This is a genomic window from bacterium (assembly GCA_036504735.1).
Taxonomy (GTDB): Bacteria; Electryoneota; RPQS01; order RPQS01; family RPQS01; genus DASXUQ01.
Map to the genome: position 1 here is coordinate 1 of DASXUQ010000008.1, position 115,343 is coordinate 115,343.

Annotated in this window: 92 protein-coding genes (1 of these 92 running past the window's edge); 59 read left to right on the plus strand and 33 right to left on the minus strand. The window is 58.7% G+C overall.

All coding sequences use genetic code 11. The annotated features are described in order from the left end of the window. Window positions 1-425 precede the first annotated feature (425 nt). The 9 genes from VGL38_06100 to rpsU all read right to left on the minus strand — a co-directional run bounded on the left by VGL38_06100 (window position 426) and on the right by rpsU (window position 11,033). Window positions 426-2,162 carry a T9SS type A sorting domain-containing protein gene (locus VGL38_06100; GenBank protein ID HEY3294988.1) on the minus strand — a complete coding sequence of 579 codons (1,737 nt, stop codon included), beginning with the start codon at window positions 2,160-2,162 and terminating at the stop codon, window positions 426-428. A 241-nt stretch (window positions 2,163-2,403) separates the two neighbouring features. Beyond that, complete coding sequence (locus tag VGL38_06105; protein ID HEY3294989.1) at window positions 2,404-2,661, minus strand: UBP-type zinc finger domain-containing protein; 258 nt, start codon at window positions 2,659-2,661, stop codon at window positions 2,404-2,406. Next, on the minus strand, window positions 2,658-3,608 hold the full coding sequence (locus VGL38_06110) for a DUF5996 family protein (protein ID HEY3294990.1): 951 nt from the start codon (window positions 3,606-3,608) through the stop codon (window positions 2,658-2,660). Before VGL38_06110 ends, VGL38_06105 begins: the two co-directional genes overlap by 4 nt. A 27-nt stretch (window positions 3,609-3,635) precedes the next feature. After that, window positions 3,636-4,466, minus strand: coding sequence for a phosphosulfolactate synthase (locus tag VGL38_06115; protein HEY3294991.1), 831 nt, complete (start codon window positions 4,464-4,466; stop codon window positions 3,636-3,638). Window positions 4,467-4,492: 26 nt separating this feature from the next. Continuing rightward, window positions 4,493-5,869: an MmgE/PrpD family protein gene (locus tag VGL38_06120; protein ID HEY3294992.1), complete on the minus strand. Its 1,377-nt coding sequence runs from the start codon at window positions 5,867-5,869 to the stop codon at window positions 4,493-4,495. Window positions 5,870-6,079: 210 nt separating this feature from the next. Next, window positions 6,080-7,420: a hypothetical protein gene (locus VGL38_06125; GenBank protein ID HEY3294993.1), complete on the minus strand. Its 1,341-nt coding sequence runs from the start codon at window positions 7,418-7,420 to the stop codon at window positions 6,080-6,082. 202 nt (window positions 7,421-7,622) lie between these two features. Further along, window positions 7,623-9,995 carry an endonuclease MutS2 gene (locus VGL38_06130; protein HEY3294994.1) on the minus strand — a complete coding sequence of 791 codons (2,373 nt, stop codon included), beginning with the start codon at window positions 9,993-9,995 and terminating at the stop codon, window positions 7,623-7,625. Window positions 9,996-10,099: 104 nt separating this feature from the next. Beyond that, entirely contained in the window at window positions 10,100-10,597 is a 498-nt protein-coding gene (locus VGL38_06135) for a CvpA family protein (GenBank protein ID HEY3294995.1), read from the minus strand. Between the two features lie 238 nt (window positions 10,598-10,835). Next, on the minus strand, window positions 10,836-11,033 hold the full coding sequence (gene rpsU / locus VGL38_06140; GenBank protein ID HEY3294996.1) for a 30S ribosomal protein S21: 198 nt from the start codon (window positions 11,031-11,033) through the stop codon (window positions 10,836-10,838). Window positions 11,034-11,338: 305 nt separating this feature from the next. Here rpsU and VGL38_06145 point away from each other — a divergent pair, with 305 nt between their 5' ends. After that, window positions 11,339-11,956, plus strand: a complete 618-nt coding sequence (locus VGL38_06145) for a Fe-Mn family superoxide dismutase (protein ID HEY3294997.1) — start codon at window positions 11,339-11,341, stop codon at window positions 11,954-11,956. Between the two features lie 272 nt (window positions 11,957-12,228). Here VGL38_06145 and VGL38_06150 read toward each other — a convergent pair whose 3' ends face one another. Next, window positions 12,229-15,153: a VWA domain-containing protein gene (locus VGL38_06150; GenBank protein ID HEY3294998.1), complete on the minus strand. Its 2,925-nt coding sequence runs from the start codon at window positions 15,151-15,153 to the stop codon at window positions 12,229-12,231. A gap of 752 nt (window positions 15,154-15,905) precedes the next feature. On the opposite strand from VGL38_06150, the gene VGL38_06155 reads away from it, so the two are divergent. From VGL38_06155 to VGL38_06180, 6 genes are all read left to right on the plus strand, one after another. Next, window positions 15,906-17,687 (plus strand): hypothetical protein, encoded by a 1,782-nt coding sequence (locus VGL38_06155; GenBank protein ID HEY3294999.1) that lies wholly within the window; start codon window positions 15,906-15,908, stop codon window positions 17,685-17,687. A 362-nt stretch (window positions 17,688-18,049) separates the two neighbouring features. Then, window positions 18,050-18,976, plus strand: coding sequence for an ROK family protein (locus tag VGL38_06160; GenBank protein HEY3295000.1), 927 nt, complete (start codon window positions 18,050-18,052; stop codon window positions 18,974-18,976). Window positions 18,977-19,055: 79 nt separating this feature from the next. Continuing rightward, window positions 19,056-20,372, plus strand: coding sequence for a T9SS type A sorting domain-containing protein (locus tag VGL38_06165; protein ID HEY3295001.1), 1,317 nt, complete (start codon window positions 19,056-19,058; stop codon window positions 20,370-20,372). 189 nt (window positions 20,373-20,561) lie between these two features. Then, window positions 20,562-22,679 (plus strand): alpha-amylase/4-alpha-glucanotransferase domain-containing protein, encoded by a 2,118-nt coding sequence (locus tag VGL38_06170; GenBank protein ID HEY3295002.1) that lies wholly within the window; start codon window positions 20,562-20,564, stop codon window positions 22,677-22,679. A gap of 215 nt (window positions 22,680-22,894) precedes the next feature. Next, window positions 22,895-25,609 carry a putative LPS assembly protein LptD gene (locus tag VGL38_06175; GenBank protein ID HEY3295003.1) on the plus strand — a complete coding sequence of 905 codons (2,715 nt, stop codon included), beginning with the start codon at window positions 22,895-22,897 and terminating at the stop codon, window positions 25,607-25,609. A 29-nt stretch (window positions 25,610-25,638) separates the two neighbouring features. Further along, window positions 25,639-26,616 carry a hypothetical protein gene (locus VGL38_06180; protein HEY3295004.1) on the plus strand — a complete coding sequence of 326 codons (978 nt, stop codon included), beginning with the start codon at window positions 25,639-25,641 and terminating at the stop codon, window positions 26,614-26,616. An 84-nt stretch (window positions 26,617-26,700) separates the two neighbouring features. Here VGL38_06180 and VGL38_06185 read toward each other — a convergent pair whose 3' ends face one another. From VGL38_06185 to hslV, 4 genes are all read right to left on the minus strand, one after another. Beyond that, window positions 26,701-28,788 carry a hypothetical protein gene (locus VGL38_06185; GenBank protein HEY3295005.1) on the minus strand — a complete coding sequence of 696 codons (2,088 nt, stop codon included), beginning with the start codon at window positions 28,786-28,788 and terminating at the stop codon, window positions 26,701-26,703. A 248-nt stretch (window positions 28,789-29,036) separates the two neighbouring features. Then, complete coding sequence (locus VGL38_06190; GenBank protein ID HEY3295006.1) at window positions 29,037-32,702, minus strand: C25 family cysteine peptidase; 3,666 nt, start codon at window positions 32,700-32,702, stop codon at window positions 29,037-29,039. Window positions 32,703-32,992: 290 nt separating this feature from the next. After that, window positions 32,993-34,387, minus strand: a complete 1,395-nt coding sequence (gene hslU / locus VGL38_06195) for an ATP-dependent protease ATPase subunit HslU (GenBank protein ID HEY3295007.1) — start codon at window positions 34,385-34,387, stop codon at window positions 32,993-32,995. A gap of 37 nt (window positions 34,388-34,424) precedes the next feature. Continuing rightward, the gene (gene hslV / locus VGL38_06200) at window positions 34,425-34,964 is read right to left on the minus strand and encodes an ATP-dependent protease subunit HslV (GenBank protein HEY3295008.1); all 540 of its coding nucleotides are present in this window, start codon (window positions 34,962-34,964) and stop codon (window positions 34,425-34,427) included. A gap of 58 nt (window positions 34,965-35,022) precedes the next feature. On the opposite strand from hslV, the gene VGL38_06205 reads away from it, so the two are divergent. Beyond that, window positions 35,023-35,508 carry an RNA polymerase sigma factor gene (locus tag VGL38_06205; protein ID HEY3295009.1) on the plus strand — a complete coding sequence of 162 codons (486 nt, stop codon included), beginning with the start codon at window positions 35,023-35,025 and terminating at the stop codon, window positions 35,506-35,508. Continuing rightward, window positions 35,505-35,927, plus strand: a complete 423-nt coding sequence (locus tag VGL38_06210; GenBank protein ID HEY3295010.1) for a hypothetical protein — start codon at window positions 35,505-35,507, stop codon at window positions 35,925-35,927. The genes VGL38_06205 and VGL38_06210 overlap by 4 nt, the downstream gene beginning before the upstream one ends. Before the next feature lie 9 nt (window positions 35,928-35,936). Here the strand turns inward: VGL38_06210 and VGL38_06215 are convergent, their stop codons facing one another. Further along, entirely contained in the window at window positions 35,937-36,353 is a 417-nt protein-coding gene (locus VGL38_06215; protein ID HEY3295011.1) for a hypothetical protein, read from the minus strand. 54 nt (window positions 36,354-36,407) lie between these two features. Further along, the gene (gene dnaG, locus VGL38_06220; protein HEY3295012.1) at window positions 36,408-38,183 is read right to left on the minus strand and encodes a DNA primase; all 1,776 of its coding nucleotides are present in this window, start codon (window positions 38,181-38,183) and stop codon (window positions 36,408-36,410) included. A gap of 304 nt (window positions 38,184-38,487) precedes the next feature. Here dnaG and VGL38_06225 point away from each other — a divergent pair, with 304 nt between their 5' ends. Further along, entirely contained in the window at window positions 38,488-38,706 is a 219-nt protein-coding gene (locus tag VGL38_06225; GenBank protein ID HEY3295013.1) for a hypothetical protein, read from the plus strand. Window positions 38,707-38,735: 29 nt separating this feature from the next. Here the strand turns inward: VGL38_06225 and VGL38_06230 are convergent, their stop codons facing one another. The 4 genes from VGL38_06230 to VGL38_06245 all read right to left on the minus strand — a co-directional run bounded on the left by VGL38_06230 (window position 38,736) and on the right by VGL38_06245 (window position 41,401). Further along, window positions 38,736-39,101, minus strand: coding sequence for a four helix bundle protein (locus tag VGL38_06230; protein ID HEY3295014.1), 366 nt, complete (start codon window positions 39,099-39,101; stop codon window positions 38,736-38,738). A 28-nt stretch (window positions 39,102-39,129) separates the two neighbouring features. Beyond that, window positions 39,130-39,693, minus strand: a complete 564-nt coding sequence (locus VGL38_06235) for a LemA family protein (GenBank protein ID HEY3295015.1) — start codon at window positions 39,691-39,693, stop codon at window positions 39,130-39,132. A 97-nt stretch (window positions 39,694-39,790) separates the two neighbouring features. Continuing rightward, window positions 39,791-40,519, minus strand: a complete 729-nt coding sequence (locus tag VGL38_06240) for a nucleotidyltransferase domain-containing protein (protein HEY3295016.1) — start codon at window positions 40,517-40,519, stop codon at window positions 39,791-39,793. A 129-nt stretch (window positions 40,520-40,648) separates the two neighbouring features. Next, window positions 40,649-41,401 (minus strand): TPM domain-containing protein, encoded by a 753-nt coding sequence (locus VGL38_06245; protein HEY3295017.1) that lies wholly within the window; start codon window positions 41,399-41,401, stop codon window positions 40,649-40,651. A 299-nt stretch (window positions 41,402-41,700) separates the two neighbouring features. Here VGL38_06245 and VGL38_06250 point away from each other — a divergent pair, with 299 nt between their 5' ends. The 23 genes from VGL38_06250 (at window position 41,701) to VGL38_06360 (ending at window position 68,517) form a co-directional block, all read left to right on the plus strand. Further along, on the plus strand, window positions 41,701-42,417 hold the full coding sequence (locus VGL38_06250; GenBank protein HEY3295018.1) for an HAD-IA family hydrolase: 717 nt from the start codon (window positions 41,701-41,703) through the stop codon (window positions 42,415-42,417). A gap of 146 nt (window positions 42,418-42,563) precedes the next feature. Next, on the plus strand, window positions 42,564-44,195 hold the full coding sequence (locus tag VGL38_06255; GenBank protein ID HEY3295019.1) for a right-handed parallel beta-helix repeat-containing protein: 1,632 nt from the start codon (window positions 42,564-42,566) through the stop codon (window positions 44,193-44,195). 191 nt (window positions 44,196-44,386) lie between these two features. Beyond that, window positions 44,387-46,498 carry a T9SS type A sorting domain-containing protein gene (locus VGL38_06260; protein ID HEY3295020.1) on the plus strand — a complete coding sequence of 704 codons (2,112 nt, stop codon included), beginning with the start codon at window positions 44,387-44,389 and terminating at the stop codon, window positions 46,496-46,498. A gap of 119 nt (window positions 46,499-46,617) precedes the next feature. Further along, complete coding sequence (locus VGL38_06265; GenBank protein ID HEY3295021.1) at window positions 46,618-48,396, plus strand: FG-GAP-like repeat-containing protein; 1,779 nt, start codon at window positions 46,618-46,620, stop codon at window positions 48,394-48,396. Window positions 48,397-48,443: 47 nt separating this feature from the next. After that, window positions 48,444-48,827 (plus strand): holo-ACP synthase, encoded by a 384-nt coding sequence (gene acpS / locus VGL38_06270; GenBank protein ID HEY3295022.1) that lies wholly within the window; start codon window positions 48,444-48,446, stop codon window positions 48,825-48,827. A 75-nt stretch (window positions 48,828-48,902) separates the two neighbouring features. After that, window positions 48,903-51,035: a YCF48-related protein gene (locus VGL38_06275; protein HEY3295023.1), complete on the plus strand. Its 2,133-nt coding sequence runs from the start codon at window positions 48,903-48,905 to the stop codon at window positions 51,033-51,035. Window positions 51,036-51,243: 208 nt separating this feature from the next. Beyond that, entirely contained in the window at window positions 51,244-53,694 is a 2,451-nt protein-coding gene (locus VGL38_06280; protein HEY3295024.1) for a T9SS type A sorting domain-containing protein, read from the plus strand. Window positions 53,695-53,819: 125 nt separating this feature from the next. After that, window positions 53,820-55,970, plus strand: a complete 2,151-nt coding sequence (locus VGL38_06285; GenBank protein ID HEY3295025.1) for a T9SS type A sorting domain-containing protein — start codon at window positions 53,820-53,822, stop codon at window positions 55,968-55,970. A gap of 201 nt (window positions 55,971-56,171) precedes the next feature. Then, complete coding sequence (locus VGL38_06290; GenBank protein ID HEY3295026.1) at window positions 56,172-57,779, plus strand: NAD(P)H-hydrate dehydratase; 1,608 nt, start codon at window positions 56,172-56,174, stop codon at window positions 57,777-57,779. Beyond that, window positions 57,776-58,231: a VanZ family protein gene (locus tag VGL38_06295; GenBank protein HEY3295027.1), complete on the plus strand. Its 456-nt coding sequence runs from the start codon at window positions 57,776-57,778 to the stop codon at window positions 58,229-58,231. Before VGL38_06290 ends, VGL38_06295 begins: the two co-directional genes overlap by 4 nt. Before the next feature lie 51 nt (window positions 58,232-58,282). Next, window positions 58,283-58,723: a single-stranded DNA-binding protein gene (locus VGL38_06300; GenBank protein ID HEY3295028.1), complete on the plus strand. Its 441-nt coding sequence runs from the start codon at window positions 58,283-58,285 to the stop codon at window positions 58,721-58,723. Window positions 58,724-59,155: 432 nt separating this feature from the next. Then, complete coding sequence (locus VGL38_06305; protein ID HEY3295029.1) at window positions 59,156-60,010, plus strand: hypothetical protein; 855 nt, start codon at window positions 59,156-59,158, stop codon at window positions 60,008-60,010. 65 nt (window positions 60,011-60,075) lie between these two features. Further along, window positions 60,076-61,449 carry a T9SS type A sorting domain-containing protein gene (locus VGL38_06310; GenBank protein HEY3295030.1) on the plus strand — a complete coding sequence of 458 codons (1,374 nt, stop codon included), beginning with the start codon at window positions 60,076-60,078 and terminating at the stop codon, window positions 61,447-61,449. Window positions 61,450-61,698: 249 nt separating this feature from the next. Next, window positions 61,699-62,241 (plus strand): hypothetical protein, encoded by a 543-nt coding sequence (locus tag VGL38_06315; protein ID HEY3295031.1) that lies wholly within the window; start codon window positions 61,699-61,701, stop codon window positions 62,239-62,241. Between the two features lie 311 nt (window positions 62,242-62,552). Beyond that, the gene (locus tag VGL38_06320) at window positions 62,553-62,702 is read left to right on the plus strand and encodes a hypothetical protein (protein ID HEY3295032.1); all 150 of its coding nucleotides are present in this window, start codon (window positions 62,553-62,555) and stop codon (window positions 62,700-62,702) included. Between the two features lie 18 nt (window positions 62,703-62,720). Beyond that, window positions 62,721-63,599, plus strand: coding sequence for a hypothetical protein (locus tag VGL38_06325; GenBank protein ID HEY3295033.1), 879 nt, complete (start codon window positions 62,721-62,723; stop codon window positions 63,597-63,599). 137 nt (window positions 63,600-63,736) lie between these two features. Next, complete coding sequence (locus VGL38_06330; GenBank protein ID HEY3295034.1) at window positions 63,737-64,360, plus strand: hypothetical protein; 624 nt, start codon at window positions 63,737-63,739, stop codon at window positions 64,358-64,360. Beyond that, window positions 64,354-64,767 carry a hypothetical protein gene (locus VGL38_06335; GenBank protein HEY3295035.1) on the plus strand — a complete coding sequence of 138 codons (414 nt, stop codon included), beginning with the start codon at window positions 64,354-64,356 and terminating at the stop codon, window positions 64,765-64,767. The genes VGL38_06330 and VGL38_06335 overlap by 7 nt, the downstream gene beginning before the upstream one ends. Before the next feature lie 43 nt (window positions 64,768-64,810). Further along, on the plus strand, window positions 64,811-64,969 hold the full coding sequence (locus VGL38_06340) for a hypothetical protein (protein ID HEY3295036.1): 159 nt from the start codon (window positions 64,811-64,813) through the stop codon (window positions 64,967-64,969). 54 nt (window positions 64,970-65,023) lie between these two features. Beyond that, the gene (locus VGL38_06345; protein HEY3295037.1) at window positions 65,024-65,962 is read left to right on the plus strand and encodes a hypothetical protein; all 939 of its coding nucleotides are present in this window, start codon (window positions 65,024-65,026) and stop codon (window positions 65,960-65,962) included. A gap of 16 nt (window positions 65,963-65,978) precedes the next feature. Further along, on the plus strand, window positions 65,979-66,638 hold the full coding sequence (locus VGL38_06350; GenBank protein ID HEY3295038.1) for a hypothetical protein: 660 nt from the start codon (window positions 65,979-65,981) through the stop codon (window positions 66,636-66,638). A 77-nt stretch (window positions 66,639-66,715) separates the two neighbouring features. Beyond that, window positions 66,716-67,519: a T9SS type A sorting domain-containing protein gene (locus tag VGL38_06355; protein ID HEY3295039.1), complete on the plus strand. Its 804-nt coding sequence runs from the start codon at window positions 66,716-66,718 to the stop codon at window positions 67,517-67,519. 323 nt (window positions 67,520-67,842) lie between these two features. Continuing rightward, window positions 67,843-68,517: an outer membrane beta-barrel protein gene (locus VGL38_06360; protein ID HEY3295040.1), complete on the plus strand. Its 675-nt coding sequence runs from the start codon at window positions 67,843-67,845 to the stop codon at window positions 68,515-68,517. 832 nt (window positions 68,518-69,349) lie between these two features. Here VGL38_06360 and VGL38_06365 read toward each other — a convergent pair. Together VGL38_06365 and VGL38_06370 are read right to left on the minus strand one after the other, a co-directional pair. Continuing rightward, window positions 69,350-70,192 (minus strand): DUF4435 domain-containing protein, encoded by an 843-nt coding sequence (locus tag VGL38_06365; protein ID HEY3295041.1) that lies wholly within the window; start codon window positions 70,190-70,192, stop codon window positions 69,350-69,352. Continuing rightward, window positions 70,189-71,523 carry an AAA family ATPase gene (locus VGL38_06370; GenBank protein ID HEY3295042.1) on the minus strand — a complete coding sequence of 445 codons (1,335 nt, stop codon included), beginning with the start codon at window positions 71,521-71,523 and terminating at the stop codon, window positions 70,189-70,191. Before VGL38_06370 ends, VGL38_06365 begins: the two co-directional genes overlap by 4 nt. An 888-nt stretch (window positions 71,524-72,411) precedes the next feature. Here VGL38_06370 and VGL38_06375 point away from each other — a divergent pair. From VGL38_06375 to VGL38_06430, 12 genes are all read left to right on the plus strand, one after another. After that, window positions 72,412-73,233: a hypothetical protein gene (locus tag VGL38_06375; protein HEY3295043.1), complete on the plus strand. Its 822-nt coding sequence runs from the start codon at window positions 72,412-72,414 to the stop codon at window positions 73,231-73,233. Window positions 73,234-73,883: 650 nt separating this feature from the next. Further along, a complete protein-coding gene (locus VGL38_06380) occupies window positions 73,884-74,279 on the plus strand; it encodes a cytidine deaminase (protein HEY3295044.1) in 396 nt (131 codons plus the stop codon). A gap of 3 nt (window positions 74,280-74,282) precedes the next feature. After that, window positions 74,283-74,957 carry a uridine kinase gene (gene udk, locus VGL38_06385; protein ID HEY3295045.1) on the plus strand — a complete coding sequence of 225 codons (675 nt, stop codon included), beginning with the start codon at window positions 74,283-74,285 and terminating at the stop codon, window positions 74,955-74,957. Window positions 74,958-75,007: 50 nt separating this feature from the next. Next, a complete protein-coding gene (locus VGL38_06390) occupies window positions 75,008-75,562 on the plus strand; it encodes a DUF1579 family protein (protein HEY3295046.1) in 555 nt (184 codons plus the stop codon). A gap of 12 nt (window positions 75,563-75,574) precedes the next feature. Next, window positions 75,575-76,927 (plus strand): pentapeptide repeat-containing protein, encoded by a 1,353-nt coding sequence (locus tag VGL38_06395; protein ID HEY3295047.1) that lies wholly within the window; start codon window positions 75,575-75,577, stop codon window positions 76,925-76,927. A 165-nt stretch (window positions 76,928-77,092) separates the two neighbouring features. Beyond that, on the plus strand, window positions 77,093-77,923 hold the full coding sequence (locus VGL38_06400) for a polyphosphate kinase 2 family protein (GenBank protein ID HEY3295048.1): 831 nt from the start codon (window positions 77,093-77,095) through the stop codon (window positions 77,921-77,923). Between the two features lie 55 nt (window positions 77,924-77,978). Further along, a complete protein-coding gene (locus VGL38_06405; protein HEY3295049.1) occupies window positions 77,979-78,290 on the plus strand; it encodes a nucleotidyltransferase domain-containing protein in 312 nt (103 codons plus the stop codon). Beyond that, window positions 78,280-78,624, plus strand: coding sequence for a HepT-like ribonuclease domain-containing protein (locus VGL38_06410; protein HEY3295050.1), 345 nt, complete (start codon window positions 78,280-78,282; stop codon window positions 78,622-78,624). Before VGL38_06405 ends, VGL38_06410 begins: the two co-directional genes overlap by 11 nt. A 129-nt stretch (window positions 78,625-78,753) precedes the next feature. Further along, complete coding sequence (locus tag VGL38_06415; GenBank protein ID HEY3295051.1) at window positions 78,754-79,362, plus strand: thymidine kinase; 609 nt, start codon at window positions 78,754-78,756, stop codon at window positions 79,360-79,362. Then, the gene (locus VGL38_06420) at window positions 79,363-79,776 is read left to right on the plus strand and encodes a hypothetical protein (GenBank protein ID HEY3295052.1); all 414 of its coding nucleotides are present in this window, start codon (window positions 79,363-79,365) and stop codon (window positions 79,774-79,776) included. A 48-nt stretch (window positions 79,777-79,824) separates the two neighbouring features. Then, on the plus strand, window positions 79,825-81,072 hold the full coding sequence (locus VGL38_06425) for a nucleoside transporter C-terminal domain-containing protein (GenBank protein HEY3295053.1): 1,248 nt from the start codon (window positions 79,825-79,827) through the stop codon (window positions 81,070-81,072). Window positions 81,073-81,111: 39 nt separating this feature from the next. Then, window positions 81,112-81,621, plus strand: coding sequence for a hypothetical protein (locus VGL38_06430; protein HEY3295054.1), 510 nt, complete (start codon window positions 81,112-81,114; stop codon window positions 81,619-81,621). Between the two features lie 324 nt (window positions 81,622-81,945). On the opposite strand, the gene VGL38_06435 is transcribed toward VGL38_06430, so the two are convergent. Beyond that, window positions 81,946-83,601 (minus strand): SulP family inorganic anion transporter, encoded by a 1,656-nt coding sequence (locus tag VGL38_06435; GenBank protein HEY3295055.1) that lies wholly within the window; start codon window positions 83,599-83,601, stop codon window positions 81,946-81,948. A 120-nt stretch (window positions 83,602-83,721) separates the two neighbouring features. Here VGL38_06435 and VGL38_06440 point away from each other — a divergent pair, with 120 nt between their 5' ends. After that, window positions 83,722-84,951, plus strand: a complete 1,230-nt coding sequence (locus VGL38_06440) for a restriction endonuclease (protein ID HEY3295056.1) — start codon at window positions 83,722-83,724, stop codon at window positions 84,949-84,951. Between the two features lie 42 nt (window positions 84,952-84,993). Beyond that, window positions 84,994-85,803 (plus strand): purine-nucleoside phosphorylase, encoded by an 810-nt coding sequence (locus tag VGL38_06445; GenBank protein ID HEY3295057.1) that lies wholly within the window; start codon window positions 84,994-84,996, stop codon window positions 85,801-85,803. A gap of 98 nt (window positions 85,804-85,901) precedes the next feature. Here VGL38_06445 and VGL38_06450 read toward each other — a convergent pair whose 3' ends face one another. From VGL38_06450 to VGL38_06460, 3 genes are all read right to left on the minus strand, one after another. Beyond that, entirely contained in the window at window positions 85,902-86,840 is a 939-nt protein-coding gene (locus VGL38_06450; protein ID HEY3295058.1) for a c-type cytochrome, read from the minus strand. 75 nt (window positions 86,841-86,915) lie between these two features. Continuing rightward, complete coding sequence (locus tag VGL38_06455) at window positions 86,916-87,263, minus strand: hypothetical protein (GenBank protein HEY3295059.1); 348 nt, start codon at window positions 87,261-87,263, stop codon at window positions 86,916-86,918. A 9-nt stretch (window positions 87,264-87,272) separates the two neighbouring features. Beyond that, a complete protein-coding gene (locus tag VGL38_06460) occupies window positions 87,273-88,046 on the minus strand; it encodes a hypothetical protein (GenBank protein HEY3295060.1) in 774 nt (257 codons plus the stop codon). A gap of 295 nt (window positions 88,047-88,341) precedes the next feature. On the opposite strand from VGL38_06460, the gene VGL38_06465 reads away from it, so the two are divergent. Continuing rightward, window positions 88,342-88,941 (plus strand): hypothetical protein, encoded by a 600-nt coding sequence (locus VGL38_06465; protein HEY3295061.1) that lies wholly within the window; start codon window positions 88,342-88,344, stop codon window positions 88,939-88,941. A gap of 135 nt (window positions 88,942-89,076) precedes the next feature. Here the strand turns inward: VGL38_06465 and VGL38_06470 are convergent, their stop codons facing one another. Together VGL38_06470 and VGL38_06475 are read right to left on the minus strand one after the other, a co-directional pair. Beyond that, window positions 89,077-90,453: a T9SS type A sorting domain-containing protein gene (locus VGL38_06470; GenBank protein ID HEY3295062.1), complete on the minus strand. Its 1,377-nt coding sequence runs from the start codon at window positions 90,451-90,453 to the stop codon at window positions 89,077-89,079. 365 nt (window positions 90,454-90,818) lie between these two features. After that, window positions 90,819-92,198 carry a T9SS type A sorting domain-containing protein gene (locus tag VGL38_06475; GenBank protein ID HEY3295063.1) on the minus strand — a complete coding sequence of 460 codons (1,380 nt, stop codon included), beginning with the start codon at window positions 92,196-92,198 and terminating at the stop codon, window positions 90,819-90,821. Window positions 92,199-92,550: 352 nt separating this feature from the next. On the opposite strand from VGL38_06475, the gene VGL38_06480 reads away from it, so the two are divergent. Both VGL38_06480 and VGL38_06485 read left to right on the plus strand, forming a co-directional pair. Then, window positions 92,551-96,018, plus strand: coding sequence for a tetratricopeptide repeat protein (locus tag VGL38_06480; protein HEY3295064.1), 3,468 nt, complete (start codon window positions 92,551-92,553; stop codon window positions 96,016-96,018). A gap of 7 nt (window positions 96,019-96,025) precedes the next feature. After that, window positions 96,026-97,729, plus strand: coding sequence for an ATP-binding protein (locus tag VGL38_06485; GenBank protein HEY3295065.1), 1,704 nt, complete (start codon window positions 96,026-96,028; stop codon window positions 97,727-97,729). Between the two features lie 150 nt (window positions 97,730-97,879). On the opposite strand, the gene VGL38_06490 is transcribed toward VGL38_06485, so the two are convergent. The 3 genes from VGL38_06490 to VGL38_06500 all read right to left on the minus strand — a co-directional run bounded on the left by VGL38_06490 (window position 97,880) and on the right by VGL38_06500 (window position 100,833). Continuing rightward, window positions 97,880-98,926 carry a PHB depolymerase family esterase gene (locus VGL38_06490; protein ID HEY3295066.1) on the minus strand — a complete coding sequence of 349 codons (1,047 nt, stop codon included), beginning with the start codon at window positions 98,924-98,926 and terminating at the stop codon, window positions 97,880-97,882. Between the two features lie 290 nt (window positions 98,927-99,216). Further along, complete coding sequence (locus tag VGL38_06495) at window positions 99,217-100,557, minus strand: replication-associated recombination protein A (protein HEY3295067.1); 1,341 nt, start codon at window positions 100,555-100,557, stop codon at window positions 99,217-99,219. A gap of 150 nt (window positions 100,558-100,707) precedes the next feature. Further along, window positions 100,708-100,833 (minus strand): hypothetical protein, encoded by a 126-nt coding sequence (locus VGL38_06500; protein HEY3295068.1) that lies wholly within the window; start codon window positions 100,831-100,833, stop codon window positions 100,708-100,710. A 393-nt stretch (window positions 100,834-101,226) separates the two neighbouring features. Between VGL38_06500 and VGL38_06505 the strand changes: the two genes are divergently transcribed. Both VGL38_06505 and VGL38_06510 read left to right on the plus strand, forming a co-directional pair. Then, window positions 101,227-102,306, plus strand: a complete 1,080-nt coding sequence (locus VGL38_06505; GenBank protein ID HEY3295069.1) for a hypothetical protein — start codon at window positions 101,227-101,229, stop codon at window positions 102,304-102,306. A gap of 16 nt (window positions 102,307-102,322) precedes the next feature. Then, window positions 102,323-103,537 carry a hypothetical protein gene (locus tag VGL38_06510; GenBank protein ID HEY3295070.1) on the plus strand — a complete coding sequence of 405 codons (1,215 nt, stop codon included), beginning with the start codon at window positions 102,323-102,325 and terminating at the stop codon, window positions 103,535-103,537. Window positions 103,538-103,621: 84 nt separating this feature from the next. Here VGL38_06510 and VGL38_06515 read toward each other — a convergent pair whose 3' ends face one another. After that, complete coding sequence (locus VGL38_06515) at window positions 103,622-105,151, minus strand: AAA family ATPase (protein ID HEY3295071.1); 1,530 nt, start codon at window positions 105,149-105,151, stop codon at window positions 103,622-103,624. Window positions 105,152-105,763: 612 nt separating this feature from the next. On the opposite strand from VGL38_06515, the gene VGL38_06520 reads away from it, so the two are divergent. The 6 genes from VGL38_06520 (at window position 105,764) to VGL38_06545 (ending at window position 110,644) form a co-directional block, all read left to right on the plus strand. Then, entirely contained in the window at window positions 105,764-106,207 is a 444-nt protein-coding gene (locus VGL38_06520) for a hypothetical protein (protein HEY3295072.1), read from the plus strand. 85 nt (window positions 106,208-106,292) lie between these two features. After that, window positions 106,293-107,369: a hypothetical protein gene (locus tag VGL38_06525; protein HEY3295073.1), complete on the plus strand. Its 1,077-nt coding sequence runs from the start codon at window positions 106,293-106,295 to the stop codon at window positions 107,367-107,369. A gap of 273 nt (window positions 107,370-107,642) precedes the next feature. Next, entirely contained in the window at window positions 107,643-108,011 is a 369-nt protein-coding gene (locus VGL38_06530) for a hypothetical protein (GenBank protein ID HEY3295074.1), read from the plus strand. A 61-nt stretch (window positions 108,012-108,072) separates the two neighbouring features. Then, window positions 108,073-108,906 (plus strand): hypothetical protein, encoded by an 834-nt coding sequence (locus tag VGL38_06535; protein HEY3295075.1) that lies wholly within the window; start codon window positions 108,073-108,075, stop codon window positions 108,904-108,906. Beyond that, window positions 108,899-109,162 carry a hypothetical protein gene (locus VGL38_06540; protein HEY3295076.1) on the plus strand — a complete coding sequence of 88 codons (264 nt, stop codon included), beginning with the start codon at window positions 108,899-108,901 and terminating at the stop codon, window positions 109,160-109,162. The genes VGL38_06535 and VGL38_06540 overlap by 8 nt, the downstream gene beginning before the upstream one ends. 18 nt (window positions 109,163-109,180) lie before the next feature. Continuing rightward, window positions 109,181-110,644: a hypothetical protein gene (locus tag VGL38_06545; protein HEY3295077.1), complete on the plus strand. Its 1,464-nt coding sequence runs from the start codon at window positions 109,181-109,183 to the stop codon at window positions 110,642-110,644. A gap of 59 nt (window positions 110,645-110,703) precedes the next feature. On the opposite strand, the gene VGL38_06550 is transcribed toward VGL38_06545, so the two are convergent. Then, window positions 110,704-113,859 (minus strand): hypothetical protein, encoded by a 3,156-nt coding sequence (locus tag VGL38_06550; protein HEY3295078.1) that lies wholly within the window; start codon window positions 113,857-113,859, stop codon window positions 110,704-110,706. A 448-nt stretch (window positions 113,860-114,307) separates the two neighbouring features. Between VGL38_06550 and VGL38_06555 the strand changes: the two genes are divergently transcribed. Beyond that, window positions 114,308-115,343, plus strand: the 5' portion of a protein-coding gene (locus tag VGL38_06555) for a hypothetical protein (GenBank protein ID HEY3295079.1). Its footprint extends 314 nt past the window's final position; 1,036 of the gene's 1,350 nt are visible here — the first part of the coding sequence; it begins with the start codon at window positions 114,308-114,310; its stop codon lies beyond the right edge, outside the window.

The window sequence follows — 115,343 nt, forward strand, 5'->3', positions numbered from 1 at the left end:
GGGAAAGGGCTGGGGATAGGGGCCTGCCCCGCTGGGCGTTAGTGTGGCCATGGATCAGCACGCCGGAGCATGCTGGCTAGTGGGTATGAGGGGAAGAAAGGAGCCCCGCATCCTCCTGCCTTAGCCGGGCATGCGAAATCCCCAGACGCATGCCGCGGCGAAGCATAGGTCCGCGGCAACGCTCAAGCTTCATCCCCCGCAGCAGGCTGAAGTCCTTCCCCCACGTTGTGGGGGAAGTTAGATGGGGGTGAATTTCAGCATTTTCCTAAAGTAACGGGGTTCGTTTGGTACAAAAACATTTTCCTGTTAAGACGCGGACCTAACACGCTAAACTGCCACTCTTTGCCACCGAAAACAGGCCCAAAAAAAAGAGCGAACCTTGCGGCTCGCTCTTCTGCGCGTTACGATTTGCTGCGAAAAAGACGCTACTTGACCAGCAACAGCTTGTGCGTGAGCACGGTCGTTCCGGCATTCAAACGGACCAGATAAACGCCCGTAGGCAGATTGGCGCCGTTGAAATTCAGGCGATGCTCTCCGGCGGCAAAGCTGGCATTGGCCAGATCCGATACCAGACGGCCCGTGCAGTCAAACACCGAAAGGTTCACCCGCGACGCTTCCGGCAGCGTGAAAGTCAAAGAGGTGTTGGGATTGAAGGGATTGGGATAGGCGCTGAGGGAGTACTCGCTGATCACCGCCGCACCCTGCACCGTCGCCGAAGCTATCTGCTCGCGGTGTTCGGTGCGCGCGCCATTGGCATCCACGTTCACCAGGTAATACCAGTAGGTCTGGCCTTCCGCGACCGTCTGATCGGTGAAGTGATAATTCTGCTGCGTGGTGGAATTCCCCTGCGACGCCAAATCCGTCAGCTTGCTGAACGGGCCGTCCGCCGCTTCGCCGCGCCAGATTTCAAAGGAGGCCACATCGGTCTCCGACGCCGTGCTGAAGCGCACATCCACCGCACTGCCTACGACCACCGCATCAAACGCCGACAGTTCCACGGGAAGGGTCTGATCGGCGGCAAGCTTTACAAGCCATAGGTCGCCGCTGCCTGCGCCATAGGAGTATGTCCAGCCAGCCAACATATATCCGCCATCCGATGTCTGCTGGAGCGCCTGGATTTCGTCCTGACCGTAGCCGCCGTAGAAGCGGTTCCAGAGCATAGAGCCATTATAGTCTGTCCGGACCAGCCACATATCGAGGTCGCCACCACCGTAACTTTGCGTCCAACCACCGACCGCATAACCGCCGTTGGCTGGTTCGATGACCGACGTGGCCCATTCATTGACACCGCCGCCAAAATGTCTCTGCCACTGCATAAGGCCCGACGGATCAGTCTTCACCAGCCAGAAATCCTTCGCGCCACTGGTGAAGGACATGCTCTCACCGGTCATGATAAAGCCGCCGTCCCGTGTAGGCTTCATATCCCAGCATCTCTCAGACGCTGAACCGCCATAAACATGGTTCCAAACCATGTTCCCTGAGAGGTCGGTCTTGATCAGCCAGAAATCATCCATGCCTGCGCCATACGACAATGTGAATCCGCCCAAGGCATAGCCATCCGGCATGGCATGAACGGCATGGCACTCGTCCTCGTTGTAGCCACCATAGGCGCGATTCCACTGCATGGTGCCGACGGCATCCGTCTTGACAAGCCATACGTCACCGCCGCCGCTGCCATACGAATGGGTGTACCCCGCGACGATATAGCCGCCATCCGGCGTCTGCTCAACGGACTTTGCGCCATCGTCGTTGTTGCCACCATAGGTGTGATTCCACTGCATGAGGCCGTCAGCATCCGTCTTAATCAGCCAAAAGTCGTTGCTTCCTGCCCCGTACGATGACGTCATGCCAGCGAGGACATATCCGCCATCGAAGGTCTGCTGAATCGCCCAGCACTCATCCAAGCCAGCTCCGCCAAAGGTGCGGGTCCACTGACTGGTGCCTTGGGCATCTGTCTTAACGATCCAAAAATCGGCGCCGCCCGCTCCATACGAGTGTGTGTGACCCGCCAGTATATAACCGCCATCAGCAGTTTGCTGCGCGGCCTGAAGCCACTCCTCGTTGTACCCGCCATACGTGTGACTCCACTGAGTTTGTGGAGGTTGGGGCAGCGCTTGCGCAGCCAAGAGCAAAAGTAGGGTGAGACTAAGGCAAAGTTTCATGGTGCGTTTCCTGAAGTTTCGGGGTATACACGCAATGTAATGCCCTGCACGTGGTGAAGCAAGCCTGTCAACCACTCTTCTTGAATGGAGTGGGCACTAACTTGCGCACTCTGCAACTATACTTTTCATAGTGAAGGGTCAGCACAAATTAGGATGGGCTGTGAAGTGGACAAAGTGAGGCCACATAACAAGCGAGCGCCAATTGGCGCTCGCTTGTTATACGCTGGACTCCGGCATCGGCTTAGAGGAACATCTTGTCTACATAGCACCAACGCCAGTCTTCACCGGGTTCGAAGGAGCGGATAAGGGGATGGTTGGTGGCGTGAAAGTGCTTGGTGGCATGTTTGTTTTTGGACTGATCACAGCAGCCAACGTGCCCGCAGATCAAGCACATCCGCAAATGCAGCCAGGTGTCGCCGCTCTTCAGGCAGTCCTCGCAGCCCGCAGCGCTGGGGGTGACCTCCCGGATTTGGTTCACGTGCGTACAGTCCACAGTCAGCTCCTTCCCAGTTCCGTAACGGCTTGCTCCTCAAAAACCATGTCCGCCCGTTCCAGCGCGGCGCGGTCCCACTTGGCGGTTTCGGCGGCAGCTTCGTAGGTGCTTTGGAGAAAGCTCAGCACGGCCTGATCGGGGGCTGTGCCGGTGCGCACCGCGTTGTACGGTAACAGAAACTCTCCGATCTCCGGGCTGTAGAAGGCTTCTGTCGGTTTCACCGGATAGGTTTTGAATCCCGCAGGTTCGGGATAGGCGTAGGCATAGAAGGCTGGTTCTCCATAGCCCAGGCCCGGCCAGAAGCCGCAGGAACTGACCTCGTGGGAGTAGGCTTCGAGCATCACATACCGGCCAACGTTGGGGCTGCCCGGGTGGGGGGGAGCTTTGCGTCCGGAAAAACGCGTCACCGCGAGGTCCATCGCACCCCAAAAAAAGTGCACCGGACTTGCTTTGCCCACAAATCGCGAGCGGAACAGGTTCAGAAGGCGGTCTGCTTGCAGCAATATCCGCCAGAACCGCTGCACGTATTCCCGGTCATAGGAGGCATGCTTCGTATCCTGTTCGAAGGGTGTGCGTTCATCCACCTCGACCGGCATGGTCCAGATTTTTACGTCCAATCCCAAGGCATGCAGCGCGGCCATGACATCCCGGTAGAAGAATGCTACGGATCGCGGAGACAGAGCAATTCTCCGGCCCCGCCCCTCACTGGTTTCGATCACTAACTCGTGTTCGAGAAAATCGAAATCGATATGGAAGGTGCGCACGCCGTGAGGAACAGGCCCGGTGGTCAGGCCGCGCGGCGTGACCAACAGAGTGACATTCCACCAGTGGTTGATCAGCGGACACTGCGCGAGCTTGATCTTCCCGACAATCTGCATCCAGCGCTGCAAGGTTTCGTAGGTATCCTGCCATGCGCTGAGCGGCAACTCCGGCCAGGCCTCTGAAACGGGCATGCGCGTTTCCAATTTATCGGCCATCGGTCATTCCTTATACGTCAGCACTCGTCCCCACAGGCTCTTGGTCCCCCAGATGCCCGAGCGGAGACATTCCAGTTGGACGATCTGGCTATGATCCACAAACAGGTTCATCTCCACGCCGTAGTTCTTGATGTACCAGGCAAACACGGCGGGATCCGCCGCTTCGAACATCAGCTTCTCCGGCCCGAGTTCACTGATAAAGCGTGCGGGAATTTCCGTGCGCCACGGTTCGACATTTTCCGTGATGCCTTCGGACTCGATCATGATCATGTAAGCGCCCGCGTCCAGAAAACGTCTGGCCTGCGCGATGGCCTGCGCCGGATCGCGCACACCTTCGGCGGCCAGTTCCGCCGCCGCGGTAGCGCCACCGGCACCGAATTGAATACCGACCTCCGGCTTGGCTTTCAGCCCCGCTTTCTGCACACGCTCCACAAGCCGCAGCCAGTCATCGGTGGGGATGGTAATAAATCCCGCCGAGATTTCGATGATGTCGAAGCCGAGGCTCTTGCAATCCTCGATGTAGCGATGTACCGCCTCGGTCCCCTGTGTAAGCACATACTCGATGAAGCCTCCGGTGGAGACCAGTACATTGTGCTGATGGCAAAGGTCATTGAGATCACGCACCCGCGCCGGGGGCATCAGCGAGAAGGATCCGCCCGCATACTTCAGCGAATCCACGTACGCGCCCATCGTCTCCAGCACATCGGTCAGGTAGTTCAGGCCCATCACGCTGTAATAGGGGCCGCGGATTTCGGTAATCCCCCGCGTGCGTGGTTTCTGTCCACGATCATTGCGCCGTAAATACTCGAAGCCGCGCGCAGGCTCTGTCGGCATGGCTCCTCCCTTCAATGGTTTATCGGTTATCGGCCGTTGGGAATTTTCACCCGGGTCAGAAGCTGCATTAAGTCCGCGGTACGGATGGTCTCCAGATTGATCACGGCTTTGAGAATGTCTCCGCGCAAGGAGGCCTCCGCATAGGGTGCCGCCAGCGAATTGAACTTGTGGGAAACGGTATCCCAAGTCATGGGGCGGGTATGAAAGCCTTCGTAATCTTCCTTTAAAAGGGAGAAGGGTTCCCCATCGCGCGGATGAATCGTGACGCGGCAGACCATCTCCGAAGGAAAACGGCGGCTGAACTCTTCGACGGGCTGTACGTGCACCTTGCGCAAGAGCGACTGCACATCGGTTTGCACGATGCGCGCGGGACGGTACTGCTCGGGTGTAACCCGCTTATCGAGAATCGCCACAGCGACCATGTAGGGCAGACTGTGATCGGCTTCCTCTTTGGTGCGGATCTCCATTTTCGATCCTTCCTCGCCACCGCCGATAATGTTGTAGGCCACGTCGAAGGTTTCCACATCGACGCTCTCGATATCGGAGGGATCCAGAGGATGCTCTTTCAGCAGATCCAGTACGCCTTCGAGAGTGGATTGCGAATGGATTTCGGCGTTATACCGCTTGATGATGGTGCGTGTGATGCGCTCGAGGTCTTCCTGTGACCAATCCAGATTGAATGGCCCGGCAATCGCCTCCTGAAAACCCTTATTGCCTTCGAATACTTCCAACGGCCCACTGATGCCGCGCATGGCCAGGAACGCGGCTTGTGTGCCTGCAAAACAGGTGAAGGGATAGGCCAAGCCCTTCCAGTGGGAGAGTGCTCCGGTGCGGGTCACACGCAGCGCATTCAGGGCGGTGCCGCTGATGGCTACAGCGTTGGCGGTTTTCGCACGGTCCAGCCGCAACGCCTTGGCCACGCCTGCGGCGACGGCGTAGGCGCCTTGTGTAGTGTGGTCGAATCCTTTGGCGCGGACGGGAGCTTCATCGGAGAGCCTGCACTGGACCTGATAGGCCACCGCCAGCGCGGTCATCAATTCCTTGCCGCTGCTTCCGGCATATTCCGCCGCGGCGAGGATGGCACCCAGGTTGTCACTGGGATGGCAGGTCTCGCCCTTGGCCAGATAGCTGTCATTGAAATCGAGATAGCGCACGAGGGCGCTGTTGTAGAGCGCGGCAAGGTCCGGCGCGGTGCCGCCGCCGCCGATAAGAGTGCAGTGCGGATTGCCGCCGAAATCGTGGATCTGTTCACGGATCTTCCGCACAGGCAATCCTTCCACCGCGCCGATGGCGCAACCCAGTGCGTCGGCGATGTGCACTTTGATCTGCTGGCGCGCCGCCACCGAAAGCCGGTCAAAAGACGCGTGGTGGACAAACCCCGCCAGATCTTCTACAATGGGCATGAGAGTCTGCTCGAAACGGTAAGGGACGGGAGCATGAACAAACGGGCTGTGGTGTGGAGTTCAGCGCAATCCACACAAATCTATTACAGGGCGCAGAGGAGTGTAGTTCCCGCTTGGCAGTGCGCGGAAAGATAGAGCAGGAGAGAGGTAGGAACAAAAGCGGGCGGATCTTTCGATCCGCCCGTCAAATAACATCGGCTGTGGTGTCGATCAAAATTTCAGATGTGCGCCGATTCCCGGAACGAGTCTCACCTTAGCAGCGGAAGACAGACTGGACATAGGCTGCGGCGCTACGCGCAAATCCCAGGATGAGGTCTTCTTGTCCGCGTGTGGTGCAAAAGCTTTGTAAGTAAGCCAGAAGCCTGCGGTACCACCCAGAGCCGCCAGTCCAAGATAAGCCTTCTCGTCGCCCTTACCGCGCTTGGCGATGTAAGCAATACCCGCACCGGTGAGCGCGCCGCCCAGTTCGCCCAAAGCAATCAGGGATCCTTGCCCTTCGGTGAAACTGGTGTGGCGGGTCAGCGAGTGGCCGGCGGCGAATCCGGCGACGGATCCCAGCATAGAGGTTACGAGAAATACGTCGCCGTCGGTGTCGAGCGTGCCGAGCATATCAGCGACGGCAAACATGACTCCTCCGCCCAGTATGGTGACAGACTCCAGCACGTGAGCATCGCCCTTGGTGTAGGGATGTACATCGTACATCAGTTTGCCCATCAGGATTCCTGCTCCGTGCGCCGCCAGTATGGTGCCGACGGCTTCACGCTGATGACTGCCGTCATAAAAGCGCGCGAGTTGCGCCGCGCCGGCACCGAAGGCAAACCCGTAGTCTCCGCCGAAAGCCAGGAGCGCCGCCTGACCGGAGGTGATGTTGAACTTGTCCGCCACCGACAGCATCGTCAGCATCTCCGCCACGCTGACCACGACCCCGGAAGCATACAATCCGCGTGTGTCCACGTTCTTGCCGCTAATGGCAAGATCCAGCAGCATGCCGTGGGCAATGCCGCGCGAGCCGCCGTACCAGGCCATGCTGGCCATGCCGTCGGTGATCTTTGAATTCCGCGTGGTCAGATAGGGAACGAAATATCCCGCACTGCCGATCAGCAGATAGCCGGCCACGGCCGACGCGCTACTGCCGACGTCCATCATCGCAGGCACGGCCCAGCCATAATAGCCGAGAGCCAGTGTTGTCGTTCCCCGCACGAACTGCGCACGGCCATCCTGATTCAAGCCGTAGTTGGGCGCGAACTTCAGCAGATTGTCCCCGACCTGACGGCGCAGGGTTGCCACACCATCGGCAGTCAACGGCTTGCGTTCACGGATGACCTGACTGTCTGGCCGGTAGAGCACTTCGAGCACATACAGCGTATCCGAAAGCCGAAACAGCCGGGCCTCGCGGAAGTTGGAGTACTCACCAAAGAGTTGCAGCCGCTTCTGCAAATCCGCCGTGATGCTCTCCACTTTGCCCGTGGAATCCAGCGGCACCAGAGCATCCTGAGCGTGGGCACAGGTGAAGAGGCAGAAGAGGGCGATGGTCAAAATGAACGGCTTCATGGGAAGGCCTCACGGTGAAAAATCAACGGGGCTGCGGGTGGGAATCAGATCGGGTGTCACCACCACATTGTCATCCTGCATTTGTCTTCAAATGCAGGATCTCTCTTTCATGCTGCTCCCCGAGAGATCCTGCATCCCGAAGACGGGCTGCAGGATGACAAGCTTAGGGGCGCGTGAACCCAGACGGACAGGCCCGCGATGTTCAGGTCAGTTCTACCACCGTGCTGCCGAAATCCATGCTGTCGCGGCCACCGTCATGATAGCTGCGAACCAGCGGGTGGGTGTTCAAAAAGGTGTGAACCTTGGTGCGCAAGGCGCCGGTGCCTTTGCCGTGAATCAGCGTGACGGTTTTCAGGCGGGCCTCGACGGCAGCGGCGAGGTAGCTGTCGATTTCGGGAATGGCTTCCTCGCCATATTTGCCGCGCAGATCGAGCTGATCGTTGACATATGCCGTGTCCAGCGTGAAGTCCATCTTCACTCGCGGCGCGCCGCGTTTGGCCTCGACGGGTGCGGCATAGAGCCGTTTGACGTCCACCGTTAAGCGTGCGCCGCCGATCTCGATATCCACGCGCTTGCCGTTTTTCTGAATGGCCAGCACTCTGCCGACGCCCTGCAAGTCTTCGATCTCGACGCGGTCGCCGACGCGGACCGTGTCCAGAGGAATGCGCTCGGGCTTTTCGGGTTCGAGAATCTTTTCGGTTTCGCGCCGTGTCTTCTCGACCTCTTCGCGCACGGTCATAATGGTCTCGCGCGCGGCCTTGACGGTTTCCTTGCTGGCGCTCTGTTTTTTGATTTCCTTGATGGCTGCATCCATGTCGCGGCCCGCCTTGGCAATCATGGCATCGGCTTCGGCCACGGCGCGGGCTTTGGCTTCGGCCTGAATCTTTTTAAGCTGGTTGGTGCGTTCCTGATAGAGCTTTTGCAGCGCGCCGTATTCGGTGAGCTTCAGGTCACTCTGCTGCCGCAATTTTTCATAGTCTTCGATCTTTCGGGACAGTTCGCTGACCAACTGCTCGAGTCCCAGCATTCCCGTGCCGGCAAAGGCGCGCGCGGCCTCAAGCAGGTGGTGCGGGAAACCTACGCGCTCGGCAATTTCCAATGCATAACTGCTGCCGGGAAGGCCGGCGCGGAAGGTATAGGTGGGCACCAGGCTGTTCTCATCGAAGGACATGGAACCGTTTTCGATGCCGTCGGTCTCGTGAGCAAAGGCTTTCAGAGAACCGTGGTGCGTCGTCACCAGCGTAATCGCTTCCTGCTTCACCAGTTCGAGCAGCACCGCCTGCGCCAGAGCGGCGCCCAAAGCCGGATCGGTAGAAGAGCCGATTTCGTCGATCAAAATAAGTTTGGGCCGGCTCTCGTCTTCGACCATGCGCTTGAGCCGGGCGACGTGGGCGGTGAAGGTGGAGAGGTCGCTCTCGATGGACTGGGCGTCGCCGATATCGGCGTGGATGCCGGCAAAAAAGGGCAGTTCGCAGCCGGGAGAGGCGGGAATAAACAGTCCGGCAGCGGCCATCATGCAGAAAAGGCCGACGGTTTTGAGCACTACGGTTTTGCCTCCGGCATTGGGGCCGGAAATGACAAAGGTGCGCAGCGGCGGCTGCATTTCCATCGTCAGCGGAATAACGTTGCTCTTCAGCCGTTCGAGCAATAGCGGATGACGGCCCCGCAGAATGCGCACCGCGCCGCGTTCGCTGAAGGCCGCATCGACGCCGTCCCAGCGCAGCGCCAGCCGCGCACGGCCATAATACTCATCCAGATCCGCCATGGCATTCATCACCTGCCAGAACTCATCGAGGTGGGAATGGACGCGGGAGGTGAGGTCGAGCATGATGCGATGGATTTCGCGCCGCTCTTCGAGTTCGAGCTGCCGGAGGCGGTTGGAGACTTCGAGGGTTTCCACCGGCTCCATAAACACCGTGGCGCCGGAGGCAGATTGATCGACAATCACGCCCTGCACGCGGTTGCGCATTTCATCTTTGACGGGCAGCGCGAGGCGGCCTTCGCGGTAGCTGATGATGGAGTCCTGCAAATAGCCGCGGTCGGCCCACTTCTGCAAGATGCCGTTGAGCTTGCCTTCGAGAGCCTTGGTTTCGCTGCGGATGGTCTGGCGGATGCGTTTGAGACCGGGTGACGCATCATCCTTGATGGTGCCGTCGGCATCAATCGCGCTCTGAATATCCTGTGCGAGTTTTTTTAGATCGGCAAGATCGCGGACCATCTCAAAGAGCAGAGGAGAGGTCTGGCGGCGCGCACCCAGGAAGGCTTTGACCGCCACGGATACGGCGGCACATTCGGCAACCCGCAGCAGCGATTCCGGATCGAGCGCCGCGCCGGAAATGGAAGCCGCGCGCAGTTCCTCGCGGATGTCGGTGAGGCCGAAGATGGGGAACTCGGTGGCGGAGAGAATGGTGACCATTTGCCCGGTGCGCATCAGGCACAATTCGGCATCGCCGACGTCAGAAAACGGCAGGAGCGCCGCCAGCCGGTCGCTCCCCAGCGCCGACGCGCAGAGCCCCGCCGCAATCTTGCGCACGCGGTCAAATTCGAGAGTATGGAGGGTTTCTTCGAAAATCATTTATTGCAGGAAAAAGGATTGTCGGGCGGCCACAGGCGGCCGCCCCTACAGTTATGAAGGTGCGATCTGTCTTCTTTTCGAGTTTCTAATTTCTAATTTCGCCTTCAGACCCACTGTTTTTTGCTGGGGGATTCCCAGCGCATGACGTTGCTGACGGTCTCTTTGCCCCACTGGATGAGGTGGGAGTGCCAGATGAATTCGCGGACCTGGCCGCCTTCACCGACCCACTCAATCGAGGCCACCAGCAGCCCGATCAGCACCGCGCCCTTCAGCGCGCCGCCGGCAATGCCCAGCAGATTGTCCACCCAGCCGAAAGGCGTGCGGGCAAGGGCTTCATGCAGGCGGTGACCGATGGCGGCAAAACCAAGGTAGATCACCATGAAGAAGAACAGGAACACCAGGCCGCCGATCCAGGGCCGCTGCCAACCGGGCGAAGAAATGCGCAGCACAAGGTCCATCAGCTCAACATGATAGGCATAGGTGAGCGCAAAACCCAGCAGCAGACCGAGGACAATAAACAGCTCCCAGACCACACCGTGGCGGATTCCGGAAATGGCAAAAACCAGCAGAACGGTCAGGACGACCAGATCAGGAAGAGTCATGGCAAAAATTCTCTTATGTGAGCGGGCTTCACCGTCCGCAGTAATTGTCCTACAAAATACGGATCGCACGGGGATATAGCAAGTGCATGCCGCCCCGGTCGAGTTCCCATCACCCTAAGCCGGGCACGTGATGACCCTCTGCGGATTATTTTTGCGGTACCGGGATGATTATGCAAAGAAAACCGCCTGAACCTCACAGAGGGACAGGCGGCAGATAGAGCGACGAACAAAAGTCGGCTTATCGGTTCTCCAAGTAGCGCATCTTGCGCATCTTGCGGTGGGCGGCATTCTCTTCGCGCTTGCGGATTTCGCACGGTTTTTCGTAGCGCTGCCGTCTGCGGATTTCGGCCATCAGGCCGCTTTTCTCGCAGCTCTTCGTGAAGCGGCGGAACGCCCGGTCGAAGGGTTCGCCTTCGCGAACTTTGACGAATGGCAAAGTGAGTACACCTCCTTTCAAGCCGTTTTGAGATACAGAATCCTTAAAGCTTACAAATATAAGCAGAAATTCAGCCAGAGTCAAGGGTCGCGATGATCAAAAGGTATTGATAAACAAATATTTGTGAAAACAGGTCTTCATGCCTCTCTGAGTTGACGCCAAAATATTTGATCAAGATAAGTTAATCTATACGAACGTATCCACAATCGGAACCTCCTCCGATCAAGAGCGTGTAAGCCCATACAAGACCTGCTCGTCAATTTGCCTTATCTTTTTTATTGAGAATAATCTTAGAGGACACAATCATGCAGTTCACGCCCCAGAATTTCCGGCCCACCATTTTTGAGCTTGATGGCATCTCCCGTAAGACCGTTGACGAGCATCTGAAGCTATACCACGGCTATGTGGCCAAGACGAACGAGATCCTCGAGAAGCTGACCAAAGTGGATCTGTCCACAGCCAATCAGGTGTTCAGCGATGCGCGTTCGCTGAAAGTGGAACTGAGCTTTGCCGTGGGCGGCATGCGTAATCATGAAATTTATTTCTCCCATCTGAAGAAGGGGGCGGGCACTCCGCCGCGCGAACTGGCGCAGCAGATTGACAAGGACTTCGGTGGGTTCGACAATTACCTGAAGGACCTCAAGGCTTCGGGCTTGGCGGGGCGTGGCTGGGCATGGACGGCATGGTGGCCCGAGGCACAGCGGCTGATTAACTGGGTGGGTGACAGCCAGAACACGTATCTGGGATGGAATCTGCAGCCGATCCTGGCGCTGGATGTCTATGAGCATGCCTATCTGCTGGACTTCGGCGTGAACCGCGGCGCATACATCGACACCTTTGTCCGCAACCTTGACTGGGAAGTGATCGCCGAGACCTATGATCGCGTGCGCACCATGACCGAGCAGGAAGTGGCTCACAAGTAGCGGTTTGCCGTGACCAGTCTCGCCGGCCTTCATCAAATGATGTTAAAGGATTCCGGATGAGCGGCCACGGCGTATTTCCAAAAACGCGTCTCATGCGCGTTGACAGGAAAGGCGGCATCGGCGGGGTGCCGCTTTTCTTTTGTTTGTTGCTGGCCTGGCGCGAATCTGCGAAACGTGAACAGGCTCCCCTGTAGAGAGGAGCCTGTTCACGTTTTTGTTATTGGCCGGCGGGCGGATCTCAGATCCGCCTCGCCGACAACCGCCCGGGGCGGTTATTTCATCAACAGCATCTTCTTTTCGGCGGAGAAGCCGTTGACATTCAGCCGATAGAGGTACAGGCCCGAGGACAGGTGGCTGGCATCAAAGCTGACGACGTGACGGCCACTGGTCAGGGTGCCGTTGATCACCGATGCCACTTCCTGACCCATCAGGTTGTACACCTTCAGGCTCACAAAACCGTTGTCCACCAGATCCAGAGCAATGCTGGTCGTCGGATTGAACGGGTTCGGGTAGTTCTGGTGCAACGCATATTCGGTGATGGTTGCGGCCTCGGTATTGGGCGTCGCCGAGGCGATCCAGCCCAGCGGATGCATAGAGCCGTCGGCTTCATGAGCAAACAGGCGATAGCCGTACAACGTGCCTGTGACAACGTCGGCATCACGATGGGTGTAGGTGTGACCGGCGACGTTATCGCCGAGACCTTCGATGCGGGCGATAGTGGTCCAGCGGCCATCGGCACCCTGGCGGTTCAGGTCATAGCCGGTGATGCTGCGTTCCGAGGCGGTGACCCACGTTACATCCACACAGTTGGCATTGCCGACGGCGGTGAAGCTGGACAGCTCCACGGGCAGAATCTGATCGCAATCCGGCAACACGAGGAAGCCCTCACAATGATTCCCGCCATCGAAGTTGTTATTGATCGCGTCTACGATGCCGTTGAGATCGGAAAGCGAAATTCCGGCAGGCAGAGCGCCGATGTTGCCTCCGAGAACCTGACTCGCGAGAGTGAAAATGTCATTGACGGTCCATCCGGCAAAGGGCCCTGTGGGGCTATGAATACCTCTCGGGACAACCAAATCGCCTAATCCGGGGCAGAAGCAGAGCACTGCGGCGTTGGAGAAGGCGAGATTAATGGCCAGAGTCACGACCTGTCCACCGAAGACGTGCGCTTCGGTCGACGTAGGATCGACATGATTGGAGGTCAGGACGTGGGGAGAACCGCCCGCAGGCAGATACGCCTGGACCGCGTCGGCTGACGTGAAGTGGATGGTAAAGCCGCCGCCTACCGTCAGACCGGATGGGAAGACCGCCACGAAGTTGGAATCCAAAATGCAACCGGGGTTGCCGCAGAGACCATGGTGATCATGCTCACCGCCGTCGCGCTCGCCATCCGGATGGCAATGGTGGCCCCAGCCACCCTGTGTTTCGGTGCGGTAACAGCCGGGAGGAATTTCGCAGGGATCTTCGATGTGGCAGGTGCAACCGCTGACCTGACAGGCCGGAGCATTGAAGCAGAGATCCACGAAGGCCGGAGGACAGGCCGCCGAGGTCAAATCGGCATGGAAGCAGATAGCGCCACCTGCGGGGAGTGCGCTCAGGGCCGCGCTCACCGGAATATTCACCGAAGCTCCAGCAGCCAGATCACCGATCGGCACGTTGGCGGGAGTGATGGTTCCGGTTCCACCGGTGCCGGTGCCGGCGCCAATGGCCAGCGTGACGCCCGAGCAGCTCAGGTTGCCTGAGTTGGTGACGGTAAGAGTAAACAAGGCAGGGTTGGGAGTGATCTGGCCGTTGACGCAGGTGAGCGCCGGCGGCTGTCCGACTACCTGTAAAATGCCCTGACCGCAATCGGCAACCAGTGCGCCGATGGCCGCACCTGTCCCGTCGCCATTATAGGCGGTCTGACGGAAGGATCCGGATGTGGTGGCAGAATAATCCTGCATGATGGGGACGATGATCGGACTGTTCGGCGGAGTTGTGGGCACATACACCGCGGCGATACGGATGCCTGCCGCTTGCGCCGCCAAAGCAACGGCGTGGGCATGCACGTCATCGGTGCCGGGAACGAAGGCGTCATCACACCCTCCCGGAGGCGCGTCGGTCACCAGCACGACGATCTTGGTGGCGGTGGGACGGAACACGGAGGTCCAGTCATTGACGACGCAGGAACTCGTGCCGTTGATCACTTCGAGCAGCGCTTCATCCGAGGCTTCGGGGATGCCGCTTCCTCCAGCCGCCGTGAGGGCGGCGATGCTGGCTTGCACAGCGGCCTCATTCGTTGTCAACTGCTGATTCACCACCACCTGATCGCCGAAAGTGACCAGACCGAGGCGAACGTCGCAGGAGAAATAGTTGGCCGTGGTGATGATGTTGGGCAGTTCCGCGACGACGCTGTTGATGGCACCCGTCATGGAGCCGGTGGTGTCAATCACGAACACCAGGTCCATCGGCCCGCAGATGCACTGCGGCGGGGGAGGTGGGCAGGGCGTATCACAGGTTTCGCCGGGCGCAAAGACTCCGCTTAAGGCCTCACAACTGATATTTGTCGTCGTGGCACACAGCAGATTGTTGTTGTAGCAGCAGCGGCCATTGATCACTTCGACGATGTTGAGCGCATAGTCGCCGGCCTCGGAGGCAAAACCATCCACGACGATGTAGTAGGTGGTGCCGGCGGTCAGCGTGACGTTGTCCACTTCCGACTGAACGCCGCAGAAGTCATCGTTGCAGGCAATGGGCGATCCCGCACAGCTTCCTTCAAAAATGTAAAGGCCCGTGTCGTACGATGAGCCGCACAGACTGACGTTGACGACTTGAGCCGTAGCGGGCGTGTAGGCATACACCACATCCGGCGCACCGCTGCCGACGCAACCACCGTCATAATCGTTGGCAAAACCGACAGTCGTGCCGGTATCGGAATAGGGAAGCGAGGAAATGAGCGTGGCGGAGGCGCAATCCTCACCGCCCTGATCGAGATGCGCCCCGGCGCGATGCGCTGGGGCGGGTGAAACGAGAGCGTTGTAACTGTGCCAGAGCGCTGCATCGTAGTGGCCTTCTGCTTTCAGTTTTTCGATGCGGGTTTTCAATTCGGCGATCTGATTTTGATTTGCGGTCAGGCTTCCCTGCGGCAGCGGATTGGCGGCATACAGCAAAGAGGCCATTCCAAGACACAATAGACAGATAAGAGCAATCCTGTTCATCTTTCTCTCCTCGATAATGGGGTACTCTAAACAGACGTAATAGGGACTACGGCCAGAAGAAATTTTGTGCTGGGATATGCAGACGGCTCGGACGGAAACATCAGCAGTGCAGAAAGCGGGTGCGACGCACGATAGAAGTGATGTGGAGAAAATATAGAGAGTCCGGAACATCAAGTCAAGACAAATATCCATAAACGTATGACTAATGATGATAATGATAGGAATGGCCCGCAGTGTTTCACCGGAATTTTGCGTTATGCTTGCCCGGGAGCCTTTGACCCGAGCAAACCTTTGCTAACCACTCCTTCATTTGCTCGTGGCAAGTGGAGAGGATTGGGCGAAAGAGTAAGTCAACGCGGGCCGTTTGTGTTCCATAGAACAATATGGAACAAATCTTCAAGCGTATGCCTCTCACAGTAAGCGGACCTGATAATTTGTGCCCAATGTGCCCGCGAATGTCTGTCGGAGGATCGCTCCATCCTTGCAATTATGATCTGCCTTTTGTATTATTTAAAGTTATGCAAAAGAAGCACCTGCATTTGTTTTTGCTACTCTTGGCACTGGCCGGGTGCTCCCCTCGGAAGTTCTCTGAGGAGAACCCATATTTCACCAAGAAAAATCATTTTGCTATAGATTTAGATGACGAGGCGCAGGGAACGCTGCTTTACGGGGGCGTAGACCTGCGGACTCGTGGCCTCTCCACGCCCTCTTTTCGCGCCCAGTGCGCCCCGTACATTGATGGGTATTGGGAGGTGCAGTGGTCGAATGGACGCGGCGAGCCTCTGGATTTATCGCACCGCACCACCTCCCGGTCGCTGCTGGCCCTCGAATATGCAGATACCACCGTGGGGTTTTCCGAGCGCGCCTTGCCGCTGCCGGATGGCCGCGGTGTGGCCTTTTATCTCGACAGCAAGGTCAGCGGGCCATTTACGATCTCTCTTGCGATGGCCTTTGATGACACTCTCTGGTCTCACAAGCCGCGCAAGCTTACCGACAAGCTGCTGGTGATTGAAGGCCCGGATTCCACCGTGTTGCTGGTGGGGTCGGGCGACGGCATCGTCTCGGCGACCTCTACCTCACCAGATGGCAAAGCTCCCTCGTTTGATTTTCAGTTTTCCAAGACCCGCACCCCGCATCTGACACTGGTGTTCGGACACCGCCTGACGGAAGTCCGGCCGAGGGCGGAGCGCTATCTGGGTTTGTCGGAAAAGGCTCTCGAAGCTGCCACAACGGAGGAGTTGGGAAAGCAGGCGGGGTTCTCGCTACACACCTCCGATGAGCGCGCCAATCAGACGGCGGCGTTGCTCTCCACTGCGCTGGCCGGCGCGGATTGCCGTTTGCCGAAAACCAGCCATGCCCAGATCGAAGATTACTCGCAGATTGCTCCGGCACTGTTTCTTTCTTCCCGGCAGCGGCCGCAGATGGTCTTTCCGCCGACCTTGAAATTCTACACCGAGCAACTCCAACGGGATCATTTGCGCTGGGGCAGCGCGGCTTTCCGCAGCGCCCTGAACTGGGGCATGGCGGACGATGACACGCTGCACTGGTTGAGTCTGGATATTCTCTCCGGGCTGCAGCGGCTGCAAGCCGAATATATGACCTCCGACGTGGCGGTGGTGGCGGATGAATCGCTGCCGGACAGTCTGATGCGCCTGGCGGTGGCCCATGTGCGCCTCGCGGGGTTGATGGGCCTCGGCGAAGAGATCTGCTTTGCGCGCGGCGACCATGAGGCGCAAAACAATTTCCGCCGTGAATCACTCTGGGCCTCCAAACGCGCGCAGGAATATTTTACCAAGTCCGCCAAGGAGTACCGCAACACGGTCAGCCCGCCGCGGATGCAACTCGAAACCACGCTGGATACCAATACGGTGGCCGAGCCGGTGGACAGCGAAGAGCCACCGGACCATCCCGGCACTTTTCCCGACACAGCACTGTTTTTGTCGGCGGGAGCGCGCTACGGATTTACCTGGATGGACCCGCGGCCCGTGCTCTTCTGGAATCCTCGGCTGTCCGTGGGCGGCTTCACCTGGCAAAAGTGGATAGCCTTCCGGATGCGGGGCGACGTGAAGGTCAGCGAAACTCCGGACTTCGACAGTCTGGCAACCTTGGTGCTGGACGGACCTCTGCCGGGAATGCTGACCAATGACCCGGGCTATACCGGTGAGCCGTCGATGATGGTGATGGCGGCGGCCTTTCAGAATCTGGCGGAGATCTATCTGGGTGTCAAACCCGATGCCTTTGGGCACAAGGTGTGGATCGAGCCGCGTCTGCCGTCGAGTTGGGGCCATACCGCCGCGCGGGTGCCGTTCAGCGGTGGATTTCTGCACTTGGAATACGATTTCGCGCACGACTATGCGACGGTCAGCATGAGCGAAATTTCCCGCGAAGAACAGATTTTCTTCGGCTATCCGTTGCCCAGCGGCGGTTTTCTGCGCACGCAGTTTTCGCTGGTCCCCGGCGAGCACGGCCAACGGATTGCGCTCCGTCAGAAGGATAATAACCGGGTGGAGCTGGTGGTGACGGATATTCCATAAGGCGAATGGCAGATGGGCAGAGCATGGCCCTTGGGGCAATCCCCTTTTGAAGACGGGCACGACATGGCCCTTCGGCCACCCCCCTGAATCCCCCCACTGAAGTGGGGAGAACACAGAACCCCTATCCCCTACGGCGGATGCCATACCTTGATGTGATCGGTGTAGGGGAGGGTTAAGGTCTTCCGCAACCCTCCCGTCTTGCCTATTGCCGGGATCATAACGGGCGGGTTGCGCGTGAGGCATCTACCGTCTGGCAACATTCTTCTGCTTAACCCGCCCCTACGATGTTTTCCGATGTTTTTCTTTATGGCGGCGGGTGTCTCGCGCATCTTTGCTCATTTAGTGAGATAGCACTTTCCATCATGTCAGAACCTTTGATTCTCGGACTCGATCTGGGAGGGACCAACATTAAGGTGGGTCTGGTCACGCCGGAAGGTGCGCTGGTGGATCATGCCATCGGCACAACGCCGCCGCGGCGGGAGGTAGACGACGTGGTGGCGGTGCTGGCAAGTACGGTGCGGCAATTGATGGGGCGGCATCCGGGAGTGCATCCTGCGGGCGCGGGGCTGGCGGCGCCGGGGGTGGTGGACCTTGAGGGCGAGCGCGTGGTGCGCGCGCCGAATTTTCCCACGTGGAACAATGTACCGCTGCGGCAGGCTCTGGAAGACGCGCTGCGGCTGCCCTGTGTGATGGGCAATGATGTGGATCTGTTCGGTGTCGGCGAACACCGCTGGGGAGCGGCGGTGGGGCTGCGGCACTTTGTAGCGGTGGCGGTGGGTACGGGGGTGGGCGGCGCAATCTTTACCGATGGCAAGCTGTATCGCGGCGCACACGGCGGCGCGGCGGAACTGGGGTTTACGATTATTGCGCCGCACGGACCGTCGGTGCTGGGAGTGGAAGGCTGCCTTGAAGGGTATATCGGGCGACGCGGCTTCGACGACATTGTGCTGCGGCTTTTTCCGACCGGCGAGGTGCCGACGCCACGGCGGATAACCGAAATGGCGGCGGCAGGAGACGTGCGCGCGCGGCAGGTGCATACGGAAATCGCCGGCTATCTGGCGGAAGCCGCGGCCACGTGGCTGCACATTCTGAATCCCGAAGCGATTATCCTCGGCGGCGGCACACTGGCGGGGGCAACGTTCCTGATTGAGGAGTTCGAGCAGCGGCTCCGGGAGCGTGCCCTGAAGACTCACACTGCCCATCTGAAAATCCTGCTCAGCAAGCTGGGCTACTTTGCCGGAGTGCACGGCGCGGCGGCGCTGTGGATCTCAAGGAAGGATGAAGGATGAAGGATGAAGGCCTCTCGTTGACTGGATTGATTTTCTGATTTTGGTTTTTTGGCTTTTGGAAACCTGCGGCGGAGGTGGTATGTTGATGCGGTACACGTTGTTTGCGGCATTGCTCCTTGCGGCCTCCGGCGCGCTGGCGCAGCCGGCGAATGTCTCCTTCAATTATCCGTGGACGGACCAGAATCCGCCGCTACAGTGCTCATGCAACCGGGGAACTCCTTACGCGGACGGCGTCGGCGTCTATCTCGTTTGTGACAACAATACGAACGGCCCCGATTCGGCGGATGTGATCCTGGGCAACTGGGTGATCAACAGCACGGCGAACGGCTTTCCTGCGGGATATTTCACCGCGGAAACGCCGCTGGGAGTGGATTCTGTTTTTGTCCCGCGTCCCTGCTATGTCCGGATCAATGATGGCGGCTGTTGCTGGCTGACCCGAATGTACAGCCTCGCGCCCGGCACGCAGCAGACGGATATCCTGTCGACGGACTGGACCTGTCAGGATCAGGCCTGCTGGCAGGCTCAGGAGCTTTCCGCGCCGACGAATTTCCGCGCTTCGGATGACAGTTTATGCGCGCACGTGGCCTTCACGTGGGAACATGACGGCGTGGGGAACAGCGGATTTCAGATTTGCCGCGCAACGGACAGCATGCTGGTCACGCGGATTGCCGGCAATGTGCGGTCTTATGTGATGCAGGTTGGATCGCCCGAGCCGCAGGACTATTTTGTGCGCGCAACGGGCGGCGGACAATCAGGACCATCCAATGCGGACGCGGGCAGCCCGCATCTGGTGCATTTTGCCGATGACTCCACGGGAGACATTCGCGGTACGCAGTTTGGCGGCGCGGCTTTCACGCTGGCCATGGCCGAGGGGGCTATTCAAGAGGACCAGTGCGCGACCACGGACAGTCTGATTCTGCTGGCAAATAATGGACGGGAAGCGGTGCTGGCTGTGGGGCATGATGTCTCGGAAATCAGCGGCCACTTCCCCAATCTTGCTTTAACGGACTGCCGTGTGCTGTCGGTCTTCTATTATGAAGCCAACGGACGCGGTTTTGTGAGCACGGACACCACGACGTCCACCTTTGTTCTGGTGCCCAACGGCGCGCAACCGCAGACGACGCCCCTGCCTTTGCGGACGGAACTTTCGCAGGTGTATCCCAATCCCTTCAATCCGGCGGCGACGATTACGTTTTCCGTGGCACGGGAAGGGATGGTGAAACTGGTGGTCTTCGATGTGCTGGGCCGGCAGGTGCGAACCCTGGCCGACGGACGGTTCGATGCCGGAGAACATAAGGTGCCGCTGGATGGCGCCGGGCTGTCTTCGGGAATCTACTTTGTGCGCATGGAAACCGGCGCGCGGGTGCACACGGCAAAGGTGATGCTTTTGAAATAGGGATGAGGGCGGAGGGCGGAGGGCGGAGGGATGAAGGATGAAGGATGAAGGATGAAGGATGAAGAGAAGAAGGCTCCTCATCCGGCTTGATCTTTACATTTTTGTTTTTTGATTTGTTTCCACTTTGGCGGACTGTACTGCTGCCGACAGCAACTTAACCCTTAACTGAACCAAACTACAAGGTACTCTGTGTCCAAGATCTTCTTCTCGCTGGGAATTCATAATCACCAGCCGGTTGGTAACTTCGATCCGGTCTTTGAGCAGGCTTTCCGGCAGAGCTATAAGCCGTTTATCGAGACGGTCCTCGAACATCCGCATATCAAATTTTCCCTGCATGTCTCCGGCTGCCTCTGGGAGTGGCTGGAAAAACATCAATCCGGATATTTCGATTTAGTGGGCAAGTTGCTTGCGCGCGACCAGGTAGAACTGCTGGGCGGCGCGTTTTATGAGCCGATTCTCTCCGTACTGCCGCGCGAGGACGCTCTCGAGCAGATTGCGCGCATGCGTCAGTATATCAAGAAGCGTTTCGGAATCGCCGTGCGCGGTGCATGGCTGGCCGAGCGCGTGTGGGAGCCGAGCCTCGCCGGGCTGCTGGCCAAAGCCGGCGTGGAATATCTGCCGATTGACGACGAGCACTTCTTGTCGGCGGGCCACCGCCTGAAGGATCTGTCAGGCTATTACCTGACCGAAGCCGGGCAGGGACCCGTGGCGATGTTCCCCATCCACAAGCGGCTGCGCTACACGATCCCCTTTGAAGAGCCTCAGGCTTCGCTCGACTATATGCGGCAGTATGCGACCGGCAAAGAACAGCCGCTGTTTGTAATGGCCGATGACGGCGAGAAGTTCGGCCTCTGGCCCCATACCTACGAATGGGTCTACGAAAAACGCTGGCTGCACCGCTTCTTCGAAATGCTGGAGCAGAATGCGGACGAAGTGGAACTGCTGACCCTCGGGCAGGCGCGCGACAAGATTGCCCCCTTGGGCCGCACCTATCTGCCCACGGGCTCCTATTTCGAAATGAGCGAATGGGCGCTGCCGCCGCAAACCAGCCGCCGCTTTGCCGAGTATGTCGACGAGTTCAAGGTCCGTCCCGACTGGGAGGATCTGCGGCCCTTTATGAAAGGCGGCTTCTGGCGCGGATTTCTCTCCCGCTACGAAGAGGTCAACATCCTCCACAAGAAGATGCTGCGCACCAGCCGCAAGTACCACGATCTCTCGCCGCGCAAGCGCCGCACCGATCTGTACACCCCGCTGCTGCGCGGGCAGTGCAACTGTCCCTACTGGCACGGCGTCTTCGGCGGCCTGTACCTGCCGCACCTGCGCCACGCGGTGTGGAAGCAGCTTCTGGCCGCCGAATACGGCATGGACAATGTGTCCCATCGCGGCCGCAAGTGGGTAGACATCGAGAAGACGGATTTCGACGCCGACGGCGCGACGGAACTGCTGATGGAAAATTCCTACATGAACGCGTACGTCGCCCCCAAGCGCGGCGGAATGCTCTTCGAGTGGGATTACCGTCCGCGCGGCTACAATCTGCTGAATACGCTGACGCGCCATGAAGAGGCCTACCACGCCAAACTGGTGCGCGGCGCGGCGGAACCGGCGGCCAATGCCTCCGGCGAACATGCCTCGATCCATGATCTGGTGCTCTCCAAGGAGCCCGGTCTCGAAAAAGTCCTGCACTATGACAACTGGCCGCGCACGGCGCTGCTGGATCATTTCCCCGGCTGGAACTCCAGCGTCGCGGAATTCCGCGACGGCACTATGGCGGACTACGGCAATTTCCTGCGCGAACCGTATGAACTGACCGAACTGTTCACCGACGGCCTCACGCTGCGGCGGCGGGGCAATGTCGGCGGCACGGCCATCGAGCTGGCCAAGACGCTGCGGATTGTTCCGGGACGGCCCGTGCTGCGGGTGCACTATCGCATCCGCAACCTTGCGACCTTCGATCTGCACAGCCCCTTCGGTGTGGAGTGGAATCTTGCGCTGCAAGGGCCTCATTCCTCCAAGCATAGCTTCAGTCTGCCGGAATTGGGCGTCATCGGACGGTTCCTTGATGAGACGGCGGAGTACCCCGCCGCGCGTGATATTCTGCTGGCCGATGAGCACGAAGGTGTCACCGCACGCTTCGAATTCGATCAGCCGGTGCGGCTGTGGCGCGCGCCGATCGAGAGCATCTCGCTGTCCGAGGGCGGCTTCGAGCGGATCTTCCAGTCCGTCGCGCTGCTCTTCTTATGGGATCTGCACCTTGTGCCCAACGAAACCTCCGATAAGGTGTTCACAGTGACACTCGCCGACGCATGAAGAAAGGATGAAGGCGGAAGGATGAGGGATGAAGGCGGATCCGAGATCCTTCACGCATTCAGAATGATAAGCGAGAGTGGGTGCACAGGAAGCAGGATGATCAGCAACTGGGAAACGGGTGGACCCACGATGGCCCTAACTTGAAATTCGTGCGCTTTTCATACATCATACTGGCAGTTCTTCTTGCGGCCTCCGCCTTCGGGCAGGAGGCTCGCGTGGCTCCGGTGGATACTATGCGGCGAGTCGTGCTGGATTCCCTGCGGACGGACTCTGTACGAGCCGATACCACACGCCCCCGGCGAGAAGAGGGCGTGGATACGCTGGTGAACTATTCAGCCAACGAGATTGATTTCGCCGTGGGCCGGCGGCTCACGACGCTGCGTGGCAACGCCGTGGTCACCTACAAGGACATGAAGCTCGAAGCGGGCCGGATCGACGTCGATTGGGACAAGCAGGTGCTCACCGCGGTGGGCGTTTCCGATACGACGTGGACCGACAGCAGCGAGACCGAAATCGACACCATCAAGATGGTGGGCCGCCCGCACTTTGCGCAGGCCGCCGAAGAATTCTTCGGTGACGAGATTGCCTACAACATGAAGACCAAGGTTGGCCGGGTGCGGGGCGGAACCACCGAATATGAGCAAGGCTACTATTCGGGCAAACAATTCAACCGGCTGCCGGACAATGTGATCACCGTCAACAAGGGTGATTTCACCACCTGCAACGCCGATCCGCCGCACTACCACTTCTGGGCCAAGGAACTGAAAGTGATGGTGGGCAAACGCGTAATCGCGCGGCCCGTGGTGCTCTATTTCGGCGATGTGCCGATCATGGCGGTGCCGTTCGGCATTTTCCCGCAGCAGCATGGCCGGTCCTCGGGCATTCTGGTGCCGACCTTCGGCGAATCCTCCTCGGAAGGACGGTTTCTGAAGAACATCGGCTACTACTGGGCGATGTCCGATTATATGGACGCGCAGGGCAGCGTGGACTACTATGAGATCGAAGGCCTGCTGGGACGCGGCTCCTACCGCTACGCCAAACGCTATTCACTGGATGGGGAAATCGACGGCGATTTCAACACCGCGCAGCAGCCCGGATCGGTCCGCCGCCGCGACTATTCCATCCGCGCACGCCATAATCAGATTCTCAATCAGTATACCCGCCTGACGATTGCCGGCAGCTATGCCTCCAGCCGCGCCTATCAGCGGGCCATTGGCAATCAGCAGGATTTTCTGAATCAGCGTCTCGAATCCAATGCCACTCTGAGCCGCTCCTGGGAATACTGGCCGTGGTCCCTCAGCGCCAATGCCGGGTACACCCAGTTTCTGAATCTGGGCACGTGGAGTGCGGTGCTGCCGGGCATCAGCTTTACCCACCGCAACGGCCTGATTTTTCCGGCACCCAAAGCTCCGCGCAACATCCGCGGCGCCGTAGCGCCAAAGGAACTCAATCCCCCGTGGTACCGCGCGTTTTCCTGGAATTATGGTGTCACGCTGCGCGACGAACTTTCCATGCCGCATCTGCGCCGGCAAACCGGCATCCAGCCGGGACTGGTGGGGCTGAATGGTCTGCAGGGAGCGGATTCGGCGCTGTTCGGCACGGACACGACGCAGGTCTTTCAGCACGACGGCGCGGTACACTCCGGAAGCATTGCGGCCCAGGCGAAGATTCTGCGCTATCTGAATCTGACGCCGCGCCTCAGTTTGCGCGCTCTGACCACCCGCCGGGCGGTGCGTTACATTCCACAGGGCAAAATCTTTGTGCGTGACGATGAGTACGGGCTCTTCCAGCGCAGCAGTTTCGATCTGGGAACGTCGGCCACGACCAAGCTCTACGGTATGTTGCAGCGGCCCTTCGGACTGGCCGCCAGCTTCCGCCACGTGCTCACCCCGACGGTGGGTTTCACCTGGCATCCTGATTTCGCAGACCGCCAGTGGGGCTATTTCAAGACGGTCTCGCTGCCCGATGGCCGCAAGCTGCGTTACGACCGCTTCCCGGCCTCGGAGAATATTTCGGGCGCGGGCGGTTCTCCGGCGGGACTTTCCGAGCGAATGAACTTCGGGCTGGACAACCTGTTCCAGATGAAAATGGGTGACTCCACCATGGGCGGCAAGGAAACCAAGTTCGATCTCTTGAGCTGGAGCCTGGGCACGGGAGTGGATTTCAAACGGGACACTTTGAAATGGGATAATCTGGGAATGACCTTCCGCACGACGATTCCCGGCAAAGTGGCCGGACCGTTGCAGGCGGTGTCGATGGATCTTTCCACGCAGCATTCCCTGTATCAGATGGTCGGGTCCACGCCCGTCAACCGCTTCTTCTGGGACCGCCCCGGAGCCAAATGGTATGCGCCGCTGAATCTGACCAGCGCCAACATCAACCTTGCGGCGACGATCCGCGCGGACGATCTGGGAGGGCTGTTCAGCTTCGGCAAGAGCGCCAAAAAGGATACGGCGGCTGTTCCCGATTCCCTGGTGATTCCCTTCGGCAACGCGAACACTACGGACTTTTCGCAATCGGCATTTCCACCTCCGCCTCCGCCGCCCGGTGGCAAAGAGCAGGAGTCGGATAAGGAGAAGGCTCCGAAGGGACCTGCCGAGTTGTATCAGATGCCGCTGACGCTGACCCTCAACGTGCATGAGAGCCATGATTACGTGTTCCGTTCGCGGACGTCCGGCTTCGGCGCGCGGGCCAGCTACAGCCTGACGCCCCTGTGGGACATGAGCATGGACTACAGCTATGACCTGCAGCACAAGCAGGTAAACAACGTCGGGATCTTCGTCACCCGTGATCTGCACTGCTGGGAGATGGCCTTCCAGTGGTACCCGCTGGGATATCGTCCCGGCTATTTCTTCCGTCTCGGGTTGAAATCGCCCATGCTGCGCGACGTGAAGATCGAACGCAACCGCATTTCCGGCGGTTTGCGCTAAGCTGAAACCGGATACTTTCTAAAGGACCTATGCCGGACTATAGTTCGATTGTCACCCATTACGATTTTGACGGGCTGGGCAGCGCGGCGCTGCTCTCCTGGGCCTTTGATATCGAGGATATCCGCTTTGCCGGACCGATCACGATTTCCAAGGCGGAGATTTCCATCACGAAGGACGACATCGTCAGTGATCTGCCGTATCCTGTCGAGTGCGGCATGTGGTTCGACCATCACACGGGCAACCTTGCCGAGCTGAGTCTGCGCGGCATCGATCCGGCCACCATTCCCGGGCGGTTTGCTCCGGCTCCCTCCTGTGTGCGCGTGGTCTATGACTATCTGCTGGCCGAAGGCGATCTTCCCGAGGATTACGCCGAGCTGGCGCGCGAAGGCGATATCATCGACAGCTTCTCCTATCCGGATCTGGACGCGTGGCGCGCCGACACTCCCGCCAACCGCATTGACCGCGCCCTGAAGGCGTCCTCGGCCAGCCGCAAAGAGCAGGAGACTTTTCAGCGCGACGTAGTGTTCATGATGCGCGATCTGTCGCTCTCCGAAATCGCCGCCGACTCGACCGTCATCACTCGCGCCAAACGCTACGCCGCCGAAGAAGAGATGATGCTGGATACCATCCGCAAGTACGGACGGGTTCTGGGCGAGGCGGGCGAACTGTTTCTGGTGGACACGACGGGCTTTATGAATCCGGCGCGGATCGACAAGAAGCTGATCGGTCTGGTGCACCCCGAAGCCAAGGGCTATGTGGAGATGAAACCGGTATTCCGCAGCGGACAGAAGACGCAGGATCTCTCGGTGTCGCTGTCGCTCGCCTTATCTATGCAGCAGAGCGCCCACAAAAAGGATATGGGCGAGATCGTGCGTGACCTGAACATCGGTGACGGCCACATCGGCGCGTCGGCGGGTGTGTGGCGTTCATCGTCCACCCGCGAATTCCAAAGAGCCAAAGAGGAACTGCCGCAGAAGATTCTGGAGATCTGGACGGCGCAGGGGTAAAGAAGGTTGTCTTATCTGAGATATAAGAAGAGGCGCGTATCCACGCGCCTCTTCTCGTCTGCACATTTTCGAAACAGGGAGGGCTCAGTTGCCTCGATAGGTGTAGGTCCAGGTGTGACCGACATGCTTGTTGGTGATCCAGTAGGCGGCTCCCGGTGTGATATGCTCGAGAGAGCCGGCCCAGCCGCATTCCGCGGTGTTGCGGCTTGGTGTGCACGGCAGATACCTCCATGCAATATTACCGCCGGATTGAGCAACCACACGATCAGACTGGAGGAATGCGGTAGCGCCGGTGAAGCCATCCGTCGCGAGATTGAGGAGATTAATTGCCCGGTCCTGCGAATCCCGCCACGAAACCGGGATCCACGTCTCCCCGCCTTGCTCCGGGGGAGCGAGGATGTTCCGCGTGGCGTAGTAGCCCGAGTTGTTCACTTTCCCGGCGAGGACGATGACACGGTCGGCGCCCGACCTGTTGGCGTAGTAATAGGCGTAACCCGGGCGCATACCGGGATCGGTTTCCAAAGGACCGGTCCACGAGCAGGACGAGGCGGAATTCCGCCATCCGCCGGCTCCACCGCTCTGGGCGGAGATTCGGTCGGCTGTGCTGGGGGTGCCGCAGGCGGACTGATCGCGGATGATGTCGGAGGGGGCATAGCTGACGGTGCCCCATTGCGGAACGCCGTTCACGGTTTGCCAGAAGTCAAAGGGCAAGCCGAAACAGGTGGTGACTGTTTGAGCGCCGCCGGTGCAGGTGAGCGCCACGTACCCGACGGTGTCGGACCAGGCCGACGTGGCGGGCGGGTCGGTGTAGCTGCAGTACGCTTTCACCACATAGTACATACGGGGATTTGACGGCAGGTTGTCATCCACGAACTCCGGTGTGTTGAGCCCGCCAGTCGGGTAGGCCCAGGGATCGCTCTCTCCCATGGGCGAGATGCCGATATCCCAATGATCCACGTATGCCGGCTGATCCCAGGAGACGGTCACGTAGTTGTTCTGGCCGAAACGGGTGATGACCACATGGGGTGTGTCGAGGCCGTTCAGGACAGAGACCGTGAGTCCGTACCACGGATAGCCGCTCGCCGTGCAGGCGAGAATGAGTTGATTGTCGGCGGTCTCCACCATGCTGGAGAGTGTGTTCTCCTGGCTTGAAGGCAAAGGGGCAAAGGTCCATTGCAGGTTGCCGCTCAGGTCATAGCACAGGATCACGCTCTGCCTGCTTTCGCCGATGTCGTCGGTGCTGAATCCTCCCACCACGATGTTGCCGAGCTGCGAGTAGAGAACCGTTGACCCGTAGCTCCAGTGATCGGAGTCACCGTTCCAACGTTCCCACACGCGGGCACCGCTCGCATTGAAGCGCACCACGAAGAACCGCATCGACTGTGTGCCAATGTACGCAGAGCCGGTCACCACATAGCCCCCGTCGGGAGTCTGCACCACATCGGCAACCTCACGGGTCGTGTCCGGCGAGATCAGGCTGGTCGTCCATACGATATGGCTGTCCGCCTGCATTTTGCACAGGAAGACGCCGGTAGTGCCATTATGCGTATCGCCTGTGATGATGAACGCGCCGTCACTCGTGGGTTTGATTGCCCGGGCGATGGTGCTACCGAGTGCGATGCCTAAATGCCGGTCCCACAGCTTGGTGCCGTTGAAACCCGTCTTGACGATGTAGGGAAAGTTCGTGTTGCCGGTGTTGTGAGTTTGCCCGACAAACAGGTAGCCGTCGTCCGCGACGGCCACATCCCAAGCCGACCCTCCGGCGGCCATTCCCGGATCGCTGCTGTGATATTCCGTGAACCACTCCTGAACACCGTCCTCGTCCACTTTCCAGCCTTCAAAAGGATCGCTACAGGAGAGGATGAACCCGCCGTCCGACGTTGGAGTGATTCCGGTCGCGGAGGCCACGTTCGCCGGATCGTTACTGTCTTGTTCCCATACCAACGTGCCGGAGGCGTCCGTCTTGTAGAGATAGCGATCCGTGTTCGTCGGGAAGTCGCCGCCGATGTAGCCCGCGAAGACGAAGCCGCCGTCGGCGGCTCGTGCCACATCCGAGAATTGAGTGTACTCTGCTGTCAGGGTGTGGGACCAGAGCGTTCCCGGTCGCCGCTGGGCCAGTCCGGAGGAAACAACCGATAAACACAACAAAACCAGAATACCGAACCGTTTCATGAGTGCCTCCATCGGTTAAAAGTGTTTGCAGAACTGTGTCTGTCGCGATACGAGCACTCCCATCATACTTACCCTATATGGCGCTCTATACCGCACATGAATTATACATTCTTATGACCAATGAGTCAACAAGAAAATCAGTTCATCGGAAATTTCCAGGAAGAATCCTCGATCATCGGAAAACCACAGAGATAGAAAAGGCGACCGAAAGGTCGCCTTTTCTATCTCTGCTTATGAGATTCAGCAGCTTACTTAATCAGCATCAGCTTGCGCACCTGCGTGTTCGAGCCGGCGGTCAGGCGGGCAAAGTAGAGGCCAGATGGCAGATTGGTCGCGTTAAAGGAGACCGTGTAGGTTCCCGCAGCGCGGTGACCGTCCACCAGTGTGGCCACATCGCGGCCGAGCATGTCATACACCCGCAGCGTCGCATTCCCGGCGCGGGGCAGATCAAACTGCAGTTCCGTCGTCGGGTTGAACGGATTGGGGTAGGCCTCGTGCAGGGCAAACTGCTTCGGCAGAGGTTTGACGACCGGATCGGCGGCGTTGAAGTTGTCCGGTGCCTGAGTCGTGATGCGGATGGCGCGTCCCGGCCGCATCGTGTCGACGGACGCAGGGAAGACGTTGGCAAAGGTGAGCGTCATGCCGCGTTCATGGTAGGAATCTTCCCAGCCCACGGTCGCGTAGTTGTTGCCATCATTGCCCGCGTTGTCGAAGAACACCGAGGCATACTGGAGGAGAATGCTGCCGTCACCGGAGCTGGGATACTCCAGAATCGCTTCGAAGGTACAGGAGTCGTTGTCAGGATGGCCGCCGGAAAGCCCGGCACGCAGGAACGTCCGCCACTGGATGATGAAGCGGTTCGGGTTGGTATCGTACCGCGTCCAGATGTAATGCAGCGTGTCGTTATTGGGCATGGTGCGATCGCCCGTCAGATCGGTCCACAGCGGAGCAACCAGTGACGGCGAGCCGATCGGCGATGGCAGTTCCCAATTGCGGAACTCGGGGAGACGCGGCCCCTGCTGGAAGCTGAACCAGCCGTTGGAGCAAACCCAGACGCTGTCATAGGCTTGGCCGTAGTACGTGAAGGGGGCGGGCAGGGGCATCGTGAAGTACGTATCATCCCGCACCTGATGGGCTACCGCACCACTGCCGCCGCGTGCCGGATCCAGTTCCACCCAGTTGTAGGTTGGGGTAGCGCCGAAGCCGTTGTCGATATCTTCGTAGGCGTAGTAGCCGTAAGCATCCGGACCCGTGGGGGCGTGCGTCGTAACCACGCCTGTGGGCAGCAGATAGAAAGCCTGCGCGCAAATCACGCCGTTCTGGCGGAATTCAAAACGCAGCGTGATTTGACGGCCCGGGGTGACGCCCGAAGGAACCGTCGCGTTGAAGGCGGTGCCGCTCTCCAGAGTGTCACCCACATTCAGCGTGGTCCAGTTGGCCGTGCCGTTGGGGAAGGAGATGGCGTTGTCCCAGGAGCTGACCGTGACCGTCATGTTGGCCGCGGCCTGACCGCCGACATTGGTGGCCGTGATGTACACCGGAATATTGCTTTCGCCGGCCTCAAGGATTCCATTGCCGCCATCGGCCACGCGCAGCGAGGTGATAACCATCTGCGGTGCGGCGATCGGCACTTCGATTTCACGGGTCACACTGTTCGAGCCGTCCTGCAGCACAACACTCAGGTGCGGATGTTCGCCGTTAAACAGCTCGCCGGACAGGGCAATGGCCAGCGACGTACTGGTTCCCGACTCATTGGGTTGCAGCGTCGACACTGTGCCGCTGCCCGAGGTAACGGTGATGCGCGAATCGAGGGAGGTGACCGTCGCCGTCAGCGTGGCAGGAGACGTGCCCACATTCTGAACGGACAGAGTGTAGTTGATGGTCTCGCCGGGATTAGGACGGTTGTCGCCGCCATCGGACCAGGTGATGCCGGTGACCTTGGGGTCGAAGGCTGTTGCACCAATGGGAATATCAATCCGCTGCATGAAGTTGGCACTCTTCCAGACGGTGAGTTGCGCCGTCCCCGCGGCGGAGAAGTTGGCCGGCAGATTGGCATGGCCACCGCCATCGGTGCGCGCCGACTGCACCTCATCACTGCCCGCCACCCGCAAGGTGACCATGGCATTACCCACCGGGTTGCCGCCGGAGGTGACGGTAATCGGCACCAGCGTCTGGCCGATGGTCAGGTTGCTGGGATTGGTGACCGCCATCGTACCGGGGAGACCGATGTAAAGCTGCGTTTCCGGATCACCCAGCAAATTAAACACGTGCATAATATAATAGTAACCCGAGGCGTGCTCCTGGCCGTTGCCATTATTACGCTCCATGGGGAACTGCCGCCAGCCTTCCATCTTTCCTGCGACTAACAGCGCGCCTGCGCTGCGGATGCCGCCCATCATGATGCCTTCCACAATGCCCGCAAGAATCGCGTTGTTGTGGCGGGTGTTGGTATGGAGGTCCGAAGCGCCGATGTAGATGATGCCGCCCTTGGGCTGGGTGACCGAGCCGCAGCCGGTGGTGAACATTTCACCGAGGCAGGAGCCGGCGTCGAAGCCGAAGTTGCCGCTGCCGCACACGATGGCAAAGATCGCCGGGGTGCGGCGGTAGTTGTTGAGCTGGCTGGCATCATTGTTTCCGAAGATCGGATATTGCCAGGCCTGAGATCCCGCCCAGCCGCGATAGATTACCGCGCACACTCCCGAGTCGATATCCTGACGGATGGGGACAGTGTACTGGTGGGGATCGTCGATGCTGTTATGGTAATAGAAGGTGTCGGCGTTGGTGATAAAATTGTCGCGCATCATGCGGTCGCGCGCCCAATTCACGTTCCACACCGGGGTAACGGGATAGGTGCCGTCGGTGGCGAAATTGCCCGCGACGCATGTCATGGATTGGAACCAGTGCGTGTTATCGATGTAGGGGTTGGTCTCATAGCTCACCACCTTGGCAAAATAGGCGGCGTACTGCGCGCCGAACCGTCCCGACACGCGTCCGCCGAGCACATCCGGAAGAGGATCCGTGCCATTTAGGCGGTAATAGCCATTGTCTCCCACCGAACTCTCGTTGCCGACTTCTGGATTGTCCAGCTTGAAAGTGGCCATCTCCAGCGTGTCGCCGATGATCATGACATACTCGAGGTCGCGCATGCTATGATCATTATAGGCAGCCTGGATCGCGCTGCGAACATTGTCCGTGCTGCGGTTGGTGAGGCCGACAATCTGCAACTGGTAGCCTTTGCGCTTCTTCAGATCCATCCACTGCTGCCAGTAGGTCAGGTTGGCCATACTGTCCAGACGCGACTGCGCGGCCACGACCAGAAAACGGCCGGGAGTGCGCTGGGCGACTTCCGGATACAGATCGTCGAGGTTGGCGACCAACTGGCGGTAGAGCGGATAGAAGGCCGAGGACATGGTCATCGGATCGTTGATCTCATTGGGACCGGCGCCGGTGGTGGTCTCGACGTCAGCGCGAATGCGGCGAACCGTGCGGATCGTGCCGGAGGCGTCACGCATGAGAGCGCGGTAGTTCAGAGTCACAATGCGGAGGTCATGGAATGCAGCGGGCTCGCTGAGCATTACCAATTCTTCGGGAGAGGAGGCGATGTCCTGCGCGGCAAGGCTCATCGTCGTCTGAATCGCGTCACCCAGTTCATAATCCTGAACGTGGGCTACGGGACGTCCATGTCCGGCAATGGCGAGGATCGTCCCCAAGCCATCCGAGGGACGGTCACCCATGTCCATACTGGACAACCGAGTGTGGAGGGCGGCCTGATCAAAGTCCGCCGCCACCACCGTTTGATGGGAGGATGCGGCGAGAATTTGGGTACTCAGGATCTTTTCCGGAGCTTCTGCGGCAAAGGCCAACAGCGGCAACAGAATTACGCCCAAAAGTAAAAACCAAGATGCTTGTCTCATGGAGCTACTCCTTGTATGTTGAGGGCTGGCGTAGATTGCATGGGTGAGTGCAAAGAAATTGGAGAAGTATGCAGACTTTGCGTAATTGGGGGACGTGACCATGAGTAACGACACTGACTACCGTGTAAAATCAATATCTTAAAACCTGGTGGCGTCGGTGCCGATACTCATTATCGCAAAGCTTGGGCCGGAAGAGGGAAGGGCTAAGGGCTAAGGGATAAGGGATAAGGGATAAGTAGGTGCGGTGTGGTTTCAGCCTCTTTCTTCGGCCCTTATCCCTTAGTCTTATCTTAGAGGATGAACCGCGAGAGGTCCTCGTCCTCGGCGATGTCGGCGAGCATCTTGATGACGCGTTCCTTGGTGATCGAAATCTTGGCGCTCTTTACCTGCGGTGCGTCGAACAGAATGTCATCGAGCAGCGTGGTCATCAGGGTATGCAACCGGCGCGCACCGATGTCTTCCGTGCGCTGGTTGACTTTGTGGGCAATGTTGGCGATTTCCCGCAGGGCATCCCGCGTGAAAGTCAGGATGATTCCTTCCGTAGCCAGAAGGGCCGTATATTGCTTGACCAGCGCATTCTTCGGTTCGGTCAGGATGCGCAGAAATTCCTCCGCCCCGAGCTTTTCCAACTCCACACGGATCGGAAAGCGGCCCTGCAATTCGGGGATCAGATCCGAGGGTCGCGCCACGGTAAAGGCTCCGGCGGCGATAAACAGGATGTGATCGGTATTGACCAGGCCGTATTTGGTGGTCACGGTGGTGCCTTCCACTACGGGCAGAATATCGCGCTGCACGCCGCTGCGGCTCACGTCGGGGCCGCCGTCGCTTTCGGAGGGCGCGGCGATCTTGTCGATCTCATCGAGGAACACGATGCCCGCGGTCTCTGTGCGGCGCACGGCTTCGCGGATCACGCGGTCCATGTCAATCTGCCGCTCCAGTTCCTCTTCGGTGATGTAATCACGCGCCTCGGCTACGGTGACTTTCCGCCGCCGCATCCGCCGTCCGCCGTCGCCGCCCATCAAGTCCGGCAGACTGAAGCCCATCTCTTCGATCCCTTGCGAGGAGAAGATCTGCATCAGCGGCATCTGGTCTTCGGGGACTTCCAGTTCGACGGTTTCGGCATCCAGAAGACCGGCCATCAGCTCGACGCGCATCTTTTCACGCTGCCGGCGGCGGCGGTCCTGCTCGGCCCGGCGTGTGCGCCGGCCCGCTTCATTGTCTTCTCCACGGCGACGCCGCGAGCGGGGCGCAGGCAGCATCAGGTCCAGCAATCTCTCCTGTACCGAGTGCTCGATCAGAATCTGCAGGGCTTCGCGCTGCTCGGCCTTGACCTTGGCCACCGCCGTGTCCATCAGATCGCGGATCATCGACTCGACGTCGCGGCCCACATAGCCGACCTCCGTGTACTTGGAGGCTTCCACCTTGATGAACGGCGCACCCGCGAGGTTGGCCAGGCGGCGCGCCAGTTCGGTCTTGCCCACGCCGGTGGGGCCGATCAGAATAATATTGTTGGGATAGATTTCCTGGCGGAGTTCACCCTCCACCTGCTGGCGGCGCCAGCGGTTGCGCAGGGCGATGGCCACGGCGCGCTTGGCGCCGGTCTGGCCGATAATATACTTGTCCAGCTCCCGGACGATGTCGGCGGGAGTCAGTTGTTTGATCGGGGATGCAATCGGAGGATTCATCAGTAAAACCTCGCTGGACAGTTCGGGAGAGGTTTCGTTAATCGAGTTCTTCAACAGTGATATTGGAGTTGGTGTAGATACAAATTTCGGACGCGATCTGCAGGGATTCCTGCGCGATCTCGCGCGCGGACTTATCGGTGAACTTCATCAGGGCGCGGGCCGCGGCAAGGGCATAGGGACCGCCCGAGCCTAAGGCCATCACTTCATCGTCGGGCTCCACAACCTCGCCCAGGCCGGAGAGCATGAACATCTTGTCGTTGTCGATCACCACCATGTCGGCTTCAAGCTTGCGCAGGTTGCGATCCATCCGCCATTCCTTGGCGACTTCGATCACCGAGCGGGTCAGGTCGCCGTTGTACTGCTTGAGCTTGCTTTCGAACAGTTCGAGCAACGCGAGGGCATCCGCCGCCGCGCCCGCATAGCCCACCAGCACTTTGCCGTCGAACAGCTTGCGCACTTTCTTGCCGCCGCCTTTAATGATAATATCTTCGAGCGTAAGCTGGCCATCACCGGCAATCGCGGCCTTGCCGTTGCGGCGGAGCGCCAGAATAGTCGTTCCATGTAAATCGGGTCGCATGAATCTTATCCTGATGTAACTTTTAACGGTTTCGGTTATATTATGTCCGGAACCCAATATGATCAGCTTTCACGACCTTTATCAGCGCCATGCGCAGGATGTCTACCGCTTTGCCTACTGGCTGTGCGGGGATGTCGCCGAAGCCGAGGACATTGCGGCCGAGACCTTTGTGCGCGCCTGGACCGCCTCCGATCATCTGCAAACACAGACAGTTAAAGCCTACCTGCTGACCATTGCCCGCCATCTGTATCTGCAAGGGCGCAAACGTCAGGCACGGCAGGTGGCATTAGATGAACAGATGGAATCCGCCACGCCCGATCCGGCGCAAGCCGCAGAGACCCGCAGCGAACTGGATGCAGTCGCCAAAGTGCTAAGTACGCTGCCGGACGTTGACCGCGCCGTGCTGCTGATGCGGGCTCAGGATGGCATGAGTTATGAAGACATTGCTGCGGCAAGCGGAATTTCCGTGGCCGCCGCCAAAGTCAAAGTTCACCGCGCCCGGCTTAAACTTGCCCGGCTGCGCACACCCGAGGAACCCCGATGAACAGCCCTGTTTCCCGCGACGTGATTCTCGACCTGCTGCCGGCCTACCTGGCCGGTGATGTCAGCAGCGATTCGCGCGCACTGATCGAAAACTACATGCAGCAAGATCCCGAGTTCGCCGCGCTGGTGAAGCGGGAATCCAAATCTACCCTGACACCTGCCGCACCGCCCGCCATGCGCCGTGACGTGGAGATGGACGCGCTGCGCAAAACCAAGCGGCTGCTGCGCCGCCGCGCGTGGTATGTGGGTCTGGCGATCTTCTTCAGCCTGACCACCATCTCTTATCAGTACGGACCGGAAGGTTTCAAATGGACCTTCGCCGATGCGCCCGCCGCCTCCGTGCTTTGTGCGCTTGTGGCTCTGGCGTTCTGGGGAATCTACTTCCGCAGCAGGCAGCGGATGAAAACCATCGGCGTCTGATGCCGGATTTTAGCGCGCGGACGCGCCCATCATCGCGCCGCCGGTATCATTGCCCTTGGAGCGGTGCTGGCTGAGAATCGAGATGACAAAGAACGTGGCGATGCCCACGCCCACTCCGGCGATGACCAGCGCCCGGGTGCTGGTATCGGTCTGCCGCACCCGCAGCAGGCAGACGGAGTCGAGGGGCACGCGGCGCGGCCGCAGCTCGGAAAAGTCATTGCGGATACTGCCCACCACCATCCGCCCCTGAATGGTCGCCGGATCCTCGTCATCGAAGCGCACGACGCTACTGTCGGTCTTGATCGCATAGGCGATCTCCCACTCCGGCTTCACGTCTTGCGGCTTGTAAGGCTTCAGCGTGTAGCACCCGATCTCGAAAAATGCAAAGCTGACAAGCAAAACAACAGCAACTAACCGCTGGAACATAAGCCACCCCTTTCGGCTCAAAGTTGTTTTCTGCCCCCGAAACCTGCCCCTGATCTACGTCGGCTTGCGCCGCAACTCTTTTTCCTTCTTCATCAAATTCTGCATCTGAGTCAGCAGATCCATATCGTCGGGTGATTTGGTCAACCGGCGTTTGAGATCCGCCAGCTCCTCGCGCACACGGTCGGCTTCGAGGTTGCGCAGGCTGTCCAGCACAAACTGCCGGTCCGCATCCAAGGCGCGGTCGGCGTCTTCGGATTCTCCGGACTCGAAGAGCGAGTCACTGACAAAATCGCGCAACGGCGGTTCGACAAACACGTCGAGCAGCGCCACCGGTTCGCGGCCATCCCCGTGCCGCCATTCCTCATACATCACCTTGAACAGTTCGCGCATGGTGGGATCTTCAATCCGCAGCGAGGCCCAGTTGGCGAAGGCCACGGGCCGCAGTTCAGGCCGGCGGATGAGCGTCCGGGCCAGGTCGGTGAGAATTCCCGGCGGCGGCCAGTTGGTGCGCGGGGGCGTCACCTGCTGGCTGTCCTGGCGAATTGGCGCGCGCGATCTGTCCAGTTCGCGGCGCATGGCATCGAGGCTTACGCCCGTTTGCTCGGCGGCTTCCCGCAAAAACACATCCTGCTCTACCGGGCTCTCGATCAGCGCGGCGCTCTCCACCAGCCGCCGCGCGGCTTCGGAAGCGTTGCGTCCGGAGTGCTTGGCCAGCAGAAGCTGGAACTCGGCAGGAGAGAGGGCAGATTCATTCTTGAGCTTCCACACCGCTTCCCCGCCGTGCTTGCGCACATAGGAATCGGGATCTTCCTCCGGCGGAAGAACAATGACGCGCGGCGATGTTCCCGCGGCCAGCAGCACGTCAATCGCCCGCCGTGCTGCGCCCAGCCCCGCGTTATCCCCGTCGTACAAAATGTACACGTTCTGCGCAAACCGCTTGACCAGCCGCGCCTGATTCTCCGTCAGGGCCGTGCCCAGAGAAGCTACCGCGGTACTGACTCCGGCCATCACCAGAGACAGGCAGTCGGTATAGCCTTCCACCAGCATCGCTTCTTCGCGCGTGCGGATGTCATTGCGTGCTTCCCACAGTCCGAATAATTCCCGCCCCTTGCGGTAGACGGCGCTCTCCGGGGAATTGATGTACTTGGCGGTCTCCGCCTCATCCCGCAGCCGCCGTCCGCCGAAGGCAATCACCCGGCCCGCCAGATTGCGGATGGGAAAGATGATGCGGTGTCGATAGGCGTCGTAGTACCGTCCGTCTTTCTCTTTGAGCAGACCCGCCTGCAGGAAAACCGTCGTTGGGATTCCGGTTGATCTGGCGAACTTGGTGAATTCATCCCAGGAGTCCGGCGCATAGCCCAGCAGATAGCGCTCGATCACGGCGCTGCCGTAGCCCCGGGACTCCAGATAGCGGCGCGCTTCCTCGGCGCCGGCGGAGCGGCCATCGGTGAGCTGCTTGTAGAAGAAGTCCCGCGCCAGCCCGTTGGCCTTAACCAGTTGCTCGCTTTCCGACTCCTCTTCATCGCTGCCGCCGCGCATGGCGGGCAGTTCAATGCCCGCGCGTTCGGCCAGCATCTTCACCGCTTCGGTGAAGGAGACGCGCTCCATCTCCATCAGAAAGCTGAACACATTGCCGCCGCGCCCGCAACTGAAGCAGTGGAAAATCTGTTTGCCCGTGTGCACCGAGAAACTGCCCTGGGTCTCGGCGTGCCACGGACAGAGCCCAAACCAGTTCTGACCCCGCTTCTTCAGCGCAACATAGCCCTGCACCACCGTCAAAATGTCGGTCGCCGAACGGACTTCCTCGATCTTGTGTTCCGGTATTTTCACAGGGTATGAGTTTTGACAAACGGTGATCGATACAGCCGGACGGGCAGGGCGGATTCTTATCCTCTTTAGATTTTGCCCGCAGACCTCTATCCCCCGGCCCCCGCCTTCGTCGAGGTCCGGGACCTTTCCCCATGAAATAGGGAAAGGGGAGAAAGAGGGACCGCGCGGCCTTCCGCGCTGTCCCCCCGCCGAAGGCGGCCCCGTGATCCAACGCACTGCGTTGGGGTGCAGGGGTTACCCCTGCGGTGGCACCGGCTTTGCCTTATAGGGGTACAGAGATACGACGCAAAGCCGAAAGAGAATCATGCAAAAAGAACCTAAGTCCCCGGCGTGGCTGTCACTTGTAGAACGCGCCCCGGAAGATGGACCGCTGCTGCGACTGATGATGTTGAATCCGATGAACAGCGAGATGTGTGTTTTTGTCAACGGGTTGATCGACACCGACCCCGACGGCTACGCACCATCGGCTGCGGACCTGCACACCTTTGCGTACTCGGATGCAAGGATGAAGGATGAAGGATAAAGGATAAAGGGAAGAGGAACTCATCCTGATCACGCGGACTCCTTCTGCTTGACCCGTTTGGTCATGGTCACGATGATAGCGGTCAGTTGATCCGCTTCATCCATGAGGGGCTTTAGTCTGTCGGGTTCGATGAGTTTGACGTCGGACAACAGCTCCAACCAGTAAGCCGTTTCATCCAGTTCCTGCAAGGCTCCTTCTAATTTACTGATGAAGTCGGCGTTTGATTTGGCCCGGCATGCTTCACGGTACTGCGCGCCGACCGAAGTGCCCGAGCGCAATATCTGTTTCCCCAAAACGTGAGCGGGATCGCTCTGGGGAAGAGCCATATAAAGACGAATAATGCGGTGCGCGAATCCGCGTGTACGGTCCCGCAGACTCTGGATGTCTTTATTCATCCTTCATCCTTCCGCCTTCATCCTTGTCTTAGAATTTCACCTTCGGTGCCGTCCTTGCTTCGGCGGGGGCTTCGAGCAGCGGGCGGCGCTGGAAACCGAAGATTCCGGCGACCATGTTGCCCGGCACACGGCGGATGCGCTTGTTGAACTCGGTGGCGACTTCATTGTAGCGGCGGCGTTCCACGGCGATGCGGTTTTCCGTACCCGATAATTCATCCTGTAAGGCCAGGAAATTCTGATTGGCCTTAAGCTGCGGATAGGCTTCCGCCACGACCAGCAACCGGGACAACGCTCCGGTGAGCTGGTTTTCTGCATTAATCCGGCTCTCGGGAGTCGTGGCCTGGCCCACGCGCGAACGGGCCTCGGTCACCTGTGTCAGAACGTCTTTTTCATGGGTCGCATATCCCTTGACCGTTTCCACCAGGTTGGGAATCAGATCAAAGCGCCGCTGCAACACCACGTCTACCTGCGCATAGGCCTTATTCGCTTCCTCGTCTAAATTGACAAGGCTGTTATACGTCCCGTAAACCCACATGCCGATCACCAGCGCAAAGCCGACGATCACCAAAAGTAAGATCGCGAAAGCCCTCATGGGAGCCTCCTTAAGAAAATGCTGAAATACTGAAAATCTGAAATGTTGAAAGACGAGGGCCGTTTCTTCGGTTGCATCCCTCCGCCTTCATTTCTTCTTATTCGTCCGGCAGACTGTCAAAATAGCGGACTAAAGAGCGGGCCTGTTCGATGTATTCGAGAATCAGGGGCAGCAGTTCGGCGCGGTCAACTTTTTGTCCCTGCTTGGCCATGCCGCGTAATCTCTTCCAGACCATCGGCGCAAACCAGGTCAGTCGAGACAGCTCCACAAAGGCTTCATCGAGGGACAGCGGATCAACCGACCGCCGGTTCAGCAGGGCCGCGCCGCGCAGCAGCGCCAGATAGCCGGGCACGGTTTCGCAGATCAGGGCCTCGTAGGCCTTATCCTTTCCGCCCGAAGCCATCCAGCGGCGCTTCAAATAGATGGTCTTTTGCCGGGATTCATGCTCCAACTCGTTGCGCACTTCCTTCCAATCCGGAGAGTATCCCTTAAACGGATCATCGCCCAAAAGGATCTTGTGGGTGCACGCCATCTCCGCCAATTCGAGGGCAAAGGTGTCGGCACTGCGCTGAAGTTGTGGAAATTCAAAGATTACCGGGGCCGTTGCCCCCAATTTTTGCCAGCCGGGGACGACACTTAGGAGCGGTTTGATCGAGGTGGCGTGGCTGTCCTTGACCACCATGAAGAGATTGATGTCACTTCGGGCGTGGGCTTCTCCCCGGGCATGAGAGCCATAGAGCACCAGAGAGAGCAAATTCTCCCCCAGCGCCGCCTTCGCCTCGCCAGTAATCTGCTCTAACCTCTTGGAAACATCGGTGTCTGCCATATGTGCTCTCCGATTGAAGAAAAATCTGAAAGGCTGAAAGGCTGAAAATCTGAAAGGAAAGAGGTTGGCTGCGTTCGGCGGGGTGTCCGCCTTTCAGCCTTTCAGTATTTCAACATTTCAGCGTTTTCTTCAGTAGCCTCCGCTGCTGCCGCCTCCGCCGGACATGCCGCCGCCGAAGCCTCCAAAGCCGCCTCCGCCACCACCGCCGCCCCAGCCTCCACCACCGAAGCCTCCTCCGATGAACGGGCCTCCGATAAACGGACCGCCGCCGCCCCGGTAGCGATTCTTGCGGGAGATGGCGATGAGGAAGATTATCCCAAAGAAAATCAACAACGGCAAGGGTAAACCCCGGCCCCGACGGCCTTGGCCGTTGGTCTGGGGCACCTGTACTTGAACGCCGGAAAGGGAGGAAAGGGTGACGTTCTTATCCTTGGCGATAATCGAGGCCAGCGCGGCTACCGCGCCAAGGTATGCCTCTCCGTACTTGCCTGCCTGCAACAGAGGGTTCATGATGTCGCGGCGCACCCGCCCGGCTACGGCATCGGGAATAATCGGTTCGAGTCCATAGCCAACTTCAATCCGCACCTTGCGATCCGTGATGGCGTTGACAATCAGAATTCCGTTATTGACACCCTTCTGCCCGGGCATCCACTGATCAAACAGCCGGGTCGTAAATCCGTCAATTTCATCACCTCCGAGGTCCGGAAAGGCCGCCACCGCGATCTGTGCGCCGGTCTTCTGGTCGAGCTCCTGGCAGATGGCCATGATCTGGTTCTTGGATGCCTCGTCTATGACCTGAGCGAAGTCGTTGACGTATCCGGTCGGGCGGGGCAACGGTTTGTCGGCTGCCAGAAGTGACGCAAAGAGGAATAAAACAAGCACAACCGCGCCCAAGGCCATCCGACAATGCGGTGCCCCAAAGCGGCCCTTGGCAGGGAATTTTGTGTCAACTTGTTTATTCATCGAAATTTGCATGAACTCTCAATATAGGAATCCCCCTCCATATTGTCAAGGCAAAGCAGGCCGCTAACCCTGTTCAATATCTTTCTGTTCTTAGCTGACCACAGGCAGTTGATCACAGCAAATGCAATCTTGACTTGCTTTTCCCCAGTGGAGTTGGTAAATTGCTATATTAGGTTAATCGCGTACAGATTGGGGACTTACATGGGAGCCGCCGTCGCATGATCCGTGGCGTGCTGTTTGATCTGGATAACACGCTGCTGGATTTCATGCGTGTCAAGCGCGCCTCCATCGAGGCCGCAGCGGCTGCTATGGTCGATGCCGGAATGCCGATGCCGTGGCAAGAAGCTTTCGAAGAGATCTACCGCATCTACGGGGAAGTGGGCATCGAGCATCAGGAGATCCTCGACCTCTTTTTGAAGCAGCGCTTCGGCGGCATCGAATTCAAATGGCTGGCTGCCGGGATTGTCGCTTACCGCCGGGCGCGTAACGGCACCATGGTGACCTATTCCCATGTGCGCGGCACGCTGACCGAACTGGTGCGGCGCGGCCTCGAACTGGCGGTGATCAGCGATGCGCCGCGCCTGAACGCATGGCTGCGGCTCTGCCAGCTTGAACTGCACCACATGTTCGATCCGGTGGTGGCCTTCGAAGACACTGGACACCGCAAGCCGTCTCCCATGCCGTTTACCCGCGCCCTGCAACTGATGGCCCTGAAGCCCCATGAAGTGATTATGATCGGCGACTGGCCGGAACGCGACATGGTGGGGGCCAGCCAGATGGGCATCAAAACGATTTTTGCGCGCTATGGCGACACCAAAGGCGTCACCCTGAGCGGCGCGGACTATGAGATTGATGATATCAGCCAGATTTTGCAGGTTCTTGACCGGATCGAGCACGAGGACGTGCTGAAGGACTTCCCCGGCGAGAAGCCATAAGCCGCCTGTGTCGCCGATAAATGATGACCTTACCGATGAGATAAGAGAAGCAACTGAAGCCCGGATGACGGAAGGAGAGAGCCGGCTCCGGCAATGGCGTGCCGTCGCGAACAGAGGTCCATAACTCCGGACAGGAGGTCCGGTCTATGATGCGGTTGATCAGTCTTTTTATCCTGACGATCCTTGTGATGAGCGCCACCGCCTTGGCGGACACGACTTGGGTGGCGGGGGGCAGTGCCGTTTCCGGTCAGTGGAGCGATGTGGGCAGTCCCTATATTATTCAGGGGGATATCCACATTGCGCCATTCGACACCCTGAAGGTCGGCCCCGATGTATTGGTCTTCTTTGACCGCCTCGGGCGGTTCACGGTCGAAGGCGTCCTGCTGGTCTCCGGCACCCCCGGCGCGGAGGTGTGCTTCACCGCCGACACGCTGGCCAACACGCTCAGTTGGGGCGGCATCCGTCTCATCTCACCTACGGGAGTCAGCCAGTTTGCGCATGCGATCATCCAGTACGGGCATGCCCTCGCCTCCGGCGAGTTCGGCTTCGGCGGCGGTATTTACTGCAATGGCGCCAACATTGTCATGAACAATTGCACGGTGCGCTGGTGCCGGGCCACCTCGGGGCAGGGAATCTACCTGTCCAATCACTCGACGGCGACGCTGGCCGAGTGCACCATCCGCGAAAACGGCTCGCCCGACGGCCTCGGCGGCGGTTTCTATCTCCGGAACGGGTGCACGGCGACACTGGCCGATTGCTATGTGTCGCGCAATCAGGCTCTCTACGGCGGCGGCATGTCGGTGGATGCGTCCACGGTTACTCTGACGCGCTGCCATATCAGCAAGAACAATGCAGTGGTGTCTGGCGGCGGCCTTTTCTGTTCCACGGCATCCGTCGTCAACGCGTCGAACTGCCTCTTCCTCGCCAACTCCTCCATGGGCGGCGGCGCGATGGATGGCCGGTTCGAAGTGAATTTGCTGATGGACCATTGCCTCATCGAAAGCAACATCGCCATGCGGCAGGGTGGAGAGGGACCGGGCGGCGGTCTGGCCTTTGCCGGCGGCCATCAGCGGGTCACCAACTGCACCTTCGTCAACAATGCGGCGGGTCAGGGCGGTGCCGTCTGGGCCGGCGCCAATACGGTGCTGGAAAACTGCATTTTCGCCTTTCAGGTGGCCGGCGGCGGCGTCCGCTTCCCTTATGCGGGCTCTACGCTGCAGTTCTGCTGCTTTGCCAACAATGAAGACGGCGACATCACGGGCACGCTCGGTCCCATCGGCGTCGGCGGCGTCGCCTACACCAATGCCAACGGTGATTCCTGCGACCGCTACCAGAATCTGTTTCTCAACCCCCGGTTCGACGGCAGCGCCACTCAGGCCTATCACCTCGCCGCGGGATCTCCCTGCATCAACTCCGGCAGTCCCGTCACCGCGCACGATCCCGACGGCACGATTGCCGATATGGGAGCCTACTACTACGATGGCCTCCGGGCCGATGAGCCCGTCACGCTGCATCCGTCGTCGTTTGCGCTGTCGTCCTATCCGAATCCCTTCAACCCGTCCACTTCCCTGCACTATGACCTCGCGCATAGTGGGCCGGTCTCGCTCAGAATTTTCGATCTGATGGGGCGGCAAGTGGCGGTGCTGGAGAACGGTCCGCGTCTCGCCGGGAGTTATACCGTGACCTGGGATGCGTCGTCCCAGCCCTCCGGCAGCTACTTTGCCGTGCTCGAATCGGCAGGGCTGCACCGCACGCAGAAACTGCTGTTGCTGAAGTAAAAAAAACCTGCTTTCGCCCTGCCTGCATGGTTCCCGCCCTGCAGGCAGAACCGCTCGTTGCACCTTGATTGTCAATCCAAGCTGGACATAACGGGGAACTCTATTCGACTGATTTTGCATTCCCGACGTACTGCAGAATAGATCCAGGAACACTGCTCCTCCAAAGGGAGCAAATCAACGTGGAGGTCATCATGAAGACTCTGGGACTGATTTTCTGCTGTCTCGTGTTTGCCGCAGCGGCATTTGCCGTCAGCGGGCCGTCGCAGCCTTTTGTGCGCGGGAACGGCAATGATGGATCGCTGGACACGCGCTGGGGTCCGGACACTTACGGGTACACGGCGCGGGATACTCTGGAAGCGGACGGGCCGCATCGGGGCTGGATGGACATCAGCGCCACCGGCACACCGGTCACCGGACTGGCGGACGACAACGTTGTGGGACCGTTTCCCATCGGTTTTGCGTTCCACTACTACTGGTATGATGTCACCCAGTTCTGGATCGGTTCCAACGGCTACATCAAGTTCTCCAGTGCCGGGCAGCTCGCCCAGCCGATTCCGACCTTCCCCACGGCGACTGCGCCCAATGACATCATCGGCCCGTATGTGGCGGACTGGATCCTGGGCGGCACCGAACCCGGACGCTGTTACTATGAAACGCGCGGCACCGACTCGCTGATCGTGATGTGGAAGAACATTCGCGCCTGGGGCACGGGCGGCAACGTCGGCGACCACAACTTCGAACTGATTCTCTCCCGTCTCGATTCGAGCATCACCTTCGAGTACGGCACCATGACCACGGGCGACGTCTCCAATACCAGCATCTCGGTGGGCATGGAGAACGTCACCGGGCAGATCGGCATCTCCTGCTATCACAATGCCTATCCGCCGCAGAACAATGCCATCAAGTTTTACTATCCGGCCTCGACCACCTATGTCGCCCATGACATGGCCGTCGGCGCCGTGCAGAACCCGATTTCCGGCGGGTTCTTTATGCTCGTAGGGGATACCCTTCATCCGTGGCTGTCCGCGCACAATGTGGGCAACCAGAACGAGGCCACATTCCGTGCGGTCTATTCGGTGCGCAGCAACAGCAACACGCTGCTGGCCGCCGCCGACTCCACCGTCGGCCCGCTGGCTCCTTCCGCTTTCCTGAATATTCAGTATCCGCCGCTGTGGGTTGCGGGCGCGACCAATGTCTACAAGATCATGGGCCGCGTGAACATGACCGGGGACATCAACCACACCAACGATTCGACGCAGGTGCAGTTGCATACCCTGACGCTCCCCGGCGAACTGTACTACGACGACAACGGCGACGAGCAAGACTGGAGCTGGGACGGTGGCAACGGCGGCATGGCCAACCAGTTCGTGCCCCCGGTTTATCCGGTGCGGATCACGCATGTGAGGTATTACCTCGGCGCGGCGACGGCCGGATTCACGGCGAGGATTTTCGCGGACAGCGCCGGCGCGCCGGGCCGCCAGTTGTGGTCGCAGGACGTGCCGACCCCGACCGCTAATGCGTGGAACGACTTCACGCTGACCGATACCGTGCGGATTGATTCCGGCGCATTTTATGTGGCGTGGACGCAGACCGCAGCCGGCGCCACCTTTGGGATTGATACCACGACCACGCAGGGCGTCTCCCGCCGCACGTGGGAGTTCGCCGGCGGTTGGGCGGAATTCCGCGAAGGCCAGGTGGCCAACGCCATGATCCGCTGCACCATCGCCAGCGGCGCGCCCGACCGTCCGCCGGTCATTTCCGCGCACACGCCGACGACGCTGGACACCGCCTATCAGGATTCGACCTATCATTTCACCGTGACCGCGTCCGATCCGGATAACGATTCGCTGCGCTATCGCTGGACCCGCAACGGATCATTGGTCGGCAATAACAGCAGCGCCAATATTCTGTTCCCGAGTCTCGGCGCCACGGTGGTCAAGTGCGTGGTCTCCGACGGTCAGCTCGCGGACAGCGTGATGTGGAACGTCATGGTGGTCGAAACGCCGAACGCGGTGGGAGATCCGACCTCTACCCTCCCGGTAAGCTTCGCCCTGCGCGCCGCCTATCCGAATCCTTTCAACCCCTCGACCTCCCTCAGCTATGACATCGCCCGCGAAGGAGACGTCACGCTGAAGATCTACGACGTGCTGGGGAACGAAGTCACGACGCTGATCAACACCCGTCTGGCCGCCGGTCGCTATACGGCGCAGTGGAATGCCTCGGCCAACGCCTCAGGCACCTACTTTGCCGTGCTGCAGGCCAAGGACGTGCGACTGATGCAGAAGCTGCTTCTCATGAAATAACCGACGGTTTGTAAAGAGCACCGCGCGGAGGGCGAACCCTCCGCGCGGTGGCTCTCGTCCTATCTTAAACTTATGACTGCTCTTATTCGCTGACGGCGTATCGCACGGGAGGCATAAAAATGTGGCGTTTCTGGGGTATTCCGCTCGGTCTATGTATGATCTTAATGCCGGCCTTTGCGCAGACGTTTTCCCGCATTACGGACGGCGTGGAAGTCACCGACACCTGCGACTCGCGCGCAGTGAACTGGATCGACTACGACGCCGATGGTGACCTGGACCTGTTTGTGACCAACGGGACTCAGGGCGGGGCGAACAATTTCCTGTACCGCAATGACGGCGGGACCTTTACCCGGCTGACAGGCGATTCCATCGGCAGCGATCATCGCAGTTCCGACGGCGCCACGTGGGGCGACTTCGACAACGACGGCGACCTCGATTGTTTCGTTGCCAACTGGTACAACCAGAACAATCTTCCGTACCGAAATAACGGCGACGGCAGTTTTACGCTGATCACCGGTAGTCCGCTCTTTACCGACCGGGGCTACAGCGAGAGTGCAAGCTGGTGCGATTACGACGGCGATGGTCTGTTGGATCTTGTGGTGGCCAACAGCGCCGGACTGCCGCTGGTGAATTTCCTCTATCATAATGACGGCGGCGGCACCTTTACCCGCGTGACCGACGGCCCCATTGCCAACGATGCGACCTATCCCTCGCGCTGTCCGGCGTGGGCAGACTATGACAACGATGGCGATCAGGACTTGCTGATTGCCAACGAGGATCTTCACAACGAGTATCTTTATCGCAATGACGGCGGCGGAACGTTTGTACGGATCACGGCAGATCCCTTAGTGCAGGCCGGGGGCAGCACCACCAGCGCAAGTTGGGGGGACTATGACAACGACGGCAATCTGGATGTGATTCTGGCCAACGCGGGATCCTTCGACGGCCCCTGCGGCGAAGCGGAGGCGCTGTTTCGCGGCAATGGTGATGGAACGTTCACCCAAGTCCACGATAGCGCGATTGCGGCGGCGGGCGGCTGTTCTTTCGGGTCGTTGTGGGGAGATTTCGACAATGACGCGGACCTTGACCTGCTGATCACCAATGGCTTCGATGCCGGTGGCAACGCCAACTTCTATTTTTCCAATAACGGCGACGGTAGCTTTACACGCGTGACCGATGGCCCGCTGGCGACCGATTCGGGCTGGTCTTACGGCTGCGCGGCGGCGGATTTCGACCGCGACGGCGACTTGGACATCTTTGTGGCCCACTGGCAACCGTCCGGCGATCACAATGCCTTTTACCTCAATCATGCCACCGGTGAAAACGCCAATCATTGGCTCACGTTAAAACTGGCGGGCACCACATCGAATCGCTCGGCCATTGGGGCGCGAGTCCGCGTCAAGGCGCACGTCGGCGGCAGGGACGTGTGGCAGATGCGCGAGGTTGCCGGACAGTCGGGGTACTGCGGGCAGACGCTGGAGCAGCATTTCGGGTTGCGCGATGCGGCCATCATCGACTCTCTGTGGATTCGCTGGCCATCGGGCCTCGTGGAAACGTACACGGGAATTGCGGCGAACCAGTATTTGACCATCACGGAAAATGGCGGCTATACCGCCGTCCAAAAGCCTGCCCGTCCGCTGCCGCTGCACACGGCGCTGGTGAGCAGCTTTCCCAACCCTTTCAACGCGGGAACCGAGATTCGTTTCACCCTGCCGCAGCCGGCGCAGGCCCACCTGACCGTGTATGATCTTACCGGCAGGCAGGTAGCTCTGCTGCTCGACGAGTTTCGCGCCGCGGGAGACTTCCGCGTTCTGTGGAAGGCGGAGGCCCGGGCAATCTGTCACTGGCCAGCGGGACGTATTTCTGCCGGCTGGAAGCCGGGCCGTATGTGGCCGTGACCAAACTGATCAAATTGCAATAAAAGAAGTGAGCGACTGCCGCCCGGATGGATACACCGCCCAAACCGATTCTGCCGTCCTGCGGCATTGACCTGATGGATGTCGAGCGCATCCGCAAGATGCTCGACGACACCGAATTTCTGGAACGGATTTTTACCGAGCAGGAGCGCGCCGACTGCCTGAGCCGGATTCGCGCCGACGAATGCCTGGCCGCGCGCTGGGCCGCCAAAGAAGCCGTGGCCAAGGCGCTGGGCGTGGGCATCGGCCAGTATCTGGCATTCCGCGATGTCGAAGTAACCATCACCAAAGGCCAGCCGCCGCAGATCCGGATTCACGGCGCTTATGCCGACTATCCGATGCGTATTGCGGTGAGCCTGACTCACACCCGCACCACCGCTGCCGCCGTTGTCATGATTTATCCGGATGAGTGATCCGGCGAAAGTTCGCCGCGTTTGCCGGTCCGGTCTTATCGTTTGTTCCGCCACGCACATGCAGAGGGAGGTCTCATGAGAATTCTCAAGGCTTTGGCTGTTGTTGTCCTTGCACTAATGTTCGTGCCGCGCCTTGGCGCGCAGACGTGGCAGTGGCAAAATCCGCAGCCCAACGGTAATGCTGTCAATCATGTGGCCTTTGCCGATTCCCTGACGGGCTGGGCCGTGGGCGGCTTCGGTATGATCCTGAAGACCACCGACGGTGGCGTGACGTGGACCGAACAGACGGTGAACTCCCGTGCCCGTTTTGAAAGCGTGGCCTGCGTGGGCTCGCAGCATGTCTGGGCGGCAGGCTACAATTGGCAGACCCGGCGCGGCACTATGGCCCGCTCGACCGACGGCGGACAGACGTGGACGCTGCAATACGGCTGGCAGAATCTCTGGTTTCAGCAGGTGCTCTTTACCGATACGGCCAACGGTTGGGCGGCTGGCGACGGAAAGATCTACCACACCGCCAACGGCGGCCAAACATGGCAGGCGCAGTTCACCAATAACAACTACGGTCTGTATGGCCTGACGGCCTTGGACGCGCAGACCGCGTGGGCCGTGGGCTATGACTACATGAGCTACGCCGCCGTGATTCTGCACACCACCGACGGCGGCGCCAACTGGCAGCACCAGTTTTCCAACAGCCTCGGGCATTTGTGGGATGTTTCGTTTGTCAACGCCGACACCGGCTGGGTGGTGGGTGTGGACCGCAACATCCTCAACACCACCGATGGCGGCCAGACGTGGACGGAGTGGGTTTCCGAGACGGTCTCGCCGCATAATGTCCAGTTTCTCAGCGCGCAGACCGGGTTCATCGCCTGTTATGACGGCATCGTACTGCATACGGCCAATGCGGGCGCATCGTGGGACACGCTGCGTTTTTCCACCAGCGCCTACCCACGGGACATCTATTTTGACAGTGAGCAGCGCGGCTGGATCTGCGGCACCGGCAGTGCCATCTATCGCACGACGGACGGCGGGCAGAACTGGAGCGCCCGTGGCAGCGGCACTGGAGCTTTCCTGAATGGTGTGTGCTTCACGGATACCAGCAACGGCTGGGCCTCGGGGAGTCTGGGCACCATGCTGCATACCACCAACGGCGGGGCTCAGTGGGCACCGCAGAATACGGGAAGCACCCGCCACTTCTTTGCCGACGTGCAGTTTGTCAACTCGCAGGAAGGCTGGGCGTGCGGCACGACGATTATCCACACCACCGATGGCGGCAGCACATGGATCACGCAGGACAGCACGCTGGAGTCCGGACTCGAGCGGCTGGCCTTTGCCGATGCGCGTCATGGCTGGGCGGTGGGCTTCGGCGGGTCGATTCTGCATACCACCGACGGTGGGCAGACGTGGACGCCGCAGTCCTCTCCGCGCAGCACGGACTTCTATGATATTGCCTGCACGGACAGCCTGCATGCCTGGGCCGTTACCCACGATGACAGCGATCCTTACAACGGCTATGTGATCGCCACCACGGACGGCGGTGTCAATTGGGTCATCCGCGCCACGTTGCAGTACGGCTATGTTTTCAGCATCACCATGCAGGACAGCCTGCACGGCTTCATCGCCGGGGCCTCGCTGCTTAACGGCTCGGCGATGATTGCGACGACGTTGGACGGCGGGGCCACGTGGATCCCTTCCAGTAACAACTTCGGTGCCATCTTCCTCTCGATTCGCGCTTCCGGCCAGACCGTCGTTGCCGCGTCCACGTGGGGGCTGATCATGCGCTCCTCGGACGGCGGCCAGAACTGGGGGGTGGATACCACCGTCACCGATAACCAGCTTTGGGCCTTGGCTCTGGCCGGGCCGGATCATGCCTGGGCGGTCGGCGAGGGCGGATCCATTTTGCGCTGCGCCAGCGCGCCCGCCGCGGCGGATCCGGTGACTCCGCTGCCCGCAGCCTTCAGTGTCTGTGCCTATCCCAATCCCTTCAATCCGATTTCTACTCTCGAACTCACCTTGCCGCGCACTACGCGTGTGCGGGTGTCGCTCTATGACATTCAGGGCCGTCTGGTCACCCTATTGACAGACCGCCTGTTTGCCGCGGGAACCCAGCGGATTACCGTCGATGGCCGCGCTCTGGCCAGCGGTCTCTACTTCGCCCGCATCGAGTCCGGCGACTTTGTAAGAACGCAGCGTCTGATGCTGCTGAAGTAAGGGATGAAGGCGCAGGGATGAGACTACTCCCCATCTGACTTGTCATTCTGGACCCCGCGTCAGCGGGTGTCCAGAATCCCAAACCCCAGCGGCCTGTATTCTTTCTCCCTTTCTCCACTTCAGTGGGGAAAGGGCCGGGGATAGGGGTTCTATCTTCTATAATTTTCGCTTTTTGGTTTTTGGCTCTTCACATCAACGGGAGGCAACTATGAAAGTCTTCTTGTGTGTACTTTGCTGTCTGGCACTGGCAGGAATGCTGCTGGCCGAAGGTGGCGATCCCTGGGCTGGAGTTGTTCAACGTGGCGGCAGCGGCAGCCTCGATCAGCAATGGGGTCCGGATGCCTACGGCTATCGCGCCAAAAACCAGCAGGAAACCGGAGGGCCTACGCCGCAATGGCTGGACATCGTCGGCCTGGGCAGTCAAATTACCGGACTGCAGGATGACAACGTGGTCGGCCCGCTTCCCATCGGATTCAACTTTCACTACTACTGGTATGATGTGGATGAGTTCTCTGTGGGCTCCAACGGCTACATCAAGTTCTCCACCCGCGGCCAGATCGCCTCGCCCTTTGTGCAGTTTCCCAATGCGGCTCCGCCTAATGACGTCGTCGGCGTGTATGTGACCGACTGGGTGTTCGGCGGTGCCACCGATTCCAGCCGCTGCTACGCCTGGAGCAACGCCGTCGATACTCTGGTGGTGGCGTTCCTCAACGTCCCGGCCTACAGCGGCGCGGGCTCGCATAATTTCGAGATCATTCTCTCGGGGGTGGATTCGTCCATCACCTTCCAATATGGCGACCAAATCGGCACCGCCAGCGGCGCGGTGGCCGTCGGCATCGAGAACCTCAGCGGCACCGTCGGTTTAAATACTCTGTTCGGCACTCATCCCACCTCCAATACGGCGATCCGATTTGAGTATCCCGACACGGTGACCTATACCAACAGCAGTCTGGCCGTTGCCGCACTGCAGAACCCGCTGTCCAACGGGTTCTTTGTGCAGGCCGGCGACACGGTCCGTCCGTGGCTGCAAATCGCCGACATGGGCAACCAGCCGCAGCCGGCCTGTTCGGTCAGCTACAGTATCCGCCGCCTGTCCACCGGGATTGTCGCCAGCTTCGATACGGTCCTCGGAGTGATTGAACCTTCCGATACGCTGACCCTGACTCCTTCCTTGCGCTGGCAGGCGGTGGACACCGGCGCGTATCTGGCCGAGGCACGGGTCTCCGGCACGTTCGGCAGCAACACGGCGCGCACCGAGTTCCACGTGGTCACTCTGCCGGGGGAACTGGCGTATGATGACGGCGGTTCGGACCGGCCTTCCAGTTGGACCGGCGCTAACCGTGGCGTGGCGATGGAATTTGTCCCGCCCGCCTATCCTGTCACCGTGTCTCAGACACGGTTGTATGTCAGCAGCGGAAGCGGCGCGTATGATGTGGCCCTCTTCCACAATGACGGTCCCAACGGTTCACCGGGAACGGAGTTCTGGCGGCATCATTTCACCGGCGCGACCACCGGTTGGAATGCCATTGCGGTACCGCGAGATAGTGGCCTGATTCAGGACGGCTCCTTCTTTGTGGCCTACTACACGCCCGCATCATTCCAGTTCGGCGTGGATACCACGTCCGCGCAGGGCTTTTCCCACCGCTGCTGGGAATTTGTCAACAGTTGGGGGCAGAACAAATTCTGGAACATCGGCGACCTCATGATCCGCTGTTCCCTGCGGCCCATCTATCCGCCTCCCGGACCCTTTACGCGCACGGTTCCGGCCAACGGGGCCACCGTGCCGTGGATGCAGGGTCTGGTGCGCTTTGCGTGGACTCCGTCGCTTGACCCGGGAACCACCGTCAGCTATCATCTGAATGTCAGCTCCGGCGACTATCACCGCACGTTCGTTACCCCCGACACCATGTACTATGACAGTCTGTCGTGGTTCTACGGCGGCTTCCCGCGGGCGGATGTCACCTGGACGGTATGGGCCACCAACGGTCAGGATTCGGTGCAGGCCACCAACGGCCAGGGATTCTTCCATCTCAATGCCAACCACGCGCCGGGCGCGTTTAGCCGCGTCGCGCCGCGTGATACGCTGCAGCCCCTTGCGGCGACTGTGGTGTGTCGCTGGTCGCACTCCACGGATGTGGACAGCGATCCCGTGCGCTATGTGTTCCATATCGAGCAGCGCCCCGGTTCCTATCCGGTTGCGCCGCACGATACGGTGACGTCCGATACCCTCGTTACGGTCCGCATTCCCATCCCTGTAGATCCTTTGGCTGTGATCCACAACTTCTACTGGACGGTGCGCGCCACGGACATTTTCGACACCACCAACGCGTCCAATGGCGAGGGCCATTTCACCATGGACATTCCGGCAGGAACCGGCGATCTGTCGATGCCGCTGATCACGGAATATGCTCTGTCGAGTTATCCGAATCCGTTCAATTCGACGGCGGCGATCAGCTACGATCTTCCTCATGCGTCCACCGTGGAACTGAGGGTCTACAACCTGATGGGTGAACAGGTCGCCTTGCTGCAGCAAGGTTACCGGGCTCCGGGCCGTTACCGCATCGAGTGGAACGCCGCCGCCCAGGGTTCAGGCACCTACTTTGCCGTGTTGAAAGCGGGCAATACCACCAAAATCCAAAAACTGTTGCTGATGAAGTAACAGACATCTATTTGCCGCGCGGGGCAGACCTTTCGCCCCGCGCGGCGCGGCTATTTTCTTTGGGAGATTGTTTACTGGTTCTGGGAGGGTAAGAAACTTACGGGTCGCAAACTTGGGAGGCAGCTATGAGAACGCGCATTTTGGTCGTGCTGTGTAGTCTGTTGCTTGCGGTCAGTGTCTATGCGGAAGGCCCTTGCGCCAGCGGTCGGCTGGTTCAGGGTGATGATGGCAGAGGTTTGGATCAATCATGGGGGCCGGATGGGTGCGGCTACCGCGCCAAGGACAGCAATGAGCCCGGCGGCCCGGAGGTGCAATGGCTGGACATCAGCGGGTTCGGCACAGAGGTCAACGGGCTGGCCGATGATAATATCGTCGGCTCCTTTGCCATTGGTTTCCCGTTCCATTATTACTGGTACAATGTCCACCAGTTCTGGATCGGTTCCAACGGTTACATCAAGTTTTCGTCACCGGGCATGATGGTCGCGCCGCTGCCGACGTTCCCCAATGCGGCACCGCCCAATGACGTCATCGGTCCGTATGTCGCAGACTGGGTCTTCGGACCTGAAGACTCCAGCCGCTGTTACTATTGGTCCAACCATGCCGACACGCTGGTCGTGATGTGGAAGTCCATCGAGCCCTATAGCGGCACGGATCGGTTCAATTTCGAAATGATCCTGTGCGCGGTGGATTCCTCAATCACCTTTCAGTACGGGTCCCGGGAGGGAACCCATGCGCTGCCCGTTGGCGCCATTGCGGGGATCGAGGACCTGAACGGACTTTGCGGGTTGACCACGGGCTACGGTTTCGGCCCGCGCTTCAACTATGCCATCCATTTTGCCTCGCCGGTGGGTGGGGCACAGTCCGGGCATGACATGGCGGTGCTGGCGGTGCAGAACCCGCAGTCAGCGGGCTACTTCCTCGTTCCCGGTGACGTCGTGCATCCCTGGGTACAGATCGCCAACCTCGGCGCCTACGCCGAGCCGGCCTGTTCCCTGCACTTCGTCATCCGGCGGCCCAACCACACGGTGCTCGCCGCCTTTGACACAACCCTCGGCGCCACCAACCCACTGGATACATTGACGGTTGCCTGGCAAAGGGAATGGGTTGCCGCCGACACAGGCACCTACCTTGCCGAAGCCGTTGTCGAAATTTCCGACGACCATGTGGCACGGAATGATACCCAACGCGCGGAAATTCATGTTGCCCCTGTGGGCGGGGAATTGGGGTATGATGACGGCGTCGCCGATCGGGAAGCCGGCTGGATGTTTCCGGCAGGGCATGCTATGGCCATGCAGTTCGCGCCGCCGGTCTATCCCGTGGCGCTGACACAGGTGCGGATCTACAACATGTGGGTAGACGATTTTTCGTATGATCTATCTATCCTCGCCGGTGACGGCCCGGGCGGCGCTCCGGGGACGGAACTGTGGCGGCGAACGGTAACCGTCACGAGCGGGTGGACGAGCGCCGATCTGCCTGTAGACAGCGTCATCATTCGCAGCGGCACATTTTACGTGGCGTCGTGGGTGCCGTCGCAATGCGGGTTCTTCCTCGATACCACGTCCGCTCAGGGGATCTCCCACCGCCTGTGGGAATACTATCCCAATGGCGGCTGGGAGCAGGCCCGCTGGTGGGCCGGTGGTGAACTGATGGTGCGCGCATCCTACCGTGCGATATTTGCGCCGCCCGCGCCCTTCACCCGCCTGGAGCCTGCCGATCAAAGTTCGCAAACGTGGCTGCAAGGAGAAATCCCCTTCCGCTGGACGGCATCGCGGGATTCGGGAGCGACGGTGACCTATCATCTGACCATCCATTCCGGTGACTACAGCCGCACCATCGCCACCACCGACACATTCTATGCGGACAGTTGTGACTGGTTCTACTTGGGCAACCCGCGCGCGGACGTGCAATGGTCGGTCATGGCGACCAACGGTGTGGACAGCACCAGCGCCACCAACGGCGAGGGCTACTTCTGGCTCTTCACCCTCGGCGCTCCGCAGGAAGCTCCATCCCTGATCACGGAATATGCTCTGTCGAGTTATCCCAATCCGTTCAATTCGACGGCGGCCATCCGCTATGACCTGCCGCAAGCTTCGCAGGTGGAACTGAAGGTCTACAACCTGATGGGTGAACAGGTGGCCTTGCTTCAGCAGGGTTACCGCGCTCCGGGCCGTTACCGTATCGAATGGAACGCCGCCGCCCAAGGCTCGGGCACTTACTTTGCCGTGTTGAAAGCGGGCAGCACTACCAAAATCCAGAAGCTGCTGCTGATGAAGTAAGGCCAGCCTACTTCTTCTAAGGGGAGGACCCGCTAACCGTTGATGCGGCATGCGTCTGGGAATTTCGCATGCCCGGCTAAGGCAGTGTTGAGCGGGGCAGGTCAAAGCCCAAGAGACCTGCCGCCGCGACGCTTGTGGGGGTTCTGCTCTTCGTATTTTTTTGCTTTTCGTTTTTTCGCTTTTTCATATTTTCGGAAACCCATGCTTCCACTTTTAACGTCCGAACAGATGCGCCAACTGGATGCGCATGCGATAGATACCGTCGGCATTCCGGGGATTGTCCTCATGGAAAATGCCGCGCGGGCCGTGCTGGAAACCATTGAAGACCGCTACGGCGATGTGGATGCGCTGAATGTGGCCGTCGTCTGCGGACCGGGCAATAACGGAGGGGACGGCTTTGCCATCGCCCGCCAGCTTCTGCTGCGCGGCGCGGATGTGGATGTGTTCTTCCTCGGCGAAGAAAAACAGATCACAGGTGACGCGCTCACCAACTTTTTACTGCTCGATCCGCTGGGGCTGTCCGTGGTCCACTGGCATGGGCAGGATGAAGGCGTGTCCCTGTCCGATTATGACCTGATTGTGGATGCCATCTTCGGCACGGGAAACACCCGCGCCCCTTCCGGGGTATACCAACAGGCGATAGAAGCGATCAATGAGTCCGCCGCGCACGTGGTATCGGTGGATGTGCCTTCCGGCGTGGATGCCACCAGCGGTTCTGTGCCCGGCATCGCGGTTGAAGCGGATGTGACCGTCACCTTTCAGCAGGTCAAGTGCGGGCTGATGCTCCCGCCCGGACGGAATTTCGCCGGCGATCTCATCGCCAGTCCGATTTCCATTCCCGATATCGAAGAGGTGCTGGCCAGTGCGCCGTTTGCCCTGCCCGAAGACGCGGATATTCTGGAGAACCTGCCTGCCCGCCCGCGGGAAGCACACAAGGGAATCTTCGGCAATCTCCTGATTATCGCCGGCTCGCGCGGGATGAGCGGTGCGGCGCGGCTGATGAGCCTGGCGGCTTTGCGCTGCGGAGTGGGCCTGGTCAAGGTGGCCACCCCGGAGAGCATCCGCGCGGAAGTGGCAACCTTCCGGCCCGAAGTGATGACCATCGGCCTGCCCGAAACCGCTTCAGGAGCTATTGCCGCATCCGCGCTGGAAACTCTCCAGCCCTATCTGGAGTGGGCAAACTGCATCGCAATCGGTCCCGGAATGGGCACCGATGCGGAGACGGCGCAGTTCCTCGCCGGGCTGTTTGCAGCGGCATCGCTGCCGATGGTGATCGACGCCGACGCACTCAACATCATTTCTGCAAATAATTTACTTGACAAATTGCCCAAAGATGTTATCCTAACGCCGCACCCCGGCGAGTTTGACCGCTTGACAGGCAGGAAGCACACGGACCTTCAGGAACGGATCGTGGCCGCGGCGGCATTCGCTGAAGGCCACGGCCTGAATCTGGTGCTCAAGGGCGCGCCGACCGTCTGCTTTGATGCCGATGGCTTTGGCGTGATCAATCCCACGGGCAACCCCGGACTGGCTACGGCGGGCTCGGGAGACGTGCTGGCGGGCATTATCGGGGCGCTGCGCACCCAAGGGCTGGAATCCTACACTGCCGCCTGGGTGGGGTGCTATCTTCATGGGCGGGCGGCGGACCTGGTGGTGGAAAGCGCAGGCACGGCAATGCTCGTCGCGGGCGACGTGATCACCTATCTTCCCCCCGCCTTCGGTTCGGTCCAGCCTAAAGAAGCCGTGGAGGAGGGGGAATCGTCCTCTCACCACGGCTGCGACGGACACTGCAACAAACATCATTCATGACGTCACCCTTTTCTTCGCGCACGGGATCTTCGTTTCGGTTTTTTGTACAGGCATTCTGGTTGATGGCGGCGCTGGCCTGGACCGCCGTGGTGCTGGATCTGGCGCTGGGGCCGCCGGGCAAGACGGGCTGGATTACGAAACTGCTGGGGGGTGACAAGGTGGTGCATGCCCTTGCCTTTACGGTCGGAGAGATCGTGTGGGTGAAGAGCATCGAGACGCTGGCGCGGCTGCGGCACTGGGCAGCGGTCATTGTCGGGACGCTGATTGCCTTAGCCGTTGGTGTAGCCATAGAGCTTGCGCAGCGCTACACTCCGTCGCGGACCTCCGACATCAAGGATTTTTTTGCCGACGTCGTGGGAGTCCTCCTTGCGCTGGTGGTTTTGAGCCTATGGGCAATCTGGCACACGTCGCGCAGGTCCACACCCCTTGATTCGCATGGAATTACGAAGTAGACATTCCTATTCGGACACATCCAATCTTATTGATTATGAAGGAGAATTAACTTGTCAGGCACCGTCAACCGCGTTATATTAGTGGGGAGACTCGGGAAAGACCCGGAGATCAAGTACACGCCTTCGGGAATGGCTATGGCCACGTTCTCACTGGCCACCGATGAGAACCGCAAAGACAACGAAGGCAAGTGGCAGTCCCAGACGGAATGGCACAATATCATTCTCTGGGGCAAGGAGGCCGAGCGGGCCGGAGAGTTCCTCAAGAAGGGTCGCCTCATCTACGTCGAGGGTCGCCTCCAGACCCGAAGCTGGGATGATCCACAAGGAGGGGGCCAGAGATACCGCACCGAGATCATCGGCAACCGCTTTGTGATGTTAGGTGCGCGTCAGGAAGGTGCAGAAAGTTCGGGGACTACTACTACTTCCGCACCGATGCCGACCCCTGCTGACAGTACAGAACGATCTGCTGAGGATGAGGACTTGCCGTTTTAGGATAGGCGTGGGAAAATTTCTACGGCGTGTCCGAAAACTCTTGACAACCGGAGAAAATTTAGCTATTCTAAACTGGCTACTCGGTAAAGGGGACGGATTCCCCTTGACTGTTGCCAGTGGGTCTTAGAAATCAATATCTTGCCAACAGTTTTGACCCCTCGATTCCACAAAAAACGGGGGGCAGGGACAAGAGGGTGCAGCCGTGACTGTGCCACGAGGTCGGGTCAGTTGTGACCCGAAAAAAATGTCCTTAATCAAAACTATACTTAATGCACTTGAGTTGGCGGGTAGAGTGGTGGAAAAGGTCCAAGTTGAAGAAAGTGACTAAGTTGGAAGGGCCATGAGGCCAGGTATAGAAACGCTGTGTTCGTAGTGTTAGAGGAGTTAGGTCAAAGGGATTCTCTCCAGAAATCTCTGTGTCTAAGGAGAAAGATGATGAAGAAAGTCATGTTTGTGTTGGTCAGCTTGCTCGTCGTAAGCTCGTTTGCCTTCGCGTTGGAGTCTGGACCCTCCAACAAAGTTGGCTACGTGAAGATTCAGTGCAACGGCGGCACGTCTGCGGTGTATACGGCGTTCGGTCTGCCGTTCAAGTTCTGGACCGTGCCCACGGGCAACGTTCCGACCTACGGTACCGAGTCTCGTAAGCCGTCGAGCATCGTGGGTACGCAGACCAACTGCGGTACGTCTTTGACTGCCGACCGTATCGTGCGTCAGGACGTAGGCCGGTTTGCCTATCGTAACAGCGCGTCGAGCTGCACGTGGGCGGGCCAGTTGGAGACGAACCCGGCCGATATGGAACCGGGACGCGCCTACTGGTATCGCAACAATTCCGGTGCGGTCCGTAACCTCGTGCTGGCAGGCGAAGCCGACACCACGGGTATTGGCATCCCCACCGTGACGATTACCGCCCCGACTACGCAACCGCTTATCCCCACGCCCTATTCCTGGCGTGATCCCCGCGATGTCCCGCGTGAGCGTCTGAACCTTCTGGCTCAGGGCTTCACGGGTGGTACCAGCTTGACGTCGGACAAGGTTCTGGCTCAGGTCGGCGGCGCGGCGTTTACGTATAATACCAGCACCAACCTCTGGTCTGGCGGCTTGACCGTAGTTTCCCCGGGCGTTGCTTATTGGATCCAGAATAAGCATTCGGGCCATACGTGGAACTACACCTACAACGCTTCTGGCGTTCCCCTCACGATGCCCGACGGCAACACCATTTCGACCATGAAGATCAGCACCCATAAGGTTGCTCCGGTCGCCAAGAATACCGTCAAGGCAGGCAATTAATCGACTTCGATGAATACGAATTGGTCACGGATTAGACTGGCGCTTAAAAAGTAAGGAGAAGGTTCATGAAGGTCAAATTGTTAGTTTTTGCGGCAGCCCTGCTCGCGCTGACGTCGCTCAGCTTCGCGCAGAACTTCGTCGCTTGTTTTTACTACGACGGAAGTCAGCTCACCGCCAATTGTGACGGCACCGGCGGCGCGCTTCCCGACGGTACCCCCATGGTCATCTATTACGACGCTAACAGCAACGGCCCGGACGCTGCTGATCAGCCGGCTACTGTTTGCTCCAATCCGCCCGACTGCGCCGATGGCCCCGCCGGTACGGTTAACTTCAATACGTTCGTTATCAACAGCGCTGAAGTGGGTCTTGAGCCCGGCCAGTTCCTGAGCGAGCCGTGCTTCACCAGTTCGGGCATCACCCCTTCGCCGTCCCGTTACTACATCAAGCTCACGGCTGCCAACGGCTTGGTTTGGATGAGCCCGGTGTTCACGCTTGCGGTTGGTCCGCAGGACGTCTATTGCGGCCCCTGGACCTGCACCCCTCCTCCTCCCCCGACCTGCACCCCGATCCCCGACACCCGCGCCGTGACGTTCGCCCCGGTGTCCGGTAATGTTCAGGATCAGGCTGCCTGCATCACCCTGTGCCACGCCTATCCGACCGTGACCGTGTGTGTTGGCCCGACGCTGTTTGGCCGCCTGCCGGAAGTTGTCGCCAGCTCGAACTGCCAGTGCGACCCGCATCAGGCCGCTGGCTACACGTTTGACGGCAGCATGGCCGGCCCGTGGGTTTGGAATGCCGCCACGATGAGCTATTGCCAGCAGATCGTCCTCGGCCCCAACGGCACCGAAGGCTGCGTTGAGCTGCATTTTGATTACATCTTGGCCGCCCGTGTCACCGACGTGCAGATTCTCCCGCGTGACAATTCGGTCAGCGTCAGCTTCAAGACGGCTTCCGAAACCAACATGGCCCGTTACGAAGTTCGCCGCAATGGCAACGTGGTCGCCCGCCTGGATGCCAACAATGGCTCCACCGAGCATAGCTACAGCTACACCGACAACAGCGCTGCCAATGGCACCACCTACACCTACGAACTGGTGTCCGTGAGCGTTGACGGTTCGACCAACCTCGAAGCCACCCAGGCTGTGACGCCGGATCAGAACCACGCGCTGGTGACCGAGTACGCTCTGCACCAGAACTTCCCGAACCCCTTCAACCCGACGACCTCGATTCGGTTTGACCTGGTCGAGAACAACTTCGTCAGCCTGAAGATCTACAATGCCAACGGCCAGGAAGTGTCGACGATCGTCAATGGCAACCGCCAGGCGGGTGTCAATGTCGTCAACTTCGACGCCACCAACCTGACCAGCGGCCTGTATTTCTACACCGTGAAGGTCGGCAATGTTTACAGCGCCACGAAGAAGATGCTTCTGGTGAAGTAAGCGGATTGGTTTGTCCCTTTCAGAGCGGGGTCTGGCCTCCAGACCCCGCTCTGCGTAAGGGCACTCCGGAAATGGAATTCAAAAAGTGAAAAACGAAAAGGTGTTGGATCAGGAATTCGCATTTTTCGTTTTTCATTTTTAGTTTAGTAATGGGATATGATGACAAGTGCCCCGGCGCGGATCCCGTCCCGGTTGGCACAAACGTTGCAGCGTTCTGTGTGGTTAAAACACAGGAAGAGGAAGATGATAATGGTTCGCTGGTTTGCTGGCATAGCCACACTGCTTTTACTGCTGACGGTCACTGCGTCCGCACAACCTTTCTCCGCCACGTGGATCTACATTTCGGACGGCGGAAATGCCGCGCTGACGACCGCGTGTCCGCCGCAAGGGACCACTCCGATCCCCGACGGACGAATTGTCAAGATTTTCTGGGATTCCAACAACAACGGTCCCGATCTGGTAGACCCGCAACCGCAGGTCTGCATTGATCCCCCCGATTGTATTGATGGCCCTCCCGGATCGGTGAATTACAATCAGTTCCAAATGAATGGAACGGCTGGAGGTTACGGCGCGGGTTACTTTGTCACGGACAACCCGAACTTTGCCAGCAGCGGTGTTACACCGGATCCTTCACGCTATTATCTGCGAATTTATCAGCCGGATGGTGTCACCGTGTTGTGGACCAGCCGTGCCTTTACGATTACCACAGGCGCCCAGGAAATCTGGATGCAGCAGAGCGACTGGACCTGCGGAACCGGACCCCAGTGCGTGGTTCGGGACGAGCACGAATAGTTCGCGTTTGTGGCCTTAACAGCATATGAGACGTCTGCGAGGCGCATCATCCGGTGCGCCTTTTTCTTCAGACGCGGCGAGGAATCGTCAGAAACGGGTGGGACTGAAGCGGAATTCGCGAGTGGAAGGCCGAATTATGAATCGGATACTATGGATCCGGTTTGACGGATGATCTTGTCAGCGCACAATTTCCGAAGTGTCAAGACAAGGTCAGGCCTTGCAATTTTGAGGGAAACTTGGTACCTTTTCTTCCGTATAAAGACTGAGTCTTTATTCGACATTAGAATACACACACAAGGCGTGGAAAGGCAATGCAGAAACGATTAATTGCAGTGCTGGCTGTGGTGGTGGCGATGACCGGCATGTTCATCACCAACGGCTGCGAGCGGGCCAAAGCGCAGGGCAAGCTGCAGATCATGTACAGCGGCAACATTCGGGGAAACGTCGTCCCCTGCGGTTGACACGACAAAAAAGGTGGAGTGGCCCGGTGGGCTGCTTTTATCAACCGGCAGAAGAATCCCGACGCCTCATGGCTGACGGTGGACGCCGGAGACTATGTGGATCGCGGTGGGAATGGCGGATGCACGAACAAGTGCCAGTTCATGGTGACCAGCTATAAGGATCTCCATTACGATGTGCTGAACATCGGCAAGCAGGAGGTCTGGATGGGCTATGACGCGCTGGACTCGCTGATTCGGGCGACCAAGGCCGCCAAGGGCACGCAGTTCGTATCGGCAAACCTGGTGAACGTGAAGACCAAACGGCCGCTCACGAACCCCACGGTGGTCAAGGATTACGGTCATTTCCGCGTGGGCCTGATCGGCTTGCTGGCGGAGGCGGATTTCCCCAAGGGATCCACGCTGCTGGACAGCACGCATCTGGCGGTCACGCCCTACATGGACGCGGCCAAAAAGTATCTGCCGTCTCTGCTCAAGAAGACGGACGCGGTGGTGGTGCTGGGTGAACTGACCTCAGGTCAGATCGACACGCTGGTGAAGGCCTATCCGGACATCGACGTGGTGATTTCCACCGGTGCGGTCAAGACCGGCGAGGCGCCGTACGTCGTGGGCAAGACCCATGTCCTCGGAACAGGCAGCTCGGGCTACAGCGGCCATTATGCCATGCTGGAGTTTAATCCCTCCCGCTCGGACAGCGTGGGCTTTACCCAGTATCAGGATCAGTTGACGGAAACGTACGAAGAAAAGGGCCTGTGGGCGGACAAGATCGCCGCTTTCAGCGCCATGCCGGCTGCGCCGGCGCAGCCGCTGAAGACGCCGAACCCCGCACTGAACACGTTGCCGACCCAGCCGAAGCCGGCGGCACCGACAGGCGTATCTACGAAGCCCAACGCGGGCTGATCGCTGACTGGCGATTCCCATTGAATCCTGCCGGCGACTGCCTGTTGCCGGCCATCATTCGACTACAACACCTCTCCCGGTTCGCCGGGAGAGGTCTTGCACAGAATCGGATCAGGAATTCAATGAAAGGGATCGTCATGCGAAAGTGTTGGACAATGCTGGGAGCGGCGGCGCTGTTGTTGATCGCCGCCGCTTTTCTTGCGTCATGCAGCAGCCGGAGTGAAGCACAGGGCAAGCTGCAAGTCATGTACAGCGGCAACATCCGGGGCAATGTCTCACCGTGTGGTTGCCATGTTTCCAAGGGCGGCGTGGCCCGGTGGGCTGCTTTTATCAACCGGCAGAAGAATCCCGACGCCTCGTGGCTGACGGTGGACGCCGGAGACTATGTGGATCGCGCGGGGACCGGCGGTTGTACGAGCAAGTGCCAGTTCATGGTGACCAGCTATAAGGATCTCCACTACGATGTGCTGAACATCGGCAAGCAGGAGGTCTGGATGGGCTATGACGCTCTGGACTCGCTGATTCGGGCGACGGAGGGCGCGAAAGGGACGCGATTTGTGTCGGCGAACCTGGTGAACGTGAAGACCAAACGGCCGCTCACGAACCCCACGGTCATCAAAGAGTATGGTCATTTCCGCGTGGGCCTGATCGGCTTGCTGGCGGAGGCGGATTTCCCCAAGGGATCCACGCACTGGACAGTACACGTCTGGCGGTCACGCCCTACATGGACGCGGCCAGGAAGTATCTGCCGTCTTTGCTGAAGAAGACAGACGCGGTGGTGGTGCTGGGCGAATTGAGTTCGGGTCAGATTGACACGCTGGTCAAGGCATTCCCGCAGATCACGATGGTGATTTCTGTCGGGTCGGTTCGATCTGGCGAGACCCCGGCGCTTTCCGGCAAGACGCATGTTCTCGGAACGGGCAGTTCAGGCTATAACGGGCATTGGGCCATGTTGGAGTTTAATCCCGCCCGGCATGACAGCCTTGCCTTCACATCCTATCAGGACCCGTTAATTGACACCTACGACGAGAAGGGATCGTGGGCGGACAAACTGGCGGCCTTCACCGGCAAATCCACTGCGACTCCACAGACACCGCCCGCCAATAGCGTTACCCCCGGCACCGGGCCGAGTACCGCTCCCCCGACATCTGCGGCCTCCAAGGGCTGATCAGGCGGATCATTTTATGAACCTCATTCATTCAGGATTTCCCATGCGACCACGCTGGCTGTTGATGATAGCAGCCGTTATCGCCCTGGGCAGCAGCTCGCTGTTTAGCGTTGCTCTCGCCCGCCGGACCGGCCCGGCCAGTGTGCCGGCGCGCATTCATTTTTCCAGCAACTTCGAAGGCGAACTGGAACCCTGCGGTTGACACGCGAAAAAAGGCGGGCTGGCCCGGAGGGCCGGCTATCTGGAACAACAGCGTGTGGACACGGCGGCCAACCTGACGGTGGACGCCGGGCGCTTTTGCGGCGTGGCGACTCTGCCGTACGGCGCCTTGGGCGTCAACGATACCGTGAAGGCCCGGGCCTTTATCGAGTTCTTCAAACAACTGCATTATGACGCCGTGGCGCTGGGCTCCAGCGAAATGGCGTATGGTCTGGATTTCTGGAAAGCCGAAGCCCGCGGCGGTTTGCCCGTGCTGGCGGCGAATCTGCTCTACAAAGGGAATGTGCTGACCTATCCGAAACCGGACCGGCCGGTCTTCCAGACGGCGCAGCCGCAGCATCGTAGCGATAACGGCCAGTATGTCATCCGCGAACAGAACGGTGTGCGGCTGGGTGTCATCGGCTTCCTCTCGCAGAGCGCATGGAAGGCTGCCAAGGATTCCACCTCGCCGGTCTCTTTCCACTCGCCCTTCGAGATGCACAGCCTTGTGCGTGACGTGGCGGGACAGTGCGACCACCTGACGGTGGTGGGCGACTTCACGCTGCAGGAAGCGGATTCGTTGACGCGGGTCATGCCGGAAATCAATCTGGTGGTGGCCTCGAATATCCGGATCGATCAGTCGCAGCGGCGCAGCCATGCGGTGATTGTCGGTCTGCCGCCCCGCGGCAACACCGGCAACTACGTGGAATGGAATCTGGCCATGCGCGACAGCGCGGATGCGACTTCGCGCACCGTGTCCCTGGAAACGGGCGCGCCCGAAGACACCAGCATCGCGCGGCTTTTGGTGCAGGTCAAAGAGAAGACTACCGGTCCGGCTCCCGTGCCGGCCAAACCGGCTATGGCTCCGGCGCCAACGCCGCCACTTACACCGCCGTCCAAGCCGGCGACTGCAACACAGACATCCAGTGCCATTCCGGCCAAGCCGGTCACTCCGGCTCCGTCCGTTCCGCCGGATCAGGACGGGACGAAGCAATAGACTTCAGGAGACACGTGTGAAGGTTAGAAACTCAACGACTGTGCAATGGGTTGCGGCCATCGTGCTGCTTGCACTGCTGGCTCTGCCCGTCTTTGCCGCGGGCGCGCCGAAACTGGCGCTGGAAAAGGCGAAAATCGACACCAACCGCCCTGTGCTGTTTGATTCCGTGGCAAATCCTCCGCCGTACGTGCCGCAGATCAATCCGTTCAGCATTCTGGCGTCGATGAACTCCTTTAAGACGCCGGTGCTCGATCACAGCGGCAAGCCCCATCAGCATGGGCATGTTATTCAGGTGATTGTAGATGGCGGCAACGGCAGGCAGGATCCGCCGCAGACGGATGGCATGCCGGGCGGCGACGATTCGCTGGCCTATGGCAACTTCAACTTGATTTGTCTGGACGGTCTGGACGATCCGCCGAAGATGAACGAAGCGACGGGTCTGTTCTTCTCGAAGCGGTATTTCATTCCGTTCCTTCCCAGCAGGGCATACTACTTGCGGGTATGGGAAGGGAATGATTATGCCACCGCTCCGTATTACCAGGACTCGAAGGAATATGATGCGGGTGAAGATCGCGGCGGCGCGATGATCACCCTCGCCGTTCCCCACCCGATTGACGTGGACTGGAAGTTCGGACCCTCCATACCCCGGCCACAGCTCGCCAAGTCTACAAAATAGACGGCGGACAGGTCACCGGAATCTTACGGAGTGGATGGCAACATCCACTCCGTTTTTTTATTTTTCCGGTAGACACGATGAAACATTCCGTTGCCCTTGTTACGCTGATGTTGCTGCTTGGCCACCTGACCGCACGCGCCGATGGCTACCGCCTCGACGTGGGGCATTTCGACCCGCAGGGTCCGTTGACGGTGAGTGCCGCTGCGGAGACTCCCCTGGCGGATGGCTGTCTGGGTCAAATTCTGGTGGACATGGCCGGTGACGGCATCAACGTGCCGGATCTGGCGGGGAATGCGGGAAAGGGCGATGCCTTGTTGACGGGCAGCGAGGATACGCGCCGCGCGCCGGAGAGCGGGTTCAACTTTGCCGTGAATGGCGGCGCGCTGCTGACCATGCCGGGAAGCTTTTTGTTGTCCCCGGGATTTGCCGGCGCGACGGTTCCACGGCACCGGATCTATCTTCGCGTGTGGAACGCACCAGAGCCCTCTCAGGCCACGGGATATTGGGATTCGCCATTATATACGGTGCTGCCGGGAAATCAGCAGGTGAGCTTCCTGCGCAGCGAATGGTGCTTTAGCGCGACCATGCCCGACGGCGACACGCCGGTGACAGTGGCGGCGACTCAACCGCTGCAGGCTTTTCCCAACCCGTTCAACTCCTCATCGCGGATCAGCTTTGCTCTTCAGCAGAAAGAGCATGTGCGGCTGGTCGTGTATGACTTGACGGGTCGACTGGTGACCACGCTGATGGATGGACCGATGGATAATGGCCGGCATGACTTTGTCTTTGACGGCACGAATCTGCCTACGGGACTTTACTTTTTGAGATTGCAGGCGGGAAAAGAATTGTCGCAGGTGACGCGGCTGTTGTTGATCAGGTAAGAATCACCGCCCCGTGTTTCAGCACAGCAAGCTGTGCAACTACGACCCGGTCAAAAAGGGGTAGTTGCGCAGCTTGCTGCGCTCTGGCACGTCCGTTCCTCCTGAGCCGCGAGCGGTACGGAACAGAGAGATCCTTTTAGAGCATGGTCCTCTGTTCAAAAGGGAACCTCCTCTGAGCGCGGGGAGTTTTTCAGATACAATAGAAGATACGAAAGTACCTCCCCGACATCTGGCTATCGCCGGATGTTTTTTCAGGGCACATGGAACTATTAAAGAGAACTCAGACGCGTATTCAAACAAGTCTGTAGTGGAAAGGATAGGTTATGAAACGCTCATGGATGATTGCCCTTCTGCTCTGTACGCTGACGGCGGGCTCGGTCTGGGCGCAGTCGTATGTAGTGCTTCCCACGATCGGTATTCGCGGCGGAGCGGATTTCGCACGTTACCGGGACACCGGTTCCTCGAGTGGAATCAGCATGAAGAACCAGACCAATGGCACAGCGGCGCTGACCTTCGAACATGCCCTCTGGCATCCGGAGACTTACTGGTCCACGCTGTCGTTGAAGCATGACTTCATGTACATCCGCACGGGCGGCCGTTTCCAGATGGCCAACGGGGCCATTCAGAAGGACAAGGTGGACGAACTGCGCTTTGCGCCGAACCTGCTGTTCCGCTGGACGACGCATGCTCCCGCGCCGTTTATTATGGGGGGCGGTTTTGTCGGCTATGACATCAGCAGCAAGTTTACCACCACCAATGCGCCTGGCGGAGCGAATGCCAGCGGCACGTTGCAGGACTGGAATAAATTGAACTACGGCGTGAGCGGCGGTGCGGGCTTCCAGATTCCCACGCCGGCGGGCGCGTTGAGTTTTGATGGCCGGTACAACCTTGGCTTGGCCAACAAGTTCAAGAGTGGCACCCAGAACGGTCTGAAGCGCCGCACCTCGGGTGTGGTGGTGATGGCCGGACTCGATTTCCGTCTGCCGGGCAGCAGATAATCCGCCCGACATCCCGGACTAAACACGCCCGCGAGGTTAGCTTCGCGGGCGTTGTTTTTTTGTGCTTGTGGGGAGGTGCGAAAGGGACTGCTTAACAGGAAAATTATTTTGTACCAAACGAACTGCTTAACTTGAAGAAAACGCTGAAATTCTGAAACGCTGAAAGGCTGAAAAAGGGGCGAAAACACGGCGATTCTCGGGTTTCTTTCTCTTTGTTGCTTTGCAGACCTCTATCCCCCGGCCCCTTTGGTTTTGCCAGCAGACCCCCATCCCCCCGCCCCCTTTCCCCATAAAATAGGGAAAGGGGGAGCAGAAGAGAAGGGCGTGCGGCGGGCCTATGCTTCGCCGTGGCATGCGTCTGGGGGTTCGCATGCCCGGCTAAGGCAGGAGGGTGCGCGGCTCTTCTGCCCCCCATCTACTAGCCAGCACGCCGGCGTGCTGATCCATGGCCACGGTCTTGCCCAGCGGGGCAAGACCCCTATCCCCAGCCCTTTCCCCACTAAAGTGGAGAAAGGGGGAAAAACAAGAGCCCTGCCGCCGCGAAGCTTAAGGCCGCCGCGAAGGATTGGGGGGACATAATATATGAACAGATGTTCCGAAAAGCAAGGGGGCAGGGGAACGGAAAAATAGGAAATTAGAAATTGGAAATAGGAAAACGGAGGGGCAGGCCTCGGGGGTTTAAAGGGGACAAGGGGGTCGGGTATGGGTGGGGTGTGAAGGATATATCGCAGCGGGGAATGCAAAACCCCCTTCGGTGGAAGGGGGTAGGACAAGTAAAGGAATCCATAGTTGAAGACAACGCATATCCGTGCGCGCCAATGGTATCATGACCTCAAGCGACGCTAGACATGAGTCTAGTGGCGGCGGATTGATAGAACTGCTGCTCAAGTGGCGACACCTTCCACTTCTCGAGATATTGGAAGGTCATCACATATAACGTATGCTTTGGAAGCGGTGGCGGCTTGGTGCCTGGACGTTTGATTTTTGATTTTATATAGTTAATGACCGCGTTAGTCAGAAAATGACCCCTTATGATCGACCATCTTTCACGGTCCGAGTTCCGAACTTGCTCCATAATTGGTTCAAGTTCCGCATTTGTGAAGGCGGGCTGAGTGCGCTTGATATGGTGGCTTGTCTTGGTCCGGTCGATATAGCAAGAGTGATCACTTCGCAAGAATCTGGAGCAGTTGTCCCCCATTACCTCCAACCCTCTGCCATACTGTTGGTTCGCGATATCCAGAGCAAGTAAATCATCAACCTCCGCTTCCAAGCTTGACATCCAGACACTTACCTCCTTCGCCGAAACGCCCGACGAGGCGTTGAACAACTTAACTATGTGAGCGATTGCTTGAGCGGTGAAAAGAGAGTTTTCGATTGAGTACCCATAGGTGTAGAGTATTCTGTCGTGTTGCTTTACACCACCTGTGAAACGTCCGTAATCACTATCTGCTGCGACTATGATGTCCGCATTTTTGTCCACGATGTGGCTCATGTAGTGCTTAAGCTTCTCGACTCCGCCAGCCGGTTTGACATAGACCAATTCCACGCCGCATGCGTGCAGCACGATTCGCCAGAAATTGACATCGTTGTCATCCTCAACAAAAAGGACGGAGTCGACTTTGTAGAATTTCTTTAGGTTGTTGAGGGCTCCCGCAGAATGTTCGAGGTTGCTCATGAAGTCATTTTCCCTTGGAAGATCTTCTCCATGTCAATGATTGCGTCTCCGTGCTGGGAGGTGATTTCAGGTGCATGTGTAGCCACAATTATCTGCGCAGATGGATTCAGCCTATGAATGGCATCGAGAATCTGCTCTTGCCACCTGATGTGTAACGAAAGTTCTGGTTCATCGGCGAGAAAAATGAACGGAACTTCTTCCTGCAACAGGGTCTCAGCCAACAATACCATGAGTTGTTTCTCACCGGACGAGAGATCTCCAATCTCGATCGTGGCGGGATCTGCAGCCGCCAGTTCCTCGGCTGACTTACCTTGTGGCTTGAGGACGACGTTCAAAAGGCCTTCCGAACTCAGGCCTATCTTTTTGTCATCGATAAACTCGTGGAGTATTGAGAAAAACAGGTTGAGATTCTTAAAAATGTCGTTCTTTTTGGATTGAGCGTCCAAGGAAAGATCAACGATTTGCTGCGTTCTCTTTATCAACGGCAGCGGCATTATAGTGTCTATGCTGACCTTATCCTGCTTGTCTAGTTCCTTTAGGTCCGAGATGCATCGGCTTAGAACCTTGACATGCTCCTTGATCCGTTTCCTAACGGAATCGTCAAAGTAGTTGAGCTGTTGATAAGCAGTTGTGAGAAGTGCTTCACTTACGGCGGCCTGCTGAGCCGATTTCACATCAAACCGATCGAAGTCTTTCATGTACAAAACCGACAGAAGGATCTTATGTTGAAATTCCGTCGATACTACACTTGCGCGTTCCGCCAATTGAAGTTGGTATCGGGTTAGTTTATCAGTGATTTGATCTAATCGTCTGTCTATCGGCGGTTTGGCACCTGCAAGCCTTGACCTTGCATCCTCGTCATCTTCGTCTTTCCTAAAGGCTTGTCGGTGGACCGTGACGCTTGAGACTTTCACAAGTTGAGCCATCGCGGTTCTAACCTCGAGACACCGCTGATGAAATTGATTTAGCGCGCTCAGACTGTGACTGACATATCGCCTCGCCTCCAGATTGCGAGGTGACAATTCCAAGTCAAAACGCCTGCTCCCTACGCGGTATTTTATGGTATCGTACCCCTTTTGCTGGCTCAATATCTTCTCGACGCGCAACTTCCTCTTGTGGGTTCCGTCAGCCAATCTAACTTCTATCGACGTGAAATCATGATCGGCAAGAGCACGGAAATCAACTTGGAGCACCGACGAAAGCAAATTCATAAGGGTCGTCTTACCTGAGCCGTTCCGACCAATAAAGATATTGATGTGAGGCTTGAGATCGCACTCAACGATCTTTGATCCCCAGAATCCCTCTATCCTAAAACTTGAAATGTGATACATCTTTGTTCTCCTTGGGATGTCTCCCCAATTCATGAACGCCGACAGGTTTGAGTCGGCTGTTCAACATACTCATTTCCCCCATCTTTATCAATCATAATGAGTCATTAATGCAAGGAAGTTGCAGGTCTGGGCAGGTTTGCAGAATTCGGCAGCGTATTTATACAGAGTGGGCTGGAAGTGACGGGAAAGTATGGAGAAAAGGGGAATGTGTGATTTCGAAAACAAGGGGTTCGGAGATGCGATGTGGTGGTGGGGCCGCGCCTTCTGGCTGAGGGAGATCGCGCCTTGCGGACAGCAGTTGACGCAGATTCGCCCGAGGTTCTTCAGCCGAAGACGGCTTCAGAATGACAATGTTTAAGGAATGATGCGGGCAAGGAGAAGACACGGGGGTAGATGTGCAGAATGGGTGCGGGGAGCGCGATGAATCACGCGGCTACCAAGTCTTGGATGAACCCGAGGTCCTTCCCGAAGACGGTCAGGTCGAAGACTCCGTTGGAGTCCACGGACTCTAACGAGATGACAAATCATTGGGGCGGGGTTCAGGATGACAATATTTAGGGGTGGCGAGAGGAGTGGGGAAGGTGGGTTATGAAATGGGCAGGAATGCGATGAAGTAGCGCGGGGGTGGCGGGGTAAGCGGGGGAAATGGGTGGGGGGGAATCAGATGATCACGGGACGGGCGGCGGCAGGGTGCAGTGCGATGGAGGGCATAGTACATCCACTATAGCAAAGGTCCATATTCAGAAAGAAATGTCTCGATGGCTTTGCGCTTGACTCTGGGGCAAATGCACCATATATTGAATCCACCAGTATAATTACGCTATTGCGTGGGTGAATTGCGTTTGATATTTGTGTTGAAGGTGTTGTGATTGTATGAATAGCAGTCGGATGTTACGAGCCGTCATCGCCGGGTTGACGCTGCTGGCCGTCATGTGGGTACTCCACCTGCTCGGAGAGCGGCGCTCGGCCCAGCCCAGCGTGACACAAGCTAAAAGCGTGGCGAAGGCAAGCTTCAGTCAGCAGCCAAGCAGCCAAGAAGCCGAGAAACCAAAAGAAACCGGGCAGGCGGGAGACGCTCGCGAGGTGCGGGAGTATCCGTTTGCTACGATGGATAACAGTTGTCTGGATGGGGAAGTGGCGGATCTGTCGGGTTGCACACGGATGCTGTCGGGCGGCAAGGCGATGGGCTATGTGCTGCATGTGACGGAAGGGCAATCCCTCAGAATCAGCGTCGAACCGATGTATGCAGATTTCGACGTCAGTTTTGCTTTCTTCAAAGAAGGCAACTGCATTGTGGGACGGGATGCGGCGGGCAAAGGTCAGAGTGAGCGCGCCAATGTGAGTCATCTGGCGGCAGGCGATTATCAACTGTGGGTCGGCGGGTATGACGGCGACTGTGGACCGTTTCTGCTGACCGTTACTGACCAGCCGCCCTCCCTGGCACAGATCCAGCATGCTACCGCCTTTGAAGGCCGCAACGGCACGGTGCTGCGCTGGAAAAGCTTCGGCGAAGTTGACCTCGAACAGTACCAGATCTACCGCGTGGCAGGCGACAGCCGCCAGCGGATCGCCGTGCTGCGCGCCCACGGCAGCCCCGCCGGCTTTTCCGACTACCGTTTCATGGACCGCAGCCGCCTGCCGGGCGTTGGTTATGAACTGGAGATCGTGGCGCGGGACGGCAGAAGCGAACGGGTGGAAATTGAGTCGTGAAGGATGAAGGCGGATGGATGAAGGATGAAAGCGAGCCGGAAGGGTCGCTTTTTTGTTGGGGGGAGCGTTCGAAAACGAGGAACGATGAACGAGGAACGAGGAAAGGCGGGCACGACATGTCGTGCCCCTACGGCGGATTCCTTAGCAGAGTGCGCCAAGCGGGAGCGTGACGCCTAGTGGATGTGAAAGCAGACCCCCATCCCCCGGCTTGTGCGTTACCCTCATCTAACTTCCCCCTAACCCTAACCTTTCCCCCACTAAAGTAGGGGAAGGGGACCAGAGCGGAACCCCCTTCTGATTCCCCCTTTTTCAAAGGGGAAGGGCAGATCGAAGAGCCCGCCAAGGCGGGCGCTACAAGCGCCTTGCCCCGCTTGTGGCGAGATCTCGGCTTCGCCGGACCTTCCGGCACTACATTCAGAATGTGGCGGCGCGGAGGCCGCCACCTAATCGCACAGGCTTAGACAATCCGGGCGGGATGGAACCCGCCTTTATGTCTTGGGACCGCGCGGTATTCCCGCGCTGTCCCCGCGGCGAAGCCGGCCCCGTGATCCAACGCACTGCGTTGGGGTCAAGGGCTTAGCCCTTGTGTTGAATTTGCGTGGATTATTTGTTACATTGACATGATCGAACTGTACAATGCAGGGAAGTTCATGACAGACCTTGACTTGGTCAATGCGGCTTGGAAGGCGCGGGAGTTTGCGCGGGCGGCATATTCGGGGTATCGGGTAGGGGCGGCGCTGCTCTCGGAATCAGGGCAAGTCTATACAGGCGCCAATGTGGAATCCAGCACCTATGGGCTGTCACTCTGTGCCGAGCGTGTGGCGCTGGTGAAGGCGCTTTCCGAGGGCGACAAGGGCCGGTTTATCACGTGTGCCGTAGTGGCGGAAGGGCCGCTGACACCTGTGCCTTGCGGCGCGTGCCGGCAGCTCCTGGCCGATTATGCGCCGTTTGTGTCCTTCTTGCTGGCGCACAAGCGCGGCGAGTATGAAGTGGTGAGTCTGTTTGAACTGTTTCCGCGACCTTTCTCTTCCGATTTTTTGAAATAGATTATGCATGAGACTCGAATTCCGCCGGCCATCAAAGAAGACCGGGTACATCACGGCTACGCCGGCTCCTATCTGATCGGCATCTGCGGCGGCAGCGGCAGCGGCAAGACCCTGGTGGCGCGCTCGGTGGAGAGCGCGCTGGGCCGCGACAATGTGCTGCTGATGGAGCAGGACAGCTATTACCGCGATCTGTCTTCGATGCCCTTCGAAGACCGGCACACGGTGAACTTCGATCATCCTTCGGCTTTCGATAACGATTTGCTGATTGCCCATCTGCATGGGCTTTTGGCGGGACAGCCGGTAAGGATGCCGGAATATGATTACACGCTGCACACGCGGTCGAATACGTACCGCGATATTCAACCGCGCGCGGTGATTCTGCTGGACGGCATTCTGGTGTTCGAGGACCATCGCCTGCGGGACCTGATGGACATTCGCGTGTACGTGGACACGGACGCGGACATCCGGCTGGCGCGGCGTATCCGGCGGGATATTTCCGAACGGGCGCGCACGCTGGATGCGGTGCTGGAGCAGTATGAAACGCAGGTGCGGCCGATGCACGAGCAGTTCGTGGAGCCGTTCAAGCGGTTTGCGGATATTATTATTCCCCAAGGCGGGATGAATACCGTCGCGGTGGACATGCTGGTGACCAAGGTGCGCGCGCTGCTCCGGAAGTAAGAAAGCAGAAAACAGAGACGGCGAAACCAACATACTTTATGAACATGACGATGAAACGACTGTTGCTTGTGGCCCTCGGCGTGATGCTGGCCGGCGGCGTGTTTGCTCAGACGGCGGACTCTTTGGCCCATCAGAAAATTGCGCCGGAACACGGTTTTCTCGAGCGGCTTTCGGGGCGGTGGAATACGACGGTCATGTGGTGGCCTTCCGCGAAGGATACTCAGGCGGTGAAGGTGGTAGGCAAAAGTGAAACCCACATGATTCTGGATGGCCGCTTTCTGCTCGAACAGGACAGCACGCGGCTGTCGGAAAAGTCCTACTATACCTACGGGCTGATGGGCTACGACAACCTCAAGAAAAAGTATGTGCTGAGTTGGGCGGACAATGTGGCCACAGGACTGTTGAATCTGAATGGCGCGGTCAATGACAGCGGCAATGTGCTGACCTTTGAAGGGGAACGCGCGGAGCCTAAAGGTCCGAAGAGCACGGTGAAGTTTGTGCTGCGCAGTTTATCGGGCAACTACAGGCAGCTCGAGATCTGGGAAGGCCGCGCGGGCGGCAAGTCGCGCAAGACGATGGAGATTCAGTACGCGCGCGGAAAATAAGGAGCGCGATTTGTGAAAGACATCGGAGCCCCTGCGGCGGCGGATATCGTTCGCTGGCGGGCGCGCTGGACTCCGGAACGCACAGCCGAGGTGCTGCGCATTCTGGCGGAGGATCCGCAATGGGGCGCAAAGAAAATTGCCGGCTGCGTGTGGTACGCGCCCGAAGAGGGCTTCGGCTCCTGGCAGGATGAGGACGCCGCGCGGCACATGACGCTTTTCGGCTGGCCGGTGCTGGATCTGCGCGGGTTTGTGTTCTGCGATGTGCCGCTGCACGGGGCGCGCCTGATGGGAACGCATGCCGAAGGGGCGGTGTTTCTGGGCCGTATCAGTGATGCGGATTTTTCACAGGCCCATCTGGCGGGAGTGAACGCGCGCAAGGCGGAGCTGGTGCGCCTGACCCTGTGCAGCGCGGATGTGTCCGGCGCGGACATGGCGGGAACGATGGTGCGTGGTTCGGATTTGAGCCATTGTAACCTGCGCGGTGTGGATCTGGAGCGGGCGACGTTTCGCGACAGCCGTTTGAACGGAGCGACGCTGCTGGGGGCGAACCTCAAGCACACGGGATTTTTCAGTTGCCAGTTGCTGGGTTGCACGCTGCGTTCTCCGCAGAGCTACGCGCAGATGGACACCGGAACTTTTTTCGGACGCGCTTGGCGCTATTCGCTGGGGCGCAAGGTGCTGGGAACCGCCTTGCTGCCGTTCTACCGGCGCGGGCCGCATCTTTTGAAACCGGCGGCGTTGCACCGCTTCTCCCGCCGCAGGGAAAAGACGCGGCAGGTGTTCGATCAGCGGAGTCTGGGTGGACTGGTGGCGCGGGAACGGCGCGACGTTTGCGGCGAAATAAAACTTTGTCTGCGCGACAACGGCATCGTGCACAAGGCCGCGATTTACTATGAGCAGGAAGAATATTGGCGGACACGGGCGCGCTGGGACAAGATCCACCGCTGGAAAGGCTGCCTGAAAAGCGGCAACCGCATCCGGTTCGGGTTGCTGTGCTGCCGCCTGGTGCTGGCCGAGCGGTTGATGGGTTACGGCGAGCGGCCGGGCCGGATCGTGCGCTGGAGTTTTGGCGTAATCGCGCTCTGCGCGCTGCTGTTCTTTTACTTGGGCTATGAGATTGAAACGCCGATGGGGTTGTGGGTGCCGTTCGGGCTGCATGACCACCAGTTTTCCGAAGCGGGCGGTGGGGTGGATCTGGCGCGCTGCCTGCTGTTTTCCATCGAACGCTTTACCACGGTCGGTTCCAGCATTTTGCGGGCCGCGCCGGGGTTCAGTCATGCCATCGCCAGCTTCGAAGCGCTGGTGGGTGTGCTGTTTGTCGCGCTGGCTACGGTGACGTGGGCGAGGAAGGCGATCAGGGACTGAAGGGAAAACGCTGAAAGGCTGAAACGGGAACGGCATGTCCGGCGAAGCCGAGATCTTGCTTTGCGGACCGTGCCCCTACGGCGGAGCAATGCCTGATGGTATTGCTTGGGCTCCGCTGGCTGGCACTTAAACGATTGCGGATGTAACCTCTGAAAGGGTTCTTCTGTGGATACTGAACTTCGAACCTATCGTGTGCCGCTGGACGGCAAGGTCAGTCTGTCCGAATATGCGACAGATGACACAGGCGAATTTGGACGGACGGCGAAAGGGCGCGAGAAGGCGGAGCAACAGGGCGCGGAGCTGAAGGAGAAGATCGCCGACTTGCAGGAGCGGCTGTATGCCGAGGCGAAACAGACGCTGCTAATTGTGTTGCAGGGGATGGATGCCGGGGGCAAGGACGGCACGATCAAGCATGTGATGTCGAGCGTCAATCCGCAGGGGTGCGACGTGACATCCTTCAAGGTGCCGTCGTCGCTGGAACAGGCGCACGATTTTCTGTGGCGCGTTCACAACGCGGTGCCGCCGCACGGGTTTATCGGCATTTTCAACCGTTCGCACTATGAAGATGTGCTGGTGACGCGCGTGCATGGGCTGGTGGACGATGACCTGGCGAAACGCCGCTTCCGGCAAATCAACGATTTCGAGCGGATGCTCTCCGAGAACGGCGTGACGCTGGTGAAGCTGTTTCTGCACATCTCACGCGACGAGCAGAAGCGGCGGTTGGAAGCGCGGCTGCACGATGCGAAGAAGAACTGGAAATTCAATCCGGGCGACCTCGCCGAGCGCAAACTCTGGAAAGAGTACATGCGGATGTACGAGGACGCGCTGGAGCACACGAACAAGGACGGTGCGCGCTGGTGGATTGTGCCGTCGGACGTGAAGTGGTACCGCAACTATGTGGTGGCGATGATTGTCGCCCGCGCGCTCAAAAAGATGGACCCGCAGTTCCCGCCGCCGCCGGCGGGAGTGGACCTGTCTTCGATTGTCATCGAATGACAAAATACTGAAACGCTGAAATACTGAAAGGCTGAAACGAAGAGAATCGAGAATTATGGAACCGCGCATTGCCATAGATCAGGAGAAGATCAAGACCTTCTGCGAGAAGTGGAAGGTGGTAGAGTTCTCGCTCTTCGGCTCGGTGCTTACGGATGAATTCAGGCCGGACAGTGACGTGGATGTGATAGTGGAGTTTGCAGAGGACACTCACTGGACTCTGTTCGATATGGTAGATATGGAGGACGAATTACGTGTTATCTTTGGTAGAGACGTAGATCTTTTGACGCGTAGCAGTGTTGTTCGCAGCGAAAACTACTTGATGCGAAAGAGCATCTTGTCCAATGTGAGGACAGTTTATGCCGCGTGACGAGACGTATCTCCTTTATATGCTTTTGGCAGCTCGTCGAGTTGTCAGATCAACGTCGCAAGTCTCCCGTGCCGAGTTTGATTCGAACGTTGAGAAGATGGATTCGGTAGTTCTCCAAATAGGAAACATTGGCGAGGCTGCAAGCCATATCAGCAGCGAATATTGCAATCTTCATCCGATGATTCCGTGGGGAGAAATCATCGGCATGCGGCACAGGGTATTTCACGGCTATGAGGTCATAGACTGGAATAAGGTGTGGGACACAGCCACCATCTCTGTGCCGAAATTGATTCCGATGATTGAACCGCTGGTGCCACCGGAAGAAGAGACATAAGGGCTGCCAAATGTGCATCTGCATAATAAATGACTGGCGTTTCAGGCAATGGCACTATGGTGGCGGAATGTGATCGTTTGATTTTCATTTCAGCCTTTCAGAATTTCAGCGTTTCAGCGTTTTCTATACATGCATCCTTCACCACGTAATACCGGTTGGATAGAAATTATTTGCGGGCCGATGTTCTCGGGGAAGACCGAGGAGTTGATCCGTAGATTGACGCGGGCGAAAATCGCCAAGCAGGCGGTGGAGATTTTCAAGCCGCGGATCGACACGCGCTATGCCAAAACGGAAATCGTCAGCCACAGCAGGCTTTCGATTCCCACCGCGCTGATTGACTCACCGTGGGAAATTCTGGACCTTGCCAAAAACGCCGAGGTGGTGGGGATCGACGAAGCGCAGTTCTTAGGGCTGGATCTGGTGCCTGTGGTGCAGCAGCTTGCCGACGCGGGCAAGCGGGTGATCTGCGCGGGGTTGGATACGGACTATCGCGGCGTGCCTTTCGAACCGATTCCGCAGCTTCTGTGCATCGCCGAATACATCGACAAGACGCTGGCGATCTGCGTGCGCTGCGGCAATCCGGCCAAGCACACGCAGCGGATTATCGAAAGTTCGGAGCGCGTGCTGGTGGGCGAATACGAATCCTACGAGCCGCGCTGCCGCAAGTGTTTCGTGCCGCCGCAACCCGCGCCGCCTCCGGTGGAGCAGTTGACACTGCCCGATGTAAGAAAGCCATAGATGAAATTCGAGCACAACACTGAAAAGCTGTTGCCACGCACCGCATACTACCGCCGACTGCTGGGGGCGGTGCTGTTCGGCGTCGTGATTACCACGATCTCTCTCGGATTGGGCGCGCTCGGGTACTGCTATTTCGGCCGCCTAAGTTTTGTGGACGGGCTGCTGAATGCTTCGATGATTCTCTTCAGCGAAGGTCCGGTGGACAGAATGGACACCACCGGCGGCAAGCTGTTCGCGACCGTTTACGCGATGTTCAGCGGCGTGGCGTACATCAGCATCGTCGGAGTGATCTTCGCACCGGTCTTTCATCGCTTTATGCACAGATTTCATCTCGATATCTCAGAAGATGAGCAGGAAGAAGATCGGGAAGAGGATCGCGCCGATAAGAATCGAAAGCCTAACTCCCGCGCATAGGTCTCTCCATTTTCTCGTTCATCGTTCAGCGTTCATCGTTTAATCCTCATGGAACAACTTCTTTCCTTTGTCTGCATTCCGGTGTTGATGTGCATTGCCTGGCTGATGTCCGATGACAAGCGATTGTTCCCGTGGCGGGTGGTGCTGTGGGGGACGGGGCTGCAATTCGTGTTCGCGCTGATCATTCTCTGGTCGTCGTGGGGGCGGAGCGCATTCGAGTGGCTGGGGATGGTGATGACGAATTTCCTCGGCTTTGCGCAGAACGGGGCGGAGTTTCTGTTCGGCAATCTGGTGAAGCCGGAGTACACACAAACCTTCGGCTTTCAGTTCGCGTTTGCGATTCTGCCGACGATCATCTTCTTTGCGGCGGTGATGGGGGTGGGGTACCATCTGGGGATCATGCAGCGGGTGGTGAAAGGCGTGGCGTGGGTAATGGCCAAGAGCATGCGGACCTCAGGGGCGGAATCGCTCTCCTGTGCGGCGAACATTTTTCTGGGGCAGACCGAAGCGCCGTTTCTGATCCGGCCCTTTATCTCGAGCCTGACGCGGAGCGAACTCAACGCGGTGATGGTGGGCGGATTTGCCACGATTGCCGGCGGCGTGATGGCGGGGTACATCGCGCTGGGCATTCCGGCCAAGCATCTGCTGGCGGCGTCGGTGATGAGCGCGCCCGCGGCACTGGTGTTTGCCAAGATTATAGTGCCCGAGCGGGAGAAGCCGATGACGGCGGGACAGGTGCGGCTGCCGGAAATGCCGCGCAACGCCAATGTGATTGACGCGGCGGCGGTGGGCGCGATGGACGGTCTGAAGCTGGCGGTGAATGTGGGCGCGATGCTGCTGGCATTTATCGCGCTGATTGCCGTAGTGAACTGGGCGCTCAGCTATTCCAGCGATCAGCTCAATGTGCTGGGCTTCTCCTATTTTCCGTCCAGTCTGAAACAGATTTTTTCGGTGGTCTTCTGGCCGATTGCCTTTTTGCTGGGTGTGCCGCTGAAGGAGTGCATGGATTTCGGCTATCTGCTGGGGACGCAGATGTCGGTCAATGAGTTTGTGGCGTTTGTGGATCTGTCGAATATGATCAAGGCGGGCACGCTTTCGCCGCGGGCAATTGCCCTGGCATCATACGCGCTGTGCGGTTTTGCCAACTTTTCGTCGGTGGCGATTCAGATCGGCGGGATTTCCGGGCTGGCTCCGGACCGCCGCCGGGATTTGGCGCAATTAGGTTTGCGCGCGATGATCGCGGGGAATCTCGCCAGTTACCAGACGGCGGCGATTGCCGGAATATTGATAAAGTAAGTCCTCTTGCACTGTCACACGCGTGAATCCGGAGGTCCTGTGTTCTTTTTCTATGTCATCGTCGGTATGGCTACGCTGCTGCTGCTCGGCATATTCAACGCGCGCCCAAAGCCGCGGGAAATTGATTCAGCGAATGCCGGGATCAAAGGCTGGCTCGCCATCTACCTGGGGTTCGTGTGGGTTTATGCGGCGTACTATGCGTCGCGCACAGTAGTTCTGTTCATCAAGGGACACGACGCGGCCGGGACAGGATTCGACATGTTAGCCTTTGTAATGCTCCTTTTCATCGCCAGCGCAACGCTGGGAAGACGTCGTCCCTTCGGGCTTGTCGTCGCCAGAACATTTCACTCTCTCGCAATCCTTGTCGTCATTATTGTGCTCATGACCGACAGGGCGGAGTGGGTACGATGGAGTTATTATGTGAGCGTTATGGTGATTAATGCGGTGTGGCTTGCCTATCTGCTCCGCTCCCGGCGAGTGAACGCGACCTTCCATGATGAAGCCGTGACCCACGCGGCGGGTGTGAGCGGGGGTGCCGCACAGCTATAGCGAAAGTGCCCGAGCGATACCGTTTCCATCCTTCACTTAATCGAGGAGAACGCGCATGCATTGGTTAGTAGTTGGAGCTCTGGTAGTTGTGTTGGTGGTGCTGTTTGTCTTTAAGGGCAAGGGCAAAAAGTAGAAAAACAAAACAAGGGGCGGCAAAGCCCCTTGTTTGGGAAATGGACGCGCGAAGCGAAGCACCCCCCTTAGTCCCCCCTTATTCTAAGGGGGGAGACCCGACTGCCTTTCCCCCTTTGAAAAAGGGGGAATCGGAAGGGGGTTCTGCTCGGTTCCTTCCCCTACAGAAAAGGAGGAAGGGGAGGAGGCAGGTTACATCTTCACGATTTGCTGGGCGCGTTGGACGGCGTCCTCGAAAGAGGCGGTGACGTTTTCTTCGCCGAAGCGGTCGAGCAGGCCGGATTTCAGCAGGGCGGTGAAGGGCTGGGCATGGATCTCGGAGATGATCAGCGTGGAGCCTTCCTTCTTGCAGCGGTGGTAGAGTTCCTCGAGGGCATGCAGGCCGGTGCTGTCCATTACGTTGACTTTGCTCATGCGGATCATACGCACGCGCGGCTTTTTCGACGGCAGGCTGACGGCTTCGCGCAGTTTGTAGACCGCGCCGAAGAAGAACGGGCCGTTGATCTCATAGACTTCCACGCCGCGCGGGACGGTGAGCGGTGGGGCATCGTCGGCACGCGGCACGCCGGCTTCGCGCTGGAATTCGCGGGTGACGACATTGACGTCGGTGGCGGCGGCCATGCGCTGGATGAAGAGCACTCCGGCCAGAGCCATGCCGACCAGCACGCCGGTACTGAGGTCAACAAGTACGGTGATGCCAAGGGTGACCATCAGCACAATGATGTCGCTGCGGGGATTCTTGAAGATGGCGGAGATGGCGGGCCAGTTGAAGAGATTGTAGGCGACGACAAACAGAATCGCGCCCAGAACACACAGGGGAATCAGAGACGCCCACTTTCCCAGCACGAGGGCAATCAGCGCCAGCACGAGCGCATGAATCACGCCGGAAACGAAGGTGCGGCCGCCGTTGCGAACATTAGTCGCGGTGCGGGCCAGCGCGGCGCAGGCGGGCAGTCCGCCGAAAAGCGACGAGCCGATATTGGCCAAGCCTTGCGCCACAAGCACGCTTTTCGGATCGTGCGAGGTTCCGGTCATGCCGTCGGCCACTACGGCGGACAGCAGCGATTCAATGGCCGCGAGCAGGGCAATGGCCATCGCGGGCTGAATCATTTCCCGCACGATTTCAAAAGAGAGTTGCGGAAAGACGGGACTGGGAAATCCCGCGGCGATTTCCTTGAAGCGGCTGCCGATGGTGTCCACGGGAAGATTGAAGATGTGCACGGCCAGCGTTGCCAGAATGAGCGCGAGAAAGGACTGCGGCACACGCTTGAGCCACTTGACGCGGATCATGATGAGTAGCACACTGCCGCCGGTCAGGATTACCGCATAAGGGTTGATGGTGTCGAGGGCGGAGAAATAGGCCTGCCACTTGGCGAGGATATTTCCACCCGCTACGGCCTGCAGGCCAAGCATGTCGCCGAATTCGGTGGTGAAGAGCAGAATGGCGACGCCGGCGGTAAAGCCGGCGATGACCGGATAGGCGATGAATTTGATCAGCGAGCCCAAGCCCGCGCGGCCCATGATGATCAGCATCACACCGGCGGTGAAGGTGGCGATGATCAGGCCATTGATTCCCGCCTGATGCAGCACCCCGAAGGCGATGACCACAAAGGGTCCGGAGGGCCCGGCAATCTGCACATGGCTGCCGCTGAAGATGGCCACCAGAAAACTGGCGACGATGCCGGTGATGATGCCCTTGTCCGGTTCCAGCCCGCTGGCAATGGCAAAAGCAATGCACAAAGGCAAAGCGACAATGGCCACGATGAACCCCGCCGACAGATCCCCCATGAAGGCATGGCGGTTGTAACTCTTGAGGGTCTGGGCGATCTCGAGTTTCGGGAAAAGCATGTATAAGAAAACGATGTAGTTAGACCATTTGCGAAACTCCTAATTTAAGGGGTTTGAGGGGGAAATGCAAATGCAATCGTGTTTAGGCAGACCAAATGTGGGATCGAAAAAGGAGCGGAGATGCCTGAAAACTTGGTGATACCCACACAGATCCCTTGGCAAAATGTCAAAGGAAAGGATCTCGAAGAGCTACTGTTCTGGCTATTTGACTCGATGGGGGCAAAGGACTTGGTATGGCGAATTGGCGGAGAAGGATCGGGAGCGGCAGACCAAGGTAGAGACCTCGAGTTCTCTTTCTACACTTCGACTCCCGACGGAGATTTGGCGAAACAGATATGGTGGGCGGAGGCGAAGGGAAGCTCGTCAACCATACAGCCAGAGAAGGTGCAGCGGGCGGTATTGAATGCGTCGGGGAAATCGCACGTAGACATTTTGGTCATCGCGACAAACACCGTGTTTTCCAACCCCACGCGCAACTGGGTGTCAGAGTGGCAAAATAGTCATCCAAGGCCAATCGTCAAATTGTGGGAGAAGGTGGACCTGGAGAAGCTATGCAGCAGGCATCCTTCAGCGGTGCTTCGAGTCTGTCCCAAAGCGCTAAGTCCTCAGGGTCAACTCCAATTTGTGACAACCAGATACCTGGACTACGCTATTTTAGCTGAGGCTCCAATTCTCGAAAGACTGTGGGACGTGAGAGAAGACCTGGAACTCTCGCAGGCGTCATTGCTTGCCCTCATTGCATCCGAAACTCGCAACGGGGATCTTAGCCGAAGGTCTTGGGGAGCTTTCATCAGCAAGCCCATGCTTGCAGAAGCGCTTTCTAGCGCACTCTTGAATTTTGTCTTTGTAGTGACACGTACACGAGCGGCAGATAAAGTTGAAACACCTCTTTTGAAAGCCGTCGCATACCTTGTACTACTTTGCGTTCACAGAATTGGTGTCCACGACACCCATAAGATCATGGATAACGCTTGGAAGAGACTTAGAGATGCTGATCATATAGACTTGGCGAAGTCAGTCGTTCTCGAGTCGGTATTCAAGTTGCTGCGCAATGAGTTGCTCGATGCATGTGCACGTGACTGCCGTAAGGTGCTTCTCAGTAACAACGTGACGCTAAGCGAATATGAAGTGAACCACTACTGGAGTCGTCTGCGAATGAGCGACACATTGTCAGAAGACGACAAGGGTGCATTGGTTATCCAAGTGTGCGATCTACCGTGCAAGATAGGGCTTGCTGTCAAGGACTGTCCGCTGTGCGATCAAAATGGCGTGAAGGACCATCTGGAGTCAGGTTTGACAATTGTGCATGACCTTATTACTCGACGTAGCGGCTCAGACAAGGGCAATTGATTGAACGATCCGGCACGTGCAATTCAAACGGAAGATAGCAACATGTGCAACACATTGGATTCAATAGCATGCAGAATTGATTCCCCAGTAGACGTCGCCATTATCCTTGGTTCGGGATTGGGGGCGTTTGCGGAGACGTTTGAGGATGCGACGGCGGTCAGCACGGGCGAGTTGCCGGGGTATCCGGTGTCGACGGTGCCGGGGCATGCGGGGAAGATTGTCACGGGACGGGTGGGAAAGCTGCGCGTGCTGGCCTTTCAGGGGAGAATTCACCAGTATGAGGGCTATGCGCCGTCGGAAGTGGTGATTCCTGTGCGGCTGGCGCACCGGCTGGGCGCGAAAATATTGATTGTCACCAATGCATCGGGGGCGATGACCAGGCGGTTCTCGCCGGGGGATCTGCTGCTGATTGACGACCACATCAATTTGCAATTCCGCAATCCGCTGCGCGGACCACGCATGACGGGAGATCTGCGCTTTCCCGATATGGCGAATGCCTATGACCGCGAGTTATGCGATCTGGCGGAGCGCGTGGCCCTTGAACAACGGATTCCGCTGCAACGCGGGGTGCTGGCGGGAATGCTGGGACCGACCTACGAGACTCCGGCGGAAACGAGGATGCTGGCAGGGATTGGCGCGGATGCCGGCTGCATGTCCACCGTGCCGGAGGTGATCTGCGCGGCGGGGCTGGGGCTGCGGGTGCTGGGGATCTCCTGCGTGACCAATTGGGCCGCGGGAATCAATGATGCACCGCTGGACCATGAAGACGTGCAGCGTGTGGCGGCGGAAGCCAGTGAACGGTTTGCGGCGCTGCTTAGGGGAGTGCTGGGGGAAATAGGAAATAGGAAATAGGAAATAGGAAAGGAAGACTCGAGACCGGAGACTTGAGATTTGAAATCAGAAAATTGAGTCAACGGCAGGGTCCGGTTTCCTATTTCACATTTCCTATTTCATTTGGCGGCCCACTGGTTGGTGGCGTAGGCGGCGGGGGGGACGGCTTGCAGATAGTTCCAGATGGCGCGCAGCTCGTCGTCGGTCATGGTGCCTGCCGTGCGCCAGGGCATGATAGGGCTCACGCTATCGCCGCCGGGGCGCAAGCCAGTGCGCAGGAGCTTGAAGAAATCGGCTTCAGTGTAATGGGCGAGCACGCCGCCTCTGGTGATGTTGGCCGCGGGTGCCCAATCGGGCGGGGCGGTGAAGATGGGACCGCCGGAAAGATTCGCGCGGTGACAGCCGATGCAGGACACCCGCGCCAGATATTCTCCATAGGCAGCAGTGGTGTCGGGTTTGGGCTTGGTGGGAGGCGGCGCCGTCTCATCGACGACCGGCGCCGCCATCAGATCCAGTTTGCCCTGAGCCATCAGCATGTTGCCGATGGGACCCAGTTTGCGCTCGGGCCACTCCTTGTCCACCGGAGGCACACTGCTGACATAAGCCCACAGCGCGGCGACATCCTCATCGCAGATGTAACGGTAGTGATAGGCCGGCATCACCCACAGCGAGGTGCCATCATGCCGGATGCCATGCCGCAGGCCACGCTCGAAAGCGGCGATGTCATAGCCTTGGGGTAAGCCTCCCTTGCCGCGAGTGATATTGGGTGGATACAGCCTTCCAAAGGCGGGGTCATCCACCAGTTTTGTTCCCTCAAAGTGTGCGCCGTGACACTCCGTGCATCCGGCGATAGCCGTCGCCAGATGCTGTCCCCGCGCCCATGTGGTGCTGTCCGATGGCACATAGAGCGGACGCGACGCCGATACCGCAACCTGCTTACTTACGACACGGTGTGACCTGTAGTACACTCCGGCAACGGCCGCCACAACCCCAATTACGATCACGCCGAGCCCGATACCCGTCCACTTCAAAACTCTTTTGATAATGTTTCCAGCCATACATAGATCCTTTCCGATATGGTTATACATAAAATAAAGGCCGACTCAGTGAGTCGGCCTTCTTACGAATGATGATCAGCCCTTGGGCTTGGGATTCTCGCCGCTTTGCTGCTTTTGGATTTCGGTGACCAGCCACTTGACGGTGGCCAGCGTATCCTTGGAATGGCCCTTTACGACACCGCGAACGCGTGCCTGCGAGTCAATGATGTAATAGCTGGGCAGGCCTTTGACTCCGCCGAGCTGTTTCTCAAAGTCGGGGCTGCTCCAGACAAAAGTGAGCGCCCACGCTTTGCCTTTGGCATCTTTGCCGTTGATAATCTTTACCGCTTGCGGTTTTTCGCCGCCGCGATGGAAGGCGAATACCTGAAAGTTAAGCTGCTTGTCCTTCTGGGCCTGATTCATTTCCGGCAGCGACCGCTGCACACAGGTCCCTCAGGTGAAGGCCCAGTATTCGACCACGGTATTCTTGCCGAGCAGATCTGCCGTGGTGAGATGACCCTTGCCGTTGGCGCGGGGCAGGTCCATCGTGAGCGGCGTGGCCGGAAAGGCGGTCTGTGCCAGATCGAAATAGGCTTTGCCGTCCCGGAGCTGCGCGTAGGCGGTGAGCCGCTGATCGCGAGCGGTGGCGCTGGAGGGATCGGAAACGGCGGCGGCTTCAAAGGCCTGGCGCGCATCCTGCCACTTTTCCTGCTCCTCGGCAACGTAGCCCATGTAGATATAGGCTTCCGGGCGGGAAGGATCGACGGCGATGGCATCGGCAATGTGTCCGGTCAGGGCCGCGTAGTTGACGTTTTCCTTATTCCACTCGGCATCGGCGGCCAGCATGTGCCCCCAGTAACTCTTGGGGTCTTTGGCCAGAATCCATGCCGCTTCGCGCGCGGTGATCACACTGTCGCCGGCCAGATACCCATAGAGATAATGAGCGGAGATCGCATCGCTCTTTTCCGCCCGGGCTTTGAAGAAGGCCACCGGATCGGGCATGAGCTTGGTGATCACATCCTGCGCCATGCGGGCTGCAGGTACGTCCTCAGGATGCGCATTCAGAGCATCCTCCGCGATTTTCAGTTTGGCCGAGTCGGACGGCGCATGCTCGAGGGCAGCCGAGAGTGTTGTTTCGGCGGCGGACTTGGCAACAGGCACGGGGCTGTAAGCCCACGCCATGGAGGCAACCGCACAGAACAGGGCTGCCACGAAAAGGAATCTCATCACACCTCCACTATAGATGGATCTCAATATAGACAGAAAACCTTAGATAATCCAGTGAAGTTCCGCAGAGGAGGAAATATCCCCCAATTGCGGTGGTTTTGAACGAGGGTATTTGAGCCACGTGGGCGAAGGACGGACGGGTAAGTGCTATTATTCACGGTCCAATTGCGTGTATGTTTTGAAAAAACAGCGTAACAAAAGATGGGTTGGTAGCCCTACTATAGTCGGCATACTGCTTGCTCATTGACAAGAAGAGCAATTAGAAAACAATAATCCAATTTATACGAGGCGACTTATGAAGACTTTCAACCGATCCCTTGCCGCGATAGCCCTGGTGCTGCTATCGCTGGTTCTAATAACAGGATGTAACCGGCTCGACACGCCCACCTCCTCCCAGCCGACCACCGAAGATGGTATGGGGCTGTGGAATCCGGGAGCAGACGACCATGTTGTTCCGGGAGATCAGATTCCGATGTATCGCCCCGGATTTCTGGAGCGCGAGTGGGGCATGGCAGTCAATCCGCTGAACATACCGAATGCCACAGCGCACATTGGCCCGGAAGGCGGGATCATTCGTCTTGGGCGGCACAGCCTGACCATCCCGGCGGGCGCGGTCGACGCGGACATTACCTTTAAAATCTCGGGGGCCTCACTGACGGCGATTGCCTCCGATTGCGCCCCCAGCGGCCTTGTGTTCGCGATCCCCGCGACCCTGACGCTGTCCTACGCCGGGACCCAGTATGAAGATGCAGCGAATCCCGATCTAAGCATTTTCTACGCCCTGCCCGATGGCACCTATGAAGAGTACCCGAGCACGGTGGATCCGGTCAACAAGACGGTCAGCGCACCTTTGAATCACTTCAGCCGGTACATCCTGAGCGGCATGATGCTGTAAGCGGAGGGTCTCCAGTCAGATTATGCGCAAGCGCCCGCGAGTTCGCGGGCGCTTGGCGTTCTGCACATCCCCAAGAGAAAGCGGGACCTGGCGAGCCCCGCTTTGTCACGGATTAGACCGACGTAAGGAGACCAATTACTTCAGCAGCATCATCTTCTTCGTCGCAGAATAGACGTTGCCAATCTTGATGGTATAGAAGTAGAGACCCGAGGTCAAAGTGGTCGCATCGAAATTGGCGATATTAACGCCCGCCGCGCGCTCGCCGTTAACGAGGGTTGCTACTTCCTGTCCCGTAATGTTGAAAATCTTCAGCGTGACGAAGTTTTTCTCCACGAGATCATAGCGGATGCTGGTCGTGGGGTTGAACGGATTCGGATAGTTCTGCCGCAACGAGTATTCGGTCACGAGCGCATGTTCGGCGCTGGGCGTTACCGCCTGCGTGGCCACTGTCTGGCTGCTGCCGTCGGCGTTGATCACCACGAGGTTATACGTGTAGCTGGTGCCGTTCAGCGCGCTCTCGTCCACATAGGAGTACTCGTGGCCGGTGGGCGAATTGGTCGCGTCGCGGAAGCCGATCAGCTTGCCATTCCGCACAATCTCAAACCGTGAAATGCTGTTTTCCGACCGCGTCGTCCAAGCGACGTTCACCGCGTTGTCGCCGGGTGTAATCGCCACGTTGCCCATTTCAACAGGCAAGACGAAGTCGAGATCCACAGTGACACAGCCGGGCACGCCGTTAGGGCCGAGGGAAATCGTGTTGCAGTAGTAGTTGTTATTGTTCTGCTGCGTAAACTGCCACATGGTGGTGTCGAAGACCCAGCCAGCGGCCGGCATGCAGGTGTCATTCAGACAACCGGCAAAGATGCGGACGACGGGGAAGCGGCTGGCATTGGGAATCGGGCCGACACAAATCGTCGTTATGCTATCCATGCAGAGGTGAGCGCAGGTGTCCTGATCCTGATTGCCTACCGGCGGATTGGGCGTAAAGCTGATATGCCGGGTCGGAGTGCATTCCACCGGAGTTCCCACGACTTCGCAGGTCCAATTGACAAGGCGGACATCCTGCGGCCCGACGGCAACGGTGAAGACGCTGCTGGTCCACTTGATCGTGGGGTGGTTGGCCGGATAGTTAATCACGAGGTAATACCGCGCAGGGCTGGGGGTGATACCTGAACTGGTCAGACAGGGATCGGTCAGGAACATGCCCGCGCCGATGCCTTGGGCCACACCGTTGATCGGGCTCTGGTTCATGTTCAGCGTTCCCGGAGGGCCGGACGGGCAGTCGGGCGGCTGATCACACACCGTGCCGGGCTGGTCCGAAGCGTCCGGGCCGTTGCTGTTGGCGTCATAGTAGACCGTCATCATCGTGCCTTCGGGCAGGGGAGTGCTGCCGCCGCACGTGGTGGTCAGCGTCAGGGAATCATCGTAGATACAGGCCACGAAATTCTGCGCAGAGGCGAAAGCCGTCAGTGCCAGCAAGGCAAACACAACGGATAGGAATTTGCGATTCATAATGCGTGCTCCTTTAAAGTGAGTGTGTCCTCAGGAATTTTTCGAATAGATAAAACAGATCTCGTCACAGGGGATTCCGCGCTCTTCAAGATAGTAACTGCCATAGCGTACCGCAAGTGAATTCCCCGGCTAACGCAACGAGCCTGCACGGAATCATAGTCAGTATACGGAGAGTACTGTGAGTCTGTGCGACCAATCGGCAGCGCGACGCGCGGTACTCCTTCCTGATCGCATTGAAGGCGCAGCCGCGGCGAAACGACAGAATGCATATTTGTGCGAGAGGCAACAGGGGACACGGCGGAATAGACGCGGGGCTCCAGTGGAGCCCCGCGCTGTCCGTCACCGCAATCGATTGAAGCGCGGCCTCACTTCAACAGGAGCATCTTGCGGGTAGCGCTGAAATCATGTCCGATCTTGACCGTGTAGAAGTAAAGACCGGAGGGATAATTTGCGGCATCGAATTCGACGGTATGACGACCGGCGTTCATCGCGCTGTTGTTCAGCAATGTCTGCACCACCTGACCGTTCACGTTGTAGATTGTCAGGGTGACCGCGTTGTTGTCCTTCAGGTCATAGACAATCTGCGTGGTGGGGTTAAACGGATTCGGATAGTTCTGGTGCAGGGCATAGTCGGTAATCAGCGCATGGTCCGTACCCGGAGACACGGCTTGGGTGGCTACCGTTGTCTGGCTGCCGTCAGTGTTGACGATCACCAATTGATAGGTATAGGTGGTGCCGTTCAACGCCGTGCGGTCCACATAGGAATATTCATGTCCGGTCGGTGAGTTGTTGGCGTCGGCGGATGTGAGCCGCTGCCCGTCACGCAGGATGTCGAACCGCGTGAATTCCGATTCGGAGAGAGTATTCCATTTCAAGCTGACCGCGTTGTCGAGGGGAACGATGGAGACCGTGCCCATTGTGACGGGCAGGATGAAGTCGAAGTCCACGCGGGCACAGCCGGCTGTGCCATTGGGGCCCAGCGAGATCGTGTTGCAGTAGAAGTTCTGCCCGTTGATGTTCTGATACTGCCATGCGGTGGTGTCAAACACGAAGCCCGACGCCGGCGTGCAGGTGTCATTCAGACAGCCGGGATAGATACTGAAGGTGGGACGCATCGCCGGGCTGGTCAAGGGGCCGACGCAGACGTTCAGCACGCTATCCGGACAGAGGTGGGCGCAGGTATCCTGCTCTTGATACCCTACTCCATGCGGCGCAAAGGTCACCCGGCCTGTCGGGGTGCATGCCGGTGGAGTGCTGAGAGTCTGGCAGGTCCAATGGACAAGGCGAACATCCTGCGGCCCGACGGCAACGGTAAAGACTTCACTGGTCCACTTGATCGTGGGGTTGTTGGCCGGATAGTTAATCACGAGGTAATAGCGCGCAGGGCTGGGGGTGATACCGGAACTGGTCAGGCAGGGATCGGTCAGGAACATGCCCGCGCCGATGCCCTGGGCCACACCGTTGATCGGGCTCTGGTTCATGTTCAGCGTTCCCGGAGGGCCGGACGGGCAGTCGGGCGGCTGATCACACACCGTGCCGGGATGGTCGGTACTATCGGGGCCGTTGCTGTTGGCGTCATAGTAGACCGTCATCATCGTGCCTTCGGGCAGGGGAGTGCTGCCGCCGCACGTGGTGGTCAGCGTCAGCGAATCATCGTAGATACAGGCAACAAAATTCTGGGCAGATGCAAAAGCCGTCAGTGCCAGTATGGCTAAGGCAACCATCCATAGTTTTTTGGACAGCATACGTTTCTCCTTCACACTAATCACATCATAACTGAATGTTACACAACTTCATAATCACCACTTTTGAAGACACATCGCTGCCCAAAGATAGACGCACGACGAACGTTTTGCAAGATCCTTGTCGACTCTTCGAGTCAAATTCAGCGGTGTGTATAGTCACTATAGGTGGGTAATTGTGCGTGTGTTGGATCAGTCGCGGTCCAATAAGAGGTGCAGAACAAGATGGATCTTTCTGCTGGCGCTAAAGTCATCAGCTAAAAGTCCCCGAGTGTTCAGTGATTTGCCTCTCAAGAGCCAGTGCTATTCTGACGATATAACGAGAGACTGACCCAGCTTCAGCATATGAGGTGTAATGGCTTCCGCCGACCTGTTTGCATCGCGCTATAACATCCTCCGGAGAATCGGCTCCGGCGGCATGGGAGAGGTATGTCTCGTGGAGGATACTCTTAGAGACAACAAAATCATGGCTCTGAAGACCATGAAGAATCCCGGGGATGAAGCGGCCGCAGAGGGATTTCGCGCGGAATTCCGCAATGTGCATGGCGTGGTGCATCCGAATATTCCGGAGGTTTTCGACTTTGGAGTGTTGCCGCCTCCCAACCGGCAGCTCTTCTTTACCTGCGAATTTGTGGACGGCAAGCCTCTTGATACACTGGCCCAGACCTGGTCGCCCGCGCAGCTCCATGTGATCCTCGTTCGTCTGTGCCGGGCTTTGTCTTTTCTGCACAGCCGCGGGCTGCTGCACCGCGACATCAAGGCGCAGAATATTCTGGGCAGGCTTGAAGCAGACGGGCAGATTGCGCTGCTGAAGCTGGTGGACTTCGGTCTGGCGGCGATGCGCGGACAGGGCACGGAAGCGGCGGGGACCATCGAATATATGGCGCCGGAAATTATCGGCGGCAACGAAGCGACGGTGGCCTCGGATATTTATGCGGCGGGGATGCTGCTCTACCAGCTTGCCTGCGGACGCTTGCCGTTTGATAACGACGATCCGCTGGCGGCAGCGAAAGTGCGCTGTACAGCCGAAGCGCCCTCACCACTGCGGTTTCGTCCCGATTTGCCGGTGGGGCTTTCGGACGTGATCAGCGCACTGATCCGCATCAAACCCGAGGAGCGCCCGGCATCGGCGCGGCGGGTGATCGCGCTGCTGAACGAACGCGAGGGCACGGATTTCCCCTTTGAAACTCCGGAGAGCCGCACCGCCTATATCCGTTCCGCGTCGGTGGTCAGCAACAGCGAGGCGCGGGCGGTTCTGCAATGGCAATGCACGGAGCTGACCAAAGGCGGCGTACCGCCGGCGGTGCTGATTCACGCGGCGACAGGCTTGGGCCGCAGCCGGCTGGTGCGAGATTTTGTCTCCGAACTGACCCTGCAGGGCATTCGCTCCCGGCTGGTCAACAGTGACGCGGATCTGGTGGCGGACGATTTGCCGCAGGTGCTGGCGATTCCCAACGCCGACGCGATGGCCCAGGGAAAGCTGGCCATGCTGCTGGGTGCGGCGCGGGAGAGTGGGACGTGGTGCATCGTGGGCATGACGCGGGAAGACGCGGAACTGACGGCGCTGCTGGGTCCGTATGCGTCGATTACGCTGCGTCCGCTGGACCGGGAAGGCGTGCAGGATTTTGTGAACGCGACGTTCCCGGAGAACACGTTCCCCGCGGAGTTCGCAGAGAATCTTTACAGCCGGTCCCTCGGATTTCCCGTGGCGATTCAGCGAATGCTCGATGGGCTGCTCGAATCGGAGCAGTTGCAGATCGGTCTGTCGGGCTGGGAACTGATGGTTGCGGGCCACTGGAATTTCCCCGTGGATCCGAGCGTGGCGCGGCACATTGCCACCGCTTACGCGACGCTGTCTGAAGCGGCGCAGTGGTTGATGTGCGGTCTGACGTGTTCGCGGACGCCCCTGCCCGAGAGTGTGCTGGCGGCTTTTATGGCGTGCAGCACTGAAGATCCGCAGGCGCTCTCCGCAGCGTTGAGCGCTGTCGAGCACCTGGGATGGATTCAATCGGGTGCGGAGGGCTGGAGCCTGCGGTTTACGGCGCTGGCCGATCACCTCGACGAATCTTTCAGCGCCGCACGGCGTTGCTCGATTCACGAGGCGCTGACTCTCGGATGGTCCAGCGAGGAGCTGGCGGAGCATCCGCACCGCAAACGCGAACTGCTGTACCACGATTTCTATGCGGGCACTTGGAAGACACCGGCGGCGGAGGCCGAGGCCACGTTGCGCGACGCGCTGGAAAACGATGATGTGCGCTGGGTGCGACGGCTGATTGAAGGCTGTCTGGATCATCATCCGCCGGCGGATCTGTGGGCCGTGATGCTTGATGCGCTGGTGCAGGTGGAATATGTCGAAGGCAATGTGGAAGCATCTTCGGCGCGGCTGGGGCTCCTGCTGGACAACGGCAAGGCGCTGGTCAGCGAAGAGAACCTCGAAAAGATGGCGCGCTACGGAATGTTCGAGGAGAAGCTGGGACGCGTGGAACGCTCGCAGCAGATCCTTGAGCGCTGTCTCGAGGTGCTGCCTGCCGGGCATGATTCCCGCGCGGGAATGATCTTCGGCACGTTGGCCTGGATTGCCTTCAAGGGCGGCGAGGCGGAGAAGGCGCGCCGGCTGGCGGAAGAGGGACTGGTGCGGATTCCGCCGCAGTCCGCCGATTCGGGCCAGGCGCTGCTGCTGAACACCGTGGCGACGCTGGCGTTTTACCGCGGGGATAACGAGTCGGCGGCCCTGTTCTGGAAGCGGTGCCTTGAAGTCAACGAGGCGATTCATGACCGCAAGGGCATCGCCAACATGTACAACAATCTGGGCGTGCTGGCGGCGCAGAGCGGCGACCGGCTGCGGTCGCGTTCGCTATGGCAGAAGTGCGGCGAACTCTCGCGGGAGATCAATGACCTGCACCGCCTCGCGGGCATCAACAACAATCTGGGCATCGACTCTCTGGAAACGGGGCAGCTTCCCGAAGCCGAAGAATATTATCTGAAATCACTGGCGCTGTTCCGCCGCATGAAAAGCCCGCGCGAGCAGGTGGAGATCCTCAGCAATTTAGGAGAGCTGGCCTACTACCGCGCCGACTATTCGCGCGCCCAATCGTATTTGCAGGAAGCGGTGAGCCTGGCGGAAACGCTGAATGACCATGAAGCCGAAGTGGAACCGCTGGTCTATCTGGGCAAGCTGATGCTGGCGCTCGAGCAGCTCGACAAGGCCGAGACGGCTCTGGAACGCGCGCGCCAGTTTGCCGGTGAAGTGGAGGCGAAGAAGGGCGAAGGGCAGGCATGGGAAGGGTTAGCGGTGCTGCATTCCCGGCGCGGCGAAATGGAACAGGCCGAGCAGGCGCTGGAGCATGCTCATGCGGTGCTTTCGGAAGACATCGACCCGCTGGCTGTACTGCATCTGTACCTGACCGAATGCGCGATTGCCGCCGAGCGCAATAATGGATCAGCCGTGCAGGCATCGCTGGGCGAGGCGCGGAAGATTGCGGACATCAAGTGGGACCCGTTTACAGCGGCCCGGACGCTGGTGTATGGTCTTCTTTTTGCAGGAGAGAGCGTGGATGTCAGAGAGAGGCCGCGTGTGCTCAGGCAACTATCTGTTTATCCTGAGTTTTTGTGGAGGCTTCACTGGGCAACCGCTCGCCGGTTGACATCCGAAGGCGCGGCACGAAAGGCCCTCGATGAATACGGGCGGGGCGTATCGGTGTTGAAGGCGGTGGCGTCGCGACTGCCCGAGGACAGCCGTAATCTGTTCTTGAATTCGCCGCAGATTTCGCAGTTCAAGGCGGAAGCGGTTAGCATACGGAATACACTTAAGGGAAACGGATAGGCTGCACGTGTCGGATGATTTTTTCGACGATCTGGATGACATCACGTCCGGCGCAGAACCCGAGGGAACTCAGGAGGGCGCGGGCGGCGAAGAGCTGGGCCTGACCAAACTGGCTTCGCTGGTGGAGGATCTCAACCGGGATCTGTCTACCTCCACGATACTTGACCGCGCCATGAGCGCCGCCATTGAATTGACCGGGGCAGAGCGCGGGTTTCTGGTGCTCGTGAACGAACGGGGCGAGTGGAGTTTCGAGGTGGCGCGCAACATGGAGAGCGGGGAGATCGCCAATGCGGAGAAGGCGGCCTCGCATACCGTGCTCCGCCGCGTGCTGGAAGGCCATGAGCCGATCCTGATCAACGACGTGGTGGGAGCGTCGGATCTGACGCAGCAGCAATCTATCGCCAAAATGCAGGTGCGCTCCGTGATGGGCGCGCCGCTGGTGGCCAAGGGCAAACTGCTCGGCGCCGCCTATGTGGACACCTCGCGCCTGGCCGGCGTGTTCGACCAGGCCAGCCTGGTGCTGTTCGAAAGTTTTGTGCAGCTCGCCGCAGTGGCGCTGGAAAACGCGCGGCTGATCGAAGCGGAGCAGGCCTCTAAAGCGCGTTACCGTGATTTGCAGGAATATCTGAATACGGTGCTCAGCAGCCAGCCACACGGGATTATCATTCTCGATGACGCGATGCACATCGAGTACGCCAACCCGCAGGCGTCGGCCCTGATGGGATGCAGCCACTTAGCGCCGGGGACGCAGATCGGCGCCTGCGGCAGCCTGTCCGAAGAGACGATGCTCTCGATGCTGGCGGATATGCACGCGTTCATGGAGGAAGATGAGGTCTGTCATACCGTCTTCGAACAGTGCGGCCGCACGCTGACCTATTCATTCTTTCACGTGTTTCGCGCGCTGGAAAGCGGCGTGCGCATCGGCGTAATCCTTGAAGACATTACCGCGCGCAAGCAACTGGAACGGAAACTGGTGGAATCGGAGAAGCGTTCGACCATCAACCAGCTCGCCAGCGGCATCGCGCATGAGATCAACAACAGCCTGCAGCCGGTGAAAGGGCGGGTGGAACTGCTGGGCATGCGGCTGAAGCGCGCCAACGTGTCGCTGGAAGGCGGGATCGACAAGGATCTGGAAACCATCGCCGCCCTCTCGGGCCGGATTGAGAAGATTGCCAAGAACCTGCGCCACCTGACCAAGCCGGCCAAATCGGAGTTTGAGCCGGTGGACCTGTCGAGGCTCGTGCGATCGACCGTGGAACTCATGGACAGCACCACGGGCAAGCTCAAGAATTTCTCGCCCGATCCGGGATCGATCTACCGCCTCGAACTGTCGCTCGATGATACCTGTCCGCGGGTGATGGGCGACGCGCACGGCCTGGAGAGCGCGATCATCAACATGCTTTTGAATTCCTCCTATGCGATTCTGGACAGGGAAGACGGGGGCACCCTGACGCTGAGTACCCAGTGGGTAGACGGCAAGGTGCAACTGGTGGTGGAGGACACGGGGGGCGGCATTCCGCCGGAAATTCTGCCGCACATTTTTGAACCGTATTTCACCACGCGTCCGGAGTCGGGCGGCACAGGGCTGGGGATGTGCATTTTGCAGAACATTGCGGAAATCCACAACGCCAAGCTGGATCTGCACTCGGAGTGGGGCGTCGGCACCAGAGTTACACTGACCTTTCCCGCGATCAAAGAGACCAGGGGCTGAAAGCCCCGGCAGGAGCAGATCGCGGCCGGAAGCGTTAAGTAAGCAGCAAGGGCACTCGAAAGAGTGCCCTTGTGTTGTCGGGGAACAATAGGAGATAGGAAATGTGAAATAGGAAATAGGAAACCAGAGCAAGACGATTTTTCCTATTTCCTATTTTGCTTTGAGCCAATCGGCGATTTTGGCGCAGACGGCGGAATCGAAGGCATGACCGGTGCCGAGCTGAGTGAAGGTGACATTCAGGCCGGACTGTTTCAGCATGTTGGACGCGTACACGCCCTCCATGTAAGCCACAGCGGGGTCGTCCTCGGCATGAGTGATCAGCACGCGGACCTTCTGCGTCTTTTCGGCGGCAAGTTGCTTATCGGAAATTGCACCCTTGATGATATAGCCGCCATGCGCGGCATAGCCGGCGATACGTTCGGGATAGCGCGCGGCGGTGATGTGTGCCAGCGCCGCTCCCTGGCTGAATCCGGCCAGCCACACGCGTTTGTCCGCAATGGGATAGCGCGTCATGACGTCATCTGCCACGTGCATCACCCAGCTTGCGGCCTGTGCAATGGAGGCCGTGTCTTCCCGGTAATTCTCCAGTTCCCGCAAAAAGCAGTAGCTTTTGCCGTCCGAATCCAGCGCGGTATAGGGGCCTTGGGGGACAGCATAGATGAAATCTTCGGTGTTGATCATCTGTGCGGCTTTGGCAAACTCCTGCGGACTCTGGCCGTAGCCGTGGAGCAGAATCAGAAGCTCGTACTTGCGGTTGGGGTCATAGGAATCGGGGAGCACCACCACGTACTCGCCAAGCCGCTCCTGCGCACAGGAATGCACAATATACCCTCCGCTGCGGGAGGAGGCATTGCCTGCGATCTGCTCGAGGACACTTTGGAAATCCTTGCGGGTGCGCAGACTCTCCAGATCGGGATCCTCGGATGTATGGCCAGCGTCACTCCACCCTGCGGCGGCAGCCCGTTGCAGCGCTGCGAGGGCCTCATCGGGATGCTTGGCGAGGGCATAACAGCAGGCGAGGTTGTAAAGCGAGGTGGCATCGGTCGGATCGGCCTCGGTCCATTTTCGGTAGAACTCCGTGGCTTTAGCGATGTCGCCGCGTTTGATGGCGTCTTCGGCGATCTGCTTGTAGCTTTGGGGCGCGGCAAAGGCGGCCAAGGAGAACAGAAGCGCGCTCAGGAGCAGGAAGTGTTTCATAGGGATGAGATGTAAAAAAGGGATACGCTCGCGTATCCCTTTTGTGTGGCGAAAAGTGTGCCGGAAATATGGGGGCGGGCGGGCTCGGGCAGACGGGCACGGCATGCCGTGCCCCTACGGCAGATTCCTATCCTCTTTAGATTGTGCTGGCAGACCCCCATCCCCCCACCCCTTTCCCCATGAAATAGGGAAAGGGGAGCAGAGCAGGCAGCTACCTCGTCTCCATGTAGAATCCCTACGACGCCGAGCAGGCGACCAGTGATCCAACGCATAGCGTTGGGGTGCAGGGGTTACCCCTGCCGGCGCTTGGTCCACCAGCGTTTTAGCCTTTCGGCGATATCGCGCTCTTTGCCCTGATCGGAAGGATCGTAGAAGATGGTGTTGGTATAGGGATTGGGGAGGTTGTCAGATTCGACGAAATGGCCGGGGAAATCGTGGGGATAGACATAGCCTTCACCGTAACCTTCGGTCTTCAGAAGGCCGGTAACCGGATTGCGCAAGTGCAGCGGGACGGCGGCGGGGAAGGTTTCATTGTCGACAGCTTCCATCGCTTGCGTGATCGCCATGTAGGCCTTATTGGATTTGGGGGAGGAGGCGAGGTAAGTGGTGACCTGCGCCAGAATGATTCGCGCTTCGGGCATGCCGATAGCATGCACGGCCTGAAGCCCGGCTACGGCGATGACGATGCCGTTGGGGTTGGCATTGCCGATGTCCTCACTGGCCAGAATGATCAGCCTGCGGGCCACGAACATCGGGTCTTCTCCGGCGGAGAGCATGCGCGCCAGATAGTACATGGCGGCATCGGGATCGGAGGCGCGCACGGACTTGATGAAGGCCGAAATCGTATCGTAATGCGACTCGCCTTTCTTGTCATAGATCGGCATGCGCCTGAGGACGCTGTGCTCGATGAGCTTCTGGTCAATGATCACGCCTTCCTTCCTCTGCGGCGCGATGTTTACCGCCAGCTCAAGGGCATTGTAGAGCGCGCGGGCGTCGCCGCCGGAGAGGGCGAGCAGCGCGGTCTCGCCTTCGGGCGTGATCTCGATATGCTTCTCTTTGAGCTTGACGTCGGTTTTGAGGGCGCGATAAAGCAGCGTGCGCAACTGGTCGGCGGTAAGGGATTGAAACCGCAGCACGCGGGCGCGTGAGAGCAGCGGCGAAATGACTTCGAAGGACGGATTTTCGGTGGTGGCGCCGAGCAGGGTTACGGTGCCGTCTTCCACGGCGTGCAGCAACGCGTCCTGCTGCGATTTGGACCAGCGGTGGATTTCATCCACGAACATCAGGGTGCGGCGGCCCTGCGCAGCGGAGCGGCGCGCGCGTTCGAGAATCTTGCGCAGTTCGGGAACGCCGGTAGTGATGGCAGATATCTGCACCAGTTCATAGTTGGAGGAGTGCGCCAGAATCCGGGCCAGAGTGGTTTTTCCCGTGCCGGGTTCACCCCAGAAAATCAGGGAGGGCAGCGTGCCCCCGGCGATGAGTTGGGAGAGGATCGCGCCTTCACCGAGCAGATGCTCCTGCCCGGCAAACTCGGCCAGAGTCTTGGGCCGCATGCGCTCGGCGAGCGGCGCATCGGGAGTGGGCACCGCAGCATCCTGAAAGAGATCGTCGCCTGAATTGCCAGAATTCATGTGCTTAGTTTTCCTTGATCCGCCATTCTTCCAGTTTCCATCTTAAGTTAGGAGATTCCATCCTGAATTGCAAGAGGCAAAGCACAAAAAAGCGGGCTGTAAGCACAACCCGCTTTTGGATCCTGTCAAACCATGGCGCTCAAAGGGCCTTCATTCCACGATATCAATACCTTCCTCTTCACCACGATTCGCGCGCCAGCGCATATACGCACGCACGCCGTAGACCGCCGCCGTTGTGACACCCGCCGCCAGCAGACCCATGCCAACCTTTTTCATGGCCGAGCCTCTGCGTGACCGCCGTGATTTGTTCATGCCAAACATGGTCAGACTTCCTCTCTGATATGGTTCGTCGCCCCGTCGTGATTGCGCACCCTTTTCATTTTTACCTCACGTTCAGAGTGGAGGTTCCTCGAGGAACTGGAAAGATAACTGAGCAACGAGAAGCGCATGAATATGAAGAAGGTACTCCAGTCGAATGCCACGCGGCCTCTTGTGCAAAGTAGCACACGGTATTTGCGGCGACGAAGTGTATCAGACGGAGCTTCAATATGTCAGGTGATCTTTGTGAGTATAAGTGCAATCATTGTATGCACACGGCAGGATACCTATATTGGAGTCTCGTGTCTTCTTTGTTATTTGGGACTCTGTTTCAAAAGATGAAAGGCGGAAATGATGAGAACATGCTTGACGTTGTGGGCAGCGATGTTGTTGGCCGTGGTGTCGGCGGTGCCGGTGTGGGCAACGACGCGTTATGTGTCGGCCACGGGCGGGGGGCAGTACACACTGCCCAGCCAGGCGGAGGCGGCGGCCGTCAGTGGAGACACGATCCTGATCGGTCTGGGCACCTACACTGAGAGTAGCGGCATTACCACCAGCAAGCGCTTGAACTGGATCGGCGCAGGATGGGATCAGACGATCATCACGGCATCGAGCCAATGGAACATCAACAGTGCAGCCTCTAAAGGTACCACGATTGAAGGATTGCGCTGGGAGTCGAATTTCTTTCCGATCAACATTAACAGCAGTGCGGACTCGATCACGATCCGCCGCTGCATAATGCGGGCGACGGGCTCGACGCCGGTTATTTCTTTGCAGGGTGGCCGGCTATATATGGAGGATGGCATCATCACGCTGACGACCTCTCAAGTTGCCGTGAATATCACCACGGCGGGCTCGGCACTGCTGCTGCGCAACGTGGTGCTTGCCCCGGCGGTGAACGGCGCATCCGTGGCGATCAATGCTGTGGCTGGAATCGGGACAATTGAATTATACAATTGTGTCTTCCTGAACTTCCAGAATGTGTTCAATGTGGCAACCGGCGCGCAGCCGGTTATTGCAATCAACAATGTTTTCTATGACTGGAATGCATCTCCGGCATTCGGCACTTTCCCGCCGGCGAGCACTTTCGATTACAATGCATCGAGCGGACCTGCGGTGCCCGGAACCAATGGCGTGGTGATTGCGGGCAATCCTTTTGTGAACTATGATGGGACGGCAAACTATGTGATCGGGACATCGGATCTGCACCTGATCGGCGGGTCGAATCTGATCAACACGGGCAATCCGGGCTTGACGGACATTGACGGTTCTCGGTCCGACTTTGGCGTGTATGGCGGGCCGCGAGCGCTGGTGGACAACGGCGTGCCCAACTATCCGTGGGCGGTGAATATCCAGCTCAGCCCCAATGTGGTTGGACAGGGCACTCCTGTGAATGCGACGGCCATTGGCCGCGTTGGGCCGCAATACTAAACCGCGAGGAAGGCACATGATCAAGAGCATAGTTATTTCCGCGCTGTGTATTGCCGCCCTGATGCCCGCCGCTTTTGCCGAGAGGATTTCGCAGTGCGAATGGTTTGTGGGAGCGGATCCGGGGCCGGGCAACGGCACGGCTATCAGTGTCGGTTCTCCCGCGCCGCAGGTGGCGGCGAATTTTACGGCAGGAACGGGAAGCCTTGCCCCGGGGCTGTATCGAGTGAATATCCGGTGCCGCACGGACACGACGCAGCGCTGGGGGATGCCCAGTCCGGCGCTGCTGGTGATTGTCCCGGGTTTGCCGCCCACACCTATCGTTTGCACGCAGTTCGAATGGACGGTGGACAACGGTGCTCCCACGCCGGTGGACGTGACGGATGGTCAGATAATTACGCTGAATCAGATTGTAGCAACGAATGGATTGCCGGTGGGATTGCACCGGCTGCGGGTGCGGACCACGGACAGCGGAGGTCGCACGGCTCAATTTTCGGATAATTTCTTCGTGGTCACCTCTACCAACCCGGTTGTTGTTCGGCAGGTGACGTTGCTGGACTACTGGTTCGACACGGATTCACCGACGACGCTGGACGTGGCGGACGCGCCGAATGTGAGCTTCAATCAGATCCTCGCTACGGCCAATCTCTCCATCGGTCTGCACCGGCTGAATCTGCGGGCGCGAGATGACGTGGGGCGAAGCGGGCAGCCGTCGCAGGCCATTGTGATTGTGACGTCCCCGTTTGGGACGGCGCAGACGCGAACGATCACGGCGGCAGAATACTGGGTGAATGCGGATCCCGGCCCGGGAAACGGTGTGGTCATTCCGTTGCCCACTGACAGCACATGGAACAGCCCACAGGAGAGTGTGAGCACGGTGCTGACGGGACTTCCGGTGGGGCTCTATCAGGTGGGCTTCCGCACGCGGGATGACCTTGGGCGGTGGTCTCAGTCCACGACGGATTCCCTGATCGTGGGGCCGGTGCTGGTGATCAGTTCGGCGGGGAATGATATTGTGTTGAATTGGCAGTCGGGCGCGGGAGCGAGTCAGTTCAAGATTTACCGCGCAGCGGCCATGAACGGAAGCTACGCACTGGTGGATTCGACGACCGCACAATCCTACACCGATGTGGGCGCGGCAAGTGTGGCGGCGCGGCAGTTCTACCGGGTGACTTTTCAGACGACGGCACTGTCCGCATTTCGACTTCCCGAGGAAAGGCCGCTAAGGCCGTAGATGTGGACGGATTGCAGGACGAGAGAAAGCGGGTGACCCGATGGGGTCACCCGCTTTGTATTCGGACAGGAGCCAAGCGATGCGCTACGCTTCGTCATCCTTGGCTTTGTAGACGGTCTTGATCATCTGGTCCAGGAAGGCATCGGGGGAGGCGAGGATCTCGGGCGTAATGCGCAGATTGGTCAGACCGGCGAGCTTCATGCCGTATTCATAGTTCTGGAACATCTGCATCAGCAGGTCTGTGATGTGTGCCAGATCGGAACCGAAGTGTTCCTGAATCCACGGATAGGTCTCGGGGGTAAATTCGAGAATCAGGCTGCTGCGCTCGAGGAATTTCCGCTGGAACTGGGTGACGGCATCCTTGGTCAGCAACTCCTGCGCGACCTTCTCCGGATGGACGATCAAGTCTCGTGTCACGGTCAGTTTGCGGACAGAAGAGGTCGGCAGCAGCTTTTCGAACCGCATCAGCGAGCGTTCGAGCACGGAGGTTAGACCGCGCGCGCCGATACCCGCGAAGTGAGCGCGGCGTGCGACTTCCCGTAGCGAATCATCATCGAAGTTCAGGTCCACGCCATAGGCGGCGAAGTCCTGCTTTTTGCCGCGCGCCACCGCCGAGTGCGGATTCTTCAGCACATCAAACAGGGCGGTCTCCGATAGTTCACGGAGCTGGGCGACCACGGGCAGACGGCCCACGAATTCGGACTCGAAACCGTATTCGAGGAAGTCGCCGGTGGTGACACGGGTGATGACTTCTTCATCAACCACGGGAATCTCTTCGGCGCGGCGGAAGCCCATGGCACCGCGGGCAAGCCGGCGGCGGATGATCTCCGCCAAGCCACCGAAGGCGCCGGAGACGATAAAGAGCATGTTCTTGGTGGAGACCTTCTTGCGTTCCGCTTTGCCGGTGCGCTGGGTCTCGATCACGGCTTCCATCTGGCTGGCCAGATCATGCGGCGTGCGCAGATCCACCTCGGTGTCTTCCATCAGTTTCAGCAGTGCGCGCTGCACACCGCTGCGGGAGACGTCTGGGCCATACATGCTGCCGGAGGATGCGATCTTGTCGATTTCGTCGACGTAGATAATGCCGTATTCAGCAAGGGAAATATCTCCCTTGGCTTCGCGCACCAGCGAGCGCACAAGGTCCTCGACGTCGCCGCCGACATAGCCGGTTTCGGAGAACTTGGTGGCATCACCTTTGACAAACGGCACACCGATTTTGTCGGCGATGAGCTTGACCAGATAGGTCTTGCCGACGCCGGTGGGGCCGATCATCAGAATATTGCTCTTGATCCGGCCCACAGCCGTCTCGCGGTCGGGATGGTCCATCTCCCATTTGCGGCGGTGATAGTGGGTGCAGATCTTGGTGGCGAGAATTTCAACGGCCTCGGTCTGATGCAGCACATACTGCTGCAGGTAGGCTTCGAGTTCGGTTGGTTTGAGCTGAAAATCTATCTGATCCAGCGAGGAGTTGTGCGAGGTTTCGGTGCCTTCGTGCGGGATGTTCAAATCCACATCGGCCACGGCGACGGCATTGCCATATTTGCTTTTCAGAAATTCGGCAATTTCCTCGCGCACCTTCTCGGGAGAAGGCGGATTGGTCATGGTTTCTTTCATAGTAGTCTTCCTGTTCATGTCACAATATAACACTTCGGAAGAATAAATGTTCCACGAGGGGTGACCCCGCAGGGGTGGCCCTGCACCCGGGTCGCCTGCTCGGCGTCGAAATAGTCTTGCGGGGGAAAACAAGGGCAAAGCACACCTTCGCCCCCAGCACGCGGGAGCGTGCTGGCTAGTTAATTGGGGGAAGCGTGGTGCATCCGGGGAATCCGGCACACAGTGCGTGCTGGCCAGTGGGGTGGAGACGACGGGCACGGCTGCGCAGTTCATTTCGCAGTAAAAAATTAAGCACTTAGCTCCCGCAGAAAGGAGGACGAGAGGCGAGGACAGCCTCTCTTTGGCCTCATTTGGGGACGGCGTGGCGAGATTGAGGGAAAAGGTGCGATCTTGGTAAGCGCACAAAATTCAGCGGACTACTCTACACTTGAATTGAACATACGTTTAATCTACATCGCTGATAATCTGTAGGTTGTGACATTTTGGAAAACGGTGTTGTGATCGGCTGGGTCAGATCGTATATTATGGGTGTTGAACATGTGTGTAAAATGCTCGCACCAACCAACCGGACACGGCATGCCGTGTCCCACCCAAACAAAGAGAGGAACAGGTATGACCACAACCTACAAAGTGACCAATGACGGAGCGGGGGCCAATCTGCTGCTGACCTTCGAGGTGGACGCCACCGCCAACCAGGACTTCACGCTGACGGATCTTGATAATGGCCTGTGCGCCGCGGTGATTACCGGCGACAACAAGGTCGGGATGGGCACCGCGGGCGGGCGGCTGATCGGCAAGGTGGTTAAGGTCTCAGAAGAATTGCAGGCGGGCACGGCGATTCCCGCTCTATGCACGGTCCAGGTGACGGGCGTGGCCCGCTTCAAGTACGTGGCGACCACTCCGGTGATCGGCAACAAGGTGGAAGTGGACGGTGCGGGCAGGGTGCGGCAGGCCACGACGGCAACGGACGTTCCCGCCGGCGGCACCAAGCATCGCGGCTTGGTACTGGCGGTGAATACCACCGATACGACATGCGACGTGCTGCTGGACGCATAAGCAAGGATGAAGGCAAGGCGGGTGGGTAGCGGACTGCCTAACCCGCCTCTACAAACAGTTGTTCATTTCACATTTTGAGGTACCTATGACCCTCGATTTTTCCAACGCGTATCCGTTGCGGGAGAAGATCAACGATCACTCGCGCAGTGCGAATCTGGCGCTGTACGCCGAAGCGCAGGAACGCGGACTGTCGCTTTCCGAACTGCTCGAAGAGATGGATCCGTCGCCGCGCAAGCCTGACGGCACCCTCGATTGCCCGCTGGACGCCTTTGAGCGGCAACTCTATCTGGCCAACGTGATTGTGAGCGGACGCAGCGCAACCTCGCTGGAACAGTTTCTCAGCGGCGCGGGAATGATCCTCGCGCCCGAATATGTGAGCCGCGAAATTCAGCGCGGCTACCGCATGGTTCAGGATCCCTCCGAACTGGTGGCGGCCTCGGTTCCCGAGCGTGGACCTTCGGTCAAGCCGATCTACATCAAGACGGACCTGGCCAAGAAGCCTCTCGCCCGCCGCAATGAAGCCAGCGACTACCCGGTAGTGAAGCTGATGTACCGCGAGAAAGACGCCGCCATGGTGGACCGCGGGCGGCAGTTCGATTTCTCGTACCGTGTGCTGAAGAACCAGAAACTGGCGGAGTTCCGCGTGTTCCTGAACTGGATCGGCGCGGAACTGGCCTTTGATGAGATCAATGAGATCTACAGTATTATTCTCAACGGCGACGGCACTTCGCCTGCGCCGGCCAACAGCTTCAACGGCACGGCGGGGACGTTCACCTATGGCGACCTCGTGCACCTCGCGCTGGCGTTCTCGGGTCCGGCCCATATGACGCATCTTCTTGGCTCCAAGGCGGACATCGAGAAGATCCTCGGCATCTCCGAGTTCCAGGATCCGCTGGCCTTTCAGGGACATCAGGTCTTCACACAGAGCGGTGACTATCGGACCTTCCTGCCGATCAACACCCGGCTGGTGGTGTGTCCGGGCGCGACGGCCACCAAGTTTGCGGCCCTCGACCACCGCTTTGCGATCCGCGAGTCCGTGGCGCAGCCGCTGCTGATCGAAGCGGAGAAGGTGATCTCGCAGAAACTCGAATCAGCGGTGATCTCCAAGGAGAGCGTCTATACCATCATGGTGGATGACGCGATTGCCTTGAGCGACTACTAAGCAGGGGCGACCCTGCACCCGTATCGCTGCTTGGTGTCGTAGGAAAGCTGCATGCAGGCAGTAGCTGTAGGGGCGTCTTCTGCACCTGAGGCAGTCTCCGGTAGGGGACGGCGCAGAACACACGCATCTCTTTGAACCTCGCCGTTCCTCCGCCCATTAATCCCCACTCGTTGGAGTCAGGGGCTACTCTAAGACAAAGGGCGGAGGACGGCGGGGCAAAATCCAAAAAGCTAAAAAATCAACAGCCAAAACGAAAATACATGGAGTCCAGCCATGGTGAATAATACACAATCCTACTTGATGGCGCGGGCGCCGATCTCGACGATGGCGTTCTCCGGAGCCGTTACCACCGCGTCCATCACTCTGAACGGGGCAGGCGGTCAGAGCGGCACAGGATTTCCTGTGACGCGCCACGGATTTGTTACGGGTCTGACGGTGTGGGATGGTACGACCTTGCGTACAGACAGTACGGAACTTGCCCTGAGCGCCGGCGACCGGATTTCGGTTTACTGTCAAAGCACCGGCAGCGACTACACCGTCCGGGTGCGTATCAACGGCAGCAGCAGCACTCTGCTGCTGACCGGAGTGCCGTTCAATTCCACCTTGTTTGCGACCGTGGAATTCATGCTCATCCGCGACTGAGAGCCGTGGCCGCTGGTTTGATGTTCTGAACACTCACCCTATTCTGTCCTGAGGTCTTACCATGTCCTTTACAACCCTGTCTATCGTGAAAAAGCATCTGCTGTCCAGTGACGCGGGTGCATTGATAATCGAGAATGTACCGGTGACGCTGAGCGGCGAGAGCGAGGTGATGCTGCCGCACCAGAATCTGGTGGAGTCCAGCGGAGCCGTGAAACTGGATGCGACCGTGCTGCCGTATTGTGACGGTCCCGTGGTCTTGACGGACTATGACAAGACGCGGTTGGCCCTGGACCGTGTCGTGCCCGGCAGCGTGGTGGTGGCTCTCAGCGCCACTCTGGCGACGGTCTATGTTGAGGAGATCGACTACAAGATGAGCTACAGTGCAGGATCGTTGTACCGTGTTCCCGGGGGCAGCATTCCCAACAATCAGCCGGTGTACGTGTACTACGGACGGTACACGATCTACAGCGCGAGCAGCGATTTCGAAATCGACTATGTGCGCGGCACAGTGCGGCGCCGGGCGGGAAGCGCGATTCCGGACGGTGCGGACGTGCTGGTGGACTATTCGGTTGCCGCTGGTAGCGTTACCGATGAGCTCATCAGCCAGGCGATTGTCGAGGCGGAAGATCTGATCATGCGCGCGCTTTCGACGGATTACAATGCAAATTCAACCCAACAGGGTCTGCAGACCGGAACCACGCTGCTGGTGCTTTCCGTGGTGGCGCGTGACATGGCCACCGAAACGCTGGGGCGACGCCTGAGTTCGGATGCCAGCGGACGGGCCAAGGAGTGGCAAAACCTGTCCACGCTGTATGAATCGAGAGCGTGGCAGACGCTGCGGCCCTATCTGGACCGCTTTCCAATGCATGCTCCGGAGCGGCACACCAATGGCTAAGCGCATCATCGAGACTCACACTGCCAAATCGCTGACGCCACGGAAGGGTGTGAAGAAGAAGGCGGCGGATCCGGTCAAGGATCTATTAGACAAGCTCTATGAGCTTGCCATGAAAGACGGCAACACAACCGCGGCGAAGATTTACCTCGATGTCATGCTGAAGCAGAAGGGCGCCGATCCGGAGGCCCTGACGGCGGAAGAGGCGCTGAAGATTCTGCAGGAAAGCGTTTCGGATAAGCCGGATCACACACGATGAATGCGAAATGAGAGATCTATGAAAGCCTCCGATTTCTATACGATGATCCGGGTCTCGCAGGACCCTTGGGCATTTCTGACGGAGTTTGTGAAGACGCAGGATCCGGCGCGCGGTGTGGCGGCCTTTCCGGATTATCCCTACCTGCACGATCTGATGGAGGCAACATTGCAGGAGCGGTTGCTGCTGGTGCCCAAATCACGGCAGATGCTAGTGACATGGTCGATGGTGGCGCTATCCGTGTGGCGGGCGCTGTTTCGCGACGCGGGGTTGTATCTGTTTCTCTCGCGCAATGAGCGCTGCGCCGAGGAACTGATTGACCGCGCGCGGTTTATTGTCAGTCACCTGCCGCCGTACATGCAGCCGAGGCTTACCGTCAACTCACGCGAGGAGATTGCTTTCGGAAAGTACGGCGCGCGGATTTTGTCGCTGCCGGCATCGGCGAACGGGCCGCGCATGTATTCACCCAGCGGTGTGTTCTGGGATGAGATGGCCTTCACACCGTACGATGAGCAGATCTGGGCGGCGCTGAAGCCGGCGCTGGATAGCGGAGGGACGTTTGCAGGCGTATCGTCGTCGGGTGGAGCGAATAATTTGTTTGCGAGATTCGTGCTGGCTACACTGGATGATTCTGCCGCACGGGGTAAGGGCACCCCGCGCGGCGAGACCAGACCTCTCTTTCTCCATGAGATAGGGAAGGAGGAGAAGAGGACGAATGGGAGCGCACCGGGCTCGCCGTTTCATGTGCATCGGGTGCACTATCTGGATCATCCGGGGCGGCAGACGGAGGAGTGGAAGCAGATGGCGGCGGCGGGGTTGTCGCAGACGCGGTGGCGGCTGGAGCAGGAGATCTCCTTCGAAAGCATGAGTGACCTGGTGTACAGCGAGTTCGATCCGCAAAAGCACATTCTGGCGGAAGAGTGGACGGTGCGGCCCGAGTGGGATCTGTACCGCACGATAGACTTCGGCTACCGGCATCCGTTTGTGCTATGGATACAGAGAACACCGGAAGATGAGTTCATCGTGTTCGACGAGTGGCAGGGCTCTGACCGCACCACAGAAGAGATGGTGATTGCGATCCGGAATATCGACTTCGCCCACGGGGTGGCGGAGAACGACATGGTGTGGAGTGCATGCGATCCGGCGGGGGAGGCAAAGCAGGATACGGGATTGTCCCCGGTGGATATTCTGCGGCGAGCGGGGTTGAAAGTGCGGAATCGGCCGTCGCGAATTGCAACGGGAGTGGAATATGTCAAATCGATGCTGACGGATGGCCGCGAACGGGTGCGGTTGAGGATCTCGCCGCGCTGCACCAACCTGATTGCGGATTTTGGCCGCTACCGCTGGGCACCGACGGGAGACGAGCCAGTGAAGGACGGGCTGTGCGATCACAGCATGGACGCGCTGCGCTACTTCTTTGTGAACTACGAATCGACAGCAGATGAGATGCCCTATGCACCAAGGATGTGCGGTGTGGGTCGATAAGAAAGGGCGGGCCCTTGGAAGAGCCCGCCCCGAGTGAGGTGCTTTAGCGTGATGAGCCGCTACTGTGCCGCGTGTTCAACATCCATAGATACAGAGTGGAAGGGACTCGGCTGATTCAGCAGTCCGGGCGGCAGTTCGCCACACTGGCGGGTAATGGCGTAGCGCTTGTAAGGTGCGCTCGTTCCATCCAACCAATAGTAGGAGCCGATGGCACCCACCGAGCCGGATGCGAGCGGCACGAACGTGCTGGGGAATGACGCCGTGTGGCTTGTGGTGCCCCAGATCGTATAGAGGCCCAGTTGCGGTGCGTTGAACACAACACGCATGCTCACGCCGTCGGTGAAGAGATCGGCGGTCACTGAGGTCGCCGTGGGGCAACCGACGCCAAGGCACATGGCGAAGTCCAATGGGATGGCTGCCGGCACGTTGTTCACATACTGCCACGCGGTCCCGTCACCGGAATTGGCAGTGGCCCAGAAGAAGCTGCAATTGGGATCGCCATCGCCGGTGATGGAGACCCAACCCGAGGCGAGATTCACCGCCGGATAGAGTGTAGCGGAATACTCGAACAACGGATATGTGGAGCCGTAGGTGTAGCCCATCGTGCCATTCAGGGTTACATTATAGGTGGCCACGAGAGCGCCGACGTTGCCCGCGTTGTTCTGGTAGAAGCGGATGTGGAACGGCATGGGATCTTCTCCGCAGGGGGCGTTGCCGCTGTTGAAGTTGGCCCGGAAGCCCCAGAATCGAATTTCGCCGATGGGATTCGCGACGCCGGAGAAGTCCTCATAATTGGCAAACTGCGTTGCGACATCGCTGGCGTAGCCACCCCAGCCTTCCGTGGGAACGAAGGGACGCTGGCTGAACTGGCTGCCTTCGACGCAGTTGGGACGCAGATAGCATGCCGTGGTGCCGCAGGTGGCGTCTTCGGTGTAGACACCGCTCAGTGCCTGACAGGCTGCATTGGTGATGCCATCCTGGCATTGCGGATCGAGCAGCGTGCCGTAGCAGCACTTGCCCGTGCACTCGGTAATGTTCAGCGTGTAGGAGCCACAGGCGGAGCTGTAGGCTTCCACATTAAGATAGTAGGTGCCGGGCAGGAGATGAACGCAATGAATGGTGGAGACGCCCACGCCGCCGCAGCCGTCGTCATCCTGAGCGATAATCCCGTTACAGCAGGAGCTGGTGAGGTAGATGTAGCTGTCCCAGTTGGGAGACGTGCCGCACATGGAGAAAGTCCAGTCGGCTTCACGCGGGATATTGATGCGCCAGTTCTGATCTTCACTGGGACGCAGCGAACAGTTGTTGACCGCGCCGCAGGTGTTGCCCGTAATGCTGACCGGGGCCATGTAGGTGCCGTCGGTGTAGCAACCCGAGCAGGGATAGGTGAGCAGGGCGAAGCGATAGGCGCGCGGCGTGGCAAGACCGGAATAGACGCTGGGGCCGAACCACAAATAGTAATCTCCAGCGGGGAGACAGGTCCCGGTGGAGTAGGACATGAAGCTGCAGGGGATAGCCGAACCCTGCGCGAGGATTGCGCCTGCGGGGCAGTTCGCAGCGAAGATGTAGGATGTAATCGGGAATTCACTGAGGGCATTGACCTGCAGAGAGCAGGCTTCGCTCAGGGTGAAGCGGTACCAGTCCGTGTCACGGAAACCCGCGTTGGTTGGCGATACATAGGTGAATGCGCTGCCGCAGTAAACCTGCCACGGGAAGACATACCCAAACAGATTGGGCGGGTTGTTCCAATCGCCGGTGTTGTTGCAGCCGCCATCGGGATCGGTGGCGCCGAAGGTCGGAGACGGAGTCTCTGCGGCTTCCAGCAAGTCGCCGGCCTGGCATGCTTCTGAGCAATCGTCGGTGATGTTCAGGACATAGGCGCCCGCGTTGGCGTTATAGCCGTCGACGATGATGTAGTAGGTGGTGCCGGCGGTCAGGTTGAGTACGAGACTCGATTGCAGGCCGCAGGCGTCATCGTTACAGCTGAGCACCGTGGTGCCGGGGCAGGCGCCGCCGGTGCGCACGTAGAGTTCGGTGTCAAACGAGCTGCCGCAGAGGGAAATCGTATAGGATCCGGTGTACAGCGGGGTGAGGGTGTAGACCACATCCGGAGCGCCGTTGGCGTACCCGCAGGTGGGCTGAAAATCATCGGTCAGCCCCGAGGTGTTGCCGTAGTCTGTGTAAGGGACGCCGGGAACGTTGATGGCCGAGGAGCAGTTGTCGCCGACCAGATCCCGGATTGCCAGGGAATATGAGCCACTGTAATTGTAGAACCCGTCTACAATCACCCAGTAGGTCTGGCCGGCAACGAGGTTCAGATTCAGATAGGACTGCAGGCCGAAGTAATCATCATTACAACCGACTTCGGTAGTGCCGGGGCAGGCGCCGCCGGTGCGCACGTAGATTTCGGTATCGAACGAGCTGCCGTTCAACGAAAAGTCGTGCGGGCCCGAATGGATAGCTGTAAACTGGTAGATAAGATCCGGTGCACCTGCCGCAGTGCCACAGGACGGCTGGAAGTCGTCGGTGTACCCTGCCGTGGTTCCGGAATCATAGAAGGGCAGACCGACGATGACCGTGACGCTGGAGCAGTTGTCGCCGCCCTGATCGAGGGGATTGCGGCGGGGACGGTTCTCCGGGCGCTGCTCGTAGAGGGTATTGAGTTGCTGCTTGATGGTGGTCGAAGCGGCTGCGCCTTCGCGGTTAAGCTGCTCTTCAAGCGTGCGAATCTGGCGCTCCAGAGCGGTATTGGGCCGCTGGGGAGTCTGCGCGCTATGGATCCGGTTTTCCGGACGCTGGGAATACAGCGCATTCAGTTGATCTTTTAAACTGCTGCTGATTACCGGCATGGCACCGGAGGTCGAGTAAAGCTGGTCTTCGAGTGCGCGGATCTGCTGCTCGAGCGGTGTGCTGGGCCGCTCGGACGGCATGGTTGTGCGAGTGGTGAACAGAGGGTCGGTGCGAAGAGACTGAGGATTGACAGGGACGGTGGTCGCTTCCGCGCCGGTCAGGGGCAGGAGTTCATCGATGCGCGCGGTCCATGCCGGATCGGGAGTCTGGCCGGTGGCTTTCGCCGCCGCGATGCGGGCTTGCAGTTGCTGAATTTCCGCGAGGGGTGATAAGATAGCTCCCCGGTTTTGAGGTGTGTCGCTGGCCGCATAGGCCAGACACACTGCTGTAACTACCAAAGCGACCAAAATTACAAATCTCTTCATTCCAACCTCTCTTAATTTGGATAAGCGGATATATCATGTCTAAAAATAAGCAAGCCAAATAGGATTGTCAACAGAGTATTTACAAAAAAGCAAGAATTGGTGGGGGTTCAGCGACGGATTTGTGACTGTATCACTACTATTCAAAAGAGTTTAGATAATACAAAGATGCCACACGTTGCCGACTCGAAATCACGGTCTGATTTGATGATATAAGTTAATGCTCTGTGCTCGTTGTTATCCTAGAGCTGGTGGCCGTTCCGGAATGGGCATAGTCTGCCCATCTTTTGGCGGGGGAGATGCCTCTTGCTGGCGCTTAGGCGGGAAGAAAAGATACCGCTCTTCAGGTTGCGGGCAGCGGTTTAAGGCGACAATGCGGCCGGGAGGCCCGATGGACCAGAATTACCGCAACTGAAGCGGGTTTTTGGAAATCTCAAACTTCGGAGTTCTTATGCTACCATTCTTCAAGAAAGTTATTCAGCGTCCGCTGGTGCCGCCACGGATTACAGCGAAGCGGGCGCCGTCGAACCGGGTGCCGTTTCCGCGTGGGAATCCGGCGCCGGCCACGGAAAAGCCGACGGTGTCATCCAATCTGTTTACCACCACACTGGATGGGCAGGACTTTGTGTGGATGGGAACCAACCGCGCGGAGTTCTACCGCTATCTGCGGGATCATGTGCCGATCATTTCGGCGGCGGTGTGGTCGTGGGTGCATCTGTGCGCCACACCTCAGAGCTACAGCCTCGAAGGCAGTGAAGGCGACAAGGCGAGGGCGATCAAACTGCTCGACGAACTGGAGAAGCGGCTGCTGGAAAACCCGCTGATCCGGCGCGACGGCATCAAGCAGCTTACCGAGCAGTTTTTCCTTGAGCTGTTTACCGTGGGGAGCTTTGCCGGAGAGATTATCCCGCTGCCGGACGGGAGCGGGATCGACTATTTCCGCACGCTGGATCCGGATCTGATTCAGTGGGAGCGTGATGGCCGTTGGAAGCCGTACATCCTGAAAGAGCCGGAGAATCCGTTGCGCACGAACGCCAAGGAGAACCGGATCTACCTCAATCCCGACCGGTTCTTTTTTGCGACGCTGGGGGCGGACATCATGAATCCGCGCGGGATCGAGCCCTTTGCCTCCATTCCGTTTGTGGCGCAGATTCAGGAAGCGATGCTCTCGGACATGGCGCGCAGCGCACGCAACGCGGGCACGCCGCGCATGCAGGTAAGGATCCGTCCACCCAAGGCGCAGACGCACGAGAATGAAAAGGAATATCAGGCGCGGATCAACCGCTACTTCGACGACACGGTGCAGCAGTTCACGCGGCTGGAAGCGGACGACAACATCTTTACGTGGGACGATGTGGAGGTGAGTATTATCGGCGGCGATATGAACCGAAACTTTACCTGGCGGCTGAACCGCGAGCAGGTGATCGAAGACGTGGTGACGGGGCTGCGGCTGTTCCCGTGGGTGCTGGGACGGTCCCACGGCACGA

Bases quoted from the DNA above. Each gene is read 5' to 3' on its own strand.
- VGL38_06100 (HEY3294988.1), bottom strand. From the start codon at position 2,162: ATGAAACTTTGCCTTAGTCTCACCCTACTTTTGCTCTTGGCTGCGCAA.
- VGL38_06110 (HEY3294990.1), bottom strand. From the start codon at position 3,608: ATGCCCGTTTCAGAGGCCTGGCCGGAGTTGCCGCTCAGCGCATGGCAG.
- VGL38_06115 (HEY3294991.1), bottom strand. From the start codon at position 4,466: ATGCCGACAGAGCCTGCGCGCGGCTTCGAGTATTTACGGCGCAATGAT.
- VGL38_06120 (HEY3294992.1), bottom strand. From the start codon at position 5,869: ATGCCCATTGTAGAAGATCTGGCGGGGTTTGTCCACCACGCGTCTTTT.
- VGL38_06125 (HEY3294993.1), bottom strand. From the start codon at position 7,420: ATGAAGCCGTTCATTTTGACCATCGCCCTCTTCTGCCTCTTCACCTGT.
- VGL38_06130 (HEY3294994.1), bottom strand. From the start codon at position 9,995: ATGATTTTCGAAGAAACCCTCCATACTCTCGAATTTGACCGCGTGCGC.
- VGL38_06135 (HEY3294995.1), bottom strand. From the start codon at position 10,597: ATGACTCTTCCTGATCTGGTCGTCCTGACCGTTCTGCTGGTTTTTGCC.
- VGL38_06145 (HEY3294997.1), top strand. From the start codon at position 11,339: ATGCAGTTCACGCCCCAGAATTTCCGGCCCACCATTTTTGAGCTTGAT.
- VGL38_06150 (HEY3294998.1), bottom strand. From the start codon at position 15,153: ATGAACAGGATTGCTCTTATCTGTCTATTGTGTCTTGGAATGGCCTCT.
- VGL38_06160 (HEY3295000.1), top strand. From the start codon at position 18,050: ATGTCAGAACCTTTGATTCTCGGACTCGATCTGGGAGGGACCAACATT.
- VGL38_06165 (HEY3295001.1), top strand. From the start codon at position 19,056: ATGTTGATGCGGTACACGTTGTTTGCGGCATTGCTCCTTGCGGCCTCC.
- VGL38_06180 (HEY3295004.1), top strand. From the start codon at position 25,639: ATGCCGGACTATAGTTCGATTGTCACCCATTACGATTTTGACGGGCTG.
- VGL38_06185 (HEY3295005.1), bottom strand. From the start codon at position 28,788: ATGAAACGGTTCGGTATTCTGGTTTTGTTGTGTTTATCGGTTGTTTCC.
- VGL38_06190 (HEY3295006.1), bottom strand. From the start codon at position 32,702: ATGAGACAAGCATCTTGGTTTTTACTTTTGGGCGTAATTCTGTTGCCG.
- hslU (HEY3295007.1), bottom strand. From the start codon at position 34,387: ATGAATCCTCCGATTGCATCCCCGATCAAACAACTGACTCCCGCCGAC.
- hslV (HEY3295008.1), bottom strand. From the start codon at position 34,964: ATGCGACCCGATTTACATGGAACGACTATTCTGGCGCTCCGCCGCAAC.
- VGL38_06205 (HEY3295009.1), top strand. From the start codon at position 35,023: ATGATCAGCTTTCACGACCTTTATCAGCGCCATGCGCAGGATGTCTAC.
- VGL38_06210 (HEY3295010.1), top strand. From the start codon at position 35,505: ATGAACAGCCCTGTTTCCCGCGACGTGATTCTCGACCTGCTGCCGGCC.
- VGL38_06215 (HEY3295011.1), bottom strand. From the start codon at position 36,353: ATGTTCCAGCGGTTAGTTGCTGTTGTTTTGCTTGTCAGCTTTGCATTT.
- VGL38_06225 (HEY3295013.1), top strand. From the start codon at position 38,488: ATGCAAAAAGAACCTAAGTCCCCGGCGTGGCTGTCACTTGTAGAACGC.
- VGL38_06230 (HEY3295014.1), bottom strand. From the start codon at position 39,101: ATGAATAAAGACATCCAGAGTCTGCGGGACCGTACACGCGGATTCGCG.
- VGL38_06235 (HEY3295015.1), bottom strand. From the start codon at position 39,693: ATGAGGGCTTTCGCGATCTTACTTTTGGTGATCGTCGGCTTTGCGCTG.
- VGL38_06240 (HEY3295016.1), bottom strand. From the start codon at position 40,519: ATGGCAGACACCGATGTTTCCAAGAGGTTAGAGCAGATTACTGGCGAG.
- VGL38_06250 (HEY3295018.1), top strand. From the start codon at position 41,701: ATGATCCGTGGCGTGCTGTTTGATCTGGATAACACGCTGCTGGATTTC.
- VGL38_06255 (HEY3295019.1), top strand. From the start codon at position 42,564: ATGATGCGGTTGATCAGTCTTTTTATCCTGACGATCCTTGTGATGAGC.
- VGL38_06260 (HEY3295020.1), top strand. From the start codon at position 44,387: ATGAAGACTCTGGGACTGATTTTCTGCTGTCTCGTGTTTGCCGCAGCG.
- VGL38_06265 (HEY3295021.1), top strand. From the start codon at position 46,618: ATGTGGCGTTTCTGGGGTATTCCGCTCGGTCTATGTATGATCTTAATG.
- acpS (HEY3295022.1), top strand. From the start codon at position 48,444: ATGGATACACCGCCCAAACCGATTCTGCCGTCCTGCGGCATTGACCTG.
- VGL38_06275 (HEY3295023.1), top strand. From the start codon at position 48,903: ATGAGAATTCTCAAGGCTTTGGCTGTTGTTGTCCTTGCACTAATGTTC.
- VGL38_06280 (HEY3295024.1), top strand. From the start codon at position 51,244: ATGAAAGTCTTCTTGTGTGTACTTTGCTGTCTGGCACTGGCAGGAATG.
- VGL38_06285 (HEY3295025.1), top strand. From the start codon at position 53,820: ATGAGAACGCGCATTTTGGTCGTGCTGTGTAGTCTGTTGCTTGCGGTC.
- VGL38_06290 (HEY3295026.1), top strand. From the start codon at position 56,172: ATGCTTCCACTTTTAACGTCCGAACAGATGCGCCAACTGGATGCGCAT.
- VGL38_06295 (HEY3295027.1), top strand. From the start codon at position 57,776: ATGACGTCACCCTTTTCTTCGCGCACGGGATCTTCGTTTCGGTTTTTT.
- VGL38_06305 (HEY3295029.1), top strand. From the start codon at position 59,156: ATGATGAAGAAAGTCATGTTTGTGTTGGTCAGCTTGCTCGTCGTAAGC.
- VGL38_06310 (HEY3295030.1), top strand. From the start codon at position 60,076: ATGAAGGTCAAATTGTTAGTTTTTGCGGCAGCCCTGCTCGCGCTGACG.
- VGL38_06315 (HEY3295031.1), top strand. From the start codon at position 61,699: ATGGTTCGCTGGTTTGCTGGCATAGCCACACTGCTTTTACTGCTGACG.
- VGL38_06320 (HEY3295032.1), top strand. From the start codon at position 62,553: ATGCAGAAACGATTAATTGCAGTGCTGGCTGTGGTGGTGGCGATGACC.
- VGL38_06330 (HEY3295034.1), top strand. From the start codon at position 63,737: ATGCGAAAGTGTTGGACAATGCTGGGAGCGGCGGCGCTGTTGTTGATC.
- VGL38_06340 (HEY3295036.1), top strand. From the start codon at position 64,811: ATGCGACCACGCTGGCTGTTGATGATAGCAGCCGTTATCGCCCTGGGC.
- VGL38_06355 (HEY3295039.1), top strand. From the start codon at position 66,716: ATGAAACATTCCGTTGCCCTTGTTACGCTGATGTTGCTGCTTGGCCAC.
- VGL38_06360 (HEY3295040.1), top strand. From the start codon at position 67,843: ATGAAACGCTCATGGATGATTGCCCTTCTGCTCTGTACGCTGACGGCG.
- VGL38_06365 (HEY3295041.1), bottom strand. From the start codon at position 70,192: ATGAGCAACCTCGAACATTCTGCGGGAGCCCTCAACAACCTAAAGAAA.
- VGL38_06370 (HEY3295042.1), bottom strand. From the start codon at position 71,523: ATGTATCACATTTCAAGTTTTAGGATAGAGGGATTCTGGGGATCAAAG.
- VGL38_06375 (HEY3295043.1), top strand. From the start codon at position 72,412: ATGTTACGAGCCGTCATCGCCGGGTTGACGCTGCTGGCCGTCATGTGG.
- VGL38_06380 (HEY3295044.1), top strand. From the start codon at position 73,884: ATGACAGACCTTGACTTGGTCAATGCGGCTTGGAAGGCGCGGGAGTTT.
- udk (HEY3295045.1), top strand. From the start codon at position 74,283: ATGCATGAGACTCGAATTCCGCCGGCCATCAAAGAAGACCGGGTACAT.
- VGL38_06390 (HEY3295046.1), top strand. From the start codon at position 75,008: ATGAAACGACTGTTGCTTGTGGCCCTCGGCGTGATGCTGGCCGGCGGC.
- VGL38_06405 (HEY3295049.1), top strand. From the start codon at position 77,979: ATGGAACCGCGCATTGCCATAGATCAGGAGAAGATCAAGACCTTCTGC.
- VGL38_06410 (HEY3295050.1), top strand. From the start codon at position 78,280: ATGCCGCGTGACGAGACGTATCTCCTTTATATGCTTTTGGCAGCTCGT.
- VGL38_06415 (HEY3295051.1), top strand. From the start codon at position 78,754: ATGCATCCTTCACCACGTAATACCGGTTGGATAGAAATTATTTGCGGG.
- VGL38_06420 (HEY3295052.1), top strand. From the start codon at position 79,363: ATGAAATTCGAGCACAACACTGAAAAGCTGTTGCCACGCACCGCATAC.
- VGL38_06425 (HEY3295053.1), top strand. From the start codon at position 79,825: ATGGAACAACTTCTTTCCTTTGTCTGCATTCCGGTGTTGATGTGCATT.
- VGL38_06435 (HEY3295055.1), bottom strand. From the start codon at position 83,601: ATGCTTTTCCCGAAACTCGAGATCGCCCAGACCCTCAAGAGTTACAAC.
- VGL38_06440 (HEY3295056.1), top strand. From the start codon at position 83,722: ATGCCTGAAAACTTGGTGATACCCACACAGATCCCTTGGCAAAATGTC.
- VGL38_06445 (HEY3295057.1), top strand. From the start codon at position 84,994: ATGTGCAACACATTGGATTCAATAGCATGCAGAATTGATTCCCCAGTA.
- VGL38_06450 (HEY3295058.1), bottom strand. From the start codon at position 86,840: ATGGCTGGAAACATTATCAAAAGAGTTTTGAAGTGGACGGGTATCGGG.
- VGL38_06460 (HEY3295060.1), bottom strand. From the start codon at position 88,046: ATGAGATTCCTTTTCGTGGCAGCCCTGTTCTGTGCGGTTGCCTCCATG.
- VGL38_06465 (HEY3295061.1), top strand. From the start codon at position 88,342: ATGAAGACTTTCAACCGATCCCTTGCCGCGATAGCCCTGGTGCTGCTA.
- VGL38_06470 (HEY3295062.1), bottom strand. From the start codon at position 90,453: ATGAATCGCAAATTCCTATCCGTTGTGTTTGCCTTGCTGGCACTGACG.
- VGL38_06475 (HEY3295063.1), bottom strand. From the start codon at position 92,198: ATGCTGTCCAAAAAACTATGGATGGTTGCCTTAGCCATACTGGCACTG.
- VGL38_06480 (HEY3295064.1), top strand. From the start codon at position 92,551: ATGGCTTCCGCCGACCTGTTTGCATCGCGCTATAACATCCTCCGGAGA.
- VGL38_06490 (HEY3295066.1), bottom strand. From the start codon at position 98,926: ATGAAACACTTCCTGCTCCTGAGCGCGCTTCTGTTCTCCTTGGCCGCC.
- VGL38_06495 (HEY3295067.1), bottom strand. From the start codon at position 100,557: ATGAATTCTGGCAATTCAGGCGACGATCTCTTTCAGGATGCTGCGGTG.
- VGL38_06500 (HEY3295068.1), bottom strand. From the start codon at position 100,833: ATGAAAAAGGTTGGCATGGGTCTGCTGGCGGCGGGTGTCACAACGGCG.
- VGL38_06505 (HEY3295069.1), top strand. From the start codon at position 101,227: ATGATGAGAACATGCTTGACGTTGTGGGCAGCGATGTTGTTGGCCGTG.
- VGL38_06510 (HEY3295070.1), top strand. From the start codon at position 102,323: ATGATCAAGAGCATAGTTATTTCCGCGCTGTGTATTGCCGCCCTGATG.
- VGL38_06515 (HEY3295071.1), bottom strand. From the start codon at position 105,151: ATGAAAGAAACCATGACCAATCCGCCTTCTCCCGAGAAGGTGCGCGAG.
- VGL38_06520 (HEY3295072.1), top strand. From the start codon at position 105,764: ATGACCACAACCTACAAAGTGACCAATGACGGAGCGGGGGCCAATCTG.
- VGL38_06525 (HEY3295073.1), top strand. From the start codon at position 106,293: ATGACCCTCGATTTTTCCAACGCGTATCCGTTGCGGGAGAAGATCAAC.
- VGL38_06530 (HEY3295074.1), top strand. From the start codon at position 107,643: ATGGTGAATAATACACAATCCTACTTGATGGCGCGGGCGCCGATCTCG.
- VGL38_06535 (HEY3295075.1), top strand. From the start codon at position 108,073: ATGTCCTTTACAACCCTGTCTATCGTGAAAAAGCATCTGCTGTCCAGT.
- VGL38_06540 (HEY3295076.1), top strand. From the start codon at position 108,899: ATGGCTAAGCGCATCATCGAGACTCACACTGCCAAATCGCTGACGCCA.
- VGL38_06545 (HEY3295077.1), top strand. From the start codon at position 109,181: ATGAAAGCCTCCGATTTCTATACGATGATCCGGGTCTCGCAGGACCCT.
- VGL38_06550 (HEY3295078.1), bottom strand. From the start codon at position 113,859: ATGAAGAGATTTGTAATTTTGGTCGCTTTGGTAGTTACAGCAGTGTGT.